Source organism: Butyricimonas sp. DFI.6.44, from assembly GCF_022132345.1.
In the GTDB taxonomy this organism is placed as follows: Bacteria; Bacteroidota; Bacteroidia; order Bacteroidales; family Marinifilaceae; genus Butyricimonas; species Butyricimonas muris.
In genome coordinates this window covers 115,147-230,489 of the sequence record NZ_JAKNJD010000001.1, presented here as the reverse complement: position 1 = coordinate 230,489, position 115,343 = coordinate 115,147, and the positions used below count along the sequence as shown (strand labels likewise).

Here is a 115,343-nt window from a genome sequence, read left to right as displayed (position 1 = left end):
AATCGGCATCCAAAGCCGCACATTGCCGAAATCCGTCACCCGCAGTGGCGTCCGTATATGACACGATACCGGCCACTTCCAAACCGAGTTCCTTAGCCTGAAAAGCAAACCAATCAATAAACGTCTGTCCATAAACATCCTCTTGAGCCAACAAAGCCACCCGTTTTGCCCCATAGGTCATGGCTTTTGACAATAACACCTCACATTGAGCAATATCCGTTTCCGTCAGTACCCAAAGCAAACCTCCTTCCGCAAAACTACGCACCATCTCCGCCGATGAAGAAATCGTAAAAAGCGTCTTGTTATACTTGGCACATTGCCGGGCAGCCACCCACGTGTGATTCGAATAAAAAGGCCCTATCACGGCTGCCACGTCCTCCCGCGCAGACAATTCATTAAACAATCCCTCTATATCCGCATTATTCTCGTCATACCACTCCAACTCAATCCTTACACCTCTATCCATTCCCCGTTGCGCCGCTTCGATATTTTGTATTGCCCACTCCAAACAATGCTTCCAATGTTCAGCCATCTTATCTTCCAAGGGAAGCACCACCGCCACTCTCACTTCTTCCCTCTCCGGTAAAAGTTCTTTCTCCCCATGATCCTTATGACAAGCAATAAACAACAACATCATCACGCATGCTATCCACGAAAAACAAACATACCACCTTCCTAAAACAAACGGGGATTTGAAATCATATAATAACCTATGTATCATACACTCTTCGTCATTTGAATTTGCCGGACAAAATTAAATCATTTCTTCCGAAACCACAAGTTATACCCGTAAACCTGCAAGTTTTTCATATTCAAAATCAGTGTAGCAAAATCACAGAATCGAATCACTTCTTTCCCCTAATTCGACTCAAATGCTCGGAAGTAATCCCAAGATAAGAAGCGATATACTGCAACTGCACCCGTCGGACAATCCCCGGTTTCTCCCGTGTCAAGCGCAGGTATCGTTCCGAGGCCGTTTCGGACAAATGCGATATCAGCCGTTGTTCCGTCTTCACGAACTCCCGTTCCAGCAACTGCCGTGCCCAGTTACACACCTCTATATCGTGATGATAAAGTTCGAAAAGTCCCTGCCATTCAATCCGGTACAAAACTGCATCCTCCAACAACTCCATCGTTTCATATCCCTTTTCCCCGTACACATACCCGCGGGCAGAGATAATAACGTCCCCTTCCAGCCCGAACCAGATAGTCACGTCCTTCCCGTCGCCCTCCGTGTACGCCCGCGCGATCCCTTGCCCGATGATATAGATATTCCTCTCCGACTTATCCTGACTGAACAACACGTGTCCCCTCGGGTAACACACCTCCGTCACGAGAGATGCCAACCGTTTCCCCACGTTCCCCGGGAGAAAGTTCTCCATTCCTGCCATCACGCTCATATCTGTTTCAAGTTTTCCACAAAATTATACTTTTACAATTGAATCGCAAGCCCGTGTCGATTAATTGATAAATATCAAGTAATTCCCCGCGTCGACGCCCTACCTTTGCCCTGTAACATTAACGAAAACAACTATGCCTTGGATTTTATTGGTTTGTGCCGGACTACTGGAAATAGGCTGGCCTCTCGGGTTCAAATTAGCGGGTGTTCACGAGAAATACTTTTACCTTTTCATCGCGCTTTCCATCGTTTCCATGGGATGCAGCGGCTATCTCCTGTACCTTGCCCAAAAAAGCATCCCGATAGGCACCGCGTACGTGGTATGGACGGGTATCGGTGCCGTGGGAACCGTCTTGCTAGGGATATTATTCTTTCACGACTCGGCAAGCGTCCTTCGCCTATTATTCGTCACGCTCATACTGGCGGGTGTCGTGGGACTGAAATTAGTCCACTAACCCCTCACGGCGAAACCACCTTCATAAAGCAACGTTCGCAATCGAACTCAAGCCGGAATCTGCCCAAGTTATTGGAAAGGTAAAGGGGATACTTCAACGCCTTATCCTTGCCCGACTTGCGGCACATTCCCAGTTCAAACAACAGGCAATAGCGCGTGGTCATCACGGCACGTCCCGAACGGTTCCGGGCGACCTCGAAACCCGCTTCCGGCTCTGCCGTCCCGTGTTCGCGGTAGAATGTCCCCGACAACCTGTTCACCACGTTCAACCGCCAATCCGCCTCTCCCGCGTACACCGCATCCCGGTTCAACGGCGCCTGTACCCAACGTTCCCGTTGCTTCTCCCGTTCCTCGGTCAACAAGTCCAGCAACCGCCCCCGGTAACCGTTCACCACCGCCGACGGGATAAAAAGTACCGTATCACCATGACACTCTACCGGGCAACAATCATAGCGCGTATTACCGCTTTTGCCCAACTGCCCGACAATTCGTTCCGCCTGAGCCGCGTTTGTCGCCCTCTCGAACACCTCGTCACTACGCAGTGTCACCGCCACGCCTGCCTCGTCCTCGGCAACCAGCACGAGATGATCCTCCTCCGTGTACACGTCAACTCTTACTTGAATCTTACGCACTGAAACCGCTTTGGACAAACGACTTACAAACTCGTGATCGTAATTCCTGTACAACACCGTCCCCGGCATCACGGTCACCCGCTCGTTGCACGTCAGTCGATTGCCTTCCGCCGTGTTCACCTTGATCCCCCGCAACTCTTGCCCGTCAAAATAGCACAAGCCGTCGGCATTATGTATCGTTTCCAGCGCCTCCACGACCAACAAATTTCCTTTCGCCTGTTTCACCACCGCCACTTTCTTCCCCGTGGACTTCGGGGTATCCATGTTCACGATGCCCTGTTTCCGCCCGGCAATAAAATAATCCGTGTACCCCCGGTTGAAACTTCGTTCCGGATCGGCATCGAATCCCGCGTTCACGTGCCCGTTTCCCACGCGGGACAATCCCTCGCTTCCAGCGATAATCCCGTCCAACCGGGCAGAATAATACCTCGTGACGTTCGCCACGTAATCCACTTCTTTCAACCGCCCCTCTATCTTGAACGAATCAATTCCAATATCCACCAAATCACGCAAGTAAGCGGATAAATTTAAATCTTTAAGTGAAAGCACGTGTTTGTCCTTCACCAGCACCTGCCCGTCACTGTCCGCCACCGTCCACCGCATCCGGCAAGCCTGCGCGCACTCGCCCCTGTTGGCAGACCTTCCTGTCAGATAATGAGAGATATAACACTGCCCGCTTAAACTGACACACAAAGCCCCATGCACGAAATACTCCAACTCCGCTTTCACCTCCCGCCGGATTGCCCGCAATTGCTCTAGGGATAATTCCCTCGCCAACACGATACGCTGAAATCCCAACCGATCGAGAAACTTCACGCGTTCCAGATCGTAATTATGCATCTGCGTACTGGCATGCAGGGCAATAGGTGGTATATCCAGTTTCAATATAGCCGGGTCTTGCACGATAATAGCATCCGCGCCAACCCGATACAGCGCGTGAATCAACCGTTCCACCTCCGCCAGTTCATCATCATAAAGTATCGTGTTCAAAGTCACGAACACCCTGCAATAAAAGCGGTGAGCGTACTCCGCCACCCGCGCAATCTCTTCCACCGTATTGCCTACCGCCTGACGCGCCCCGAAAGCGGGTCCGCCGATGTACACGGCATCCGCCCCGTTGTTGATAGCGGCTATCGCCACCTCGACATTCTTTGCCGGGGATAACAATTCCAGTTTCCTCATTTCCGTCCCTCCAAGGCGCTAACGTCCACGTCCGGGTAATCCGTCCCGTGTACCACGGGCACCTCGATCAATGCCGTCGTCGGGAAATGTTCTTTCAAGTATTGCCGGAATATCGTGATCGAATCATTCGTGATCCACTCGCTGTCGTTCGGGAAACGGTTATACACCAGACAAGCCAACTCAATTCCCCGCGCACGGCACAACTCAAGGCTCATCAACGTGTGGTTAATACTTCCTAGTTTAGAGGATGTTACTAAAATCAACGGAAGCTTTTGTTCACACACGTAGTCTATCGTGAAATACTCCCTCGTCACCGGCACGTACAGTCCCCCGGCTCCTTCCAGCAATATCGTGTCGTACATAGCCCGCAACTTCCCGGTTGCCCCGGCAATGCGCCCCATGTCGAGTGTCACTCGATCAATCTCGGCTGCCAAATGCGGCGAGGCGGGATAGGTCATCACGTAGGGACAGGTCGTACCGTCCTCGTCCTCGGGTTGCGGCTCCATCCCCATAATCTCGCGATGTTTCAGAATATCTTCCGATATCCCCCGGCATCCCGTCTGAATAAACTTCTGGGTAATCACGTTTACCCCTTTCCTTCTCAAAGAACGAGCCAACAACCCGGTCACCACCGACTTCCCGGCATCCGTATCTATTCCACTGACAAAATAAACTGTTCCCATTTATGATTTATGATTTTAGATTGAACTCCCTCCCGGCTTCGAAGCAGACGGAGGAGTTCATTTTTCATTTTCAATTTTCAACTTTCAATTTTCAATTGTTTCCTCCTGCACACGAAGTAAAGCGGGTGATAAGTCAATATCACCTTTCCTTCCACCGTGAAGCGGGTATTATACTCGTCGATAAAGGCATTCACCCGTCCTTTCGTCCACACGGAACGGTCGGAAGAAACGTTCACGCCCGTTCGTTTCAGATGCTGCAAAACCGACAGGGGATTATCAAATTCAAGAACATGAAACTCTTCCTCCATCCGTTCCACCGTGAAACAGGGACTCAACAAATCCCGCAACTCCTCCTTCGTGCGGTATGCCAAGCCGCCGCCCGTGGTTTGCCGTATCTCGCGCAAGTTATGCTTACCGAACGAACTGAATATCATGCAACCGCCATCATTCAGATTCTCCGCCAACTCGCGAAAAGTAGCCTCCGGGTCGGTGAACCACTGGAACGTGGAAGCCGAAACAATAAGGTCATACCCGCCGGGTAGTTCCGCCCGCTCGATATCACCCGGTATGCAACATCCCTCCGGAATCCCGTTAGCGACAGCCGTCCCGCGGCACAAATCCTCCACGAGATCGTTCACGTGCAACTCGCTCCCCGGAAAAGCCTGCCTCAACAAAACGGTCAACAATCCCGTCCCGCATCCCACTTCCAGTATCTTCCGGGGCATCCGTTCCACCGCTGCCACAGCCACAGGACACAGCCGTCCGACCACTGCCCGCTGTACCCGTGCGTTTTCGTCATAACTTCCCATACTGCGCCGGAAATGTTTCCGCACTTTTTCTTTATTTATTTCCATCATGTTCAAATTTCATGAAATTCATAAAGTTTATAAGGTTTATAAAGTTTATAAAGTTCATAAGGTTTATAGACCCCCGCGGGGCGCTTTGTCCACGGCAGCTTGAGCTGCCGATAAACATTGTCCGAAGGACACCCGTCACTTTATGAACCTTATAAACCTTATAAACTTTTAACCCCCTTTCCATCATATCTCATCCCAATTATCCAACACGTAAAACGGGTAATGTCCTCCCTCTATGCTCACCGTTTCGCATCGTCCGTCCCACCAGTTCCGCTGGCTTTCCGGCGGAAAGATCACGTCGCCCGCGGACACGTACGCCTTGTCCCACCGCGTTTCCGGCCGTATCAGCATCGCTTGCTCCCGGATAGCCCGCAACTCCTCCACCTGCTCGTGCAACTCCCGGAGAGGCTTATTTGCCCCGAATCTCGCCATCTCTTCCCGTCCCGCCAGCATCCGGGCAAAGAACTTGTCCCGTCCCCGCTCGTCCATGCCCCGCTCCGTCAACAGGTAAACCTTCGGGAGAATCCCGTAACGCTCGTCCACGGGACGCTCCGTGCCGTTGATCGCTACCCGTCTTGTCACGGGCAACTTCCACCGCTCCAGCAACACCGCCGCCGCCCACACGCCCATAGACCACGCCACCGCACGAATCTCATCGTACCCGTCCGTCACGGGAGCTTCTTCCCCCGCTATATCCCGGTAATCATAGAACGCGAGCACGTCCCCCGTTCCCGTCAGATGTTGCACGGCACGTTCGTCCATCCCCCATCCGCAAAAGAACAAAGTCAAGCACCGTCCCCCTTTTTTGGTTATCCACTGTCTTCGCATAGTTTTTCGCCTTCGGCGAAGTTACAGGTCGGCAGGTTACAAGTTACAAGTTGTTTTCCCACCCACCGAGCTTCGCACTTTTTTTTAGTTCATAAAGTTTATAAGGTTTATAAAGTTCATAAAGTGCCGGGTGTCCTTCGGACAGCGTTTATCGGCAGCTCAAGCTGCCGTGGACAAAGCGCCCCGCAGGGGTCTATAAACCTTATGAACTTTACAAACTTCATAAACTTACTTCCACAAACTCCCTCAAACACTCGTAATCCTCCTCCGGTATCGCCGCATTCAGCGAGAAGCGGATACGAGCCTCGTTTTTCGGCACGGTCGGGTACCTCACGGGCAACACGAAAAAGCCGTTATCTTGAAACAGTTCGGACATGTAAACGCTATTCTCGTTGCTCCCGCACAGGAAAGGCACGATATGCGAATCGCCCCGTGTCTCGAATCCCCGTTCGGACAATGTTGTCCGCAATTGTTCGGCAATCTCCGTCAGTTTCAGCCGATACGGGAAAAAGTCCGGCATCCGGTTCAGCACGAACCGCGTCCACGCCACCACCACCGGGGGCAACGCCGTCGTGAAAATCAGACTCCGCTGCGTGTTGACAAGGTAATCCTTGAACAACTCGTCACACACCACGAAAGCCCCGTACGAGGCAAACGCCTTGCCGAAAGTGCCCACGATAAAGTCGATATCGTCGATACATCCCTGCTCTTCGCTACATCCCAACCCGTTCGTACCCCGCACCCCCACGGCATGCGCCTCGTCAACGTACAGGAACGCATCATACTCCTTCTTCAAGTCGCACAACTCCTGCAAATCCGCCGTGTCACCGTCCATGCTGAATATCGATTCCGTCACGATAAACACGTTCTCGTACTCCTCCCGGTGATTGAACAGAAGTTCCCGCAGGTGGTCGTAATCCAGATGACGGTAACGCAACATCTGCGCGTCACTCAACCGCAGACCGTCGATGATACTCGCGTGCACCAGCTTGTCCGCCACGATCAAATCCCGCTTCCCCGCCAATGACGGCAAAATACCGATATTCGCGTGATACCCGGAGTTCAGCACCAAAGCCGCCTCCTTGCCGTACAAATCCCGTAAATCGTCCTCCAGCAACCCGTAATACTCGTGGTTCCCGGACAGTAGTCTGGACGACACGGCACTGAAACTCAACAGTTTCACGTCGGTTTCTTTCCTGAAATCCTCGTATAAAACCGGGTTGGAAGACAATCCCAGATAATCGTTCGACGAGAGATTCAGCATCTCCCGCCCGTTATAATGAATCAGAAAACCGTTGTGCTGCACGTCCCGCAACATCCGGTAATTCCCGAATTCCTTGATTTTCTCCAGTTTATTAATATACCTTTCCTTATTCATTGTTTTTCGCCTTCGGCGAAGTTACAGGTTAAATTTGCCTTCGGCAAGTTGCAGGTTGCAAGTTGCTTCCGCTTCCAATAACTTCACCTTATTATATTCTTTCATCATTCAACTCTAACACCGGTAATCCCCTTCAACTCGCCGCAGGCGAATGTAACCTGCAACTTGCCCGCGGGCAAATGCAACTCGCCGAAGGCGAATTAAACTGCCGCCTCACCTGAAATACTTGATCACCCGCAACAACGCCGACGTCAACCGCCTCAGTTCCTCCGCCCGAATAATATACGGCGGCATAACGTACACGAGCCGCCCGAAAGGACGTATCCATACCCCCTCTCTGACGAAAGCCGCTTGCAGAACACCCATGTTCACGGCATCTTTCATCTCCACCACGCCGATAGCCCCCAACACGCGCACGTCCGCCACGTTGGGATACTCGAGCGCGGGTAGCAAATCCACCCGCAACTGGCTCTCTATCCGCCCGATCATTTCGGTAAGGTCATACCCCCGTATCAAGTCCAGCGAGGCATTCGCCACGGCACACGCCATCGGGTTACCCATGAACGTGGGACCATGCATGAAGACACCCGGGTTTCCCGTGCATATCCACGTTGCCACCTTCTCCGTTGCCATCGTGGCGGCAAAACTCATGTACCCGCCCGTGAGTGCCTTGCCGACACACATGATATCCGGCACGATTCCCGCGTGATCCACCCCCCACATCTTCCCCGTGCGACCGAACCCGGTAGCGATCTCGTCGCACACGAGCAACACGCCGTAATCGTCACACAACTCCCGCACCTGCCGCAGGTAGTCCGCCGAGTAGAACCACATCCCCCCGGCACCTTGCACGATCGGCTCCAGTATCACGGCAGCGATACGGTTGTGATTATTGCGCAGGCATTGCTTCAACTCCTCGATATGTTCCGGCAGGCACACTTCCCCGTAACGCACTTCCGGTCGATGCACGAAATACTGCATCGGCAGCGTCCCCCGGAAAATACCGTGCATCCCCGTCACGGGATCGCATACCGACATGGCATTCCACGTGTCGCCGTGGTACCCTTTCATGATCGTCAGGAAATAGCGTTTCTCCTCTCTCCCGGCAGCGTACCAGTATTGCAGAGCCATTTTCATGGCAACCTCCACGGCAACCGAACCGGAATCGCTGTAAAACACCTTATCCATCCCCCGCGGGGCCATTTCCAGCAGCTTTTCCGCCAGTTCCACCGCCGGACGGTGCGTCAACCCGCCGAACATGACGTGTGACATGCTCTTCAACTGTTCCTCGACCGCCGCGTTCAACGCCGGGTGATTGTACCCGTGCACCGCACACCACCATGACGACATACCGTCAATCAGCCGCGTACCGTCCTCCAGTTCGATATAAACACCCTCCGCCCTTTTCACCGGGTACACCGGGAGCGGATCTATCGTCGACGTGTACGGGTGCCACACGTGCTCCCTGTCAAACTTCAATAATTCTGCCGTATTCATTATAACTAAAAGTTTATAAGGTTTATAAAGTTCATAAGGTTCATAAAGTGACGGGTGTCCTTCGGACAAGGCTTATCGGCAACTCAAGCTGCCGTGAACAAAGCGCCCCACGACGGTCTATAACTTTATAAACCTTATGAACCTTATAAACTCTTGCATTCATTCATTTTCAATTGTAAACCCTAGTCTTTGCACCTTCTCCATGTCCTCCATCACCTTCGAGCCTACGGTAGTCAACATATCGCCGAGAATGGCGGAGTTAATACCCGCTTTTATGGCTTCTTCCTCGATATGGGCGATCAGCACGCGTCCCCCCGCGAAGCGCAGGAAAGCGTCCGGGTTGATAAAGCGGAACACCGCGACGGTGGTCAGCACCTCGTCGTCCGCGAGCGGCGGCATACCCTCCAGCGGGGTACCCGGTATGGGATTCAACACGTTCATCGGTATTGACTTCACGCCCAATTCCCGCACCGTCAAGGCAAGATCCACGCGATCCTCCATCGTTTCACCCATGCCGATAATCCCGCCGGAACAAACCTCCATCCCCACCTCCTGCGCGGCACGAATCGTTTGTATCTTCTCCTCTAGCGTGTGTGACGAGCACAACGTGGCGAAAAACCTCGGCGACGATTCCAGATTACAATGGTAGCGGGTTATACCGGACTCTTTCAGTCGGCGTAACTGTTCCTTGCTCAACAACCCCATCGAGGCACACAGGTTGATATTCATCTCTCGTTTTATCCTCTCGGCGTACCCGCGCAGGCGGTCGATATTCTTGTCCGACAGCGCACGCCCGCTCGTGACAAACGAAAACTTGTTCACCTTGTATTTCGCGTTCAATCGAGCCAACTCCACGCAACTCTCCTCGTCAATCAGCTCGTACTCCTGCACGTGTGTTTTGAAAACTGCCGACTGCGCGCACCACTTGCAATTTTCCGAGCACCGTCCCGACCGCGCGTTCACGATGGAACAAGTGTCGAAATAACGCCCGGCAAACCGATCGCGTATCTCCCCCGCGGCAGCATACAACGCCGCCTTATCCCCCGCGGCAACCAGTGCCAGCGCTTCCTCCCTCGTGATCTGTCCTCCCTCGAAGACCTTCTGTTTCAATTTCTCTATCATCCGATCTATTTAAGATTTTGGATTTATGATTTATGATTCCCTCCCGTCTGCTAACGCTTTTCTAATCGCGAATCGTAATTCATAAATCATAAATTAATTTGTTTTCAATAAAAAAGGTACGTCCACCTTTACAGCCGGACGTACCTTCATTCTCGTATCATAATTCCCGTAACTCCCGGTATTAATAGCATCGACACGCGCGGGAACCACCGGGCAACACGCCCGCGTCACCTTTTCCGCGTATTCCTCGAATGTCGTCACCATTCGTTCGAACGCCTCCGCGAGATTCACGATCACGCCTTTTCTCGATGATTTCCGCAACGCCATTTCACAAATATGTATCGCCAACCGCCCGATGCACACCTCCCGCCCCAGCGAGGCGAAAATGGCATACCCTTTCCTGTTCCAACGGGAAAAGCGTAATTTAGCCCGGTAACCGACGTCACGTTTATTCATCATCTTTCACGTTCATGTTAAAAACGCCGCAAGTTAATAAAAATATTTTCCTATAGCAATTTATAAGTTACAAGATTAAAAAAGCGATATCAACTTCTTGTAAGCCATTGAACAACCATCACCTCCCCGTTACCCACTCACACGTATCAAGCATTTACATTTCATGAACGTATCATAAACGCAAATTTACGTTCATGATTGGTTCATGATACGTTCATGATACGTTCATGATGGCGGGAATGGAGGTACCAATTATAGCGAAAAGATTGATCAACTGACAAGGTATAGTTCTATGAATCCAACCTCTTGAACCCCTCACCCAGTATCTGATGTGCATCAAAGATTGTCACGAAAGCATTCGGGTCAATCTTATAGATAGCTTGTTGTAAAACAGCCATCTGACGACGGTTTATCATGGTCATGATCATCTCCTTCTCGGCACGATTGTACATCCCTTGAAGCGGCACGATTGAACCGCCGCGGTGCAGGTCGTTCAATATATAGGTGCGGATTTCCTCCACTTTATCGGAGATTATAAAGAAACTCTTCTCGTTGTCGAAGCCTTGCAGAATCATATCGATCGTCTTTCCCATCAGGAATATGGACAACCAAGAATACATCGGCACTTTCCAATCCTGAAACATGAGGAAACCAAAAACCACGATGCAGGAATCGACGGACATCTGCAACTGCCCCAGCGGGCGACGCGTCCACTTGTGCAGGATATTCGACAGCACGTCGGTACCGCCGCTGGACGCACGGGTTTTCAGTATCATGCCCACGCCGATACCCATGACCACCCCACCGAAGATACAGGCGAGCAACACTTCATCACCCAATTTGAACGGGTCCAACGTGCCGCTCACCGGAATAGGTTCACCCATCAAAGTCAACAACAGGGCGGGAAGACTGTCGGAGAACACGGCAACCAGAATGAAGCAAATAAATGTCTTCACCCCGAAACCGGAACCCAATACCCGTAAACCGATTAAACTCAACGGTAAATTGAAGCAGAGCGCTGCCATACCTATCGGGAATCCCCACATGTGCTGCAACACTATCGTGATACCGTATATTCCTCCCGGAACAATCTTGTACGGTGCCATGAAACAACTATACCCCAGCGCTAACACGAAAGCCCCGCCGACCAACAAGGCGTATGTCTTGAACCACTCGCGGGTAAACGGCTTTTCTTTTAATAATATATTTACCATTGATTTTGATTTTAATTTCGGGCGCGAATATACCCCCCGGCGGGGGATGAAAACATGACATTTGTCATATCTTCGGGTAAAAATATAATTTAACACTTCAGAAGTTATAAAGTTCATAAAGTTTATAAGGTTTATAAAGTTATTGCCCCCTGCGGGGCACTATACTAACGGCAGCATGAGCTGCCGTTTTAATCTTGTTCAAAGGACACCCGTCACTTTATGAACTTTATAAACCTTATGAACCTTATAAACCGGGAAAACTTGTTTTCCCTTAATTTTGCATATCCCGAATTATTGATTATAATTGCACACTTTTTCCAATTTGTGAAATTAAAATGAGAACAAGCCTACGAATAACGAAAGATAAAATACTCAACGTGGCACAAAAATTGTTCATCGAGATGAGTTTCTACGGGACCACGATGAAAGATATCGCCAACGCCGCCAAGATTAGCAGGCGTACCTTGTACACGCATTTTAACAGCAAGGAAGAGATTTTTAACCACATCGTGGATCAAAGAATAGTATTGATAAACCAAAAACTGGAACAGGCAGTACGCACGGCCTTGCCCGCCGACAAACGGTTGAAGTTATATATAAAGGAACGGTTCAATTTAATCGCGGAACTCATAGGTGGAAGCCTGCCGATCAAGGAAACTTTTTTACACAACAACAGTAAAATCGATATCTTGAGAAAGAATATAGACAAACAGGAGATTGAACTTTTGTACGCCATCTTAAAGGACGGGGCGGATAAAGGGATATTCTCGATCAAACAACCCAGACGTCTGGCAAACTCGCTGCAATCCGTTTTTAAAAGCCTTGAATTTGGTTTTATCCGGGAATATGATCATCGACCAAACCCTCAAATTATCAACGAGTATATTAATATATTATTTCACGGGATTATCAAAAAGTAATCACAACACATTATAAAAATGGATCTATATATCAACGCCATAGCACATTACATACCGGAAGCGAGAGTTCCCAATTCCTATTTCAAGGACGTGAACGGTCTGGACGATGAATGGATATTCAGCAGAACGGGAATCAAAACCAGAAGCAAAGCGGGAGAAGGCGAAAACACGAATACCATGGCTCTCGAAGCCGTGGCAAGGCTGAAAGACAAGCTGCCTTTCGCCATCGAGGACACCGATCTGGTGGTGGCTGCCACGTATTCCCCGCATGACACCGTTGCCACGGCGGCTCACGCCATCCAGCGGGCGTACACGACGCGGGCGGCAAAATGCCTGAGTGTTTCCTCGGCTTGTTCGTCATTCATCAACGCCATCGAGATCGTGCAAGGGTATTTCGCCATGGGCAAGGCGACGAAAGCTATCGTGGTCGCCTCCGAGCATAACACGGAATACAGCAACGAGAGTTGTCCCCAGAGCGGTCACCTGTGGGGTGACGGTGCTATCGCCATCGCTATATCCACTTCGCCGGAAGGTGAAAAAGCGGCGAAGATACTAGATATCTTCACGCGGGGACTGGGACATATCGGCAAGGCGGACACCGCCGTGTACCTGCGCCCGCACCACGGGGGCATCGGCATGCCGGAGGGACGCGACGTGTTTATCAATGCCTGCCACTACATGATCGAGGGTTTGCAAGTAGTGACGGAAAGCAACGGCAAGACATTGGCAGACCTGAAATATATCGCCCCCCATCAGGCAAACAAACGAATCATGGCAACGATCGCCCGGCAAATCGACTTCCCGGAAGATCGTATCCTGTCGAACATCGGGGAAGTGGGCAACACGGGTTGTCCCAGTTGCGGCATCGCCCTCTCGCAAAACCTCGACCGGGTGGAGCGAGGCGACCTCGTGGGACTGACCGTTTTCGGCGGCGGGTACTCGTGCGGCGCGGTGTTGTTGGAATTTATTTGATTTATGATTTACGATTTCTTGATTTATGATTGAGTGATTCCCAAAACAATCATAAATCAAGAAATCATTGAATTACTCGTTCGACACGTCGTACCACATCCGGGCAAGCACGGTATCACGCTGTACGCCCAAACCGTATTCGTACATCACCCCCAAATTGTTAGAGGCTTCCCGTACACCCTTTACCGCTGCGGCGAGAAACCAACGCAAGGCTTTCGGCATGCTACATTTGCTTTCGTCTTTGAGATATTTGCTTTCGTCTTTGAGATATATCACGCCCAGACAGAATTGGGCTTCGGCAAACCCGTGTTCGGCAGCCAAACGCAACCAAGATTCCGCTTTCTTGTAATCCTTTTCCACTCCCGTGCCGCGGAAGTACATCATGCCCAAGTTGACATACGCCTCCGGAATGCTGTCCTTCGCCGCGATCAGGAAATACTTCTCAGCATCGGCATATTTCCCTTTATTGTAATAGCGTGCGGCTCGATTAAAAGTTTTTGCCGCACCGGCATCCTTGAACAAGGGATACGCGTACCACCCTATCATAAACGCCAGAACGACGTAAACGACTTTCTTCAAGCATCTGATTGGATTCATGGCACGAGCTTTTCCACGTAAACCTGTCCCGCCTGATACTTTATGATCTTTACTTTCTCCCCTTTTTGTATAAACACTCCCGTGTTGGAAACGGCATCATAAATGTCGTTACCGATTTCCACCTTACCCGCCGGGCGCAAGTCCGTGAATGTTACGCCCTCTTTCCCGACTTCTTCCTTCACGGTCATATCCACGCCCACGAATCCCTCCTCTACCCGCTGTTCCGCATGAAGGGCAAAGTTCAACCGACGGGAACCGAATAACTTGCGGCTTAACCAAATACTGCCGACGACGGAAATCAGAGAACAACTGATAACGAAGAACAGTGAACGGATGATTGCCCCCGCGAAATCGGGCAGAAATTCAAAGGTAAAGTTGTCAATGCCGGATAACGCCAAGGAACCCACGATGCAAAGAATGCCGAGTATTCCCGCCACGCCGAATCCCGGTATGACAAATATTTCCAGCAAGAGCAAGACAAGTCCCACGACGAACAAGATGATTTCCACGTAATTGGCAAACCCTTCCAAGTACAACGGCGCGAAGTAAAGCAAACATGCCGTGACGGCGGCAACCAGCGGGAAACCTACCCCGGGAGTCTGCAATTCAAAGTAAATGCCGCCGATGATAACCATGATCAGGAGTCCCTGTATAATCGGGCTGATCAGGAAACCGATCAACCGATCCATCGTCGTGGGGCGATATTCCCGCAACTCGTAATCCGTGACGCCCGCTTCCCGTATCACTTCCGGCACGCTCTCGGCGATTCCTTCACAATACCCGTGCTGTATCGCCTCGTGTGGCGTGAAAGTCAATATCTTGCCGCTGTCCGAAACACCTTCCACCGCCACACGCTCGTCCACCATCGCCTCGGCAATGCGCGGGTCGCGATGCCAGCGGACAACCGTCTTGCCGTTCTCCGTCACCGTATCTTTGCCGTGCGCCTGTGCCGTGGCGCGGATCATGGAACGCATGTACGACTGGTACTTGTCCGGCATAGCCTCTCCCGTCTGGTTGACCACAGTAGCCGCACCGATATTCGCCCCCTCCCGCATGTATATCTTGTCACAGGCGATGGAAATCAAAGCCCCGGCAGAAGCCGCGTTATTATCAATAAATACCCACACGGGTTTCGGGTAATTCAGGATCAGGCTGCGCAGGGAATCGGCGTATACCACCATTCCCCCGTAGGTATTCATGTGAATCAACACGTAATCGGCACGCTCCTCCGTGGCACGGTCGAACGATTTCTTGACCAGCCGCCAGATGCCCGGACCGATTTCGTCTTTTATATCCACCTTGTACACGATAGCCTTATTCCCCGTCGCGCTCGCGGAGAGAAGACAAAACAACAAACCGATGCAAAGCAACAATCTTTTCATTTCTCGACCTTTTTATTTAATGTTTCATTCACGACAACCGTCCCGGCGATTACCGATAATAAAGATACAAAACTACACGCCACTACCCGTATAAACGGGAGCATCAACGATAAGGTAAATACCGCCCCTATCGCGACGACCATTCCCGAATTGCGCCGCATATAGCGGACACTCTCCCGCACCCGGAAACGCTTCCTCTCCACGGCGTAATCCATGAAGGCGAAACCGTAGAAGTAGGCACTTACCCCGAACGTCAGCACCGGGGTGACCAACCCGACCAGCGGGATAAAAGAGAGGAAAAACAAGAGAACGGTCAATATAAATTGAAATATCATACAACGCAAGGAGATCACGATGCCCCGCCCGATTTCCCACATCAACTGCCCGAAACTGAACGGGTATTCCCGCCCGGAAAGACGCGCTTCCGTGCGCTCGGAAAGCCACGAGTAGACGGGCGACATCACGACCATCACCACGTACCCCCCGAAAGAAATAAACAGGATGTAGTACACGGCACGCACGAGCAACCGCACGATAAAACCTACTGTACCGGAAACCCAACTCAACCACGAAATGCCGGAAACCCAATCCATAACCTGCTGTTCCACCGTCTCGGAAAGTCCGCCCCCGATACAGGAAACAGCGTAATTCCCCGCCGCGAACAGCACGATAATTATCACGACCGGAAATAAAAGGAAATAACAGAAACGCCCGGAAAACAATAGTTTCACGGCTTCACCGTATGCCTTTATTCCTTTAGAAAATCCTTGGAAGAAGTTCATGTTCCGATTACCTTTAAAATTCGTGTAAATTTAAGGGATTTTTTTGATTTTTCCTAAGGGTGGAAGAGGGAGGGGGTATTCATTTTAGATTTTAGATTTTAGATTGAACTCCTCCGTCCGCTTCGCGTCCACCTCCTCTATAAACAGAGGAGGAGCTGGTGACATTTACCGAAGACGGTGAGTAATTCAGCTCTCCCTCTGTTTATAGAGGGAAACTGGCGAGTAAGCGAGGGTAACGGAGAAGCTTGCTTCTTTGTTACCGAGCGAGAGACAGTTCGAGACCGGTTTCCGGGCTCAATACCCCGGAGGGGGGAGGGAGTTCAAGATGACTTTTGCCACCCTCCTTTATAAACTTTACGAACCTCATAAACTTTACGAACTTTTTTGTACTTTCGCGAGAGAAACAATTAAAAATTAAAGTATATTATGCAAGCATTAACAGCAATTTCCCCTATCGACGGACGATACAGAGATAAAGTCGAAGGGTTGGCGAACTACTTTTCCGAGAGTGCCTTGATTCGTTACAGGGTGATGGTTGAAGTTGAATATTTTATCGCTCTCTGCGAGCTTCCATTGCCGCAATTAAAAGGATTCGATCACGCGCTGTTCGATAGCTTGAAAGATATTTACCTCGATTTCTCCGTGGAAGACGCGCAAAAGGTGAAGGACATCGAGAAAGTCACGAACCACGACGTGAAAGCCGTGGAATACTTCATCAAAGAGAAATTCGATCAATTGAACCTGCACGAGTACAAAGAATTTATCCATTTCGGACTGACCTCACAGGATATAAACAATACCTCTGTGCCCTGCTCTTTCCGGGATGCTATCCATGACGTGTATTACCCGCTCATCGACGAACTGATAGCGAAACTGGAAGAACTTGCCGAAGAATGGAAAGACGTGCCCATGCTGGCAAAGACTCACGGGCAACCGGCATCACCCACCCGCTTGGGGAAAGAGATAAAGGTATTCGTGTATCGCCTGAGCAAACAACTGGAATTGTTGAAGAAAGTAGCCTGCTCCGGGAAATTCGGCGGGGCTACCGGAAACTTTAACGCCCATACCGTGGCTTACCCGGAGATCGACTGGACGGAGTTTGCCAATAACTTCCTGACGCGAAAGCTGAAAATAGAGCGGGAACAATACACCACGCAAATCTCGAACTACGACAACTTTGCCGCCGTGTTCGACAACCTGCGCCGTATCAACACGATAGTGGTTGATTTGGATCGTGATTTCTGGACGTATATCTCCATGACTTATTTCAAACAGAAAATCAAAGCGGGGGAAGTCGGTTCGTCCGCCATGCCCCACAAGGTGAACCCGATCGATTTCGAGAACTCGGAAGGCAATCTCGGTATGGCAAACGCTATACTGGATCACCTGAGCAATAAATTGCCGATATCCCGCCTGCAAAGAGATTTGACGGACTCTACCGTGTTGCGTAATATCGGGGTGCCTTTGGCTCACACGGTAATCGCGTTCAAATCAACACTGAAAGGATTGAATAAATTGATTATCAACAAACCGGCGATAGAGGCAGACTTGGAGGAAAACTGGGCTGTCGTGGCGGAAGCCATCCAGACCATCCTGCGGCGAGAGGCTTACCCGAACCCGTACGAGGCGTTGAAAGCACTCACCCGCACCAACAGTAAAGTGACACAACAATCCATTGCCGAATTTATCGATACATTGGACGTGTCCCCCGAGTTGAAGAAAGCATTAAAACAAATCACTCCCTCCAACTACACGGGGAGATTATAAACGGAATACATGCGCGATTTTATCCAGATACTGAAAAGATTTATTCCTCCTTACAAGGCAAGGTTAACCAAGAATATACTATATAATATATTGCACGCCATATTCGGTTCGATGTCATTCGTGATATTGATACCCGTTTTGGGCATCCTTTTCCGGACGGAATCCGACGTGAAGGAATTGCCTGAATTCGCGATGAATATGACCACGCTGAAAAATATCCTGTACTACTATGTCACGTTAGGACGGGATACGATCGGACCAGTCACCACGTTACTGGTCGCGGGAGGCTTCTTCGCGTTGGCGGCTCTCTTCAAAACCGGGTTTTCTTACATGGCTTCTTACGAGATTATCTTTATCAGGAACGGGGTTGTCCGGGATATTCGCCGCATGATTTACCGGAAGATTTTATCGCTCCCGCTCCCCTTCTTCTCGGAAGAACGCAAAGGGGATATCATTTCGCGCATGACGGGTGACGTGCAGGAAGTGGAAAACTCGATCATGAACTCGCTGGAAATGTTTTTCCAGAACCCTATATTGATATTGATTTACTTGAGCACGATGATTTTCATGAGTTGGCAATTGACCTTATTCGTACTGGTACTGTTGCCTGTCATGGGACTCCTGATCGGGAAAGTAGGTAAATCACTGAAGAAGAGATCGAAAGAGGGACAGGATAAAATGGGAGAAATCCTGTCCAATATCGAGGAAACACTCTCTGGTTTACGTATTATCAAGGCTTTTAACGCGGAGAAAAAGGTAGATCGGTCGTTCTCCAACTTGAACGAGGACTACCGCCGGATCATGAACAAATTGATGCGTCGGCGTTCACTCGCTCACCCGATGAGTGAATTTCTCGGAACGATCGTCGTGGTTATCGTGGTTTGGTTCGGGGGGTACCTTATCTTGAGAGATTCCCCGATCATGGAGGCTCAGGATTTTATCGCGTACATCGCGCTATTCTACTCTATCATCAACCCGGCAAAACAATTCTCCACGGCATTGTACAGTATACAGAAAGGACAGGCAGCCATGGATCGTATCGACCAGATACTTAACGCCGAATCCACGATAAAAGAGCCGGAGAACCCGAAGCCGCTGAAAGATTTTAACCGGCAGATTGAATACAAACACGTGAACTTTGCTTACCGTCAGGATCATCTGGTACTGAAAGACGTGACCTTAACCATCCCGAAAGGCAAGACTATCGCACTCGTGGGGCAATCCGGTTCGGGCAAGAGCACGTTTGTCGATCTTCTCCCCCGTTTCTACGACGTCGTGAAAGGAGAAATAACGATTGACGGTATAAATATCAAAGATACCTCTACTCAAAACCTGCGGGCATTGATGGGGAACGTGAACCAAGACCCGATCCTGTTCAACGACACGATATTCAACAACATCGCGTTCGGCGTGGAAACCGCCACTCCGGAAGAAGTGGAAAGAGCCGCCAAGATTGCCAACGCCCACGACTTCATCATGCAGACGGAAAAAGGTTACCAGACTAATATCGGTGACCGCGGCGGGAAATTAAGCGGCGGACAACGGCAGCGTTTAAGCATCGCGCGTGCCGTACTGAAGAATCCTCCGATCATGATTCTTGACGAGGCAACCTCGGCTCTGGATACCGAATCGGAAAAACTCGTGCAGGAAGCATTGGATAACCTGATGAAGAATCGTACATCCATTGTCGTGGCCCACCGCCTGTCGACGATCCGGAATGCAGACCTGATCTGCGTGTTCCACGAAGGAGAAATCGTCGAGCAGGGACGCCACGAGGAATTATTGGCACAGAACGGTATATACACGAAATTGTATAACATGCAAAACTTTTAGTCATGGGAATAGAAGCCAAGGTACTCGGGCAGCAAGTTGCCTACCCCACGGATTATTGCCCGTTGATTCTCGTTCCGGTTCCCCGTAGTCTGAACCGGGTGATATACGATATTCATCTCCCGGAAGAACTTTTCCGGGGATATGACACATGGCATGCTTACGAGGCAGGATTCTTAACCCAAAAAGGACTTCCCGTGTGCGGGGTGCTAAAGATCGTGTATTCGGCGGGCAGCCCGAATATAGTGGAGAGCAAGTCCTTAAAACTTTACCTCAATTCGCTCAACATGACCCGCCTCGGGGAAAACGTGGCAGAAGGGATTGACTTGTTTACCCGAATCGTGAAATCCGACTTGGAGCAAATTCTGGATACACGGGTAGATATTTCTTTCTTCCAACAGGAACCGGAAGAATTGTTTTTCGATTTCAACGGCTATGCCCTGCTGGAAAACGATAAAAACACGGAAGACCTGTCATTCACGGAATACGACGAAACCCCGGCTCTTCTGGAAGAAAACACGCCCGGTGAAGGTGAAATAAAGGTTTGCAGCCATTTATTGCGCAGTAATTGCAAGATCACGAAGCAACCGGATTGGGGAAGCATCTATATTCGAATGAAAGGTTCCCGCCTGCCGAACAACGCTTCCCTGCTAAAATACATCGTTTCCCTGCGGAACGAGAACCATTTCCACGAGGAAATCTGCGAAATGACGTACAAACGCTTATGGGATAAATTCAACCCGGAAATACTCTCGATAACGTGTATTTACACCCGCCGGGGCGGTATAGATATTTGCCCGTCAAGGGCGAACAAAGTAGAGTACCTGCCCGAATACATCCATGATCCGGAGGTACTTACCCGTAAATTGATGAGACAGTAAAAAAGGGCTGGCTTAATGAGAATATAGCCAGCCCCGTGCAACCAGCTCTCATACCCGGATATTCTCGATAATATTCAGGTCTCTCAGCTCGTTTAATATTTCATGCGTAACTCCGGTAATTCGAACTCGTTTACCATGTGCCAATTTATACACGTACCACGGGGTGGTATTGTACTTCTTGGCCAAACTGAAGTAAACCAGCTTATTCTTTGATCTAAACACTTTTAATATAATCATACACATTTCATTTAAAATAACACGCTTATTTATAGTGCAAATACATCCATCTTACTCCCTCTCGCCAGTAAAACACCAATTCAAATAAATACTAAAAAAAGAAGGTTTTATGCGATAGCTTTTATCCATGATAACCGGACAGTACTTTGATTCCGCGTGTATCATTCTATGTTTTGGAAATGAAGTAATTAAATACTTTTGATGACTGTTTGTTTTTTTAAATAGAAATCTTATATTTGCAGTATCAATAAACGTTCGTTAAATAATATTCGAGAAGCCCCATTAATTGGCTAGTATTGAATATATTTACTATCTTCACCCCGTGAACATGAATTGAATAATATGCCTGACAAGAGTACACGCGAAGAATTCTTCCCGGAAGTTTACGAAATCGTGAAACAAATCCCTTTTGGAAAAGTGCTTACCTACGGCGGTGTCGCCCGGTTAGCGGGCAGACCTCAATACTCCCGAATGGCCGGGCAAGCCATGTTCAACGCCCCGGCTGACCTGCATCTTCCCTGCCACCGAGTTGTAAATCACAAAGGGGGAATAGCCCCGAACTGGCCGGAACAAAAGGAATTGTTGATTGAAGAAGGCGTAACCTTCAAGAAAAACGGGTGCGTGGACATGAAGAAACACCGATGGAACACGGAGCTGTTACTGGAGTGAACATTGTTCGCCTTCGGCGAGTTGCAGGTTACAGGTTGCATTTGCCTTCGGCAAGTTACAGGTTGCTTCTCTAGCGTGCAAGACTGTATCTTAGCTCTCCCTCTGTTTATAGAGGGAGTACCCCGAAGGGGGGAGGGAGTTTTTTGATTCAGTGATTCAATAATTGTCGATTCCGTGATTTACGAAGCGTTGCTAGTGCGGCTAAAATCATTCAATCTAAAATCATTGAATCTCCTAATCAACAAACACCTCCGTCTGCTTCGCAGCCACCTCCTCTATAAACAGAGGAGGAGTTGGAATACTGTCATAAACGCTAGTGAAGCAACTTGCAACTCGCCGAAGGCGACTCTTCACAAGAAATTTATCAAAGTGTAATTTTGATTACACACACGTATTAATTAAGGCACTTATATACAATGTGACACTAGATATATACAAAATAGGATGCTCAATTTTCAAGCATCCTATTTTCACGTGACACGAGCAAGTTGTTAATAGAAAATGTAATCAGCGTTTAACGTTATCACGATAGCCGCTATGATCGCTAACACGATTACCCCTATACCGATATACATGTACATCGTTTTTCTTTGCTTGTCGAACGTTTCCCATGTAGATTTCTTGTTAACGAAAAACGCTACCATCGGGTCTTGAGGCGCGATAGAGTTTAACATCGCTAACCCGACGTCGAATTTTGATCTGGCAACGTTGGCATTCTTACTCGATTCTTTCAACCACATGTCCACGTAAGAAGACAGAGTTGTTAACGTCTTCACGATTTCATCCTTGTTATTACAGTTAAATTCGATGTTCATCATGCTTTCCAAGAATTTAGTTTCCTGTTCTTGTTTCATGATTTCGATCTTGTCATCATCCATCTCCTCGTCTTCCTCGTGCCACGCGCGTGCTGATCTGGCTTGTCCATGATTGATGTTAGCGTTCAAATTCTTGTTTGACCCGACCCTGAGATCGTCAGCATGTCTACCGTACAACTTGTTACCGAGAGCCTTGCCGGTTTTCTTGCCAAACTCGTTACTGAAATTATCCAAAAACCCCATGTCATAAAAGTTTAGGTTCCCCGACACCCCGAGAGGGAAGTTTTTTAACAAAAAGAGAGTGTGGGTATCGTGAACTTGTCTTATCTAACGAGGTTCTGACAAAACCGTGACCGTAAAACAAGCGACAATCCCCACACCTGTATGTGACACGCCAAGGCGTGTACAAGATGCGAGCATCAACTCGTTCCCCGGTCTAAAATTTGTCAGATTTCGTTAGAGGGAACAAACTCAAACACTCTCGTGTTCAAAAATAACATGTCCGCTCGATCAACATGGATCGAACAACGCGAATATAATCAATTTTTCAAACACGCTAGCGTTCATGCCACGAAAAAGGGGATCGTCGCTCACCCGCGAAAGTAATCTTTTATCCCGTGACACGGGGATTTTCAGCGGGTTTTATAATTCAAGAACGGGTGTCATGCATCACGAGAGAATAAATATCAATACACGAACTTGAAAAGTTAATACATGAGGAATAACTATTTTAAAATTGATACTATTCAAAAAAGCAAGAATGGTTTAATACACCAGCTCCTGACGCTGGCATCCGGAAGATACATTGGTGTTATATATCCCGCTAATGGTACAAAGACCAATAAGGTGGGGATTGTGAATCAAAAAATCTCCGTTTTTTAACCATTCTTGCAATACCGCAAAAGTATTCATAAATGAAAAAATCTCCAAAGATAATTGGAGATTTTTTTTTAATCAATATCATGAAGTGTTACTTTGGAGCGTGATACAAAGAGTCACGTGAAGGACAGGTTCTTTACATGTCTTTTTTCTTGAAATAATAAATTGACGGTTCTCGCGTTTACATCTCGAATCATCATTTAGATTTATTATCGCGCTGATAATGATGTAGATACTGGAAAATTAATGTATGTTTGTTATGCAAAACACGTTGATATTCAGTACAAAAGGAATGATAGATTTTAATGTGACATCGATTCAACAGTTAATCCGGGAATATTCCGACGAGCAAAAGTGCGTGGAGTTTCTCGAGAAAGCACGATGGGGAGATAAAGTCGTGTCACCTTTCGACCCGTCATCAAAGGTTTACAAGCTAAAGAACAACCGTTACAAGTGCAAGAATACAGGGAAAGTGTTCAATTCCCGTGTTGGAACAATCTTCTCTGGATCTAACATTAAATTATCATCTTGGTTCGTCGCGATATTTTTGTTCACGACACACAAGGGTGGAATATCATCTATGGAATTGCATCGGGAGATAGGTGTCACGCAGAAAACAGCGTGGTTCATGTGTCAACGCATGAGACAAGTTATCGTTTTCGAGAATGACAAAACACTCTACAACATAGTAGAGGTTGACGAGACTTTCGTTGGTGGCAAGAACAAGAACCGTCACGGGTGGAAGAAGGTGAAAGATTCCCAAGGACGCAGTTGCAAGGACAAGACACCGGTATTCGGGATGGTGGAACGTCAAAAGGGAAGAGTATCCGCTCACGTCGTTAAATCCACGAGCAAGGAAGACCTGCTCCCGTGTATTCAAAGAAACGTTGATATCACGGCGTGCGTCATGTCAGACGAGTGGATGGCTTACATGGATCTCGACAATATATACGATCACCTTTTCGTGAACCACGGGGAGAAACAATACGTGAACGGTGACGCCCACACGAACAACATCGAGAATTTCTGGTCGCAGTTCAAGCGTGGGGTAATAGGTGTTTACCGCAAGTTGAGCAATTACCACCTTCAACGCTACGTTGACGAGTTCGTGTTCAGGAGAAACACGTGCAAGTTCGCCACGGGTGACAGGTTCGTTTACTTGATAGAACACGTGGAAGGAAGCAGGTTACGGTACAAGGATCTTATCAAGGGAAAACATCAATAAAATAGTTATTAAAAAGCTATTTAACATCACGCCCACTATATCATGGATTACAAGGAAACACGATAATTGAACGTGTTCAAAGTAAAGGAAAGAACGAATTTAAAACAATGTGATAATAATATGTATAAAAATAATGAAATGCCGAGGGAATGTAAGATGTCAATTCTTAGAACCAACACCTTCTGTGCGGGAGAGATCTCCAATGTTCATGAACGTTTTCCCATTTTAAAAATCGGTAACGAACGTAACGTCGCACATGGACGGTTTTTTGTTTGACGATTATCACTCCTCGAGCAATGAGATCGTCGATTACATTATTCATTTTAATAAATTTTTAATGTTAGAAATCAACTTTATTATTGAAAATCATGCTGAGGGTGGGATAATTCGAAATTAAAAAAAAACGATAAACATTCCCCGACATTTCAAAGATCTTTAAAACGAAAAAAGTCCCGTCGTGCAACGAGACTTTTTCGTTCACGATTACAAAGGTAAACGGAAATTTAACAACGACAAAATCGTCCCGAGTAACGATCGATAATCAACCGCTATTTAGAACGATTCTATAATATAAAAACAAAAATTTCGTGGTTACATATTGTATATAAGTGCCTTAATTAATTCCGTATTTTTGTCTAAAATTATACCATATAGCAGATGAAACTGAAAGCCATAATTAATCGAGTATTACCTTCCCGCAGGTGGAAGATAGTATCTATCGTTTTACTGGGAGTGATCAGCGGAAGCGGTATGCTATTCCTTTACGTGCTGCGGGCACACACCTATCTGGGTGACGATCCGTCAGCCTGCGTGAATTGTCATATCATGGCACCCTATTACGCCACGTGGTTCCATAGTTCGCACAGCCGCGACGCTACCTGTAACGATTGTCACGTACCACATGACAACTTCGTGAAGAAATGGGTATTCAAAGGAATGGACGGGATGCGCCACGTGGCGGTCTATCTGGCGAAAGGTGAACCGCAAGTATTGCAAGCCATTCCGGAGAGTTCAAAAGTGATCATGAACAATTGCATCCGTTGTCACACGCAATTAAACACGGAGTTCGTGAAGACAGGGCGCGTTGACTACATGATGGCACAAGTCGGTGAAGGCAAAGCGTGCTGGGACTGTCACCGGGATGTTCCTCACGGCGGGAAAAACAGTCTTTCCTCTACCCCGGCGGCTCTGGTTCCTTACCCGGAATCCCCTGCCCCGGCTTGGCTAAAGAAATTAATGAAACAATAACAAACTAATTATATATGGAAAAGAAACTAAAATCATGGCAAGGATGGCTGTTGTTCGGGGGAACAATGGTTGTCGTTTTCGTATTGGGATTGCTCGTTTCAGCACTTATGGATCGTCAGGCTGAAATCGTGAGCGTTTTCAATAACAAGAAAGTCGAGATAAAAGGTATTGAAGCACGTAACGAGATTTTCGGGGAAAACTATCCCCGTGAATACAACACGTGGACGGAAACAATCAAGACGGATTTCAAGAGCGAATTTAACGGGAACGAGGCAGTGGATGTATTGGAACAACGTCCCGAAATGGTGATACTCTGGGCGGGATACGCGTTCTCCAAAGATTATTCCACTCCCCGGGGACACATGCACGCTATCGACGATATGCGTCATACCCTCCGCGTGGGCAGCCCCATGACTGCCGAGGAAGGACCGCAACCCGCTACCTGCTGGACATGCAAGAGCCCGGACGTGCCCCGCATGATGGAGGCTATCGGGGTTGAAAACTTTTACAGCAATAAATGGGCTGCCATGGGAAGCGAGATCGTGAACCCGATAGGGTGTGCCGATTGCCACGAACCGGAAAACATGAACCTGCATATCAGTCGTCCGGCTCTGCGGGAAGCATTTGCCCGCCAAGGCAAAGATATTGATAAAGCCACCCCACAGGAAATGCGTTCTCTGGTATGCGCACAATGCCACGTGGAATATTATTTCAAAGGCGACGGCAAATACCTAACTTTCCCGTGGGATAAAGGTTTCACGGTAGAAGACATGGAAACTTACTATGACGAAGCGGAATTCTATGATTACATACACGCGCTCAGTAAAACCCCGATCCTGAAAGCACAGCACCCGGATTACGAGATCGCCCAAATGGGTATTCACGGGCAACGGGGAGTATCTTGCGCCGATTGCCATATGCCGTACAAGAGTGAAGGCGGCATGAAATTCAGCGACCACCATATCCAAAGCCCATTGGCAATGATAGACCGCACGTGTCAGGTTTGTCACCGCGAAAGCGAGGAAACCCTGCGTAATAACGTGTACGAACGCCAACGCAAAGCCAATGAAACCCGTAACCGTCTGGAACAGGAACTGGCAAAAGCACACATCGAGGCAAAATACGCTTGGGACAACGGCGCTACCGATGAACAAATGAAAGAAAGTCTGAAATTATTGCGTCAGGCTCAATGGAGATGGGATTTCGGTGTAGCCTCTCATGGCGGTTCATTCCATGCGCCGCAAGAAATACAACGTATACTGGGTAATGGAGTTGACAAAGCGATGCAAGCCCGGTTGGCTATCTCTAAAGTATTGGCCAAGAACGGTCATTTGGAAAATGTTCCCATGCCGGATATCTCTACAAAAGAAAAAGCACAGGCATATATCGGGTTAGATATCAAGAAAGAAAAAGAAGCGAAAGAAAAGTTCATGAACACGATTGTCCCCCAGTGGCTCGCAAAAGCGAAGGAAAACGGGAGAGTAAGCATGTAAAATATGTATGTGGCAGAAACCTTGGGGATATAAAGAAGGATTCGCGATTTGCGGGGGATTGTTCCTCGTGGGAACTCTCCTGCAAATTGTTTTAGGTAAAGTACATTTGGATCTTTTAGCCTATCCGGTGAATTTAATTCTTGGATTGGTCTATCTCGTTTTAATTATCGCGGCTTCTCTTTTGTCCCGGAAAGTATATCTTTTCCGGTGGATGAGTGGTTATCAGGCGGCAGTGACTTCCATGATAGCCGTCGTGATCATCACTGTTATCATGGGGCTCACGTTGCAGGTCAACGAGAAAGTACACGTCACGGGAATTGCCGGTTGGCTCGGTTTTCATCAAATGCTGTCGGCGTGGTCATTTTCCTTGTTGCTGGTATGGTTCATCACGCTGTTGGGTATGGTAACATTGCGTCGTATCCGGCATTTCAAGCCAAGAGATATTCCGTTTATACTTAATCATATGGGACTCTTTCTAGCTCTCACGGGAGCCATCCTTGGAAGTGCCGATATGCAGCGGTTGAAAATGCAAACCAGCATCGGCAAAGCCGAATGGCGGGCTTTCGATGAAGACCGGAAACTGATGGAATTACCGCTTGCCATAGAACTTCACGATTTCACGATTGACGAGTATCCCCCGAAACTGATGCTCATCGATAATGAAACGGGTAAGGTGATCCCCGAAGGAAAAGCCGAAAATATACTCGTGGAAGATTCTGTTTTATCGGGAGATTTAGAGGATTGGCATATAACCATTGAACAACGTTTGCCCTCGGCGGCAAGAGTCGCCACGGAAGACACGGTAAAGTACGTGGAATTTCATTCCATGGGAGCCGCCTACGCCTTGTACGCGAAAGCAGAGAATCGGCAAACCGGAGAACGGCAGGAAGGTTGGGTGAGTTGCGGCAGCTTCCTGTTCCCTTACAAAGCCATACGCCTGAACGAAAAAATGAGTCTGGTGATGCCCGACCGGGAACCCCGTCGTTTCGCTTCGCGAGTGACCGTGTACACGCGGAGCGGACGTAAAGACTCGGCAACGATCGAGGTAAACAAGCCCTATCAAATAGAAGGTTGGAAGATATACCAGCTAAGCTACGACGAGAGTAAGGGCAAATGGAGTGAAATCAGTATTTTGGAAATAGTCAAAGACCCGTGGTTACCCTTGGTTTACACGGGTATATGGATGATGATAGCGGGAGCCGTGTGCATGTTCACGATAGCCGGAAAAAGAAAGGAGGAAAACGTATGACGTGGGATCAATTTCCAATATTTGCCGTTATAGCTTTATGCTTCTGGGGAGCGGGAGCGATAAGTGCATGGAAAGGCAGGCACCCGGGATTGACATTCGGGTGTACAATCACGGGATTGCTGGTGTTCTTCGCTTTTATCGTAAGCATGTGGATTTCACTGGAACGTCCGCCCATGCGTACCATGGGGGAAACCCGCCTGTGGTATTCGTTCTTTTTGCCCTTGGCGGGAATCATCACGTATGCCCGTTGGAAATATAAATGGATACTCACTTTCAGTACCGTCCTGTCCATCGTGTTCATCTGTATCAATATATTCAAACCGGAAATACATAACAAGACGTTAATGCCCGCCTTGCAGAGCCCGTGGTTTGCCCCTCACGTGATCGTTTATATGTTCGCCTATGCCATGCTGGGTGCTGCCGCGATCATGGCAATTTACTTGTTATGGTTCAAGAAAGAGAAAAAAGCCACACAACAGGAAATGGATCTCTGTGACAATTTGGTTTACGTGGGACTTTCTTTTATGACCTTGGGAATGTTATTCGGGACGGTGTGGGCAAAAGAAGCATGGGGACACTACTGGAGCTGGGACCCGAAAGAAACATGGGCAGCCACGACATGGGTGTCCTATCTGGTATATATCCACTTCAGACTCCACCGGAACCGGAAACACAGAATGGCATTGAGTATATTACTCGTTTCGTTCGTTCTTTTGCAAATGTGCTGGTACGGCATCAATTACCTTCCATCCGCACAAGGGGTGAGCGTTCACACGTACAATTTGGATTAGTTCACTCACGGGGAGTTTGCCTTCGGCAACTTGTAACTTGCCGAAGACAAACTTTTATTTATATTTGCACGGTAAACCAGTAATTCAATGGCAATGAATTTAATCACTTTCACAAAGGAACACGAAGAATTATTATTCCAAATCCCTCTCTTCCGGGATTTGCCTTCTCACATAAAAGATTCATTACTGGAACAATTGGATTATTCCGTTTACAATATCAGCAAAAACGAACAGATTGCCAAACAGAACACGATCTGCAAGAACCTTATGGTACTGCTGAAAGGGCGTTTGCGGGTAGACATATTCGACGCTTTGGGTAATGAAGTAATGATCGAGAATATCATTGCTCCCCGTGCGTTTGCCACACCACATTTATTCAGTGCCGACAGCCTGTTGCCCGCCACCTTCACGGTCGTGGAAGAAGGTATTTATTTCACGGTTACCAAAGCCTCGCTGTTTGAATTAATCAGCAAAGAACCGAGCATCTTGAAGAAATTTCTCCAGATAACGGGTAATTGCAACCGTTGTACCGTTTCCCGTCTTCGGGCTCTCTCCCAGAAAAGCGTGCGGGGACGTTTTATCACCTATCTCTTTGAACACGCCAAAGATGATAATAATAAAGTCCTGATCGAACATAATATCATGCAACTCGCCGAATACCTGTGCGTCACTCGTCCCGCCCTCTCTAAAGAAATCAACAAAATGATCAAGGAGGGAATGATTGCCATGGAGGGTAAACAGGTACAATTGATTGATTTCAACGGTCTTCAACTAGCCATCCTGTAAAGAAACGTTTATTTTCTTTCCAAAATATTCCGCGTATTAAAATATTATTGTAGCTTTGTCGTGAAATATTCTGAAGGGGTGCCTAAGAAGCAAGGGAAATTTCCTGACACTTCTGTCTGACTAAGACCATTAGCAGATGAAAACAACGGGCTGAGATTATACCCATGAACCTGATCCGGGTAATGCCGGCGTAGGGAAAGAGTTATAATACAAGTTGAATGCCGTTTTATAGAATCCCCTGAAGAAATGGAAAATTGAAAATGAAAAATTGAAAATGACAACCCATTTCGGGAATTAAAGTTTAATTCAATTCTTTCATTCTAAATTTAAAAATTAAAACGATGCAGATATTTATAAACGACAAAGTATTTGAATGCCCCGCCGGGGCTACACTTCCCGAAGTATTGGAAGCCAACGACATCAAAACGGAAAACATCGCCATTGCCGTGGATTTCTCCGTTATTCCCCGCCCGGATTGGAATAAAACCGTTTTACAGGACGGAAACAAAATCATTATCATTAAGGCGGTACAGGGAGGATGATTTGATTTTAGATTTATGATTTACGATTTTAGATTCCAAATATCATTAAATCGTAAATTATAAATCTGAAATTATAAATCTGAAATCATAAATCTAAAATATAAACATGGAACAATTTAAAATCTCAAGCGGCCCGCTACCGGGTTCCGAGAAAATTTACGTGAAAGGCGAGATGTTCGATATCAAAGTACCGATGCGTCGTATCGCCCTCTCCCCGACGATTGATATTGACGGGAAAAAAGTTGAAAACGAACCCGTTGTTGTTTACGACACATCGGGTCCTTATACCGATCCGGACTATAAAGTGGATCTGCACAAGGGATTGCCCAAAATCAGGGAACAATGGATTGCCGACCGGAATGATACCATAAAATTAGACGGTTTAAGTTCCGAGTACGGGCGGATGCGCCAGAACGACAAATCATTGGACGCTCTTCGTTTCGAGCACGTGAACACGACCCCCAGAGTGGCAAAACCGGGGCATCGCGTATCACAAATGTATTACGCTAGACAGGGTATCATCACCCCGGAAATGGAGTTTATTGCTATCCGCGAGAATCAACTGGTCGATAAAATTAGGGAAAACTATAAAAAGGAAAAGGGGGAACCTTTAGGTGCTAACTTCCCGGAATATATCACGCCCGAATTCGTGCGCCAAGAAGTGGCTGCCGGACGTGCCATTATCCCGGCAAACATCAATCACCCGGAGAGCGAACCCATGATTATCGGACGTAATTTCCTCGTGAAGATCAATGCCAATATCGGTAATTCCCCGATTACCTCTTCCATATCGGAAGAAGTGGAAAAAGCCGCGTGGGCTTTCCGCTGGGGTGCCGATACGATCATGGATCTTTCTACCGGAAAGAATATTCACGAAACGCGGGAATGGATCATCCGCAATTCCCCCGTGCCCGTGGGAACAGTACCTTTGTACCAAGCATTGGAAAAAGTACGGGGCAAAGTAGAGGACCTGACATGGGAAATCTACCGCGATACGCTAATCGAGCAGGCAGAACAGGGTGTTGACTATTTTACCATTCATGCCGGATTGCGCTGGCATCATGTACCCTTGACGCTGAAACGCCTCACGGGTATCGTGTCCCGCGGAGGGGCTATCATGGCACACTGGTGTACCACGCACAAGCAGGAGAGTTTCTTGTACGATCACTTTGAAGATATTTGCGAAATACTGGCAAAATACGATGTCGGGGTGTCTATCGGTGACGGGTTACGCCCGGGATGTATCGCCGATTCGAACGACGAGGCACAGATATCCGAATTGAAAACCTTGGGCGAACTCGCTCAGATTGCATGGAAACACGACGTGCAGGTTATTATCGAGGGTCCCGGTCACGTGCCGATGCAGAAAATCAGGGAAAACATGGATCTCGAACTTGAATATTGCAATGAAGCGCCGTTCTACACGCTCGGACCGCTTGTTACGGATATCGCTCCCGGCTACGACCATATCACCTCTGCCATTGGCGGAGCCATGATCGGCTGGTACGGTACCTCTATGTTATGCTATGTCACGCAGAAAGAACATTTAGGACTCCCCAACCGGGACGACGTGAAAGAAGGAGTGATCACCTTTAAACTCGCTGCTCATGCCGCCGATCTGGCAAAGGGACATCCGGCTGCCTATTATCGTGATTACGCCATGAGTAAAGCCCGCTTCGAATTCCGCTGGAAAGACCAGTTCCACCTTGCACTGGATTCTGAAAAAGCTCTCCGTTTCCACGATGAAACCTTACCCGCAGAAGGACACAAAGAAGCACATTTCTGTTCCATGTGCGGTGAACACTTCTGCTCCATGCGTGCAAGCGAGAAATTGAGAAAGAAAATGAAAGAATAAATGAGTTTATAAAGTTTATAAGGTTTGTAAAGTTCATAAAGTTATCCCCTTCACGGGGAATACTCTAAGACTAATTAAACAGTCGGAAAACTTTGTCCGAAGGACATCCAAAACCTTATAAACTTTATGAACCTTATAAACTTTATGAACTAACTACATGATAGTCGTCATTACCCCCCCTTACCGGATTCCGGATGAAGAAGTTATCGTGAATAGCCTCTTCAAGAACGGTTTGCACCTGTTGCATTTACGAAAGCCGGATGCAGAATGGGTTGTTTACGAGCGATTTATCCAGAAGATAGAACCTTGCTTCCGGGAACGCATCGTTGTACACGATCATTTTGATCTGGTAGAAGCATACGGACTGAGAGGGATTCATCTCAAGTCAAAGCAAGCGGAGCATTTCGGGGACAGGAAACGGTACGCGCATGTCAGCGTATCGTGCCACTCCTTTGAAGAGATCGCGACATTGCCATTCACTCCCGATTACGTGTTTTTAAGCCCCGTGTTTGACAGTATTTCCAAACAGGGATACAAATCCATGTTTACACCTGACATGCTGAAGGAAGGATTAAAAAAGACCTCTACCCCCGTGATTGCTTTGGGAGGAATTAGCGCGGATAATGTAACCGCTTGCCGGAAATTAGGATTCCGGGGAATCGCTCTGTTGGGATACCTTTGGGATACCCCTTCGGAAGCTCTCTCCCGCTTTCTAAAAATCTTTCCCGACGAAACGTTAAGCATCGCCGGATTCGACCAGAGTTCCGGTGCGGGAGTAACTGCCGACATCAAGACCTTTGAATGTTGCCGGGTATATGGATTAGGAGTTGCAAGCGCGATCACGTTCCAAAATCAGAACGAGTACCTTGGGACAAAATGGATGTCCCCGGGGGAGATTATCCGCCAGTGTGAAGTATTGTTCCGTGAATTTACCCCGGCATATGTCAAAATCGGGTTGATCGAAAACTTTGATTCTTTGGCACAAGTAGTGGATTACCTCACGACCGCTTTGCCAAAAGTGAAAATCATCTGGGACCCGATTCTGAAAGCAAGTGCCGGATTCCAATTTCATAATGGGGAAAACATGGAAACGATACAAAATATCCTCGGCAAGATATATTTACTTACCCCTAATAGAAACGAACTGGAGATTCTTTTCGGCAATAACTTGGAAGCAGAAGGATTGCAAAGAATTGCCAAACAGTTGCATACCAATATTCTCTGGAAAGGCGGACACAACACGGAAGCGTTGGCGTCCGATCGTCTGATCACGGGAGAAGAGATATATACTTTCTCCGTCGCACGGGGAAAGCACGGCAAACACGGCACGGGTTGTGTCCTTTCCTCCGCCGTTACCTCCTACTTGACTCTCGGGTATTCTTTACCTGAAGCCTGTCGTCTGGGACAACGCTATGTATCCGATTTTATTCGGGGAAATGACACGAATTTGGGTATACACAGCCGGATACACGCAACTGCTACAGCGAACCTGCACGAAATTCCGTTGCAGTACATCACGGATCACAAGGAGGGAACGCCTATTCCCGAACAAGTGGAAGCCGTGTGCAAAGGCGGTTGCCGTTGGATACAATTGCGGATGAAAGAAGTGTCGAGAGAAGAATTTATCCGAACCGGGAACGCCGTGAAAGAAATTTGCCGACGTTACAATGCTTTATTCCTGATCAATGATCACGTGGATATCGCCATCGAACTGGATGCGGACGGGGTACACCTCGGTAAGGAAGATATGAACCCACTGGAAGCCCGTAAAATACTAGGTTATTCAAAGATTATCGGGGGAACATGCAACACGTTTGACGACGTGGCGGAGCGCTATCGTCAACAAGTAGACTATATCGGTCTGGGACCGTTCCGGTTTACTTCCACGAAAAAGCGTCTGAGCCCGATACTGGGGTTGGAAGGTTATCAACAAATCACGGATAAATGCCGGGAAGCAGGTATTCATCTCCCGATACACGCTATCGGCGGCATCCGGGAAACAGATATCCGTCCGATTTTAGACACGGGAGTAACAGGTATCGCCCTCTCCTCTTTACTGAAAGACAGCGACGATATCACGGAAAAGACAAAAGAAGTTTTGTTACAATTGAAAATTGAAAGTTGAAAATAAACACCTCCGTCAGCTACGCTGACACCTCCTCTATAAACAGAGGAAGAGTTAGAATACAATCCCTAACGCGGGGAAAGCCACTTGCAACTCGCCGAAGGCGACTATAAACAGGGGAGGGAGTTCAATCTAAAATCTAAAATTTAAAATCTAAAATTAATACGATAGCCCATGGAACCATTAAAGATTGCAGACAAGGTATTCACTTCACGCCTGTTCACCGGAACCGGTAAATTTGCGTCAAATCAGATCATGGAAGATGCCATACTGGCGTCCGAATCGCAACTCGTGACAGTCGCACTGAAACGAGTAGACATGGAAAGCAAAGAAGACGATATAATCGCCCACCTTAAAGCACCCCATATCACGTTGTTGCCCAACACGTCCGGTGTGCGCACCGCCAAAGAGGCCGTGTTCGCCGCACAGCTGGCAAGAGAAGCTCTCGGTACCAATTGGTTGAAACTGGAAATACATCCCGATCCGAAATACCTTCTCCCCGACCCGATTGAAACCTTGAAAGCCACGGAAGAATTGGCTAAATTAGGATTCATCGTTCTACCCTACATTCAAGCCGATCCCGTGTTATGCAAGCATTTGGAGAACGCCGGAGCCGCAACGGTAATGCCCTTGGGCGCTCCTATCGGGACAAACAAAGGTTTGGTTACCCGTGATCTGCTTGAAATCATTATCGAGCAAAGCCGGATACCCGTTATCGTGGATGCGGGAATCGGGGCACCTTCACATGCTGCCGCTGCCATGGAAATGGGAGCCTCTGCCGTGTTGGTGAACACCGCTATTGCCGTATCCCCCAACCCGGTAGAAATGGGACGAGCTTTCAAACTGGCTGTTGAAGCCGGACGCATGGCATTCGAGGCAAAATTAGCCAAGCAATACCGCCACGCGCAAGCCAGTTCTCCACTAACGGCATTCTTGGACTAAACCGCCTGTGGCGGGTTATAATTGCCTTCAGCAAGTTGCAGGTTACAGGTTGCATTTGCTTTCAGCAAGTTGCAAATTCACTTTGCCAGTGACATCAATTACAACTTGTAACTTACCAAAGGTAAATGTAACTCGCCAAAGGCGAATGTAACTTGTCGAAGACAAATGCAACTTGCCAAAAGCAAATTTAACCTGTAACTCGCCAAAGGCGAACATAAAAAAAATGAATACATTTTACGATACAATTAAAACTTACGACTGGGATGATGTAAAACAAAGCATCATGGATAAGTCGAAAAACGATGCGATCGCCGCCATAAACAACCCGCGTCGCACGTTAGACGATTTTATGGCACTCATTGCACCCTCCGCCACTCCTTTATTGGAAGATATGGCAATCGAAGCGCAACGCCTTACTCTGGAAAGATTCGGGAATACCATCCAATTATACATTCCCCTTTACGTTTCCAATTATTGCACGAACTTTTGCGTGTATTGCGGATTTAACCATGATAACGAAATTCATCGCAAAATGCTTACCTTGGACGAGGTTAAGGCTGAAATAGACGTTATCGCCGATTGGGGTTTCAAGCATTTATTACTCGTATCGGGAGAAGCACCCGCCGTTACGACCGTGGATTATTACGAGGAAGTAATCCGTACCGTACGCGACAAATTCTCACAAATAGCCATAGAAGTACAACCCCTCGACACGGCAGACTACGCCCGCCTGCATGAAGCCGGACTTAGCTTTGTCTGCGTGTATCAAGAAACGTATAACGAGAAACAATACCCGCTTTACCACCCGAAAGGAAGAAAAGCAAACTATCGTTACCGTTTGGAAACTCCCGATCGAGCTTGCTCGGCAGGTGTACAAAAAATGGGAATCGGGGCGTTACTCGGGTTGGAAGACTGGCGCACGGATGCATTCTTCACCGCCTTGCATCTAAAATACTTGGAAAAGAACTATTGGAAATCCAAGTTCTCGATCTCCCTGCCCCGTCTGCGCCCGCACGCGGGAGCTTTTATGCCGAAAGACCCGATCAACGATCGCCAAATGGTGCAACTGATCTGCGCGTACCGCTTACTGGATCAACAGGCAGAAATTTCCATCTCCACGCGGGAAAGCCGGGAATTCAGAGATCACGTGATGCACTTGGGGGCTACCTCGATGAGCGCGGGCTCAAGCACGGAGCCCGGCGGGTATGTCGTTCCCCACAAGGAACTGGAACAATTTGCCATTAACGATGACCGTAGCCCGCAAGAAATGGTGGAAGCCATTAAGGCACAAGGCTATGAACCGGTGTGGAAAGATTGGGATGCATGGATGTAGTCGAGAGAGGGACACTCTCTTGAATTTCATAACTAATTTTAACATTTATAGTATCACGTTTATTCTCCTCCTTTTGTTACGTTTGTCTTTTTAAACGTCAAAAACTAAATCAATTATGGTAGTTGCGTATTTACGAGTCAGTACTAACAAACAACACCTGGAAAATCAGGAGGAGGAGATTAAGAAATTTGCAGCCAGCCGGGGTCTCAATATTGATAAATGGTACCATGACGTAGTCAGTGGTAAAGTTAGCAGTAATGACCGAAAACTCGGTGATCTTCTTGAATCTCTGCAAGATGGTGATTGCCTTATCGTCACGGAAGTATCGCGCTTGAGCAGGACATTGATCGATATCATGAATATCATCAATACCTGCATCCAGCGCAAAATTGTTCTTCACAGCACGAAAGAGGGATACACCTTCGAGAACAACTTGAATAGCAAGATATTAGGGTTTGCTTTTGGTCTCGTGGCTGAAATCGAGCGTAATTTGATCTCCATTCGCACGAGAGAAGCTTTGGCAGTCAGGAAAGCGGAAGGCGTTAAACTGGGACGTCCGTACGGGAGTTGCCCGCAGTTAAACGTGTTAATCCAGAACAAGGACAAAATCATTGAGCTTATGGATAACAGCGTACCTTACAAGAAAATAGCCAAAAAGTACAAGGTTTCCATCTGTACCGTCAATCGTTTCGTGAAGCAACACATTAACGAGAGAAATAATTAAAAGACAAATAGAACAAATTTAGAATTAAAGCGATAGAATATGTCATTAACCTCTAGAGAAACGGAACGTTATAACCGACATATAATTCTTCAAGACATTGGAATTCAAGGACAAGAAAAAATTAAAGATTCCCGTGTACTGGTAGTCGGTGCCGGGGGACTCGGTTCTCCCGTGTTATACTATCTTGCCGCCGCCGGCATCGGGCACATCGGAATCATGGACGACGATACGGTATCGGAATCCAACCTGCAACGACAGATATTATACGACACGACACACGTGGGGACAGCCAAGGCAACCGTTGCAGCCGCTAAATTAATTCAATTAAATCCTTTTTGCAGGATTACACCATATATCACCCGATTAACTCCCGATAACGCGCTCGAAATCATCACCGGTTACGATGTCGTGGTCGATGCCACCGATAATCTTTACGCCCGCTACGTCATAAACGACGCCTGCGTGCAACTGCATAAACCGTTCGTTTACGGTAGCATTCGCGAGTTCGAGGGACAACTCTCTGTTTTTAATTATCACGACGGTCCGACTTACCGGGATCTGTTCGAGTACCATGATGCCGTGAAGGATTTCTCGCAACCCCTAGGGGTGATCGGCGCCCTTCCCGGCATCATCGGTTCTCTCCAAGCCAACGAAGTAATAAAAGTCATTCTGGAAAAACCCGGTGTCCTTTCCGGCAAACTACTCGCCATCGATATCATGAACAACACGTATCTCACGTTCACCATTCAAAAGAAAGACACATGTCATGACTCGTTGATTTCACCTCCCCCTCCTCCTGATCCACACGAAAATAGCCAATAGCAATAACCCGGCAGGTACAATCCACTTGAACGCTATCTCCGTCACTTTCACCCCGGTTTTACCGAGGAACAGTTTATTATCTATCGCTTTCGGGCGACGCACGTCTACCGGGGCTTCACCGTCGGACAGCCACTGGAAGGAACCGAGAATGATATAGAAATTGCCGTTCTCCATTCCCTCGCGGGGCTTGAATAATTCCGCGTTGCCGATACAATCGGCGTCACCGAGAATCACGATCTTCTGTTCGCGATCTCCCAGCGGACGGGATAATCCCAAAAGTGTCGTGTATTGTTGTTCCTTCTCCCCTGCCGCCGGATTATAACGCACCGTATCGTCAATGAAATTCACGGTTTCCAGTTCATTCCACACTCCCGTGGAATCCGTCAATAATATCGGCGTAACTTTAAACCCTTTATCCATCGTGTATCTCAACCCGGTAGCACCCGGCATCATGGCACACATGCGCCACTCGATCATCGTCCCGAAGAAATACGATAATTCCCGTGCCTCCTCTGTCGGCCACGCCAGCACTAGATCGGGCTGATAATCTTCTGTCGGTTTCACGAGTACTCCATCCGTGAACTCCACACCAAACTGCCGCACCAGAGGATTCATCCGTGCTTGTCCGCCCGCCTCTCCCGCAATAAACAAATTGCCTCCCCGGTCGATATATTGTTGTAGACGTTCCATTTCCGGCTCGCTCAAGGGTTGTTGCATGTCGGCTATCACCAGAATATTGATCCGCTCGGAAATATTCCCGTCCAATGTTACTTCTTGAACATCAAAACCTTGATTCAGCAAGGCATAGCGGAAACGCTTGTTTCGAGCAAAGCTGGCATAATCCCGATCCCGGTAGCGGCTGATACTTCTCTCGCCGTGTCCGGTGAGAAAACCCACGGTAGGCAACTCCATCACCATACGTTTGAATGCGGCAGAAATCTCCGCCTCCGACGGATCTCTCATCATATCGTCGAACTGCCGCAGGAACATCTTCTCCCCGCTTTCCCGTTCCACCTGCCGCACGAACCGGTTGTCCTCCGGCGACAGGTCAATCACCTGCTTGATCTGCTCCGGGGTCAAGTATCTCGACAACTTGATCTTGAACGACGCAGCAATCTGTTTTGCCCTTCTCTCCATCGGCAATTCGGACAAAAAACCTCTCTGTTTCGTGTTCTGAACCGAATCGTAATAATACACGTATTTCATCTTGATCTCCGGCTTGAACCGCAGGTATTCACGAAATTGGTACGCGTCATTATTCTGGTAACGAGGGAGTGCCTTCATGAAGTCCTCATCCAGCAAATTACTGTACGTGGTGATCGTGAGTCCGCCCTTCAGCTTCTTCACAATTTCCTGACTGTTAGGCGTCAACGTCAAACTATTCTCCCGTGTCGTGTCGATATACCCCATCAAGGCGGGACGGGAACTCACGTAAGCTACCATCGCCATGATAAGGAAAACACCCGCATACTTCGCGAAATTCCGCACCCATGAACTCTTCTGCACGCGGGAAGACAGGCGCACGATAGAGAACCACACGCACATGGCGGGGAACATGATGAAGTAAGCGATCTCCTCGCTGCAAATCATCCCGCCTATAAACGTTCCGGCATGCCGCGGAAGTGACAACCAAAAAGTGACGTCGCGAACGAAATCAATATCCTGCCAGATACGGTCTATGAAGTTCAAGAAAGTCAGGAATACTAAAGTCGCCACTGCCGCAATAATCTGGTAAGAAGTCAGCGTCGAGAAAAACAACCCGACGGCTGCATAAGTACATATCAAAAGGAAAAGACCGAGTATCCCGGTAAGAATCTGCAATACATCAAAGTTCTCTACTGCGAACAGACTGAATATCAAGTACATGATAAAAATAGATACCAACACGAACGCGAAAATCACCATGGACAAGTATTTACCCAAGATAATCTGCGCATTCGTCATCGGCGACGAGTACAAAAGTTTCATTGTTCCCCCGGCAAGATCTTTGCTTACCAATCCCATCGTCAGTAAAGGGATGTACAAGAAAAGATAGTTCTGTACCTCGTAAAAAAGGCGACCGAAAATACTGGAACTGATAAACATGGGATCGTACCCCATCGCTTGCTGTTTCTCGATCATCGTGACGGAACCCGTGAAAATCAAACCACATTGAAAAGTAAATATGATCAACACCAACCAAGCTATAGGCGAGTAAAACAACATCTGTAACTCGGTTTTCGCTATTTTATATATCATTCTCATAATCTAAATTTTAAGTATCAACATCCCCGGCGCCGAAGCCATATCAAGATTCCGGCAAACGCGAGTATAACGGGAATAACTACCATGAACACGATCTTCCATACCTCCATGGCAGACTCGCTAACATTCAATTTCCTGTCTATCGGCTCCGCACGGGAAGTATTCACGGGCAATTCCTCGTGTGACAACCAGTAGAAACCGGAACGAGCCAACTCGTAATTAAAATTGCGAACTTCCCGCCTGCCCGTGGCAAATTCCCCGTTACTTAAGCAATCCGTGTTGCCGGAGATAACTACACGTTGTTGCTTGCCGTTCACGTCGCGGCTCAAAGCTATTACCGTGGCGAAAACTCCGGCACGGTCACTCGCTTCCGGTTCATAAACAATCGAATCACGCGTGAAGTCCGCGCCCCGTGTCCTGTTCCAGCATCCCACCGTGTCGGTGGTAAACAACGGCGTGACCGTCACCCCCTCGACGGGAGTGTATTCCAAACCGACGCAGCCCGGCATGGCAACGCAGCCCTCGTATATCCGGATTATATCCAACCCCGGCCATAATTTTATTCCTTCTTTCGTCGGTAAAGCCTGTATCAGGTCAGCCTGAAGATCTTTTGTCGGTTGCACCAGCTGCCCCGGCATAAAGCGGACACCGAACCGCTCGACAAGCGGGTTCATCAGTTCCTGTCTTCCCGGCCCGCCGAGTATAAAGAGATTGCCGCCCCGGTCAACGAAGGCGTCCAGATGCACTTTTTCACGCTCGCTCAAAGGCGACCTTAACTCGGAAATCACCAGTATATTGATACTGTCCGGGATAGCCTGATCCGCTCGCACTTCCTCTATATCGAACCCCTGATTCACCATAGAGCTTCGAATATTCCTGTCGCTGGAAATACGCTTGTATTCCCGGTCGGCTTCCCGGTTGATATCGCGTTCACCATGCCCGGTAAGGAAGCCTATCGTCGGTACGTCCATCACCAGACGTTTGAATGCGGCGGAAATCTCGCCTTCCATCGGGGATTCCTTCCATCCCGCGTGATAATAGAAACGTAAATAAGACTTTTGCCCGTTCTCCCGTTCGATCACGCGTATTGTCTTATTGCCCTCCGCGCTCAAATCCTCTATTTTCTTCATCTCCTCCGGCGACAGGAAAATAGAGAAAGGAATCCCGTAATTGTCACATATCCGTTCTGCCCGTTCTCTGTCGTTCAAGTCGGGATACTGCTCGTCCAGTTCCTCGTTACCCGCGTTGTCATAGAAATAAACGTAACGCAACTTCATATCCGGTTTAAAACGCACGTAATCACGGAAATTGCCCATGTCATGATTAATATGATCGGGCAGCGTGCTCCAAAACTCCTTGTCAAGCACATTCGTGTAAGTCGTGATCTTCACCTTTCCGTCAAGCAACTTCACGATATTCTGGCTTCCCTCGCTCAGCGTATTTCCCTTCGTTCTCGTGGCATCGTAATACGACATCAGCATCGGGCGGGAACTCAGATACCCCAATCCCATCGCCAACACGAATACACCAAGGTAGGCGCCCCAGCGGACTATCCATCCCCGCTTCTGCACCCGGTTGATCAACCGGAGCGTTGTCCATGTCAAGAATATAGCGATCACGATCAGGAAATAAAGCACGTCTTCGCTGCATATTAACCCGTGAATAAACTCGAACACCCTGCCCCGGATTGAAAGCCAATAAGTGATATCCCGCACGAACTCGTAGTTCTGACCCACGTCGCCCACGTAATTGAACAGGATGAGAATCATCAAAGTACCGAACACCGCCACCACTTGATAAGAAGTCAGACTGGAAACAAACAACCCGATAGCGGCATAAGCGCACAACAAAAGGTAAAGTCCCAGAATACCCGTCAACACGTAAGGAATATCTATATTCTCGATCGTGAACAAACCGAATATCACGTAAAACAATATCACGCCCATCATCGCCAGCCCGAATACCATCAAAGCCATGTATTTACCGGCTACCACCTGAATATTGCGTAAAGGCGCCGACTGCAACAACTTTATTGTCCCCCCGTTCAAGTCGCGACTGATCATATTCATCGTCAACAAGGGAATATACAAATAAAGAGAGCCTTGTATCGACTCCATTAATCCCGCGAACACGCTGCCCGTCACTCTCCACATCTCGTATCCCATCGCTTGGCGTACCACGATTCCCTCCAACGAATCAGAAATAGTCATTCCGACCTGATAAGAGAACACGACCAGCAACAACCACGCCACGGGCGAGAAGAACAAAGATTGCAATTCCATCTTTGCTATTTTAAATGCCATCTTCATAAATTCTCGATTTTAATGTTTCTTACTCTTGGCGGACAACTCGGCGAACACGTTATCCATAGAACTCTTCTCGGCACGAATCTCCAGCAATTGCCAGTTGCGAGCCACGCTTGTTTCCACGATCTTGGTGATCGCCTCGCGGGAGTCCGAGAAATTTACCCGGTAATTCATGCCACCCGTGTTCTCGGCATCCACCACCCCGGGCAATACCTTTAGTTCCTCCGCCGAAGGCATTGACGCCAAAGTCACGAATATCGTGCTGGGAACAATATAATTGTCAAACTCCTCCACCGTGCCGGAAAAGACTACCTGTCCTTCCTCGATCATCCGTATATAATCACACGTCGCCTGTACCTCCGACAGAATATGCGTCGATAGAATCACCGTTCTATCCTCACCGATCTCTTTTATCAAGTGGCGTATCTCAATGATCTGATTCGGGTCCAAACCGTTCGTCGGCTCGTCCAGCACCACGAATGCCGGATTGTGAATAATCGCCTGCGCAATACCCACCCGCTGCTGGTAACCACCCGACAAGTTACGAATCAACCGCTTCCGGAAATGGCCTACCCCACAACGTTCCATTACACTTTTTACCGCTCCCGCGACTTCGTCTTCCGGAATACGACGGATATTCGCCGTGAACGCCAGAAACTCCTCCACCGTCAAATCACCATACAACGGGGGCTTCTGCGGCAGGAAACCGATATGCTTTTTTGCTTCTACCGGATTGTCACGCATGCTCACGCCCTTGATGTAAACGTCCCCCTCTGTCTGCTTCAACACCCCGCACATGATATTCATCGTGGTTGATTTCCCCGCCCCGTTAGAACCGAGCAAACCATAAATTCCATTTTCCGTTATCTCGAAATTAATATCCCGGATAGCCCATTGAACACTGTATCGATGGGACAGATGTTCTACTTTTACGATTGATTTTTCCATACAATATTGTTTTGAGTAAAAAATTATCACACTTTTTTCCACACGTATAGAATACCCGAAAACAAAAATGGTATTATCAATATCGGTATAAAATCGAAACCGGAATATAAATAAAATGCTTCCGGATATCCGGAAGCATTTTATTTATATCCTGTTTTCGACTAAAACAGGCATACCTTGAAAATCAATAAACGGCATCCCCGATTTTCTTGATATCAAAACCATACGTTTCTTCGATATACACTCTCAATATATCATACTTTTTTCTCAATAACGGGTAAGTCGATAATTCAGTTTCCAAATCCTCTGATGTTCGCTGCAACATATTCTGTATAAAGTAATCCCGATCGGAAGACTTCAATTGGGATTCATTATAGTATGTAGCCCCAACCATATTTACACTCCATTCGTATCCATTACTCCCGAAGAAGCCTCTGGCTCTAGCATAATTAGGAGAAGTCGGGTCATTTACCACTTTGGTCGAATAATTACTCACTTGGAAAAAGGCCTCCGGAAAAGTGATCATATCTAATCCCATCCAAGAAGACCAAAGTTGATACTGCAACCTATTCTTGAATTCCAACTTCGTTGCCCCAGACATTTTCACCAAAGTATCAGAACAATAATTAATGGCAATTTGATTGCTCCCGTTGCGAGAATATTGAGGTATCGGGTATCCGAATGCCGTCCAATCCAACGTTGAAGTCAGAAAAACGCGGTAAGGTATCGTCTTTCTTAGGAAATCCTCTGGGTAAAACCGAAACCAAATTTCATCCAACAAGTCGAGCATATCCCCGACGTACATGGGATCTCCAAGCGTATATAAATAAGTTCCTTTCAACGTGGAATTACTGATTTGAGTCCACTCGAAATCCCGCTTTGTAAAATCGTACAAAAAATAACTGCCATACTTTTCGAACAATTCCACCACCCGGTCGTCCGCAGGTGATTTCCCTTGCGGCAACACGTAATCCGCCGTCAAAGGAACAATCTCCCCGATCTCTTTGTCTTTAGCACACGAGCAAACGAACACGCTCAACAACATCAAATTTATAATTATGATCTTATTCATTGTTTTTACTTTTAGTTAACCTACATTCCAGTAATTCCCGTTCGAACGGGTTCATAAGCACATGCATTCTGTTCAAGCAATATATTTTTCTCCAGTATCGAATTGGGTATCGGGAAAGTGTATAATGGGTCTTTTTCCTTTAAAACATATTCCGTCCACACGTCCGTACTCCGGTCTTTATAACGATGTGAAATGGATGGCATTCCGTAACGGCGCAAATCGAACCAGCGATGTTCCTCGAAACAAAGTTCCAACCTGCGCTCCAAACGAATCTCCTCCAACAAAGCAGTTGGTTCCGCAATATTCACATCCGTGTATCCGACAATCCGGTATCGGCGCAATTTATTCAAATCTGCCAAAGCCGAAACCGCCCCATCGCTTTTTTGAGCGTAAGCCTCCGCCCGATTCAAATAAGCTTCTGATATGCGCAAAGTATTGGCAGGACGAACAGTTCCGTTCCATCTTTGTTTATAAACGACCTTCTTATCAGCAGAAAAATAAAACTCTTGTCTACAATCTCCTGCTGTAAATTTCGACAACAAATCCAAAGAAGGAACAAAAAAAGTACGCATTCCTTGATCTCTATTATTTGCTCCATACAACCACTCCACCTCCGAATGCTCGTAATCCGTGAAATAAAAAGCATTACTCGATATTCCCGTGTAATCGGTCAATTCCCCACCCGTTTTAATCGCCTTGTCGGCAGCTTTTATTGCATCATCCCAACGTTCCATGTACAAGTATACCCGGGATAACAATATATTCACGGCGGGATAATTAATCCGATAATCATTTCTGGTTTTCGGGTATTTCTCAAGAAGAGTAGAAGCAGCCTCCAAATCCTTCACCATCTGATCGTAAACATCCGTCACCCGACTACGCACGATGCCATTCTCGACAATCCCAGCCGTCAATTTCAAAGGTACAGCCAACGCTTCTTTATTCTCTTGATAAGGCTCCCCGTAAATATTCACCAGTTGGAAATACAAATATGCCCTCACTGCTAACGCCTCCGCCTTGATCCGTTCCCTGTCATATTGCGTACCAATTGCATCATCTATCCCATCCAACACGGCATTGCATCCCATAATCCGCTCATACGTTCCAGAATAGCTCTCTTGCATGGTCTGTACTCGCTCCCACATATCCGGCTGCCAAGTAAAATATGGGAAACGAAGAATAAAATTCGTATTCTCATTTACCGTCAAAGACAACTCGTTCTGTTCTATATCATCATCCAACAAACTTAACGTCTGATAAGGATAAGTAATTGCCGGTTGAGGATAGCCTGATCCCAACAGAAATTCGCTAAAATCTGCTGTCGTCCTCACGAGCACCTCATCTTGGGATTTCTCTTCCAAAAAATCCGAACAAGCGCCTGTCAATAACAGGCTCAATATGAATATAAAAGGTAGTATTTTTTTCATAATCTCTCGTTTAAAATACACTAGAAAATCATTTGAATAGACAAGGAAGTCACCCGTCTTGCCGGCCAATTCCCCGTTTCCGGATCAATACCATCCCATTTTTTATCCTTTACCCACATGAAAGGATTCATCATGGTTGCTTTCAGCGTCAATCGGTCAACATAAAACTTATTCAACAAACTCTGGTTAAATTCATATCCCACCGAAAGTGAATTACAACGGAGCATATCTGTATGGGCTATTCGAAGATTCGATTTATTATATAGGTTATAGGGATTATCCAACGTTCTATATGAAGTTTCTGTTTGGGGCAGATATGTTTGGGTATCCCCTATACTTGGGATTGACGGAATTTTTGTAAAAACTTCATCCCCTGTTTTCCTCCAACGAGTGGTTAGCTCGCGTGATGCGTTTTGTTCAGGAGTGGGTATACCCCTATTGCTTTCCGTATTGTACAAAACGGGTAAACGTCCACTTCCACCCCATTGCATAGAGAACAAAGCATACAAAGTCCAATTTCTGTATTTCAACATGGTGTTCAATCCCCCAGAAAAATCAGGTGTAAACTTCCCGGATTCAACAAGGTATTCAACGGGTCCCTCGGCACCTTCTATATCCATATTACAAAATATCGGTGTCCCATTTTCCGAATCTAATTCCTTGAATTCATAAGAATAAAATGTGGAAAACGGCTTCCCCTTCACGACAGCTGCCCCCTTCAGATAATCATCCAGTGTGTTTACGCGTTCGTTCTTGGTGATTTTATTCCGGGTAGAACTGGAATTCAGAGAAAGACGCCACGTGAAATCTTTCGTTCGGACAGGCACGATTTCCACCAGGAACTCATAACCCGTGTTTTCCATTTTCGAACCGGAAACCACACTGTTTGTTTTCCCGTTCTCGTAAGGAACATCCTTGGATGACAACACGTCACTAATCTTTTTATAGTAATTGAACGTAGCATTCAAACGTTGATTCAAAAGAGCCACATCTACCCCCAAATTATACGTCTTTGTCTTTTCCCAACCCAAATTGGGATAAGGAAGCGATTTAATCCGTAACGTATAAGATTGATAGTAATTATTAATTCCCCCGTCAAAAGCGATCAGATACGGGGAAACGCTCTCTACAGCATTTCCTTGATAACCGTATGAAAAAGTCAAATCTAAAACGTTCAACCAACCGGTTTGCTTAAAAAGAACTTCATTGCCGATTCTCCATTTAGCCCCAGCAGACCAAGTCGGCTCAAAACGCTTGTTTTTGTCCTGCCCAAAACGGTTGGATGCATCCACCCGAGCGTTAAAGTTTACAATATAACGTTCGCCATAAGTATAAACAGCTTGTGCATAACCACTCAGCAGATTACTCTTTCGATTTAACACGGAAGCACTTCCGTAAGCGTACACGGAATTATCCATCGAATAATTTGTATTTCCATTTTGAAAGATCGTGGCAGGTACATTGGCAAACGTCTCTCCCCGCTCTCGCAGATAACCATAACGTTTACTGGTTTCACCCGTGGTCTTCGTTGAATTTGTCTCAATTCCGACCTGTAAAATCATTCTATGCTTTTCGGCAAACAAACGTTCATACATCAGACTATTACGTATTGTCACGGCTTCTATCACTGTATTTCCCGTTTCCAATAATCCACCTTTAGGAATCCGAGCCGATTTTTCTTCACCGCTATTTGGAAAAACCGAACCAAACTCATATCCCCGGTACTGGGTAATATAAAATGAACGTTCCGTTGCGTATTTTTTAGTTGCAGCAGAAGATGCCGCATAAGAAATAACCCCCTGATACCGCAACCCTGAAAATATATTCCACATCAAATCCAGTGTGGCATTCCAACCTTTCGTGTTATTCTCACTCCCTGTGTTTGCCAATTCATTCAAAATATTGTAATTGTAGCTAGTCTTATTGGTTATCGCCAAACTATTAATTCCCCATTTCTCGTGATAAAATAAAGTACCGTCTCCGTTATATGCCGGTATAATCCGCGTCGTGTTATAAGCATACGAGAAAGGATCGACGTTATAAGCAAACCCCTCCACTTTACGCATACTCCCATTCAGTAAAAAATTGGTTATCAAATTCTCCCCGAAACGTATTTCCGTGTTCGACACGACACTCATACTCAACAGGTCATTGCCTTTCGCCTCACCTCTCTCTTGATTAATATTAAATGACGTACGGTTTTTCACTCTCTCGGAGCCTCCGTTAATACTCAAACTATGCTTGTGATTGAAAGAATTTCGGAACAACAGCTTAAACCAATTCGTGTTCTGCCGTGCCATTTTCTCGTACTCCCGGTTCATCTCTTCAGTAGAAATCTCTTTGTTAATCAACTTCTGTACCAAACCAGGATATCCCAAGGGTAAGATTGCCGAAGGATAAGATACCCTATCCTCGTACATCTCTTTGGAAAGAACCATCATCTCTTGAGAATTCATCTGATCGTACAACCCGTAGCGGGGGCGTTGACCGATTGAAAAATCACCACTGTAAGATACTGACACCTTTCCCGCCTGTGCCTTTTTCGTGGTGATCACGATAACACCGTTAGCGGCTTGTGAACCGTAAATAGCAGTAGCTGAAGCATCTTTCAACACAGTGATTGTTTCTATATCATTGGGATTCAACCAAGATATAGCGTTTCCCGCCAACTTGCCAATATCGTCGGCATCCATTGTGAAAGTCGTGTTGTCGTCAGGATTGAAAGGTTGAGGATTACGTTGAATAACACCATCTACCACCCATACGGGTTCCTGACTCCCCAACAAAGAAGAGGTTCCCCGTACTCTGATTTTAGGAGTAACCCCGACCTGCCCGGATTGATTCCGTACCAACATTCCCGGCACCACACCTTGCAACATCTGATCGATAGACGTAGCCCCGGCAATGATAATATCAGCAGCTTTCACCGTTGTTGCCGCCCCCGTGTAGTTTCCCTTGCGAAAATTACCGTAACCGGTAACAACCACTTCGTCCATCTCCGTCCGGCCTTCCTCCAGACGAATATTTATCTCCTTGGAAAAGTCCGTAACAACCACTTCAACAGACTTCATCCCCAAGAATTGCACTACTAGCGTCACACTATCCATAACTGGTAATGAAATCAAGAAATTCCCTTCCGAATTTGCCGCTACCCCCAAGCTAGTTCCTTTCACTTGTACCGTTGCACCCGGAAGTGCATCTCCTCTACGATCCAAGACGTTCCCTTTGATAACCAATCCCTTTCTTTCCTCACCCCCTGCTTTTTTCTTTGAAATGACAATCACATTGTGAGCCATCCGAAAACGAAACTCCGTACCTTTCAGACAAATCTCCACGATCTCTTCAACCGTCGCATTTTTGAACGACTTCGTGATCAAAGGGACAGACTTGATCTCGTCATTATTACACAGGAAATCATACTTCGTGTTTTCCTTGATATACTTCAATACCTCCAACAACCCCGCTTTCTTGAATTCAACCGTTAGCGTCGGTTCTCCCGAAGCATTGGCATAACCGAGATTACCTCCCAGAAGATAAAATAATACCGCAAACGAGGACAGCCATCTCGTTACCCGGCTCCAAACATTTAACTTAAACCTCTTTTTTTTCATAACTCATTACATTTAGGTTTTCTATTGGGCATAACTCACCCGTTTAAGAACTGCATATTCTTATCAATCATCTAAAAATCAAATAATAAACTATTACTTTCTAACCCTTGAATCCTTCACGGAGATTACACTATCCTGCAAAGAAAATACAATATCCGTGGTTTCTTGCAATAACTCCAATACCTCCTTCACACCTATATCATTCGGGATATATCCCGAGAAACGTGTATCCTTTACCGCCGTGGAATTATACAGGACAGACACATCATACCATCTACTCAACTTACGCAGTATAACCTCCAACCGTTCGTCCTCGAAACAGAACTTATCTTCCAGCCACGAGATATACGGTAGCGGATTAACCACCTGTACTTCAACCACCTTATCCTGCCTCATAACGATCTGTTCCCCCGGCTTCATCCGCACGACCGTATCCCTCGTTCTCATTTCCACGCTTCCCGATAGCAACGTGACATTTGACATCTCTTCATCATCATAGTTCATCACGTTAAATGACGTACCCAACACTTTCACGGCAAAATTCTTGCTCGTCACGAAAAACGGCGCCTCATTATTCTTCGTCACGTCAAAATAAGCCTCTCCGTCCAAATACACTTCCCGCTTCCCGACAGCAAACACAACCGGATACTTTATCTTTGAATCAGCGTTCAAGGTAACTCTCGTTCCGTCACTCAACACCACCTTGTACAAACATCCCTTGGGAACAACCAGCGTGTGATAGAAAGAAGAAGAATCCGCATCCCCCCTCTTCACTCGTGTATAGTCCAGCACTCCGGGGCCTTTAGAGAATACAACACCCAAAGAATCCAATTGCACGGATCTATCCGCTTCGTTCAAAGTCACTACTTCCAAATCCGATAAAATCAACCTCGCTACCTTCGAATGTTCGGCTTGTTGCGCTACCTGTCTGACAAAATATTCATTATCCGATTCCTTCTCTCCCAACATATAAAAGAACATTCCCCCCAATACAAATAACACAATAGAAGCCGCGTACCCCCAGCGAAGCCACGGTCGCTTGGTCAAACGTTTAACAGTTTCCGACTCTTCTACTCTATTCAGGAATAATTTAAAATCTTCATTTGCGTCATACTTTGAATATTCCTTGAATCGTCCCATCACGTACCGGTCACTTTCCACATCCTCACGCAAATCTTCCACTGTATCTTTACCGAGCAATTCATCCAGCATCGCTTCCTCCGCAGGAGTAATCGTCCCAGCCCATAACTTGCAAAGCAAATCTCCGATTATATGTATCTTTTCATCTTCCATTCTACTAATAAAACGTGCTCGGTCGCACTTGGTATTACAATAATTTCAAAAAATTAAATCTCAAACCTCTCTTTCGCATTTATCAAACGATCTCTCAAGTATTTTATACTCCTGTTCTTCTGTACTTTCACCGTATTTATACTGATTCCCAACTTATCCGCTATCTCTTTCCCCGAAAAACCACTGATACTCAATTGCACGATTCTTCTACGGTCAGGCGGTAAATCATCAATATACAAGTACAACTGCCGAATGATTTCCTCTCGTACCGACCTCAAAAGAAAATCATCATAAGAGTCGTCCGTTGTTTCTTGTTCCATTGACGCCAGTACCCGTTCCCGCACCTTCTTCTTGCGAATAAAATCCATCGAACGATTGTACAACGACTTGTACAAATACCCCAGCAATTCCCTTGAATTCTGAAAATGGACATCCGACCTCCACACGTTCACCAACAACTCCTGTACTATATCTTTCGAGGTATCAATATCATTGATTATAGACTCGACATAAGTACACAACGCCGCATAACACGACGAGTAGAGTTGCTCCCAACTCCTTGTGTCTTTCATGTTGATTCCCGTTATAATCGTATCCAATTTCACCATCAGTACAAATAATACACAGTAATTATCCAATTCATATATAGAACGTACTAATGTAATAAAAGTATTACAATAAATTCGTTCTTTATTTTCAACAGAATAATTGCGTGGTATATAGTTCCTATTTCACCCTCGTTTCGCCACGGGTAACTCGAATACAGCCCCGTCATAACACAAATCCGTGTTCGGGAAAATCTCCCGGGCTTGTTTCAACAAAGGGGTAGGATCGGGATAACGGGATGAAAAATGTCCCAGCAGGAGGTGTTTTGCTTCGGCAAGTAGAGCCATTCGCGCCGCTTGCCCCGCGGTACTGTGGAATGTTTCTTTAGCTAAATCTTCAAACTCGTTCCCGTAAGTGGATTCATGATAAAGTAAATCCACACCTTTCACGTGTTCGGCAAAACACTCCCGGAACAACGTGTCGGTCATGTAAGCGTAGGATCGGACGGCAGGCGGAGCCATCGTCAAGCGGCAATTAGCGATCACCTCTCCATCGGGAGTCACGAAATCCTCGCCCTTTTTCAGCCGGTGCATGAAAGCCACCGGCACTTGGAAAGCATCCGTCATATCCCGGCGAATCGTTCTTTCCCGTTCTTTCTCGGTAAATAAAAAACCTGTCACGGGAGCATCATAACGATGTTTCAAAGGAAAAGTACGCACGGTCAACGCTTTGTCTTCATAAATCAAAGCGGGTTCCCGTTCCAAATGATGAAAAATCAAGGGAAAATTCAAACGGGTATTCATCACTTTCAACTGAAACTCGATAATCTCTTGCAAACGCTTGTCCGAGTAAACGTGCAATTCGGCTTTCCTGTCCTGCAAAGAAAGACTGGACAACAAACCGATCAAACCGAAAAAATGATCCCCGTGCAAATGGGAAATAAAAATATGATTGATCTTGTTATACGGCACCTTGAAACGCCGCAATTGCTGCTGGGTTCCCTCCCCGCAGTCAATAAGAAAGTACCGCTCAAGTACATTAAGCACTTGAGCGGCAGCATTTCGTTGAAGCGTGGGTACGGCAGAACCGCACCCTAATATAGTTAGCTCAAACTTCACTAGTTATTATTCTTTTCTTCTTCTTCTCTAGCTTCCATTTGGTCTTTCAAAGCAGCCAACTCGGTGATATCACCCAAAGTGGTTTTCTCCAGTTTCTCTTTCACTTTCTTCACTGCTTTTTTAGTTGCGCTAGCCTCATCTTTCTTCTTCGCGTTATCGGTAGCTTTCTGCTCGTCTTCGAAAATACGAGAGTGAGAAAGAATGATTCTCTTGGCACCCTTGTTGAATTCGATCACCTTGAACGGCAATTTCTCGTCAACCTTAGCCTGAGAACCGTCTTCTTTTACCAAGTGGCGAGGAGTTGCGAATCCTTCTACGCCATAAGGCAACGCGATAACGGCACCCTTATCGAAGATTTCGGTAATCGTACCTTCGTGGATAGAATCAACCGTGAAGATGGTTTCGAATACATCCCAAGGATTCTCTTCCAATTGCTTGTGACCTAAACTCAATCTTCTGTTATCCTTATCAATTTCAAGAACAACTACATCAATATCGGCTCCAATCTGGGTAAACTCAGCCGGGTGTTTCACTTTCTTCGTCCAAGACAAATCAGAGATGTGGATCAAACCGTCAACACCTTCCTCGATCTCAACGAATACTCCGAAGTTCGTGAAGTTACGCACGATAGCTTTATGTTTCGTGCCAACAGCATACTTCTCTTCGATATTTTGCCACGGGTCGTTTTTCAATTGTTTGATACCCAAAGACATCTTTCTCTCGTCTCGATCCAAGGTAAGAACTACAGCCTCTACCTCATCTCCTACTTTCATGAAATCTTGAGCGGAACGCAAATGTTGTGACCATGACATCTCTGAAACGTGAATCAAACCTTCAACGCCCGGGGCAATCTCAACGAAGGCACCGTAATCAGCCATAACAACTACTTTACCTTTCACGCGGTCACCTACCTTCAAGTCTGCGCTCAAAGCATCCCACGGGTGCGGAGTCAATTGTTTCAAACCAAGAGCGATACGTTTCTTCTCGTCATCGAAGTCAAGAATAACAACATTCAACTTCTGGTCTAATTCCACGATCTCGTTCGGGTGATTTACGCGGCCCCAAGAAAGGTCGGTAATGTGGATCAATCCGTCTACGCCACCCAAGTCGATGAATACCCCGTAAGAAGTGATATTCTTAACGGTACCTTCAAGTACCTGTCCTTTTTCAAGTTTGGAGATGATGTCTTTCTTCTGCTGTTCCAACTCTGCCTCGATAAGAGCCTTGTGAGATACAACAACGTTCTTGAACTCTTGGTTGATTTTAACCACCTTGAATTCCATCGTCTTCCCAACATAAATATCATAGTCACGAATCGGCTTAACATCGATCTGAGAACCCGGTAAGAATGCCTCGATACCGAATACGTCAACGATCATACCGCCCTTCGTGCGACATTTAACAAATCCTTTGATAATCTCGTCGTTTTCCAACGCAGCATTAACACGATCCCAGCTACGTAAAGCTCTTGCTTTCTTGTGAGAAAGAGTCAACTGACCTTTTTTGTCTTCTTGAGTCTCAACGTAAACTTCTACTTTATCTCCCACTTTCAATTCCGGATCGTAACGGAATTCATTCAATGAAATGATACCGTCTGACTTGTAACCGATGTTTACAACGACTTCTCTCTTGTTCATCGAGATAACAGTACCTTCAACAACTTCTTTCTCAACTACTGATGAAAGAGTTTCAGCATACCTGTTTACTAATTCTTCTTTTTCAGATGCGGGGATTACATCATCATTCGCGTAGGCTTCCCAATCGAAATTGTCATCAGCCTCGGCACTTGTAGTTGCTACCGGAGCAGCTTTCTTGGTTTCTTCTTGTGCAAGTTCCACTTGCATTTCTTTTTGTTCTTCAGTCATAATAATAAATGCTTGTCCTCTAATAAATTAGACATTATATTTTTCTAATACGGGCGCAAAAATACAAATAAATATTAACCCTGACAAACAAAATGCACTGAAAAATAACACGTAACCTATAAAAACCCACTATAATTCTACCCAAGACATAAGCTATTCCCCCAACAAATCCGGGCGCAATCGCCTCGTGCGTTCCAAGGCTTGTTGTTCCTGCCACTCGTCAATCAAGGCGTGATTGCCCGACAATAGCACATCCGGCACCCGCCAACCGTTGAACTCCGCGGGACGCGTGTACACGGGCGGGGCAAGCAGGTTGTCCTGAAACGAATCGGTCAAAGCGGAAGTCTCGTCCCCCATGGCTCCCGGCAACAAACGCACAACGGCGTCCGTCATGATACAGGCGGGTAACTCCCCTCCCGTCAGCACGTAATCGCCCACGGAAATCTCCCGGGTAATCAAATGCTCCCGGATCCGGTGGTCAATCCCTTTATAATGCCCACAAAGAATCATGATATTCTCCTTCAACGACAATTCATTCGCCATCTTCTGGTTGAATGTAGGGGCATCCGGGGCGGTGTAGATAATCTCGTCGTAATGTCGCCGGGAAGTCAATTCATTGATACAATCAAAAATCGGCTGTACCGCCATCACCAGTCCGGCATCCCCGCCGAAAGAATAGTCATCCACCTTCCGGTGCTTATCCTTCGACCAATCCCGTATATTATGGATATAAATCTCCACGATCCCTTTTTCTTTCGCCCGTTTGATAATCGAATGATTCAAAGGACTCTCCAGTAACTCTGGTACAACACTTAATATATCAATGCGCATAACAATTGAAAGTTGAAAATTGAAAGTTGAAAATGCCGATGTAAATCTGACGGCAAATCCCAATACCGCACAAAGATATAAATTTATCTTTTGAAAATAACAGGAACTACCCACGACTGTCTAAACAGTTTACCCCGTTGATATAAAGTTTCCCATTCCTCAAGCATCTGCACTGCTTTCATCGCCTCCTCGTCAAAAATAGTTGAACCGGATGAACGAATTATTTTCACCACCGGCTTTATCTCTTCAGACGGAATAATACAGAATACCACTCGTGCTCTTTCCGGTGTATTTGCTGCAACTTTACCCCAATCTATATGTCCATATATGAAATCTTTAAGCAATTCCGGATTCTCCCAATATCCCGGCCTACAAGCCCAATAATTATTCCAATCTACCCGCTTAACCACATTTCCTTCCTGAACTATAATTTCAGATTCCTTCTCGTACACGGACTGATAACCGGAATGAACGTAGAAAATGCACTCCCCCCGGGGAACGATTAAAGTGTCTGTTACCCACGAAGCTCTCACTCTACCATTAATGACTTCTCCCGGCAGCAATTTTTCCAAGTTTATTTCAATTGTATCACTTAAATCAGACTCTATATTTACCAGATACAATTCATTATCAATAATCTCCCATGTCGCAATATACCCTCTCCAACAAGCTGTGGATGTCCACATCGCACCCATTTCTTCCAATCTCTCACGTATTGAATCTATATCACGTCTTAATTCCAAGGGATTACTAAACAACCAAGAAGTATCTTTACCCCATATTAAAACATCCCCGGCTTGTGCTGTTGCATGAACTCTCGGAATAGTGGAAAATAACACTAATATCACAAATAGTCGTTTCATACGTCTATAAATTTGAGAATTATTTTACAAATATAATAAATCAAGAATAAAAAACAACTTTGGGAAGAAACAAAAAAGCCATTATATTTGTTACCGGATTCATGAATATGACAAAATGATTATAGAAAAAGGGACGGCAGCAGACATCAACGAGCTGGAACAATTATATAATGACTTGAATGACTTCCTTGCATCCGATATTAACCACCCGGGATGGATCAAAGGAGTGTACCCCGTCCGGGAAAACGCGGAAAAGGGTGTCAAAGAAGGTAACCTGTACGTGGCAAGATGCGACGGGCAGATTATCGGTTCCATAATACTGAATCATCACCCGGAAGAAGCGTACAAAATTGCACCGTGGGGTATTGATTCGGATTACAGTAAAATATTCGTGATTCACACGCTTGTCGTTCACCCGGACTTTCTGAAAGCCGGCATCGGGAAAAAATTAATCTCCTTCGCGTGTGAATCAGGAAAAGAGCAAGGTATGACTGCGATTCGTCTGGACGTTTACGTGAACAATATTCCCGCCATCAAACTGTACGAGAAATTTGGATTCAAACACGTGGCTACAGTCGATCTGGGACTTGGAGAGTACGGACTGCACAAATTCCAGTTATACGAAAAGATACTGTAACAGGAATCGTATCGTAAATTCAACGCTTAAAAGGAACAGCCTCCAACTTCACATACTTGATTCCAGTTGAACTTTGATTTCTTGTAAGTTTATATTATCTTTGTTATAACAATAAACAAAAAACATAGGAAGCGAAGGTTTACAAGAATGATATATCAATCCTTACACCGACTTCGGTTTCAAGAAGTTGTTCGGCACAGACATGATACAGGAACGAGTTTTCGAACGTTTTTTCAAAGCGGCAGAAATTGCCGGGTTCTCCAAGTAAGAACTATTTGAATACGAGGATAGCCTGAAAGTTTTCCGGGATTGGTACAGTGTGGTTAAAACGGCAGAAAAGAAAGGGCATATTAAAGGATTTGAGGAAGGTGAAAAGAAAAAACAAATAGTCAAAAACTTAAAAGCCTTGGAAGTTCCAACAGAGGTTATAATTAAAGGAACCCGCTTATCGCGAGAAGAGATTGAAAAGTTATAAAAACTTTCGACATAAAATAAATCAGCCAACTAGAATTAGTTGGCTGATTTATTTTATTGTTCAATTATTTCAAGTAATCTTCAAAATAATCCGTCACTTTCTGCATCAGATGAATACGGTCACGTCCCATAACATTGTGCTCGGCACAAGGATAAGGGAAGTAATCCACTTGCACGTTATTTTTGATACATTCCCGGATAAAACTCAAGCTATGTTGCCATACCACAACAGGATCGACAGCACCTTGACAAATCAATAATTTGCCTTTCAAGTCTTTGGCTTTGGCGATCAAACTCACTTTGGCGTACCCCTCGGGATTCTCCTGCGGGGAGTCCATGTAACGCTCTCCATACATGGCCTCGTACCATTTCCAGTCAATCACGGGACCTCCGGCAACACCCACTTTATAAATATCGGGGTAATTGGTAATCAACGAAATCGTCATAAACCCGCCGTAACTCCAACCGTGAACACCAATACGCTCTGCATCCACCCAAGGGAATGACTTCAGCCACTCGATACCTTTCACCTGATCTTTCATTTCCACCTGACCGCATTGACGATGAATCACCTCTTCGAAAGCCTTTCCCCGGTTCGGGGTACCGTGATTATCAATAATAAATACCACGTAACCGTGTTGAGCCATATACATTTCCCACATGCGGATATTGGCATTCCAGATATTGGTCACCATTTGAGCATGCGGTCCGCCATACACGTAATGAATTACCGGGTATTTCTTGTTCGGGTCGAAATTCATAGGCTTAATCAACCGATAGTATAAATCACAACCGTCGTCAGCCTTTATAGAGCCCAAAGTAACTTCACCCCAGTTGTAATCCTTGTTCGGGTTCTCCACCTCTTGAACACGGCGTACCACTTTACCGCTATTGGTAGCCAAATCAACGTTGCGAGGGGTCTTTACACTACTGTAACTATCGATAAAATAACTGCAATCCCCGCTCATCGTGATCGTGTGCCAACCTTCCTCGGGAGTCAGACGGGTTTTCTTGCCACTCTTCACGTCTACCCGGAAAAGTTGTTTTTCCACCGGGGACACTTCCGAAGAAAGGTAATACACGTACTTCCCGGCACGATCCATACCCGCGTAAGCCACGTCGGCATCGACATCCGTCAGACGTTTAATCAGCTTGCCGTTCACGTCATACAAGTAAAGATTGAAATAACCGTCCCGGTTATTCGTCTCGTAAAGGAACTGCTTCGGGTTATTCTTCATGAAAACCAGCCCGTTTTGAGGCTCCACGTAAGTATCGGATTTTTCCTCGAATAACGTGGCAATCTGTTTCCCGGTAGAAGCATCGTATTTGTTCAGACGCATGTGATTCTGCCCCCGGTTCAACACCTGAATATACACGATGTCGGATTCCGGCGCCCACGTCACGCCCGTGAGATACTGTTCCCGCCCGAAATCATTCACGTCCAGAAAAACAGTAGTACCGGAAGCGATGTCATAAACACCCATCGTCACCAACTCGGACTTCATTCCCGCCATCGGGTATTTGATTTCTTTCAGATCTCCGGTACGGCTATTGATATCCAACAAGGGAAAATTCGTCACTTCGCTCTCGTCCTTACGGTAAAACCCAAGTTTCTTACCGTCAGGCGACCAGAATATACCGCCCGTGATACCGAACTCGTTGCGACTAACCACCTGACCGTTCACGATATTCTTGTCCTCATCGGAAGTCACGGCGTAACTGTTTCCCCGTTCATCCATGTAATACAAATTGTTGTCTACCGTGTAAGCATACATGTTACCTGCCTTCGAGTAGGTCTGATTGACCGCCCCTTTCGGGAAAGAAAAAGTTTGTTTCAACTGTTTTTTCTCCACGTCGATATGGTAAATTTTCCCTTGACGGGCAACTACCAGCGTGTTTCCGTCCAACCAAGAAAAATTAGGGAAGCCTTTCAAATCAGCCCCGATAATTTTGTTTAACTCCGGCACGGTCAACAAAACGGTTTTCTCACCTTTATCCGCCGACTCACCCGTGAGTCCTTCACGGTCGAGATAAGTAAACTGATTCTTATCCCCCTGCCATTGGATATACTTTGCCCGCGGATACAAATGGTACCCCACGACAGCCTCTTCCATGGTCAAAACCTTCTCCTGTGCATTCAAACCGAACATCATACTTAATCCGATTATCGTCAACAATGTTTTTTTCATCCTTTCTTCTGCTGTTATTATTTATTCATCAATTGTAAATTCATCTCTATCTTCTAAAACGGGAAATTTTGCACGGAACCCTTCCAAAGCCCCCAAATCGACATCCGCCACCTGTACTTCGTCGGCATAAGGCTCACAAGCCACCAGCACCTCTCCCCGGGGAGATATCACCATAGAATCGCCGGAATATTGCAGACCGTTTCCGTCCTCCCCCACGCAATTCACGCCCACCACGTAGCACTGGTTCTCGACGGCCCTCGCCTTCAACAATATCTGCCAAGGCTCCCTCCTTGCCTCCGGCCAGTTAGCCACATAAACAGCCAAGTCATACCCGGAAGTATTACGGCTCCACACGGGGAATCGCAGGTCGTAACAAATGAAAGGCGCGATCTTCATGCCCTTGTATTCAAACACCAGCAACTCGTGCCCGGCGGTGAAATGCTCGTCTTCATGCCCCATCGTGAAACGATGCCTTTTATCGTAATGCAACACTTTCCCCCCCGGAAATGCCGCCAGCAAACGATTGAAATAATGTCCGTCTTCAAAATAAATGGTCGATCCCATGACCAAAGCGTCTTTCTCGTCCGCCCAATCCTGCATACACCGGTATACCGCCTCGTGGAAAGGAGCCACCTGATCTTTACCCGTCATCGTGAAACCGGAAGAAAACATCTCCGGCAGCACGATAATATCCACCCCGTTTATGTCACTCATACGTTTGTTGAAGAGTTTCAAATTCAAGGGAACATTTTCCCATTCCAAACGTGCCTGTACGATTGCTACCTTCATAATCCTTTTATTTTAGTTTAATCTCCTGCCGAAAAGTTTTCCGGATGACGGGGATTAGCGTCCTTGTAAGTCGACATGATGTATTTCAAATCGGCATCCGGATCATCCGAGGGAACAAACCGAGGTCCCCACGTGCAATATTTATCTTTATAATCGATTCTGCCTAGATACACGGGAACACCCGCCTCTCTCGCGATTACCAGAAATCCTTTCTTCCATTTCTTTCGCTTTTTGCGACTTCCTTCCGGGGTAATCGTCAGGTACATCACGTCCCGTTTATTAAATTCCTCCACCATCCGCTCTACAAGATGATTTTCTTTATTTCCCCGGTCAACGGGAATCACGTTCAAGGCTCTCAAGATAGCCCCCAAGGGAAAAAAGAAAAATTCCTTCTTCATTAATATATAAGTAGGAATCCCATAACTCATGAACGTGAGCTTTCCCCATATAAAATCCATAATAGAAGTATGCGGCACGGAAATCACCACCGCTTTTTTATCCACGGGCAAACTTCCCTTGAGTTTCCAACCGAACATTTTCAGTATCAGACGTGCGATATATTTCATAGCTTTTACTATTTCCTAAAATCTTGCCAAAGTTAGTACTTTTCCGGGAATAACACCTAACTAAAATAGGACACAATGTTTTTTATTACAAATAATATCGAACAAGAACACGATTCTCTATCCTACACACTCGTGCCATATTTTCAGTCCCGAATAATTAATTAACAACAACTTCGCTTCACTTGAATAACGTGAAGCGAAGTATAATATAAACTTTTCCAACGATAATACAGACTATTATTTCTGAACTTTAACCCACTTTATGGCATCAGCAACGACAACTTGCGGGTCACTATCTTTGTCAGCGGAATTACGTTTACGATCCCTGTCACTCAATGTCACCCTTCCCTTCCCGTGGAAATCAAAAACACCCAAGGACAACCATCCCCCATCATCCTTACTCATAGAAAGCACAACCTCGTGTTCTTCCTTCCCGTCAAATACGGTATAATAGTACTCCCTTAAGAAATCACTGATTCTGTTTCTTTCAAAAGGTTGATAACAAAATACCTCGTATGCTCCCTCGGGTAAATCAGTTTCCCATTGTACTTTTTGGTTACCCTTGCCGGCTTGTTTAAAATACGCTCCTTTCACGGGAAAACCATAACCACCAGCCTCTTTGACCGTAAAACCCCAGTGATCTTCAGGGGGAAACTTGTAATACTTGGCACGAGTCTCGACTTGTCCGAACAAAGAAGCTATATTAAACTTTCTGGTTTCAAGGATAGTGAATCCCGGATCAGCGTCATCCACGATAATCTCGTTCTCGTTCACAGTTGAGAACGAGGTCGAATCGAGGGGTAAATACCACGTGGTGGTGTCGGTATAGACATCCCTTTTCTCGCTTGATAATTCAACATATCCCGGGATATTTAAAGCCATAATGGTATATATGTTAGTATTATCAGCAGATACATGCGCTCTTATAGCCCGTCCTTCTCCCGGAGGAATAATCCACATTCTCGGTCGATAACCACTCGTCTGGACAATACCCGGCACTTTTCCCCGGTTAAACACCTTGATATCGTACGTATTGTGCATACGATACCTCTCATCCACCACATAAATGACGTGACCGTCTATCTCGAAAAGAGGTAACTCGTTACTTCTAAACCAATTCATAACAATGGAGTCCAACCTAACATTAAAATGGGCGAAGACTTCTCGAGAAAATTCCTCTAGAGTCGTTTCCTCGAAAAGGTGTCGCTTGAGGAAATCATGATAAGCATCGTTAAATTCTTTTTTCCCGATTCTGATCGCCAACAGAGCGTTTAACTCCATACATTTTTTGCGGATAATCTTATCAAGCAGATCCGGGGACAATAAGGGATCACTCAAAGCCTCTTCCAGACTATGCTCTTTCATGTAATCGAGGACATAGTACTCTATATCCGTCCCATGCTCCCAACTTAAGTTGGGATTAAAAGCCAAAGACAAGACATCATTAATCAAAGGACACTCGTCAGAGTAAACGAAACCCGTGTTACCCATACCGCTTGATTCCAGACCATAACTTCCTCGCTCAAACAGTTGAAATTCATTATCAAACCATAATTGAGTTTCTGGTTCTTCGTACGATCGTAATTGAGTTTTCAATCTCTTGTTGTCAGAAAAGAAAGACATGTCCACCGAGTATTTCTTTTCCGGGAGAAATATCATTCCCCCTTGTACCCTTTCTCCCTCCTGCAAGGCCTTCCCCGTGAACACATGAAAAGCACACGGCACTTCCACTATGGTGATCCAACTGTAAGGATATTGTAGCGTGGGATCAACGGCAATTTTATTCATCATGCGTTTTACGGCATAATTGTTATTATTACCATAAAATCCTATTGAAACTTTAGCACTTTCGATTATGTTCTTCCACTCCTCTTTAGGGATTTTATCATAAATATCGAGCATAAACTCATGTTCGGGCAAGTAGAAAAACTCTACCCGCGTCGGATATTCATCCTTTGCAAACTTCGATATTTTAGAGTCAGGAATTGATTGATCCCATTCCCATCTTTTCTCATCACTACCGACTATGATTTCCCGTTTTTTGTAATTACCTACACAAAGACTAATTCCTTTCATGTCATGCTCGAAGGTGAACATTGTCTTCCCATGCGTTTCCCGATTCGCCTCTCCCTGGCATATTGCCACCAAATTCGGATCATGTTCCACTTCCAATTTGTAGCGGGTAAACATGGCTCGCCTGAAACCGGATGCATCGTAGGGAGGCACACTGACCGGGTACCAAGCACATTCCGGCGTGAGTAATTTGTACCCTTTCTCGCAAAATGCGGGACTATAACCGAAATGGTAAATATCAATTGTGTTCACTGCCGGGGAAGCATACTTCTCTTCCGGGGTATCGAGAAAACAAAAACTATTGTCGATTTTCCCCTCGTATTTCACGATCACTTCTTTTGTCTCGCCGGGAGAAACCTTACAGTCCGCAAGAAGCACTTGCAGTTCACGCTGGTACTTGACATTTGCCCCGTCTACGGTAACCGAGGAGATCACAAGTCCGGGATTCAAATAAAGAATCAAAGGAAGTTCCTCGTTATCCTTGTTTGCTACAGTCATTCGACTGGTCACGAAGATACCCCCGTTTTCCGTTTCTTTCAAATGGAGTTGATTGTCGGCAATTTTTAAAACCTTTCTGGGGGTGTACTTTGAATAAGTTTCCCGGAATGCTTCCCGTTCATTAGACACGGATTGGAAACCGTAAGCGACCGCAAAACCTCCGGCAAGAAGCAAGGGAAGCAGTGTCACACGTGCCAATCGGAATGCCGCCCGCACATTATTATGAATCCTAGGGTAAGGGATCACGGCAAGAACAGCCAGCCCTATCCCGAGGAACAAGATAAATACCCGTTGCAGCAAGTAACTACCGGGGGGCACGTGGCCTGTGAAATCGGAAAACATATTGGGAATCCTTGCCGCCAGAGGGTCAAATAACCCGTTTAGCCAAACCGAACCGGGAAGGGTCATCAATCCAAGAATTAACGCCAAAAAAATCACACTCAAGCCTTGATTCCTCGTTAGCCTTGACACAAGAGTAGATACCCCCAAGCAAAAGATAAGGGTTGGAAGGTTTAGCGTCAACCAATAAAATAGGTAATACCCGATGTTAAACACCTTGGGATAAAAAAGAAGGTTCAGCAATCCGCAAAAACCGAGGATTAACACGTTGATTATGGAGATAGCAACGAGTTTTCCCACTATGCTCCCTGCCGCACTCTCCGAGTTCCCTTGCGGGTGAACGTTCAAGGCATCCCTACTATCCACACGGACTAATCTCGTGTCGTTGATAACGAGTACCGTCACGAAGAAAAGTTGCAAGATGTTGAACAAGTAAGCACACGTGAAGGGAATGGATGAAGGTAATGCCCGGGATACCCATTCCATCGGAGGTTGCCTTAAAAGTTGATCGATACTTTTGACATGAGGCAAAGCAGACAACGGCGTGAACACGTAAAGGACGATTCCCACGATTCCAAGAATTACAAACATCCAAAAGATGACATTCCGTCGGGCACGTTTGAACCCATATAAAGTTTCAATAAAGACATGATTACCGCTCATAACGCTCAATTTTGATTGTATAACACCTGCTCAAAAGTATCATTTTGATAAAAGAAAGTTCATAGTTAAGAATTACTTCAAGAATATTTCCAATATATCTTGAAGTAATTCTTGCCGACAAACCGAATAGAATTATTTTTATCTCGACAATTCAACAAATAGTCGCGCCGTCGATATAGCCTCTCCATATCTGTTTTGAAATTTCACCACATACACTCCAGCATCTTCTGGAAATACATCTACTATTGTCAATTTTGCAGTATTTTTTTTCATATAAAATTGGAACCTTCCCCCAACTGGTAATATTTCTCCATTCTTGTACCATACCGCCAAACAATCAGATGACGAAACAGTGGCAACAAAGGTAATAGAACTTCCTTCTGGAGCTATAAGATCCTTGAGCGGTCTGACTATTTGGGGTGCATAACCTACAAGTGCAACCCTCTCTTGGAAATTCACACTATTTTGCTCTATAATTCTACTTTCCCCATTGAATCCTGTCAACCCTAAAAATAACGCGATGATAAAAACGATCCTCTTTTTCATGTTATTTGTATTTTAAATTAGTAAATAATTAGTATTACAAAAATATTAAAATAAATTCATATATCAAAGAATTTACCCTATTTTTAAAAAGATTAAAAAAATAGTTCATTAGGCAATATAGTATATTTTTAGCTATTTTGAAAATCATCAAATTTAATAAGAATAATTTTCCATATATCGGCAATATACTAAATACTTCTTCGTATTTTGATAAAATTCAAGCAAACACAAAAAAAACTAATCATAATATCATTATTTTCTTGAATTACCATTCTTGATTTCGACCCGCTTCATGATATTAGCAATAATATCTCACTACCATTCACGACATTTTACCTTTAATTATTCAATATCCACTCAAAAATACGAATCCAAAGAATTTCTATTAAAAACAACACCGTTTTATTCAGTGAAATCTTTGCCGTTTCAAAAACAATTACTACTTTTGCCGAGCGAAAATTTAACCTCAGGGGTACACCAAGCGGAGAAATGCCCACCCCATGGTATTAACTTAAAAATGAATTAGAACAATGTACGCAATTGTAGAAATCGCAGGACAACAATTCAAAGTTGAGAAAGACCGTAAAGTCTATGTTCACAGACTGGCTGCAGAAGAAGGTTCTCAAGTAGAATTTGACAAAGTGTTTTTAGTGGACAATGAAGGAGATATCAAAATCGGTACTCCAATTGTAGAAGGAGCCAAAGTTACGGCAAAAGTATTATCTCACTTGAAAGCTGACAAAGTAATCATCTTCAAGAAAAAGAGAAGAAAAGGATACTGCAAAAAGAACGGTCATCGTCAATGTATGACTCAAATTCAGATCGAAACGATCAACGCTTAATTTATTTTGTAACTTCTAAAATTATAAGACGATATGGCACACAAGAAAGGAGTCGGTAGCTCTAAGAACGGTCGTGAATCAGAAAGCAAACGATTAGGAGTAAAGATTTTCGGCGGACAATTCGCCAAAGCTGGTAGTATTATTGTTCGTCAAAGAGGAACTGTACACAACCCCGGATTGAACGTGGGATTAGGTAGAGATCATACCTTGTTCGCGTTGATCGACGGAAAAGTTGTTTTCAAAAAGAAACAAGACAACAAATCGTACGTTTCTGTTGAAGCTATTGCCGAGTAAACAGAAAAATGAACATATTTCGAACTCCTGTCCTTGGTAAAGTACAGGAGTTTTTTTATTTTTACACCCCGGAACAACGGTATCCTCATAAGCCTTTTGTTCCCGTAATCTAAAATCTAAAACCTAAAATTAAGACGGGATGCTAAACCTTAAATTTATTCAGGAAAACAAAGAAACGGTGATTCGTAAATTAGCCGTCAAAAACTTTGATGCCAAGGAATTAGTAGAAAAAATCATCTCTCTTGACAACGAGAGAAAAAACCTTCAAAAAGAATCAGACGATAAACAAGCCGAAATGAATAGCATCTCGAAACAAATCGGCTCGTTGATGAAAGAAGGAAAAAAAGAGGAAGCGGAAACTGCCCGTGCAAACACCACCCGTTTGAAAGAGGAAATCGCCGCGTTGACAACCAAGCACAACGAAACGCTGAACGAGTTGAACACGCTCATCGTGCGCCTGCCGAACCTTCCCCACGACTCCGTACCTCCCGGCAAAAGCGATGCCGACAACGTGATCGTGAAAGTATGCGACAACGTGCCCGCCCACGAGGAAGGACAACTCCCCCACTGGGAGCTGGCAAAGAAATATCAATTAATCGATTTCGAGGTAGGTGTAAAAATCACCGGAGCCGGATTCCCCGTGTACAAAGGATTGGGAGCCCGTTTGCAAAGAGCCTTAATCTATTTCTTTCTGGAGGAAAACATCAAAGCCGGGTTCGAGGAAGTACAACCGCCCCTCGTGGTGAATGAAGATTCCGGCTTCGGAACCGGACAATTACCCGATAAGGACGGACAAATGTATTACGTGAACGAGGATAAACTTTACCTTATCCCGACGGCAGAAGTTCCGGTAACGAACCTTTACCGGGATGTTATTCTTGACGCGGACCAGTTGCCGGTAAAAAACACTGCCTATTCGGCTTGTTTCCGCCGGGAAGCGGGTTCATACGGTAAGGACGTGCGCGGATTGAATCGTCTGCACCAGTTCGATAAAGTGGAAATCGTGCAAATCACTCGCCCGGAAGCGTCTTACGAGGCTCTGGACGGTATGGTAAAACACGTGGAAGGCTTGTTGCAAAAACTGGAACTACCTTACCGTATCGTTCGGTTGTGCGGTGGTGACCTGAGTTTCACGTCTGCCCTAACTTACGATTTCGAGGTATATTCCAAAGCCCAGAATCGTTGGTTGGAAGTCAGTTCCGTTTCCAATTTCGAGGAATACCAAGCGAACCGCTTGAAACTGCGTTTCCGGGACAAAGGAGAGAAGAAAACCATCATGGCTCACACGCTTAACGGCAGTGCGCTGGCTCTGCCGAGAATCGTGGCTTCCTTGCTGGAAAATAACCAAACACCGGAAGGCATCCGTGTACCCGACGTTTTACGCGGATTCATGGGTACGGACTATATCAGATAATAATCAATTTAGGACGTGACCGTAGCGGTCACGTCCTAAATTTCACCTCGATACCTATGCGTTTTATCTACAACACAACATTCCACGTCGAAGAAGAAATAGAGGGTGCATTCAGAAAAGCCATCCACGAATTTTATATTCCTTTCGTCAAAACCAAAGGAGTATGCTGTGACGTTCTGTTCACCAGAATACTGGTAAATGAAGAGGATGGGAAATCATTCTCCCTGCAACTCGTTTTCTCCGTTGCAGACGATTACGCTGTTTTCATGGAACTATACAAGGAAAAATTACTGGGTGTATTGACTGAAATGTTTGGAGAAAAAATGCTTCATTTCAGCACCACGCTGGAAGAAGTATAGAAATCTAAAGGATATGGAAAAACTAATCATGGGCATCGATCCCGGAACTAATTTCATGGGATACGCGATTCTCCGCACTACCGGAAAGAACAGCAGACCCGAACTTGTCGTGTCCGGAGTCGTGGACATGAAGAAACTGGATGATCCATACCTGAAGTTACAACGGGTATTCCAAAGAACCCTGCAAGTCATCGACTCCTATCACCCGGACGAATTAGCCATTGAATCACAGTTTTACGGGAAAAACATCCAATCCATGCTCAAGTTGGGACGCGCACAAGGCGTAGCTATAGCTGCCGCACTGCAACGCAACATACCTATCTTCGAGTACGCTCCCAAAAAAATCAAGATGAGCATCACGGGTACAGGAGAGGCATCAAAAGAACAGATTGCCATCCTGTTAGGCAAGTTTATGGTTATGCCAGACACCATTTCGACACTGGACGAAACGGACGCCATCGCCATCGCTTATTGCCACCATATACAAGGCAACCTCCCGACAACAGGCGGTTCCAAATGCAAAGACTGGGGAGATTTCATCAAACAGAATCCGGATAAGGTTTTGTAAAGCGATAAATTGCTTCACAAAGTTGCAGGTTACAAGTTGAGCCCTACGGCTCTGCAAGTTGCAGGTTGGCTTTTATACAATAGCAAATAGGGTTATCGCCTTCGCCATAACCCTATTCAACAATGCAAAGTCAAACAATTTTAATCAACAATATTCAAATAAATCGTTTCTTGCGCGTAAGGATAAAATTCTCTATCCATCTGAGCTTTTTCTTTCATTCGCGGGTCAAGCTGTATAGCTTTCTGCAAAGCGTCAGCCATGGTCCGCGTATCTTTCAATCTGGCAGCAGCTACAGCCATCAAATAATATTCATCTCCTGTCGTCAAGTTCAAACTCTTAAAAGTCTGTAAAGCGGCACGATTGTCATTAGCCATCAATTGCGCGTAAGCAAGATTTACATCAGGCATTGCCTTCAAGTAGGGAATAGCCTTGTTATACTCGCCTTGCTGCAATAACAACATACCTAAATTGTACTTGGCCTCTTTCTTGATAGATGCTTTGGAATACATATTTTGGGCTTGTGCGTTATTTCCCTCGTTTTGGTACACGATACCCAAATTATTGAACACTTCCGGTTGCTCTTTCATCACGGCAGCCGACTCCAACAACTTCTTGGCTTTCCGGTAATCCTTGTTCCGGATAGCCATAGCGGCCAAATCATTCAACAAACTCACGTCAGTCTGTGCAGACAACACTGAATTTTCCTGTAATTGAGGCACATAATAAGCGGTTGCCTGATTCTCTACCTGCATAACAGCAGGCATCGTGTAGAATATAAAGAAGTCAGCACGACGAAGAACAGGAAGAACAACATCTTTCAACTCCGGAACCGATTTGATATATGAATCAAGAATAGCTGCACGTTTTGCCAAACTCGGGGCAGCCTTCAAATCTTTCACGATCGCGGCTTTATTCCGTATATTAGAGTCATCCAACAACAGATACAAACCATCCCAGTTCTCGTCTACCAAATTAGACACGATAAGTTTGGAATCCTTTGCCACCGGAGTATTTGCCAGAGCAAGGTCTTTCTCGAAGAAAGACTTGGCAGCCTTGAAACGGTTCGTCGTCAGATTCTTGTTCAATCTCTCCGGTCCTTCAGGAGAACTGGAAACATACATTACCATCTTCGTGATCTTGGCATCCTTATTAGCCAACACTTCTTTCATAACCTTGGCGGCCTGCGTCATCACGGTTGATTTCTTTTGCGCGTCCGTGATCACGGATTGAGATAACGGGAACAATACATAACCGCTGACCACACCTACGCCCGTGGCGGGAACATCTTTCACAAATGTTTCGGTAAACAACGGTATCGCGTTAGGATTATTAGGTAAGGAATAAGCGTAAGTTTTCCACTCTTTCACCCCGTTCGTGTTCAATATAGCAGGAGTCAAAGTAACGCTCTTGTTCTTCATAATTGCCTCGATATCCGCGATTAGCACACCTTTCTGCATACCGTCACGGTACGGGAAAGACAAATTATAAGTTGCCATTGTATTACCCTTGTACTCTACCACGGGATAATCCGTTCCTTTCACTTTCTCACCTTGGAAATAAAGTGGTGCCATAGCCTCTTCTCCACCGGGATATTGCATCTTGGGAGTCACTTTCAAAATTAACTTCTTATAAAACTGCTTGGGAGCGAAAGCAATATTATAATTAAAATTCACCGTACCATCCACCGCTGTCAACTGCTGAGGTGAGACCTTCCCCACTACTGCCGTTTCGATGGCTTCTCTCTCTAACTTCTTCATGGTATTACACCCCACCATCAAGAAAGAAAGCATCAAAATAACTCCACTACTTATCAAAGATAATTTTTTCATAGTTCTCTTTTTTTGCGTTCAACTTATTCCATTCATTAAAAATGTTCATATTTTTCAATTCATATCCTCTATAACGAATTTTATTGAATAAGGTTTTTTATCTTTGTCAAAACTTTTGAAGTAAGAGAGAGCAATTCACAATAATTATGGAAGAAACTGTTAAACCGATATACATTGAACAACTTTTTAAGAGCAAAAATCCAAAATTAGCACGCTGGATCCCTAAATTCGTTTATTCATTCTTAAAAAGATTAATTTGCCAGGACCAAATCAACGATTTTATCTCGAAATACGGGGACCGCAAGGGACTCGATTTCGCTGACGGAGTCATGGAATACCTTGACTTATCCTTTAAAATCGAGGGAGAAGAAAACCTTCCCGATCCCAACGGACGATACATATTCGCCGCCAACCACGTTCTCGGCGGTCCGGACGGAATTATACTGATCTCTTATTTAGGTAGAAAATACAGTCCGTTAAAATTCCCGGTAAACGACTTGTTGATGAACTTGAAGAACTTGAACAACATCTTCCTGCCCGTCAACAAGCACGGGGCTCTAGCAAAAGAAGCCGCTGCCGATCTCGAAAACGCTTTCGCTTCCGATGCGCAAATAATCACCTTCCCGGCAGGGATGGTCAGTCGTAAGACCAAGGGGGTAATCATTGATCCCGAGTGGCAAAAGAGCTTTATCGTGAAAGCCGTGAAATACCAACGCGATATTGTCCCGATACACGTGAAAGGCGAGAACTCCAAGTTCTTCTACAACCTCGCTAACTTCAGAAAAAAAATAGGCTTGAAAGTAAACCTCGAAATGATGTGCCTCCCCAAGGAAACATTCAATAAAAAAGGTTCTACTTTTACATTAAGTATAGGTAAACCCATCCCGTGGGAAACGTTCGATAAAAGTAAGACTCCCAAAGAGTGGGCAGCAGAAGTGAAAAAAAACGTATATAGTTTATAGATTCAAAATTATGCAACCAGTTATTTATCCTGTCGATAAAGCAAAATTGCTAGCTGAATTAACGGAAGAAAGATTTATCCGGAAAACCAATAAAGGCAATAATGAAATATACTCGTTCAATGCCTTCAACAGTCCCAACCTCATGAGAGAGGTCGGACGGTTACGTGAATTGACTTTCAGGACAGCGGGGGGCGGGACAGGAAAAGAAGTAGATATAGACCCGTTCGACGTGGATGAACAGGTACCCTATCAGCAACTTATCGTGTGGGACCCGAAAGAGCAGGAAATACTGGGTGGCTACCGTTATATCCTTTGCGACAACCTCTCTCTGAATGCGGAGGGAGAGCCCAATCTCGCGACCACGGAGTTATTCCGTTTTTCAGAGCGCTTCAAAAAGGAGTACCTCACCAAGATGATTGAACTCGGACGCTCTTTCGTTCAACCTTTGTATCAATCCACCAAAATGGGACGGAAATCCCTTTTTGCCTTGGATAATCTATGGGACGGATTGGGAGCCCTTACCGTGGAGAACCCGGAGATGGAATACTTCTTCGGTAAAGTCACCATGTACACCAGCTTCAACATAAAAGCCCGCGACATGATACTTTTCTTCATGCGCAAGTATTTTAAAGACAACGAAGGATTGGTTGAACCTATCGTTCCTTTGGAAATACATATCGACGATAGAAAACTCGGCAGCATCCTCTGTGGGAACAGTTACGAGGAAGATTACAGGATACTTTCCCGTTACGTGCGTGAACAAGGGGAAAACATACCCCCTCTCGTGAATGCCTACATGAGCCTGTCGCCCTCTATGAAATCATTCGGCACGGCGATAAACCCGGGATTCGGCGGTGTGGAAGAAACAGCTATTTTAATTAAAATAGCCGACGTCTACGATACGAAAAAAGCGCGTCATATTTCAACATATATCCCCCGCATATTACGCTTGAGGAAGTTCTGAGCCCACGGTCACGAAGATCAAACTGATACCGATAGCGAAATACACCAACGACTCGATGATATGCATAATCAACGAGAAACGGTTGTTTTGCATCAAACGACGGGATAACCGGTCTGCCAACAAAGCAACCAGCGAGAATATAACGATAGCCTGTGCCATAAAAAGCACGCCCAGCAACAGAAATTCACCTGCCGGATTCTCCGTTGCCGGATTGACGAATCCGGGAAAAAACGCTATAAAAAACACGAGAACCTTGGGGTTCAAGACATTCATCAGAATACCCTTGCGGTATAGCTTGTATTCCGCTCCCCCGGAAGCAGGCAACTCCATCGAGTTCTCGTTACGATGAATAAAAGACTTGATACCCAGATAGATTAAATACCCCGCCCCCAGATACTTCAGCACGGCAAAGGCCACCGGAGATTTGTACAGAATCAAGGAAAGTCCCAAACTGACTGCCGCCGTGTGAACGATCAACCCGGTACACAACCCGCAAGCAAAAATGATTCCCGCCTTTTTTCCCCGGATAATACTTTGTGTTATCACAAACAAAATATCGGGTCCCGGCATCAATGTCAACAGAATTGCCGCACCCAGAAATCCCAATATATTCATAAAATGAGTCTATAAAGTTCATAAAGTTTATAAGGTTTATAAAGTGACGGGTGTCCTTCGGACTATATTTATCGACAGCTAAAGCTGTCGTGGACAAAGCGCCCCGCAGGGGGCTATGAACCTTAAACTTTATGAACTTTATAAACCTTATAAACTACTAATTCGACTATTACAACAAGTTACTAGCCACCTCCGCAAGGTAACTCCGTTCCCCTTTCTCCAGCTGCACATGGGCAAAAATCTCTTGCCCCTGCATCCGGTCAATCAAATGCGACATACCGTTAGACTGACGATCCAGATAAGGAGAATCGATCTGGTCAATATCCCCCGTGAACACCATCTTCACCCCTTCTCCGGCACGCGTGATAATCGTCTTCACCTCATGCGGGGTAAGGTTCTGGGCTTCATCAACGATAAAGAACACGTTTGACAAGCTCCGTCCGCGGATGTACGCTAACGCAGAAATAACCAAACGTTCGTCTTTCAACATATCATCAATCAAGCGGTTCTCCTGACTATGCATATTATAACGATGCTTGATAACCGCCAGATTATCGAATAGAGGCTGCATATAAGGACCTACTTTCTCGTCCACGTCACCCGGTAAAAAACCTAAATCTCTATTGGATAACGCCACGATAGGACGAGATAAATAAATCTGCTCGAAAGATTTATTTTGCTGCAATGCCGCCGCTAACGCCAGCAAAGTCTTACCCGTTCCCGCCTTACCACTCAAGGCAACAAGGGATATATTCGGGTTCATCAACGCATCCAACGCGAATGCCTGCTCCGAGTTCTTCGGGTAGATACCGAAAGTATTCAACTTCTCCACTTTCCGCACAACTCTCCGCGTAGGATCATAACAAGCCAGAACGGAATTACTGCCGTTCTTCAGTATATAATAATTATTTCCTTTAATATCCTCTTTCGGGAAGAATGCCTCCACCGGAACCCCGGCTTCCCCGCTCTCGTAAAGTTTGGCAATCAAGTCTTGCGAGAAATCCTCTTTCGTAATTACACACTTGTTCAACGACACTTCCAAATTCTTCACTTGGTCCGTCTTATAGTCCTCTGCCAAAATATCCAGAGACCTTGCTTTCATCCTCAAATTCATATCTTTCGTCACTAAAACAACCTTTTCACCCTTCCTCTGCTCTGTTACATAAGCGGCAATAGCCAATATCCTGTGATCCGGAATATCTTCACTGAACGAATCGTTTATCTTCTCGTTAAACGGCACTCCAGTCTGGATAAAAAGATGTCCTCTCCCTTTGCCCAAAGGAGCTCCTTTAACAAAGAAATCCTCCCCGGAAATCTGGTCCAATTCCCGCACGAACTCCCGCGCATGGTAATTAATCTGGTCATTTCCTCGTTTGAATTTATCCAACTCCTCGAGAACCGTTATCGGGATAACGATATCATTATCTTCAAAGTAATAAATTGATCTGTAATCATGAAGAATAACATTCGTATCTAATACAAAAGTCTTTTTAGTTTTATTTTTTGCCATAATTGTAGTATTTCAAAACACTGACAAGTTAATAAATTAATTGACAAAAAAAAGCGGCTAAGCCGCTTTTTTTTAATGTATAAACCGGAACATCCTGTTCCATCGTATCTTACCCAAGAAAGATTTATCCTTATCCAAGGAAAGCCAGATGAAATAAGCCTTACCCACGATATGATCTTCGGGCACGAATCCCCAGTAACGGGAGTCCGCCGAATTATGACGATTATCACCCATCATCCAATAGTAATCCATTTTGAAGGTATATTTATCCGCCGGATTCCCGTTTATATAGATAACGGAATCCTTCACTTCCAGCTTATTCTCCTCGTAAGCCCCGATAATACGCTCGTACAAAGGTAAATTCTCGATAGTCAGATCAATCGTTTCCCCCTTCTTCGGAATCGGCAGCGGACCGAAATCATCTCTCGTCCACGGGTAAGCCTCACTATACGGGAACACCTCTCCCCGCTCCGTCTCTCGAGTAACAGAAACCACGTTAGGCATCGCCTTGATCTTCTCCAACATCTCCGGTGTTAAAGGCAACTTATAATTATTATTGTAATATTGAATGTCATCCAAAGCAATCCCCATCTCCTGCAACTTCAATTGATTAAACGGGGAAGTCACCTTAATATGATAATTCAACTGCATGGTAGCGTAATTCTCTTCCTTTTGCCCGTTCACGTATAACACGGCATCTTTCATCTCCAACACATCTCCCGGCATCCCCACGCATCTCTTGATATAGTTTTCCCGTTTATCCACCGGGCGGGCGATGATGTCATACTTTGCCCACATATCCTTACGCACAATAGGTAATGCAAATTCATAAGAAACATCTATCCCTTTCTCCATCTTCGTATCGTAAATCGCTTTCTGTGTTGCACTCCGCAACCTCGAATAATAGTCCGGATTCTCGTTCCCCACGACAACCGTATCCCCCGCTGGGAAATTAAACACGACAATATCATTCCGTTTCACCTTGCCCAATCCGCCGATACGCTTGTAAGGCCACTGTATTGCCTCGGAATACGCTTTCGTGGATTGCGTGAAAGGTAAGGTATGATGTGTAAAAGGTACTGATAAAGGGGTGTTCGGCAACTTCGGTCCGTAAGCGACCTTACTCACGAACAAATAATCCCCCACGAGCATGGTTTTCTCCATGGAAGACGTCGGGATCGTGTACGCCTCGAAAAAAAACATTCTGATCAGCGTGGCAGCAATAACGGCAAATATCAAAGCATCAATCCACTCGACGGCTTTCGTTTGCTTCTCCACGTTCTTTTTCTTCCAGAATGCCCAATGTACTTTCTTCGAGATATAGATATCAAACAATATAGGTACCCCGATCAGCAACCACCAACTCTGTACCCACAACGTCCACAACAAGTATATAAAAAGAACTATCCCGAACTTAAACCATTTATTTGTCAATACATTTCTCATATCTTCGTTCTTAATTCTAAACTTTTAGTTTTTAACTTTCAACTCCAAAAGATCATCCATCCCGTAAACCCCCTTCTTCCCGGCAAGAAATTCGGCAGCCATCACGGCACCTTGAGCGAAGCCGTCACGGGAAAAGGCGGAATGATATATCTGAATCTCGTCCACTTCCGATTTATACGTCACGGCATGAATACCGGGCACTTCTCCTTCACGCTTTGCCTTGATCGGTAACTCGCCGGCTTTCACCTCTCCTTCATCCAGTTTCCAAGAAGAATATTTCGGGTGTTCCTCTAAAATTCCTTCAGCCAAAGTAATTGCCGTACCACTGGGTGCATCCAGTTTATGTACATGGTGCGTTTCCTCCACGAATACCTTATAATTATCAAACCCCGCCATGGTCTTAGCCAACCATCGGTTCAAATGAAAGAATATATTCACCCCTATACTGTAATTCGACGCGTAAAAGAACGCCCCCCCCGTCTCGTTGCATAATTCCGTCACTTCGCTCCATCTCTCCAACCACCCGGTTGTACCGGATACCACGGGAACCCCGTTGCGAAAACACCAGCCGTAATCATCCACAGCAACAGCCGGAGTTGTAAACTCTATCGCCACGTCCGCTTGCTTCAACTGCTCGTCCGTGCTCGAAGCCCGATTCGTTTCATCCACGATCAAAACGATCTCGTGACCGCGTTCCCGAGCCAACCGTTCGATAGCTTTTCCCATTCTCCCGTATCCTAGTAATGCAATCTTCATTATTCTAAATAAATAAAATATACCACTGACACGCAAAGGTAACATTTTAATTAAAAAAAAAGGCTACCCGAGGGCAGCCTTTTTCCGATATTTTATAATTACTAAGCTAACTCTTTCACTTTCGCCACTACAGCTTTGAAAGCTTCCGGTTGATTCATAGCCAGATCAGCAAGAACTTTACGGTTCATGTTTACTTCAGCCTTATGAACCAAGCCCATAAATTTGGAGTAAGTTAAACCTTCCATTCTAACCGCAGCATTAATTCTCTGAATCCACAGTGCTCTAAATTCTGATTTTTTCTTCTTTCTGTCACGGTACGCGTACGTCAAACCTTTTTCATACGTGTTTTTAGCAACCGTCCAGACATTTTTTCTTGCACCAAAGTTACCTCTGGTCTGTTTTAAAACCTTTTTTCTACGTGCTCTCGAAGCAACGGCATTTTTAGCTCTTGGCATAATTCTTGTTTTTTTTGAATGTTAGCGTTCTTTTCAGAAACTTGTCAGGCATAACATTCCGGTTAATTACTTTTAATTTAATTTCTTAGATTAGATACAAAGCATCTTTCTCACGGTAGCCATGTTAGTAGAATCAACAATAGCACTATGAGTCAAATTTCTTTTTCTCTTCGTTGCTTTTTTCGTCAAAATATGACTTTTGAAAGCATGTTTTCTTTTAATCTTCCCGGTAGCGGTCAGAACGAATCTTTTCTTCGCGCTACTTACACTCTTCATCTTTGGCATTTGTTCTAAATTTAATTGTGTTTCAGAATATGTAATTATAAAAAATCCTTTCAATTCAAATTTTAGATTTTAAATTTTAGATTTCATTCTAAATTCTAAAACCCAAATTCTAAACTATTTTTTAGGAGTAATCATCACAATCATCTTCTTCCCCTCCAGCATGGGAGCGGATTCCAATTTACCGTAATCTTCCAAAGCATCGACAAAGCGTTCCAACAATGTAGCCCCTTGATCCTTAAACAAGATAGAGCGTCCCTTGAAAAAAACGTAGGCTTTCACCTTAGCACCCTCTTTCAAGAACTCAATCGCGTGTTTCAACTTGAAATTGAAATCATGGTCATCAGTCTGAGGCCCGAAACGAATCTCCTTCACGACCACTTTCACGCTCTTGGCTTTAATCTCTTTCTGCTTTTTCTTCAACTGGTACAGAAACTTACTATAATCTATAATCCTGCACACGGGTGGATCGGCATTGGGAGATATTTCTACCAGATCCGCTCCGGCAGCTTCAGCCATCGCTAAAGCCTCTTTCACGGGATAAACCCCCGGTTCCACGTTTTCACCAACGACTCTCACAGAAGCGGCTCTTATCTGCTCGTTAATTCTGTGCTGTGGCTTGTCACTTTGACCTCTGCCCCTAAATTCCATTGTCCTTGCTATAATTAATCCTCCTTTTATTATTTATTTTCATTGTAGATAGCGTTCAACTGCATCTCTACCTCTTTATTTATCATCTCTGCAAACTCTTCCGTCGACATCGATCCCTTGTCACCTTCACCCTGACGGCGCACGGAAACTTTATTTTCGTTCATTTCCTGCTCCCCGACAATCAACATGTAAGGAATCTTTTTCAACTCGTTATCACGTATCTTCCGACCTATCTTCTCGTTACGGTCGTCTAAAACGGTGCGAATGTCGGAATTATTTAAGAAATTTACAACTTTTTCCGCGTAATCGTTATATTTTTCGCTAATCGGAAGCACTACAACCTGATCCGGGGTCAACCACAAGGGGAATTTACCACCCGTGTGCTCGATCAAAACCGCCACGAAACGCTCCATACTTCCGAACGGCGCGCGGTGGATCATCACCGGACGATGCTTCTGGTTATCGGCACCCGTGTATTCCAAATCGAAACGTTCCGGCAGGTTGTAATCCACTTGAATCGTACCCAATTGCCATTTCCGACCGATAGCGTCTTTCACCATGAAGTCCAACTTCGGGCCGTAGAACGCGGCTTCTCCCAGCTCCACGATAGTCTTCAACCCTTTCTCCTCGGCAGCCTCGATAATAGCCCTTTCAGCCTTTTCCCAGTTCTCGTCCGAACCGATATATTTCTCCTTGTTATTCGGGTCTCTCAACGATACCTGCGCCGTGAAGTTCTCGAAATCCAACGCTTTGAAGATCGTGAATATAATATCAATCACTTTCTTGAACTCATCCTTCAATTGATCGGGCGTACAGAACAAGTGAGCGTCATCTTGAGTAAAACCGCGTACCCTTGTCAACCCGTGCAACTCACCACTCTGCTCGTAACGATACACCGTACCGAACTCGGCAAAACGCACCGGAAGATCCTTGTACGAGCGGGGCTTAAACTTGTATATCTCGCAATGATGCGGGCAGTTCATCGGTTTCAACATGAACTCCTCGCCTTCTTGCGGCGTGGTGATCACTTGGAAACTATCCTTCCCGTACTTCTGGAAATGCCCGGAAGTCTTGTACAAGTTCACGTTACCGATATGCGGGGTAATTACCTGCTCGTAACCGTATTTCTTCTGTACCTTTCTCAAGAAAGCCTCCAAACGGTCGCGCAACATGGCGCCTTTCGGCAACCACATGGGTAATCCCGAACCCACGGCTTGCGAGAACATGAACAATTCCATCTCCTTGCCTATCTTGCGGTGGTCACGCTTCTTCGCCTCCTCCATCAACACGATCCACTCGTCCAACATCTTCTGCTTCGGGAAAGTGATACCGTAGATACGGGTCAGCATCTTATTGTGCTCGTCCCCTCTCCAGTATGCCCCGGCAACGGATGTCAACTTGATCGCTTTGATATAGGATGTATCGGGCAAGTGCGGTCCGCGACACAAGTCCGTGAAATCCCCCTGACGGTAATACGTGATCGTACCGTCTTCCAAATCATTGATTAACTCAACTTTATATGTTTCGTCGAGGGATGAAAAATGATTCAACGCCTCTTGCTTGCTAACGTCTATCCTGCAATACTCCTCGTTTTTCCTTGCCAACTCCAACATTTTCTTTTCAATCTCCACTAAATCTTTCTCTTGGATGGCAACACCTTCTCCGGGATCCACGTCATAGTAGAAACCATTCTCGATAGCCGGTCCTATACCGAACTTGATATTCGGGTAAAGAGCCTGCAAAGCTTCTGCCATAAGGTGTGCAGACGAGTGCCAGAAAGCATGGCGTCCCTCTTCGTCGTCCCATGTATACAGCTTAATCTCGGCGTCTGTCGTTATCCCCCGCGTCAAGTCCCACGTGACTCCATTGACGGATATCGACAACACTTCCTTAGCCAGCTTATGGCTAATCGACTTAGCTATGTCCATGCCGGTAACCCCGGACTCGAACTCTTTTACATTCCCATCGGGAAATTTAATCTTTACCATTCTGCTTTCTTTTAGTTATTACTAATTGTAATTTACAAGTTGCAAAAGTACGAAAAAACATCGGAAAAACAACACACGAGTAATAGATTCGCTCAGATTTAATCGACTACATTTAAGAAAAATACAAAACTCTTACAACTTCCGGGCTTTATATTGTTCATTCCTCGAACAAAGATAATACAAACATATCTATATCTCGTGTTCGGATAAAAAAAGTCCCCAACTTTTCCCAAGACATCCCACGACTGCCAGTAGACCTGTACCATAGGGTGGCTATCAGGCGACTGTTGCCTGACTGTTAGGCGACATCGCCTACACTTCGCCTACTTATCGCCCACTCTTAGCCCACGTTTTTGCAAAAAATACGCTTATTTAACACACTTGAAAAACATGTCTTCCCATTCTTTTACCCCCCAAATGAACAGCAAACAACATCCACCGGTAGAGATTATCCCCGACATCCCCCTTGTGACACACCTAACCCGAAGAGATTGAACCTATTCCTGACCGTGTAATTTATTGAACAGGATTGCCAGATTCGTGTAAATAGTACTATTCTGGACAGCTATATGCGAAGGTACTTTAATGCGCGCGGGGGTAAAATTCCAAATGGCTTTGATTCCCCATGCCACCATTAAATCGGCTACCGCTTGCGCACAATCTGCCGGAACCGTGATGATTCCGATGGCCACGTTACATTCGGTAGGCATACCGCGGAACTGATCGATATGAAATATCTCCACGTCATTGATTTTAGTGCCGATTTTCGATTTATCCACGTCGAAAGCCTTTTGGATATTCAGACCGAAATTTCTCAATCCCTTATCTTGCAACAAGGCTCCTCCTAACGAACCGGCTCCCACGAGAAAAGCGTTATTCATCTTATTGAACCCGAGAAAATCATCAAGGATTTCCACGAAATTGTCCACCTCGTACCCCACCCGAGTCTTACCGGATATCCCGGTATGTGATAGATCTTTCGTCACTTGCGTGGCATCAATTTCCATGTATTCGGCTATTCTTGTCGATGACACGTACTTCTCTCCCTGCTTCTGCAAGGTTTTCACGAATGAAAGATAAGCAGGCATCCGCCTGAGTACCGGAACCGGAACTATTTTACTATCGTTAGCCATATATCGTCAATAATTTCGCTGCAAATTTATATCTTTTCATCGAAAACGATGTAAATAATCTGCATTATTTATTTTCCTCCTCCACTTGGCAGCTCGCTATTTACCTTTCCACCAATCATTTTTCTCTCCCCGTTGAAACAATGTCCACCAATTAGACGAGAAACAACAAATCGTTTTGCAAGATGATACCCTCATCATATTTTTACTACTTTTGCCCGTTCAATAACGAGAACTTGTTTTAATACAGAGGATATATGAATTACAATGAAACTTTAGAATGGCTGTTCGCCCAACTTCCCATGTATCAACGCGAGGGAAAAGCCGCGTACAAAGCCAATCTGGATAACACGTTAAAACTGGACGAGCATTTCGGTGCGCCGCATCACCGGTTCAAAACGATACACGTGGGCGGAACCAACGGGAAAGGTTCCGTGTCACACATGCTCGCTTCTATTTTACAAACAGCGGGATACAAGACCGGATTATACACCTCCCCTCACTTGAAGGACTTCCGCGAACGAATCAAGATTAACGGGGAAATGATGCCCGAGCAATACGTGATTGACTTCGTGGAAGAGAACAAAACTCTTTTCACGGGTATAAAACCTTCATTTTTCGAAATGACGGTAGCCATGGCATTCAAGTATTTCGCCGATCAACAAGTGGACATCGCCGTGATAGAGGTCGGGTTGGGCGGACGGCTCGATTCCACGAATATCATCACACCTCTGGCTTCCGTGATCACGAATATTTCATTCGACCACATGGCACTTCTGGGAGATACGCTGGAAAAGATCGCCCGCGAGAAAGCGGGAATCATCAAGCCAAACGTTCCGGCAATCGTCGGCACGAGGGATGCCGATACCGATTTCGTGTTTATCGGGAGAGCCAAAGAGTGCGGTACGACACTTGAATTTGCTTCCGACAACTGGAACGCGGAGCGCACCCCGGGTAACACTTACAATCTAAAAAACAAGCAAGGCATCACGTTCGACAACCTGCATCCGGATCTGAAAGGATTGTACCAACGCAAAAACATCCCCGCGGTTTTGGAAACGGTATTGAGTCTACGGGCGCAAGGGATAAACATTTCGGATCAACATATACATGACGGTATAGCGAACACGATTCGCTACACGGGATTACTCGGACGCTGGCAGGAATTATCCCGTGCCCCTTACACGGTTTGTGACACGGGACACAATATTGACGGGTTGACGGAGATCGCGGCTCAACTGGAAACGTGCAAGTACGAACGACTCCATTTCGTCATGGGCATGGTGAACGACAAAGACGTGGATAGCGTATTGCATATCTTACCGAAAGACGCAATCTACTATTTCTGTAAAGCGTCTATCCCCCGGGCAATGGATGAGCATGTATTGGCGGAAAAAGCGGCAGCCCACCATTTACACGGTAAAACGTACCCGACCGTCGCAGAAGCATACGCCGCAGCAAAAGCCGCCGCCACTCCCGATGACATGATCTATATCGGGGGAAGTACATTCGTGGTAGCTGAAGTTATCTGACATCACCGGAAAGGCCCCTCTCGAACAAAGCGAAGAACCTCGTGCAAGCTACCGCGGACAAGAGATTTTTCGCCCCGTTCAAGAAGGACTTTTCCGGTAATCTCGAAATAGAAATTCCTAAAAATCAAACGCTACCCAAAGATTTGATACCTTGTAACTTCTCTTTGTTTATCAATACAATATCTCCATTCTTGACTTTATGCTTCTTTATCGGATAGCCTTCGGGGGTAAAAACAGCATCAACTTCAATCATTTGATTTAATTGACTTGCAAATACACCTAAACAATAGCGAATAACGGAGGATAATTTAAGTTCAAATTCAAAATCAGTTTGAATCTTGAATACTACCGATTCATCTCCCGCGTTCAGTATATCATTTATCGAAATATTATCATACTCTATCTCGTATTCAACACTATTGTAATCAAATTTGACATTATTTTTCCGTGCCGTTTCGAGCGAGAAAGCATATTCCCAAGCTATATCTTCATCATTGTCCGAAAACTTGGTGAACAAATCTTTTCTTATCAGTTCGGGTTTTGTACGTGACAATATCGTTAAATTATATGTACTGTCACATTCCATACACCTGTAAATCAGCCATACATCAATGTTCCTTTTTTGCGCATTCATTCTGAATTTGTTGCTGCAATAAAATTTATTACAATTACATCGGTTACATTTTCTTTCTAAAGCGGGAGTGTTTTTAATCTTTATTTCCCATGTATACTCTGTTCTCATGATCTATACCGTACCTAATATTCTTTGAAAGTCTTGTTATGATTCACGACATCGCGCTACAACACGCGTCCCATGCCCTTCAAAAGAGCAATGCCATGAATAAAAATGAAATAGAAAACCTTTTCAAGTAGAATTACTCGAACGAAAGAATTATTAGCCCGCGGTTTACAGGGCTAAATATTAAACCAGTATAAATCTAAGAATTGTTCTCAAAATGTGGATACTTATAATTTCGAGGTAAAGATAACTATTTTATCGGGAAAGCGCATAAGCCACAAGTTAAATAAACAATAAGGGACTTATCGTTGCCGACAAGCCCCTTTTCTATCACGAAAAATCAAACTATAAACTATTTTTTCTTCTTGTCTGCCTTTTCATCCAAGGCCTTAAATACCGCTATCACGTTGTTGGCATCTTTCAGAGTCAGCTTGTCGTTTTTGATCACGAAACTCTTTGTATCTTCCAACACCTTGAAGAACGAAGCCTCGATATCCATATCCGGACAGGCCATCTTCGTCGCCCCCATCCCGCTAAACGCCAATTCCGACTCGTTCAAATCGTAAGTCCCGAAAAAACGATTGCAACCCGCTTTCCCGGAAACCTTTTTATCGGTGGCGTCAAGAGTAAAGAATACCTCGCTCTGCGCCTCCTTGAATTTAATTTCTTTTCCGTTCAAGCTTTCCGCCACCCACTTCACTCCCGTCAGAGAAACGCTTTCCTTAGCGGATTTACACGAAATCGCCAGAACTGTTATAAAGCAACAAACTATCATACCTTTCATAACTCGATCACTATTTTGGATAATATCATATTAATCATTTTCACACTAATCTCAACAAATACTATGCCAAATAGGAATATACCAATCCGATACTCAAAGCTAAAAAAAGCATTCTATTGCAAGAATTAACCTTTGAATTACTGAATAAATTCAATAATTGATTATATATTTGCACGTATTTTTAAAACACCATTTTTATGCGTGGAAGAGAAATAATTATCTACATATCAAAAATATAATAAAACAATGTCCAAGGTGATAAAACTGAAAAAAGGCCTTGATATCAAGTTGAAAGGAGAAGCGGAAAACGTGGTAAAAAACGTGGAGAAATGCAATCTCTATGCAGTAAAACCGACAGATTTCCGGTTACTTACTCCTAAACTTGCAGTAAAGGTAGGCGACCAAGTGAAGGCGGGCGATGTATTGTTTATTAATAAATACCGACCCGAAGTCAAATTCACGGCACCCGTCAGCGGTACTATCGAAGCCGTCAACAGAGGTGAAAGAAGAAAACTACTGGAAGTTGTCGTCAAAGCGGATGATCAAATCCAATACCGGGATTTCGGGAGTGCCGACGCGAACCAACTTTCCAGAAAAGAAATCATCGAAAAGTTGCTCGACAGTGGTGTTTGGCCTATGATCAAACAACGCCCGTACGACATCATCGCTAATCCGGAAGATATGCCGAAAGCGATATTCGTGTCGGGATTTGATTCCGCACCGCTTGCACCGGATTATGACGTAACCCTCGCGGATGAGCTTCCCGCACTTCAAGCCGGAATCGATTGCTTAAAGAAATTGTGCGAGAAAAACGTGAATCTCAATTTGAGAGAAGGGACTCCTTCCACCTCTATTTTCACGAAACTGAAAAACGTGGACGTGAATTATTTCTCCGGACCGCACCCGGCAGGTAATGTAGGGATACAAATTCACCATTTGAACCCGATCAACAAAGGAGATATCGTGTGGGTGGTAAACGCCATGGATCTTGCCATCATCGGACGGGTATTCACTACCGGTAAATTCGATGCCCGCAAAGTGATCGCCATTGCCGGTTCAGAAGTGGAGAAACCCGCTTACTACAAGACGATCATGGGAGCCCAAATCAAGTGCCTCGTGAAAGGCAATTTGAAAAATCAAGTACACCAACGTATTATATCCGGAAACGTGCTCACGGGTTATAAAACCGACGAGGACAATTATCTCGGGTACTATAATAATATGGTAACGGTTATCCCGGAAGGCGATAATTATGAATTTTTGGGCTGGGCTATGCCGGGCTTCAACAAATTCTCGCTCTCCAAAACCTTCCCGTCATTCCTGTGCCCGGGTAAAAAGTATCGGTTAGATGCCAATTATCACGGGGAAGAGCGGGCTTTCGTGGTTACCGGACAATACGAGAAAGTCCTTCCCATGGACATTCTGCCCGTGTACTTGCTGAAAGCAGTTTTGGCCGAAGACCTTGATAAGATGGAACAACTCGGCATGTACGAGATTGCACCGGAAGACATGGCTTTGTGTGAATTCGTTTGTACCTCCAAGACTCCCGTTCAAGAGATTCTGGAAAAAGGTATAGAGTTAATGATTAGAGAACTGAATTAATTGACGATTGCAGATGGACGATTTAAGATTCGCTTGGCGACAATAAATCGTAAATCATAAATCACAAATCATAAATTATAAAGATGAATTTCTTACGCAAATATTTAGACAAGCAGAAACCAAAATTCGAAAAGGGAGGCAAGCTGGAAAAGCTTCATTCCGTTTTCACCGGTTTCGAGTCTTTCCTTTTCGTGCCTAATCGCACGACAAGTTCAGGGTGTAACATCAGGGACGGTATCGATTTGAAAAGAACCATGATCATCGTGGTACTGGCACTGGTTCCCGCCTTGTTGTTCGGTATTTACAACGTGGGGTACCAACACTTCAAAGCCTTGGGAGTAGAATCCGGACTTTTCGAAATGTTCTTCTACGGGTTATGGAAAGTATTGCCCATGATCATCGTTTCCTACGTGGTAGGACTGGCGATAGAATTTACCGCCGCGCAAATCAGAGGACACGAGATCAACGAGGGATTCCTCGTGTCGGGATTATTGATCCCGATGGTAATGCCGGTCAACGCACCCCTCTGGATGGTAGGAGTATCTACCGCCTTCGCCGTGATTATCGGTAAAGAGATTTTCGGTGGTACCGGTATGAATATCTGGAATCCCGCTTTATTGGCCCGTGCATTCTTCTTCTTCTCCTACCCTTCCATGATTTCGGGGGACAAGGTTTGGATTGCCGGAATGCCCGACGGATTCTCACAAGCTACCCCGCTGGCTGAAGCCTCTCAAGGCTTACCGGCGACCTATGACATGGCATCCATGTTCTGGGGATTGATTCCCGGTTCTATCGGTGAAACCTCCACATTCTGTATTTTACTGGGAGCAATCTTATTGATCGCGACAGGTATCGGCAGCTGGAAGATTATGCTTTCCACTTTTATCGGGGGATACTGCATGGCGTTGTTATTAAACTACACGTTACCGGAAACGAACCCGTACGCCGCAATCACCCCGATCGCACACCTCATCATGGGTGGATTCGCGTTCGGAGCCGTGTTCATGGCAACCGACCCCGTGACTTCCGCTCAAACTGAAAAAGGAAAATGGATATACGGGTTTATCCTCGGTGTGATGGCCATCCTGATTCGTACGCTGAACCCCGGTTACCCGGAAGGTATGATGCTCGCTATCCTGTTGATGAACACCTTTGCCCCGCTTATCGACTGGTTCGTGGTTCAAGGAAACATCAAACGCAGACTTAAAAGAGCCAAACAATTTCAGATTTAAGATTTCATGATTTCAGATTACAAAACATTCATAAATCATAAATCGTAAATCACTAAATCTTTAAAGAGATGAACAAACAAGGAAATACATATACCTTTATCTATTCCATCGTTTTGGTTGTCGTGGTGGCGGCTATATTAGCCGTGGTATCTCTTTCACTAAAACCACTGCAAGATGAGAATATAGAGAACGAGAAAAGACAGAATATACTGAGCTCGGTGAATGTCAATTCAACCCCGGAAACTTCAAAAGAGTTGTTCGACAAAATTATCAAAAGACAATTCATTCTGAATTACAAGGGAGAAGCTATCGAGGGAAATGCTTTTGAAGTTGATATTCCCGTGGAAGGAAAAAAACTTCAGAAAGCCATCAAGAATAGTCCGGAACTGCAAAAAGCGTTGAAAGACGGACGCATGATTGCCGAAGTAATAAAAGACGATAAAGCATTGGCAGATATCAAATTCCCGGTATTTGTCGCTGACGTTGACGGAGCTATCAAATACATACTTCCGGTTTACGGGGCAGGACTTTGGGGTCCGGTATGGGGATATCTCTCCTTGAACGAAGACAAGAACACTGTTTACGGCGTGCTGTTCGACCACAAGGGAGAAACTCCCGGGTTAGGAGCCGAAATTACCCAACCGTTCTTTAAAGAGCAATTCAAGAACAAAACTATCTTCGACAACTCGAACTTAAAAGCAATTACCGTGAAAAAAGGCGGAAACGCTACCGGTGCCCACGAAGTAGACGGTATTTCGGGAGGAACAATCACGTCGAAAGCCGTTGAAACGATGATTGCCGATTATCTAAAATGTTACGAACAATTCTTAAAACAAATACAGTAATGAGCGATAAAGAAACATTATTTTCAGCCAAGAACCGGGGATTATTACTCGGTCCGTTGAACAAGGATAACCCGGTACTCGTGCAAGTGTTGGGTATATGTTCTGCTCTCGCCGTGACGGCAAAACTGGAACCCGCCATCGTGATGGCTCTTTCGGTAACGGCAGTAACGGCATTCGCTAACGTGATCCTTTCGTTGCTACGGAACACCATACCGACACGTATTCGTATTATCGTGCAATTGGTGGTAGTTGCCGCTTTGGTAATTATGGTAGACCAAGTTTTAAAAGCGTTCGCTTACGAGGTTAGTAAACAACTATCCGTATTCGTCGGCTTGATCATCACGAACTGTATTATCATGGGACGTATCGAGGCTTTCGCGTTAGCAAACAAACCGTGGCCCTCTCTGCTTGACGGTATCGGCAACGGTTTGGGATACGGTCTGGTACTTGTGATCGTGGGCTTCTTCCGTGAATTACTGGGTTCCGGAACTCTGTTCGGTTTTAAAGTTATCCCCCAGATATTCTACGATTGGGGATACCAGAACAACGGGTTGATGATCCTCCCCCCGATGGCTTTGATGCTCGTAGGATTGATCATTTGGGTTCAACGCTCAAGGAACAAAGAGTTGATAGAACAGAAATAGTGAACTAAAAAGAAAAATAGAATATGGAAAATCTATTAAATATATTTGTCCGGTCTGTATTTATCGATAACATGATCTTCGCCTACTTCTTGGGTATGTGTTCATACCTTGCCGTATCGAAGACCGTGAAAACATCGTTCGGATTGGGTATTGCCGTTGTATTCGTGCTATTGATTACCGTTCCGGTAAACTACCTGCTCGATAATTTTGTGTTACAAAAAGGAGCTTTAGCGTGGTTATTGGGAGAACAAGCTGCCGCTAACATAGACTTGAGCTTCTTGAGTTTCATCATGTTTATCGCGGTCATCGCCGCTATCGTGCAATTGGTTGAAATGGTCGTGGAGAAATTCACTCCCGCGCTTTACAACCAATTGGGTATCTTCCTCCCGTTGATCGCGGTGAACTGTGCCATCATGGGTGCTTCCTTGTTCATGCAAGAGAGAGGATACGCGAATATCGGTGAGGCCACGGCATTCGGTTTAGGTTCAGGTATCGGTTGGTTGCTCGCTATCGTGGGTATCGCCGCCATACGCGAGAAACTGAAATATTCCAACATCCCCGCCCCGCTTAGAGGTATCGGTATTACCTTTATCGTGACCGGATTGATGGCTATTTCATTCATGAGTTTCTTGGGTATTAACCTGTAGTAATTTTAAATTGTAAATTTTAAATTGTAAATTTCAAGACTTACAATTTAAAATTTAAAATCAATAAATCTAAAATTAGTAAGATGATTTTATTAGCAATAAATACAACAATTGTCCTGTCGGGGATCGTGGTGTTTCTCATCGTGACACTGCTTCTCGTGGGTATGCTTTTGTTCGCGAAAGCTAAACTTACCCCCAAGGGAGAAGTGAAAGTCAGCATCAACCAAGGCGAAAAAGAATTAGTTACCGAGCCCGGCTCCACGCTTCTTGCCACACTTGGGAACAACAAGATATTCCTTCCCTCCGCTTGTGGTGGAAAAGGTTCTTGCGGTATGTGCCGTTGTCAGGTAGAATCAGGCGCGGGGTCTATACTCCCGACCGAAACAGGGTTCTTCTCGTACAAACAACAGCACGATAACTGGCGTCTGGCTTGTCAGGTAAAAGTGAAGGAAAACATCGAGATGAGCGTTCCGGAAGAAGTACTCGGTATCAAGAAATGGGAATGTGAAGTGGTTTCCAATAGAAATATTTCCACATTCTTGAAAGAATTTGTGGTAAAATTACCGGAAGGCGAAAACTTGAAATTCAAATCGGGTGGATATATACAAATTGACGTACCCGCCCTTGACGTGGATTTCAAAGACATGGATATTGACGAGAAATACAAGGCTGACTGGGAACGTATGAAGATGTTCGATCTGAAAATGCATAACCCGGAACCGACTTACCGCGCGTATTCCATGGCTAACTCTCCGGCAGAAGGCAACATTATCATGTTGAATATCCGTATTGCGACTCCCCCGTTTGATAAAGCTATAGGTGGATTTGCCAACGTGAACCCCGGTATCTGTTCTTCTTTTATCTTCACGCGTAAACCGGGAGATAAAGTAAACATTTCCGGCCCTTACGGGGAATTCTTCCTGAGAGATACCAACAACGAGATGATGTTCATCGGTGGTGGTGCCGGTATGGCTCCGATGCGTTCGCATATCTTCAACTTGTTCCACACGATGCACACGGATCGTAAAGTAAGTTTCTTCTACGGTGCCCGTGCCCTGCAAGAGGCTCCCTACGTGGATGAATTCAACAAGATTCAAGCAGAGAACCCTAACTTCCATTGGACGCTGGCTCTGGATAAACCGGACCCCGTGGCTGATGCAGCCGGAGTAGCTTACACGCCGGGATTCGTGCATCAGGTAATCTATGAAACCTACTTGAAAAACCACGAGAACCCGGAAGACATCGAGTATTATCTCTGCGGTCCCCCGATGATGATCGCGGCCGTAACCAAAATGTTGTACGATTTGGGTGTACCCGATGAAAACGTGATGTACGACAACTTCGGAGGATAAACCAAATTCCTTCAATCATAAAAAGAAAAACAGACCGGAATGTAAAGAGTCCGGTCTGTTTTTCTTTTCCCCTCTCCCACGCTTATCTCCCGCTCTTCTCCGTATATCATGGCGACCAAGTCCTGACTAGGTTCTGAGTAAGTCCTGACTAACTCCTGTCTATACAGGACTTGGTCAGGACTTAGTCAATAGGTAGTCAGAAGATAAGAGCCGACAAACACGGGGAAAAGAAAGAAAGATCACGTGTGCCAAAACTCCATTTCTAAAGAAACTCCTCCGTCTGCTTCGCAGCCACCTCCTCTATAAACAGAGGAGGAGTTAAAATACAGTCTTAAACACAAGAAAAGCAACCTGCAATTCGCCGAAGGCGACTATAAACAATCACTAATTTCTCATTTTGCTCAAATTCACCCCGTACAGGATTATAAATAATAAAGCGAAAAAGCCGGATACGATCATTGAAGCCATAACTACCATATTCCAGCCGGAATACATAGGCAATACAAACAATTGCGCTATTTGAGCGAAAGCATACAAATAGAATCCGGTTCTTTTCAAGTTAAACATCAAAATAGCCCCGCTCAAACTCATTAAAGCGAACAAGGTCAATAATGAATAAATCGGAATCGCGTGTTTAATCGTGGTCTGCAACATTTCAATGGAAGATCCCATGAAAGAAGACATCCACGAAGGAGCTCCTTCTGTACCTGTCATTGTTGTTATCTGTTGGATCTGCGCCACTATCGCTTCGGGAGAAAACGCAACCAAACTGAATAAGTTGGATACCGTTCCCCAACCACTACCAATAAAAGTTAAAATACAAAGTACTGTCAGAAAGGTCGGTCTTACCGGTTTTTCTGTTTCAAAAGGATTTTCCATAGCAAGTCATTTTTTTATACAACAACAAACATAAATAAAATTTTGAAAATTAAAAAGCGGGAGGACGAAAAAAAGTCGGGAAATACTTTGCTTAGACGAACGAATTAGTATAATTTTGGGCAAGATTTTATAAACGTCTATATTATTAAAAATCTAAATAATGGAAAGAGATACTCAAATTTTCGACCTGATTGACAAGGAATGCCATCGCCAGAAAGAAGGACTGGAATTGATCGCTTCCGAGAACTTCGTGAGTGAACAAGTTATGCAAGCCATGGGTTCTTGCTTGACGAACAAGTATGCAGAGGGATATCCCGGAGCTCGTTACTATGGCGGTTGCCAAATCGTTGACCAAACGGAACAATTGGCTATCGACCGTGCCTGCAAATTATTCGGTGCCGAATTCGCTAACGTGCAACCGCACTCCGGGGCACAAGCTAATGCTGCCGTGTTCTTCGCTTGCATGAAACCGGGCGATACCTTCTTGGGACTTGACTTGGCTCATGGCGGACACCTTTCACACGGATCACCCGTTAATCTTTCCGGTATCAACTACCACCCGGTAGCTTACCACGTGAAAGAAGAAACCGGAATGGTAGATTACGACGAAATGGAAAAATTGGCTATCGAGCACAAACCCAAAATGATCGTATCCGGGGCATCTGCTTATTCTCGTGACTGGGATTACAAACGTATGCGTGAAATCGCTGACAAAGTAGGTGCTTTGTTAATGTGCGATATGTCACACCCTGCCGGATTGATTGCCAAAGGTTTATTGAACAACCCGATGGAATATTGCCATATCGTGACAACTACCACTCACAAAACGCTTCGCGGACCGCGCGGTGGTATGATTCTTCTCCCGAAAGACTTCCCGAATCCTTGGGGATTGAAGACTCCGAAGGGAGAAATCAAAATGATGTCACAAGTGATCAACTTTGCCGTGTTCCCGGGACAACAGGGCGGACCGCTTGAACACGTGATCGCAGCCAAAGCCGTTGCTTTCGGGGAGGCATTATCTGACAGCTATACCGAATACGCTAAACAAATGCTGGCTAACGCCAAGGCTATGGCGAAAGCATTCGTGGAAAAAGGTTATAAAGTTGTTTCCGGCGGAACTGACAATCACTCTATGTTAATTGACTTGAGAACCAAATTCCCGGAATTAACCGGTAAGAAAGCTGAAAATACGTTGGTATTGGCAGACATCACGATCAACAAGAACATGGTTCCGTTCGATACCCGTACCCCGTTCTCCACGTCAGGTTTACGCGTGGGTACCCCGGCTATCACTACCCGTGGTTTGAAAGAGGAGCATATGCCTATCGTAGTGGATATGATCGACAGAGTATTGAGTAACATCGACGATGCCGCTGTTATCGCTCAAGTGAAGAAAGAAGTAAACGCGATGATGAACGACAGACCTATGTTTGCTTGGTAATCATCGTACCCGTATAAAAACAGTCACGCGATTCTCAACGAGTCGCGTGATTGTTTTTTTTACGGATAACCCGTGCATTCTTTTTCAGATCCTTTAAAGCCTTTTTCATGGCATTACGCAACAACGTTCCGGCGGAACGGGCAAACACGACCTCTTCATCCCCTTGGTCCAAGGTAACGGAAGCAATTACCTGTTGATAATAGATTCTAGCCCCGTCAGCGACATCATACACGGCGATGCTTACCTCCGATTCGCTTTTCTGGTAATAGACCGGGTTCCCGGGATACACCAGATCAGGAACCTCGTCCCGAACCTTTCGTGCCGTAGCCGTCACCACGTAATCGAAATCCGTCGATTCCTTGAATATCTTCAGCACTTGAGGATTCAACTCGAACGTCAGTTTGCTCGGGTTTATGTACTTGAATCTCACATTCTCGATACTATACACGGAATCTCCGCCTAATTTCTGTAAACACGCCAATAAATCCCGATTCAAACTCTCCCTGTACATGTACGGTATCTTCGAGTCCAAATTCGTGACCAACCATTTTCCCTCGCTGAAGTCCAATGACTTCGGCGACTCGTACAAGTGTATATAATGGGGTGTAGCGCACGCCCCCAATATCATACCAACAAAAACAAATAAAACTATCCGATTCCTCATTCTATTATTAGTTCATCCCTTAGTCTTTCACCAAATCAAAATAATGCATATCAATCACTTTACCGTTCTTCACGGCAGCTTTGCGCAGTATTGCCTGTTTCGTGAACCCGGCCTTTTCCAGTACTTTCATGGACGCCGGATTATACTCGTAAACGGTGGCAAACAAACGAATGATATCCGTTTCCCGGAATACATAATCCACCACCCGGCGTATTGCCTCGCTCATGATTCCTTTATTCCAATAATCTTCACTCAACCAATACCCCAGTTCCGCGCTATATCGTTCGACGTCACACAGGGGAATGAAACCGATTCCTCCCACCGCTTTCCCATCCACCACGATAGCGAAATCCTGCACGTACGGTTTATCCATCGTTACACGGATATACGTCCCGGCATCCTCCCTCGTGTAAGGATAAGGCAAACCGTCCCGTACGTTATTCCATATATTAATATTACTGATATTTTCAGCCAAAGAATCGACATCGGCAAGCGTCCATTCTCTCAATAAAAAACGTTCTCTCTCGTCTCGTATCTCCATATTCATATCATTTGTTTAATAAAACCCCTACTCCAAGTCAATGAAATATTACTAAAATGTTAATTTTCTTTCCCAATAAAGAAAAATACGAACTTTCAGGTGGTAAATATACCTATTTTCACGTATATAGCAGAAAAAAAGCACGGAAAACGTTGCATTTATTGAATCGATTCGCTATATTTGAAACAAAACACTAAGTATGATAAGATTCGTATTACATAGCCTTCTGATCTTGGTGGTAACACAACTCACGAATGTTGCCATGGGACTGGTTATGACTGAATCTCAACGCGGTGCCATCGTTTGTCAGATATCAGAAATACATGACTCTATCACCAAGGCGGAAGCCTTTGATATCATGAACCCCAACGATATGCCGGTACTCCAGAACACGCTCGTCAGCATGAGGAGATCGGAATTGCCTTGTCGGGTTCGAGTCATGCTTGACGGAATCACCGCTGACGAATACGAATATCCAATTCTCAACCCGAAGACAGACAACAAGGGAACACGTGACGTGTTCATATCGCAACCCAAGCGATATTTCCATGAGCTCTGCCTTCTAATCATTTGAAAAACCAGTACATATTTGGCACGTATCTTGTATCGTGAATACATAGGATACATTTGCTAAGTGTTACCCAAGTTATAAAACGGAGCAACGCGTAAAGCGTTATATATATACACACACAATACACACAAAAATGAAAACAACTTTATTCAGTAGAAATCGGGAAGAGAAAAATTACGAATTATTTTTCGAGCCGGAAGAATTGCACCGGGTGCAATATTTGTTGGAAACCAAACAGTTCCTCGGTCTGTCCGAGTTACAGAAAAGCGAGGACGCGAACACGGGTATGAAATTGAAACTCTCACTGGCTGAGCGCGGGAAATTAGCCACAGCTCAACTATTCGAGTATATAATGTCTGCTTACGAAGCAGTTTCACCTATTATGATTTTCCGTAATAAAGAAGCGGTAGCTCTCTCGGGAGCAGTCACGCTGGAAGATTAGACATTCTTTAAGTAAAAAACGGGTTCAAGAAATTGAGCCCGTTTCTTATTTCATGGGAAATATTTCCACATGTATAAAAAGTATTTACCACACTTTTCCTCATATCTGTTTGTTCATCTTGAAAAGGAGTCCCTTTTTATTAAAATAAAATAAGGTAACGACTGCCATCACGAAAGAAATAAAATCCGCCATGGGCAAACTGGCCCACACGCCCGTGATACCCCAGAAACGGGGTAAAATCAGCAGGAACGGTATCAAGAATATCAACTGGCGCGACAACGACAGGAATATAGAAACTTTCGCTTTCCCGATAGACTGGAAAAAATTGGTAATAATAATCTGACACCCGACCAGTGGAAATAACAAACAAGTTATCCGTAACCCGAACTTTGCAAGCTCCGTCAACTCATGATTATCCGTGAACATACCCACGATAAAGTCCGGGAATAATTGGCTCGTGATAAACCCGAACGTCGTGATCGAGATTCCCGTGATCATGGCATAACGCAACACACGTCGTACCCGGTCAAACAATAACGCCCCGTAATTATACCCGACTACCGGCTGCATTCCCTGCGTGAGCCCGATCTCGATCATGATAAACAACGTCAACACCCGGTTCACGATGCCATAAGCCCCGATTGCCAAATCTCCACCGTAGCGCATGAAACTATTATTCAAGATAATCACCACCGTACTGGCGCACACGTTCATCAAGAAAGGCGACATCCCTATAGAAAGAATACTTTTGATTATCCGGCCTTTTAACCGGAATATTCCGGCCTTGAAATGTACCGAACTATTCTTGTTTATAAAATGTGCCAGAATCCACACCAACCCGCTCGTCTGCGCAATCACGGTAGCGAACGCTGCCCCCCGGATTCCCCACCCGAAATGGAAAATAAATATCGGGGCTAATATAATATTCACGAAAACCGTCAACAGCGATGACAACATGGCTTTCTTCGGGTATCCCGTCGCGCGCATCAGGTTGTTCAACCCGATAAAAGTGAAAGCGATAGGATTTCCCAATAGTATCACCTCCATAAAATCTCTGGCGTAAGGCATCGTGGCCTCGCTTGCCCCGAAGAACCGCAACGTGGGCTCCAGTAATAACGTGGCAATCCCCCCGAAACAGAATCCGAGAATAACGCACAGCAAAAACACGTTCCCCAACACCGACGAGGTCTTTTCCATATCTCTCTGTCCCATGTATATGGAACTAATCGTGGCTCCCCCGACACCAATCAGTGTACAAAAAGCAATAATCAGGTTCATCAACGGGAAAGTAATCGCCAATCCCGAAATGGCAAGCGGTCCCACGCCATGACCGATAAAAACACTATCAATAATATTATACAACGATGTAACCGTCATCCCGATGATAGCGGGTATCGAGTACTGAAGCAATAACTTCCCGACGGGTTTTGTTTCCAATAAATGCGATGCGTCCGCAGCAGACATAAAATGATCCTCCTTTCTTTAGTATTACAGCCTCGTTCACTCCCCCTCGATCACCATCAGATAAGAACAGAGAGCGCGAAGATAGCAAATAGTTTATAAAGTTTATAAGGTTTATCTAGGGCAACCGCATCAAAATAATTTTTACTATTTTCCTTCCTTTTTCAAGATAAGATTCTGGTGTATTCAGTTATTTTTCTATAATGAATAATAATTATACCATGTATTTTCGTATTATCAAACTTTATTCAATTTCAATTTATTTTCTATTATTCTACCTTTATAATAGGAGATGAATAGGAGTTGAATGGGAGTTGAATGGGAGTTGTTATAAAGAAACTATAATGTATATATATCATATATAATTACTATTTAACTTATCTCACACTAAACAAGAGAGAAAAAGGGGATAATTTTTCTCTCTATTCAATTTTGACGCATTTGTCCTAAAGGTTTATAAAGTAGAGGATTCCCAAGGAGACGCCGCATATAAAGCATCCCGCGGATATCTATTACTTTATAAACCTTATAAACTCTATGAACCTTACAAACCCTTATTTTTTTCCCTTGAATAGTCTGCCGATCCGCCCCACACCCCAGCGTAATACAATGGGTATAGCCGCCTCTATCAAAATAGGCGAAAAATCTTTTAACATGGCACCCAGCATCGGGGTATCGCGCACCTCCTTTTCTTCCTTCGGGGTATCGTCCCTCCTGCCGGAAAAAAACAACGACGAGATACCGGAAAACAACAATTTCCCGGAATGGCGATGGATAAAACGGAAATCCTCGTTCAGTTTTTCCTCCTGCAAACGGCAACTCTCACGCACCCGTTTCTGTTCCGCCCGTAATATCTCCAGCGGGGTCGGTGGTTTCTTCGTCCTCTTTTTCATCTTTACTCATCATCGCGGTTATAATCTCGTTTGTCACCCTCGCGCTAATCTTCTCCCGGAACAACAGAATCAGCCCGAACAACAACAGGTACATCCCCACTACCAACAAAAACCCCAGTGCCACGCTGTTCAATATCTCGCCGAGGAAAAAACCAAGGGCGAGAAACAGGAAAAGAATAGCGAAAAAGGCGAGCAATACCAAAACAATACCGTACGAGAAGACCGCCATTGTCTTGGCTACCCTCTCGTACGTGTTCAATTTCATTAGCTCAAGTCTCGTCTCCACGTAGGTTGAAATGTCATTTTTCAACCCGGAGAAAGTCTTTTCGGCGAAATTCTCCATAAGCCGTTACTTGGTTTCAGCAGCCGCTCTCCCCTCGTGTTCAGTCTTTCCCGCTACTTTTTCCGCTACATCATGTACATTCTCGGAAACATGCTCGCGTGCTTCCTCGGCTTTTGATTTTGCTTTAGCGTATACGCCTTTCACCTCGTCCTTTACTTTGGCAACAGCGTGATCAAACTCTTCAGCTAATTTCTTGCGGTTGTCGGCAACCATTAAATACCCGACAGCTACTCCAACTACCGCGCCTATACCCAGACCCAGCAGTAAATTTGAAGTTTCGTTTTTCATATTCGTCTAATTTTTAATTTATATATTTACTTCAACGAATAGAACTACAAAAAGTTTGCCTTTTTCTTTATTTTTCAAGACTAATTTTAACGACTTATAAAATGCACTTTCAACGGGTCATACCGTTCCGTCACAGTATCCGTTTCCCTCGCCGTTTTCCCGAGCGCGACCACGGCGAACGGCACAAATTCCGACGACAAATGCAATGCTTTTTTCACCTCGTGCACGAAATGCATTTTCGGGTACACCCCGATCCATGCCGTTCCCAATCCTTCGGCATAGGCTTGCAGCAACATATTCTGCACGCAGGCTCCCAATTCCTGCGGCCAATTACCACCCTCCAGACCTGCCAGCCGGGTATTACAACACACGAGTATAGCCATCGGGGCTGTCCGCAACGCCTCGCTCCCCGGCAAAATCTCCGCCAACTCGTGCAGATGTTTCGCATCCTCCATCACGAAGAACTCCCACGGGCGACGATCTTTCACCGAGGGTGCGTACATTCCGGCACGCACCACACGCTCGATCACTCCCGTGCAAATCTTCTCCCCCGTGTATTCCCGCACCGTGCGGCGACCTGTAATCGCCTCGTCCGCGGAAGCCATCGTCGTGAATTTCTGGCTTTTCATCTCCGTCGCCAATTCCCGTACACGGGGAATAATGCGCGTGAAATGTCCGCTTTCCTTATGTGTCGCCAGCACCGCCTCGTTCTCCCACGTTTCTATGATCATCATCGTATCTTCCAGCCGACAATTTTCCAGTATCTCGTAACCGATACATCCCCGCTCTCCTCGCGAGAGGTCTGCCATTTCGCTCAACAAAGCCGCAACTTCGGCGCGTACCCCGGCGCCGACCGATAAAGTAACATTTATTCTGATCATATCCTGTTCACTTAGAAATTCGACATTCCACACCCCACTACCTTTCTCCCCGCTTAAAATCATACAAATTTATAAAAGTTCAATGACTATTTCATAACCTAAAAGAACTTTTATTCGTAAATGATTTCAAAGCATACTTGCGGGTATCGCTACTTTATAAACTAAACCTTATATTTGTGGGCTTAAAAAACGAACAAATGATACAACCGTTAGATATTATACGCAAATACTACACGCTTGACTCCCTCGCAGGACAAAGTCTATTGATACACAGCCAACTCGTGCGGGACAAAGCACTCGCCATCGCTATGCGCCACGCGGAAATGGATCTCGATATCTCCTTTATCAAAGAAGCCGCCATGTTGCACGATATCGGGATATTCCTCACCAACGCTCCCGACATCGGGTGTTTCGGCGAATATCCTTACATTTGCCACGGCTATCTCGGTGCCGATTTACTCCGGAAAGAAGGACTGCCTCGCCACGCCCTCGTGTGCGAACGTCACACGGGCACAGGGCTCACGATCGAAATGATACAGGAAAAACATCTCCCGCTTCCCCTTCGCGACATGCAACCCGTCACGCTGGAAGAGAAACTCATCGCTTTCGCCGACAAGTTCTACTCGAAAAGCAACCTCACCCGCGAAAAGAAAATCAGTAAAATCCGTGCCGAAATGTTGTTTCACGGGGCGGATTCCGCCGCCCGCTTTGACGAATGGTGCAGACTGTTCTTGTAATTTAAAATGGAGTGTTATTCTCCATTTTGCTTTCTACACCAGTTCTTTATCCCGCATTCCCCGCATTTCGGGCTTCGTGCCGTACACACGTACCGTCCATGCAAAATCAACCAATGGTGTGCTCTCGACAACCATTCCGCCGGGATATTGGCCACGAGTTGTTTCTCTGTTTCCAGTGGAGTACGTGCCCCTGTCACCAACCCGATACGATCGGCCACACGAAACACGTGCGTGTCCACGGGCATTGCCGGACGCCCGAAAGCCACCGCTTCCATAACGTTCGCGGTCTTTCGTCCCACACCGGGCAAGGTTTGCAGTAACTCGAAATCAGACGGCACTTCCCCGTTGAACTCGTTCATCAATTTCTTCGCCATTGCCGACAAATGTTTGGACTTATTATTCGGGTACGATATCGACCGTATCAACTCGAAAATCTCTTCTATCGTGGCGCCCGCCATCGCCTCGGCTGTCGGGAATCGCTCGAATAATGCCGGAGTCACCATATTTACCCGCTTGTCAGTACACTGTGCCGACAGGATGACCGCAACCAGCAACTGGAAAGGGTCATTATAACGCAACTCCGTGTCGGCAACGGGCATCTCTTCCCGGAACCATGCCAACACGCGGTCATATCTTTCTTTCAATTCCATACCTTATATATAATTACAAGTTTCAAGTCCGCAAGTTACAAGTTATTTTTCAAAATACACGCCCCGAAGTCGATTCTGTAATCACACGATCAACTAAATTCATCCCACGGGCGACGCAACTTTCCCTGCACGAAGTGAAGTGTTTCTTCCCACAAAGCCCGACAAGCCGGAAGGTCACGAGCCTCGGCAGGTAGTTTGACGGGATGACCGCCACGGAAAAGACTACCCGTCACGTGGGCGTAGCGGTCGGTAGTAGCGAGCATAATGGCAGAGGATGCTCCCCGCGCAGGAGATTTGATAAAGGGACGGAACAGAAGATCGGTCAACGGGTCATACCAACGTCCCATCGTGATCATGCCCGTATCGACTACACCGGGATCGACCGCGTTGGCAGTAATCGTGCGCCCGCGTAACCGCCGGGCAAGTTCCGCCGTGAACATGAGCACGGCAAGTTTAGAATCCGGATACGCCCGAAAACGCCGGAAACGTTCCGGGTCGGGAACAAGGAAACGCTCTCCCACGTGTCCCATGCAAGTGGTGATCGAGGTCGTGTTGATAACACGCGATTCGATGCCGTGTCCCATGAACGGGAGTAACGAATTGGTCAGCAACCACGTCCCCGCGTAATTCACACCGACGGTCATTTCCAGCCCGTCTTCCGTCAGAGAAAATTCGCCGGGCATCGTTCCCGCGTTATTCACCAGCACGGCAATATCCTTTCTTGTCATTTCCTCGGAAAACATTTGAATGGACGCGAACGAAGCGAGATCAAGACGATATAATTCCACGTTTGAATTACCACTCTCCCGTACAATATCCTCGCGCACCGGTATCGCTTTCGCTATATCGCGACAAGCCATCACCACGGGCATTCCCGCCCGGGCTACCGCCATCGCGATTGCCCGTCCCATGCCGCCGTTAGCACCCGTGACTATTACCCAACCTTGTTTCATTTTTCTTTCCTTTTATCCTTCTATCTACCTCTCGAATCGCCCACCTGATCACCCCTAATGGCACGAGTTTCAATGTCCCGATCATGAAATAATTGAATATCCCCGGGATTACTCTTGCCCGACGACGGAACATAGCCCGTAACCCGCGGCGAGCCAACGAACGGGGAGTCATCATCACCCCAAGGCGCAAGGCGAGTCTTTGCAAATGTCGCGGTAAATTGTACAAGTCTGTCGCTACCGCACCCGGACACACCGCAGTGACACTTACCCCGTGGTCAAGCATTTCCAACCGGAACGCACGGGAGAAATTTCTAAGAAAAACTTTCGTGGACGCGTAAAGCGAAATTGACGGGTAAGGTAACCACGCCGAGGCGGACGACATATTCAAGATATACCCGCGACGGCGGGATTTCATATCTTCACCGAAAAGACGGCATAGCATTGTCGGTGTAGTCACGTGAAGCGTCAGCATCAACTCCACCCGATCAACGGGAACATCCACAACCTGCTCGAAATAGAATACACCCGCGTTATTCACCAGTATATCAACCGTGAATCCCCGTTCTCGACAAAATTCGTGCAACCGCACCGCCGCATCGGGTACAGCCAGATTCATGCACACGGGATAAGTCCGGGTTCCGTATTTCGCAGCGAACTCTTCCGCCGCTTTCCGTAGCGGGATATCCTCGTTGCTCACCATCACCACCTCGTATCCCTTCTCGCACAACTGCCGGGCATATTCCCGTCCGATACCGGAACTCGCTCCGGTTACAACAGCCGTGAGGTTCGCCTTCGGCGAGTTACACGTTGCAGGTTGCAAGTCACATTCGCCATTTGTTTGCCTTCGGCAAGTTGCAGGTTGCAAGTTACATTCGCCTTCGGCGAGTTGCAAGTTACTTTTCATTCCGATAATCACTTAATCACTAAATCTCTAATCACTTAATCACCCAATCGGCAATCATAAATCATAAATCATAAATCATTTAATCGTTCCATTTCCTTTACCAGCGATTTCGGCAAATCCTTCAAGTGATGATGGCACGCCATCTCACGCGAGTACATTCGGGCAATACAATAATTGACGTGCTCACAAGTATTTCGGGCGTTCTCTTCTCGTGCCATACGGTTCACGAAATCCGGTTCGTTAAGTAAGGCTCTTGCCATAGAAACAAACTCGAATCCCGAATCCAGCACCCGATCTATCGTGTCACGGGCTATCAGACCACCGACAAAGACGAGAGGCAAATGCAACGCCTCACGAAATTTTATCGCGTCATCATAAAAATAAGCTTCTTTGAAAGGCTCCGTCGGAATCATAAAACGTCCTGCCAAACGTACCCCCCAGCGTAACCACGCCTGATGCATATAATGTGTCATAGAACGTATCGGCATAGCCCCGCGCATCACGTACATCGGAGCCCGACTAACAAACCCGCCACTAAGAATAAGAGCGTGTGCTCCTGATTTTTCCAAAGCTTTCGCAACCTCGATACACTCCGGTACTTCCATGCCACCGCGAAAACCATCGCGTGTATTCACTTTCACGAGGATAGCCATATCATCGCCCGCCGCCTCCATCACCTCGTCCATCACGATACGCATAAAACGCATCCTGTTCTGGAGCGAACCACCATACTCGTCGCGACGATGATTGGTATAAGGCGAAAGAAACTGACTAATCAAATAACCATGCCCGGCATGAATCTCCACGGCATCGAATCCCGCCTCTCGGGCAAGACGCACGGAGTTGCCATACTCCCGTGCCATATCGACGATCTCGTCCCGTTTCATTCCCCGCACGAGCGTGGGCGAATAAATATTGAAACCGCTGGACGCGGAGAGAGGCATACAACCACATATCGAGCGATGGGACATATTCCCGCAATGCCCCACTTGAATAGATGCCGCGGCTCCCTCGGCGTGGATATCATCGGTTATACGCCGCAAACCGGGAATGATCTCCCGCCGCAACCATAGCTGGTGAGGAAACGACAATCCGCTCCTCGTCACTGCCGCGTATGCCAAGGTGGTCATACCGATTCCCCCGCGGGCTACCGCCACGTGATAATCATGCAACATATCCGACGGGGCATTCCCCGGGCACATTCCCTCGAAAGCAGCCGCCCGAATCGTCCGGTTGCGCAATGTCAAAGGACCGATATTATAAGGCGTGAACAGTTTGTTGCCTTCGGCAGTTGCAGGTTGCAGGTTACATTCGCCGTTGGCGAGTTGCAGGTTGTTGCTGTTAGTGGTGTTTTCTTTCATGTTAACCTTTTTATCTTTGAGAACTAATATATAAACGGTATCACCCGCTTCAAACGCATCGCGCGCACCTCATCACCGAATTCGTCAAGATAACGATGATAAATAGTGTTCGCTCGCGGCACAAGGTTCGCGAATGTCCAAACGACAAATACCGTGCCGGAAAGAGACCACGTGAGTATGGCAAAACCTGTCCACTCCACGATTTCACCGAAATAATTCGCGGAAGTCACGTAACGGAACATACCGCCGCGAGGCAGATAATGAGCCGTGTCACCGGGACGACGCAAATGCCGGATAATATAATCGGAATGAAGATTGATAAACATCCCCCCGAAAAATACGACCGTACCAATGATAAATTGCGGGGTGGTCAGCCACGCCGTCGTGTACATATCCGCGGGAGAGAAATAAAATATCCATCCCCCTTGCATACATGCATTAAGCACGTTGAACGTGATTCCCATAAGCACGATACCCAACGGCATACGTCCCTTACCCTTCAGCAGAAACGGGAAAATGAACGAACGCTGGAAATAATGTATCTCGAAAAAAAGAAAGAATAAAAACGGAACAATATCAAAACGACGATCGGAAAAATACCAGTAAAGCAACATCGCCACGAAAACGGGACTCTCCATGAGCACCCACCCCAACCGATTATTCAGCGGACGTCCCCACTTCGCATCAAAAAACATACCGTATCCCGCCTTCACGAAATAAAGTGCCACGAAAACGATAACCGCAATTCCGGTCATCACGAATAAAAATATATGAAATGTATCCATACAATAACCTTTTATTAGTTTCCGGCAAAACTAATAAAAAGTTTATAAAGTTTATAAGGTTTATAAAGTAATAGACACAGTCCGAGAAGCACCCGTTACTTTATAAACTTTACAAACCTTATGAACTTTATGAACCTATTTATCGTTTAGCTTCCCCGTGCGGTCCCGGCAATCCGTCACGGAAACGGATACTGGCATGCGTACCGTCGCAGAATGGCTTGTTGGACGAGGCACCGCAACGACAAAGAGTAACCCGATTGCGAAGTTCGTATTTTACCCCCTCCGTGTCGTCAATAGGAATCCCCCCTCTCACGAACAGCGGACCACTGCAACGTTCCTGAGGATCTTCAAGTAACACGAGCGAGGGAGTCAGCCTGTTCTCGATAAACTCACCTTTCTCCTTGTCCCACGCCTTCAGTCTTCCGGCAGGACAATAATTCGCCTCGCGCACGGTAAGTTCACGTGCTTCCTTATCGTCGGATTCCTCGACAAGATTCCACACCTTACCGTAAGCATCACAAAAACGGGCAAAAGCACAATATTTCTCGTTATCCGTCAATTCCAATTCCGGACCGTCGAACACGTCGGCGTTATCGAGTAAAGGTATATTATCGGCAGTCAGCGAGGGATCCCAATTGGTGGTCAAATGGCTACCGTCACAAAAGGGGTGATTCTTTGATGCACCGCAACGACAAAGCGCCACGGGGTCATCTTCCAAATCGAACTCGATACCGTCGCGATACGACCACGAAGTACCTTCCTCATTTTGCACGATAAACTGTTGTTTCATGGGTGGACGCCCGTAGACCATATAAGGTCCTTTGCGATCCACCACGATAGAATACTTATGATCGTTCAGGGGTGTCCCCGGTTCTATTTTACGCTCTTTCATGACTTATAAGATTTATAACATGATAGATATATCGTAAAAAAATAAGGTTTTGTTTCAAGAAATCACCACATTATTTCTTCACCCGCGTGAAAAAATAATGTTCTTCATTCGATAGTTCCGGGTTAAACGTGAAACCGTCCCAACGAAAAGACTTCAACTCCTCGGGGACCTCGATACGGTTGAGCAGAATGTGACGGGTCATAATACCTCGTGCTACCTTGGCATAAGTACGAATTGTCTCGTATTTCCCGTCACGCCACTCTTGAAACTCCGGTGTGATCACCTTCACCTTTTCCCGGATCACGTCCATTTGTAACGCCCCTTGTATATCAAGACTGGCGAGGTTTACCATAATACCACCGGCAGAACGTAGGGCATCCAGCAACGGGGTTGTCAACTTGGGCGTCCAATAATCGTAAAGATCACCCCCGTTTGTCCCGTTCAATTTTACCGCGAAAGCGATACGGTACGCCTGTATCAGATCAAGCGGTCGTACCAACCCGTAGAGCGTTGAAATAATACGGAGATGATTCTGGGCATATCTCAGATCGTCTACCGCGAATGAAGCAGGATCAATAGCTTTGAACACACTCCCGTTATATGCCAGCAACGCCTGTTTGCGAGGATTCGACAAACTACCGAACTTTTGATAACGTTCGTAATTCTCCTGAGCCAACTTATCACTGATCTTTAACATTTTCTCTAAATCGGATGCCGAAAAACGACGCATCTGTTCCGCAAGATACTCCGCCTCGGTCGCGTACTCGGGTATAGAACCCGGAACATCTTTCTCTACCGCGGACATATCCATGGCCTTTGCCGGTGATAAAATAATCAACATAACTTCTAATGTATTTCTTCAATTTTATACCCCGCACCCTCGAATGCCTTGCGCACGGAACGGGTATCGCCCGTTTGCAACGTCACTGTCAGTACTTTATCGGGATGTTTCAAATCAACAGTCCAATCCGTAACGTCCCTCGTGCTATTCAAGTACGGGGTAACTTTTGATACGCAACCATTACATTTTAGGTTTGTCTTGAATCGAAATTTCTTTTCCATGTCTAATCTGTTTATAAAGTTTACAAGATATGACTATCATTACCTGACATTGCAAATTATCATTTATATGTTTACGAATACAAGTGCTTCTATGTTTCAAATGACAGGCATATAAAGTATTAGATCACCAAATTCCATACCAAGGGTAAACTTTTTTTTGACATTATTATAGGATCTCCATAAAATCTTTGCCTGTTCCCGTGTCTACCTACCGTCCGCAAGGAGAAAAATGAAACAATTCGTTGTTTTTTATAAAATATTCGCGTAACTTACTTCCCGGCTATAAATACAAATGATCAAGAAGGAAAATATAAAACATACAGCTATGAAAAGAAAAGATATTACCCTCCACGTGGCACCAGAGGCTCTCATGGCTCTTGCTCTAATATTGGAAATGAAACTCGATGAATGGGACGAAGACCCGCAGAAAGAACTTTACATGCTCATGCCCGACCTCATTGATGAATTCAAATATACCATAGACGAAATGACCAGACAGGGTACTCTCGCCAGTAAAATATTCGGGAAAAATCGTGAAATACGTCCGGCAAAAATCACCTTTACCAGCACAAAAGGAGAACACGTGCTATATCCCACGCAAGACCTGCCCGTGGTGGACGGTTGGCATATCCTGTTTATCGGCGGAAGAATAAAAATCGGGGTAAAAGGACAAAAACTCACCCCTGTATCCATAAGGCAAGGAAAACTCGTGCCGAAAGCTATCGACATAAACGAAATCTACAAAAAGCTAGTCATAGGAGCCGGCTTCGCTTACTATGAAATGGAAGATGAACTGCTCGATATCACTGACAAAGGCGCCGTCCCAATCACAGGATGCTCCATTGAATGGGAAAAAAGCGACTTCTGCCTCTGAAAATAAAAGTTCACAAGCCTACACTCAAAGAAACAACATCAAAATCACCTGCGCCAGAATTACCCGTACGAACATCGTCAACGGGTAAACTGTCGCGTATGCCACGGAAGGAGAATCATTATCCACGGTCGTGTTGACATAATTCAACGCCATCGGATTAGACATACTCCCGCACAACATTCCCGCCACCGAACCGAAATCAATCTTCATCCACTTGATTGCCACAGCCGCCACAAGCACGACAGGAACCACCGTGATAGCAAAACCGAGAGCCACCCACAACGCTCCTTCCGGACGAAAAACCGTTTCGAAGAAATGCGTACCGGCATCCAGCCCAAGACAAGCGAGATACATCGAAAGTCCCAAAGCCCGCAACATCAAGTTCGCACTAATCGTCGTGTAAGTAATCATATGTATCCGAGGACCGAAAGCACCGACCAGAATACCCATTATAATCGGACCTCCCGCCAATCCCAACTTCACCGGAAAACTGATACCGGGAATAGCCAAAGGTATTGAACCGAGCAACAAACCGAATACCATACCGATAAACACCGCCACAAGATTAGGTTCGTCAAGGTCTTTCACGGCATCACCCACAGCTTCCCCCACCCGGGCAATAGCAGCCTCCTCACCAACCACATTCAAACGGTCGCCCAACTGCAAGACAAGATCAGGTGTCGGCAAAAGCACGATTCCCGCTCGGTAAATACGAGTCACGTTAATCCCGAACTCGTTCCGTAGGCGCAATGTCCCCAACCGCTTCCCGTTAATATCGGGACGTGTAATCACGATACGATGCGACACGAGTTGGTTATCCACGGCATTCCAGTCGATATCCTCCTGATTCCAATCCGTCGTGTCCCGCTCACCAATCATTCCCGACAAAGCGTCAACATCACTCTCCGTGATAATAACCAGCAAACGATCGCCAAGCTGCACTACCGTGTCGGAAGCCGGAATGACTACCTTCCCGTCACGCCACAAACGGGAAATCACGAATCTCTTCGACGCCATTCGCGCTATATCTTTAATTGTCTTGCCCTCCACGCCGGGATTGCTCACGTTCAACCCCACAACAATCGTCTTCTTATGCTTATCATCATTCGATTTCTTGAAAAAGATATTCGAGGCAAAAAGTTTACGCACGAAAATCACGGCAAGAATCACCCCGACTACCCCCAACGGATAAGCCACCGCACATCCCAACGCTATATCGGAAGGAGCCATCGTCGGATCTCCCATCTGCTTCAACGTCTGTTGTGCCGCTCCCAACGCCGGGGTATTTGTCACCGCACCGCTGAGAATACCTACCATGTCCGGCAAAGATACCCCCGTCGTCCAATGAAAACCCAAAGTCAGCATTACCCCGAGAGCCACCACGACCATTGCCAGTATATTCAACTTCAAACCGCCCTTTCCCAATGACGAGAAAAAACCGGGTCCCACCTGCAAACCGAGAGCGTACACGAAAATAATCAACCCGAAACTCTCGGCGTAATTCAACATCTGCGGATCAATCGTGAGACCGAAATGGCCTGCCATAATACCGGCAAAGAACACGAACGTCACCCCTAACGATACTCCCCAGATACTGATTTTCCCTAAAGCCAATCCCACTGCCGAAACCAGCGATATCACGATTACCGCCTGAATAACAGAGTGTTCTACAAATAAACTATTCAACCATTCCATATATTGAAATTTGAATGCCAAAATTAATAAATTTTCCTACCTTTGCAACAATCAAAGTTGGATTATGGAACGCGTGAAAAACAAAGAATCGATGTGTACCGGGTTTGAAGATATCTTCAAACAGCACTTTGCAACGTTATGTACCCACGCTACTACTTTCGTGAACGATCCGGACGCCTCGAAAGATATCGTTCATGACGTATTTCTCAGCTTGTGGAGTCACCGGGAAGAAATAGACTTTTCCCGTCCTATCCTGCCTTACCTGTTCAGCCTTACCCGCAACAGGGCAATCAATTACTTGGCACACCGGAAAGTAGAGGACGCTCACGCACAACAGGCACTTGTCGAGGAACCGGTATACACCCTATCCGAGCCTTCCGATCGGGATGAACTCATCAACCGTATCATAAAACGAATAGACCAACTTCCGGAACGTTGCTCGCGGGTGATGAAATTATGCTTTATAGAATGCAAAAAATACAAAGAAATAGCGGAAGAACTTAACATCTCGGTCAACACCGTTAAAACACACGTAACCACCGGATTAAATATATTACGTGACGAGTTTCCCTCTTCTCTGCTATTACTTCTTCTCGTTCACGAAGACTCTTTGCGCAACGATAGCACACCGGAGGGCTATCAACGATAATCAAATTATTAGAAATTTACATAACAAATCTTCTTCTCTCCACGTTACAACGAAAAATATTAAATAAAAACGGAGGAAAACATATCTCATTTTAAATTTTTCGTTATGACTAAACCAACTAAGAACATCACTACAACTCAACTCGCGCTAATGACCGCCGCCGCGGTAATCAGCCTGCGAGGTTTACCAATGATGGCACAAGAAGAACTTACCATGTTCTTCTATATATTCTTTGCCACCTTCCTGTTTCTTATTCCCGCCGCCCTTGTTGGAGCGGAATTAGGTAGTGCTTTCGCCTCCAAAGGAGGAGGCGTCTACACGTGGGTAAAAGAAGCTTTCAACCAACGGATGGGATTTGCCGCTATCTTCCTGCAATGGATACAGAACGTGGTTTGGTATCCTACCGTCCTCGGTTTTGCCGCCGCATCCATCGCGTACATGATAGGCAAACCCGATCTGGCACAGAACGGAATGTTTGTCGGATTATTCTCTATCATCATGTACTGGTTTGCCACGTGGGTAACCCTTAAGGGGACTTCCACCGTATCCAAGCTCACCAGCCAAGGCTTCTTGATCGGAACGGTATTACCCGGAATCGTCGTCATCGTTATGGCTATCATCTGGATGGTTGATAAAAACCCGATAGCTCTGGAACACGTGCCGGCCACCGTTTCGGAAGTTGTAAATATAGACGCCGCACATCACGTGCATCCCCGTCTGTTCCCTCACATCACGGGAATGAGCGATATCGCTTTCCTTGCAGGAATATTACTTCTTTTTGCCGGAGTTGAAGTACACGCCGTACACGCCCAAGAATTACAAAACCCTCAAAAACAATTCCCGGCCGCCATGTTCCTCGCAGCATTGATCTCTTTCGCATTGTTTACCCTAGGAGCTTTGGCAGTGGCAATCGTCACCCCTTATGACCAGATAAACCTTCAATCGGGATTATTTACCACCTTCCAACAATTGTTCGACCATTACCATGTCGGCTGGCTATCCAACGTGATGGGACTCCTTGTCGCTTTCGGGGCTCTCGCCGGAGTTATGTCATGGATATCCGGCCCCAGCCGCGGTCTACTCTGGACAGCAAAAGACGGACAACTTCCCGATTTACTGAAGAAAACCAATAAAAACGGGATACAAATTAACATCCTTATCATACAAGGATGTATCGTTTCCGTTCTATCTTCACTTTACATGATCATGGACGACGTCAGCGTTGCATTCTTCCTGTTGAGCGCCCTCACGATCGGATTGTACTTACTTATGTACATGATGATGTACGCCTCCGGCATTAAGCTGAGGTACACGCAACCCGACCTTCCCCGTAGTTACCGGGTACCGGGAGGAAATCTGGGAATGTGGCTTATAGCGGGCATAGGCTTTCTTGCAGTACTATTCTCCTTCGCTGTCACCTTCTTCCCACCATCCCAACTGCCTGTCGGCAGCCCGGCAATGTATACCGGACTTGTCGTCATAGGAACCGTGGTATTCTTCTCCATCCCATTCATAATCAGTATCGCGATGGAAAAGAAACGCCAACGAAGCGGACATTAACCGCATAACATACCGGGAGCGGTAAGTTTTTCACTTATCGCTCTTTTTTTTATGCACCGGGATATTCCCCTCTTTTACAAAACCGGAAGTGCTTCCGGATCTATCTTTTCAAGAATATCAAACTCCGTGTAAGAAGTCTTTGCTACCGCTTTCCGATGAGTCGTTGTCTCCTTCGCCAGTAAATACGTTATTTTCCCCTGACTGTCTATCGTGTATCCTTCTACATAAGCATACCTCACATCTTCGGGAATACGCGTTCTTCCTTGTTCATCCGGAGTAACTCTTCTAAAACCGGGAGTAATTATCCTGATCCTCTCATTTACATCAAACTTCTTATTGGCATCTATATACTGCTGCCTCAAAGTATCTTGTTGCGAACGAGCATCAATAATAATATCCTCAAGTGCCTTCATCTGAGATAAATAATCCTCTCTATTCATGCTACTTTTGAAATAAAATAAACATACCTTAATACATCATCACTGTTTTACAAATATATACAAAAAAATATAAACACCACATTTTTCCACGAAAAATGATTTTAATCGAATAATAAAGGAAATAGCCAAATCTTCCTAATCCATTAACGAGTCTACAACTATCAGAAAAATTCACATCCCGAAATTTCAATTCAAAATCATATTCCCACCAAAAAAACATTTCAAAATCACGCATTTTATTCTAATATTGAAATAATTTATTACATTTGTGCGACAATTCGAATTTGTTAAGAGGGCGAACGGGAAAGCAAACGGGAAATACGCCCTCTTTTTTTATTGCGTTAGATTGGTGTAAATAAAAGTATTAGGTCATGTTTCAAATTCCCGGGGATAAGTTCGACGAAAAAAAATTAAAAAAAGTTCATTTTTTTCTCACCCATTTTCGAGATGAATCTGTGATATAAGAAAACAAGAAGAAAAAAGCTGAAAATGGACGAAAAATACGATAGAATAGAATTTATTCTTTCTCATTTGAGGGAGCCGGAGAAGTTGTTGGACGAAAAGTTTATAGAGTGGCTACTTATCAAAGAGAACAAAGAATTGTTCGAGGAGGTAATCTTGAATCGAGAGGCGTTTTTACGCGAGGAGTACGGGCGGCAGATCGTGGTGAGCGAGGAGTGGAAGAAGTTCCGGCAAAAGGTACAAGAAAAGAATATGACTTCACAAAGGAGTCGAACGATACGGCAACACCGAGTTGGAAGGAGAGCGTGGCTATCCGTGGTTGCATGCACGGGCGTGTTGCTGAGCGTGGCGGGAGGATTGATGCTAAAACAGCATTTTACAAAACAGAAAACGATTCAAGTGGCAGAAGAAGTACACAAGGGTAAACAAGGTGCCATATTGACAACCGCATCGGGACAAGTCTACGATCTGACTCAAACGGAGATTCACTTGGAAACACCTCAAGGTACACAGATCGTGAACGACTCCTCGAATTTACTTGCCTATCAAACAAATAGCCCGGCAGGTTCACAACATCAACAGGTTCGGGATTCACAGATAATACTTCCTTCCTACCACACGATACAAATCCCGGCAGGAACAGACTATGGAGTGACACTTACCGACGGGACTCGAATATGGTTGAACTGCGAATCGAAATTACGCTTTCCCGAACAATTCGAGGAAGGGAAACCGCGAGAGGTGTTTCTCGAAGGAGAAGGATTCTTCCAAGTCGTGCATGCCGAAGGATGGCCTTTCATAGTAAACACGAAGGGCATGAAAGTACAAGTGACGGGAACGTGTTTCAATGTAAAATCTTATCCCACCGAAGACATCGTGCATACCACGCTGGTGGAAGGTTCCGTTTGGGCTTACACCGACAAATCGAAAGTGTTGTTGAAACCCTCGGAGCAATTCCGTCTGGATAGGATAACCGGAGAAACTTCCGTCCAAAAAGTGGACACGGACTTATACACGGGATGGGTGAAAGGGATGTTTGTCTTCCGCAACCAACGTTTGGAAGACGTGATGAACGAGGTGGCTCGTTGGTACGGGATGACAATCTTCTACACCAACCCGGAAGCGAAAGAGATAAAAATTTCGGCGAATCTGGATAAATACGAAGAAATCGACAACTTACTGGAAATTATCAACGAGAGCGGGAAAGTGCTTGCCGTCCGGAAGGCAAACACGATTACCGTTCAAACCCGATAATAAGAAAAGGATCGGGGCCTGCTCCAACATTTCCCGATCCTAGGAATTAATTAGTCATTAATTAACTGAACAAAGTTATGAAAAAAAGATGGAAAAGCGTTTTTCCCTCCGGGGGAAATACGCGAAAAATGATTAGATGTATGAAATTGACATTACTATTACTCACGTGTTTCGTGATACAAACCTTTGCCGGGGCGAACGCACAAACAGTCACGCTCAAGAAGAAAAATGCCACCTTGGAAGAGGTAATCTGGGAGTTAAAGCAACAAAGCCACTTCACCTTCATGTACAATGATACGGACATTGCACCCGTGAAAGGCATCACGCTTAATGAAACCGATGTAGACATAGAAAAGATTCTACAAAAATGCTTGGAGAACACGAACTTGGAATACGTCGTTCTAAATAACGCTATTGTTATCAAACTCAAAGCCAATACACAGGACGAAAAAAAATCTATCACGTTAAAAGGTTGGGTTTATGACAAGAAAAAAGAACCGATGCCGGGAGTAACTATAAAACTAGCTAACACGAGCATTGGAACAGCAACAAACAATAAAGGTTGGTTTTCTTTACAACTTCCAACAACCAAAGGCTCTTTAGAATTTTCTTTCGTGGGTTTCAAAACACAAGTCATCAACTTCACGGAAAAAACAGATACCCTCCGCATCACCCTAGAGGAAGACATACAAATGTTGGACGAAACTGTCGTTGTTGCCTATGGAAATACCACGAAAAGAAAAATGACAGGCGCAGTGTCAACGATAAAGGCTGATGAAATAAAAGGAATTCCGACATCAAGTATTGCTAACCTATTACAAGGACGGGTAGCCGGTATGGATATAACCAATATCTCCGGAGCACCGGGAGGAGGCGATATTGCAGTCACAATTCGGGGTTACAACTCATTAGATGTCGAACAAAAACGTCGTTTTTCCAATCCTTTGTGGGTGGTGGACGGGATGCCGTTAAACTCTTTTACTTCACCTATCACGGGAGCAAACTTATTGGCTGATTTAAACCCGGATATGATCGAATCAATTCAAGTATTAAAAGATGCTTCCTCTGCGGCAATTTATGGCTCACGTGCAGCAAACGGAGTAATTATTGTTACCACGAAAAAAGGATTGAAAGATCAAGATGCTACATTTTCTGTCAATTTTTCTCAATCATGGAGCATTCTACCACGTTATCCCGATTTAACGTCAGGAGGAGCAGAACGAGCCTTTCGTTTGGCTGCCAATAGAAAGTATTATCGCGCATATTTAGATAAAGAAACCAATCGCTGGAAATACCCGACTTCTTTAAAGGAACAATACGAACACAATACACAAGGAGCCACATTAGATAAAAATTGGATTCCAAACACGGAATATTGGGGAACAGGAAATGGCACGATGTTTCAAGATAGTTTAAATCCTTTTTACAACAATTCCACGAATTTTTTCAAAATGTATTTTGAAACAGGTAAAATTACAAATGCAAACATTCAAACGTATGGAGGTACAACGAGAACAACTTACGCCATCGGATTAGGTTTATACGATGAAACAGGTATTTATAAGGGCACAGGATACCGGAGAATTGATCTAAATGCCAATTTAAATGTGAATCCGGTAAAAAAATTGACTGTAGATTTACGTTTTAACGCTTCTATCACACGAAAAAAACGGGCAAGTTCAAATGCTTCTGAAAATTTAGCTTATTCGGGAAATGCAGTCCCAATAGAAACAGTCCCGGGAGAACCCTATCA

At 45.6% G+C, this 115,343-nt stretch carries 108 protein-coding genes (2 of these 108 only partly in view); 45 read left to right on the top strand and 63 right to left on the bottom strand.

The genetic code is table 11. The annotated features are described in order from the left end of the window. Positions 1-721: the start of a C13 family peptidase gene (locus tag L0M98_RS01090; RefSeq protein ID WP_227214643.1), read on the bottom strand. 1,424 nt of this gene lie to the left of the window's left edge; only the first 721 of its 2,145 coding nucleotides appear in the window; it begins with the start codon at positions 719-721; the stop codon falls past the left edge of the window. Positions 722-845: 124 nt separating this feature from the next. Continuing rightward, a complete protein-coding gene (locus L0M98_RS01085) occupies positions 846-1,400 on the bottom strand; it encodes a Crp/Fnr family transcriptional regulator (RefSeq protein ID WP_227214642.1) in 555 nt (184 codons plus the stop codon). Between the two features lie 133 nt (positions 1,401-1,533). On the opposite strand from L0M98_RS01085, the gene L0M98_RS01080 reads away from it, so the two are divergent. Then, positions 1,534-1,854: a DMT family transporter gene (locus L0M98_RS01080; protein WP_227214641.1), complete on the top strand. Its 321-nt coding sequence runs from the start codon at positions 1,534-1,536 to the stop codon at positions 1,852-1,854. A gap of 4 nt (positions 1,855-1,858) precedes the next feature. On the opposite strand, the gene L0M98_RS01075 is transcribed toward L0M98_RS01080, so the two are convergent. The 9 genes from L0M98_RS01075 to L0M98_RS01035 form a co-directional block, all read right to left on the bottom strand. After that, positions 1,859-3,667 carry a peptidase U32 family protein gene (locus L0M98_RS01075; RefSeq protein WP_227214640.1) on the bottom strand — a complete coding sequence of 603 codons (1,809 nt, stop codon included), beginning with the start codon at positions 3,665-3,667 and terminating at the stop codon, positions 1,859-1,861. Next, complete coding sequence (bioD, locus tag L0M98_RS01070; RefSeq protein ID WP_227214639.1) at positions 3,664-4,350, bottom strand: dethiobiotin synthase; 687 nt, start codon at positions 4,348-4,350, stop codon at positions 3,664-3,666. Before bioD ends, L0M98_RS01075 begins: the two co-directional genes overlap by 4 nt. Before the next feature lie 77 nt (positions 4,351-4,427). Further along, positions 4,428-5,207 (bottom strand): malonyl-ACP O-methyltransferase BioC, encoded by a 780-nt coding sequence (bioC, locus tag L0M98_RS01065; protein ID WP_227214638.1) that lies wholly within the window; start codon positions 5,205-5,207, stop codon positions 4,428-4,430. Between the two features lie 183 nt (positions 5,208-5,390). Then, positions 5,391-6,035, bottom strand: a complete 645-nt coding sequence (locus L0M98_RS01060; protein ID WP_227214637.1) for a DUF452 family protein — start codon at positions 6,033-6,035, stop codon at positions 5,391-5,393. A gap of 220 nt (positions 6,036-6,255) precedes the next feature. After that, the gene (locus L0M98_RS01055) at positions 6,256-7,413 is read right to left on the bottom strand and encodes an aminotransferase class I/II-fold pyridoxal phosphate-dependent enzyme (RefSeq protein WP_099292355.1); all 1,158 of its coding nucleotides are present in this window, start codon (positions 7,411-7,413) and stop codon (positions 6,256-6,258) included. A 213-nt stretch (positions 7,414-7,626) separates the two neighbouring features. Further along, positions 7,627-8,910: an adenosylmethionine--8-amino-7-oxononanoate transaminase gene (gene bioA / locus L0M98_RS01050; protein WP_099292354.1), complete on the bottom strand. Its 1,284-nt coding sequence runs from the start codon at positions 8,908-8,910 to the stop codon at positions 7,627-7,629. 159 nt (positions 8,911-9,069) lie between these two features. Continuing rightward, positions 9,070-10,032, bottom strand: a complete 963-nt coding sequence (gene bioB, locus L0M98_RS01045) for a biotin synthase BioB (protein ID WP_227214636.1) — start codon at positions 10,030-10,032, stop codon at positions 9,070-9,072. Positions 10,033-10,125: 93 nt separating this feature from the next. Then, positions 10,126-10,491, bottom strand: coding sequence for a hypothetical protein (locus L0M98_RS01040; protein WP_099292352.1), 366 nt, complete (start codon positions 10,489-10,491; stop codon positions 10,126-10,128). A 287-nt stretch (positions 10,492-10,778) separates the two neighbouring features. Beyond that, entirely contained in the window at positions 10,779-11,702 is a 924-nt protein-coding gene (locus L0M98_RS01035) for a YitT family protein (RefSeq protein WP_227214635.1), read from the bottom strand. A 335-nt stretch (positions 11,703-12,037) separates the two neighbouring features. On the opposite strand from L0M98_RS01035, the gene L0M98_RS01030 reads away from it, so the two are divergent. Further along, positions 12,038-12,622 carry a TetR/AcrR family transcriptional regulator gene (locus tag L0M98_RS01030; protein WP_227214634.1) on the top strand — a complete coding sequence of 195 codons (585 nt, stop codon included), beginning with the start codon at positions 12,038-12,040 and terminating at the stop codon, positions 12,620-12,622. Between the two features lie 18 nt (positions 12,623-12,640). Further along, positions 12,641-13,594, top strand: a complete 954-nt coding sequence (locus L0M98_RS01025) for a 3-oxoacyl-ACP synthase III family protein (RefSeq protein ID WP_227214633.1) — start codon at positions 12,641-12,643, stop codon at positions 13,592-13,594. 72 nt (positions 13,595-13,666) lie between these two features. Here L0M98_RS01025 and L0M98_RS01020 read toward each other — a convergent pair whose 3' ends face one another. The 3 genes from L0M98_RS01020 to L0M98_RS01010 are packed head-to-tail and all read right to left on the bottom strand — an operon-like array spanning position 13,667 to position 16,355. Then, a complete protein-coding gene (locus L0M98_RS01020) occupies positions 13,667-14,191 on the bottom strand; it encodes a tetratricopeptide repeat protein (RefSeq protein ID WP_227214632.1) in 525 nt (174 codons plus the stop codon). Further along, entirely contained in the window at positions 14,188-15,573 is a 1,386-nt protein-coding gene (locus tag L0M98_RS01015; RefSeq protein ID WP_227214631.1) for an NfeD family protein, read from the bottom strand. The genes L0M98_RS01020 and L0M98_RS01015 overlap by 4 nt, the downstream gene beginning before the upstream one ends. Further along, positions 15,570-16,355, bottom strand: a complete 786-nt coding sequence (locus L0M98_RS01010; RefSeq protein WP_227214630.1) for an EI24 domain-containing protein — start codon at positions 16,353-16,355, stop codon at positions 15,570-15,572. Before L0M98_RS01010 ends, L0M98_RS01015 begins: the two co-directional genes overlap by 4 nt. A 426-nt stretch (positions 16,356-16,781) precedes the next feature. On the opposite strand from L0M98_RS01010, the gene purB reads away from it, so the two are divergent. Genes purB through L0M98_RS00995 form a run of 3 tightly spaced genes read left to right on the top strand, consistent with a single transcriptional unit; the run spans position 16,782 to position 20,833 of the window. Further along, positions 16,782-18,122 (top strand): adenylosuccinate lyase, encoded by a 1,341-nt coding sequence (gene purB / locus L0M98_RS01005; protein WP_099292345.1) that lies wholly within the window; start codon positions 16,782-16,784, stop codon positions 18,120-18,122. 9 nt (positions 18,123-18,131) lie between these two features. Further along, a complete protein-coding gene (locus L0M98_RS01000; protein ID WP_099292344.1) occupies positions 18,132-19,955 on the top strand; it encodes an ABC transporter ATP-binding protein in 1,824 nt (607 codons plus the stop codon). Between the two features lie 2 nt (positions 19,956-19,957). Continuing rightward, on the top strand, positions 19,958-20,833 hold the full coding sequence (locus L0M98_RS00995; RefSeq protein ID WP_099292343.1) for an NADPH-dependent 7-cyano-7-deazaguanine reductase QueF: 876 nt from the start codon (positions 19,958-19,960) through the stop codon (positions 20,831-20,833). Between the two features lie 48 nt (positions 20,834-20,881). On the opposite strand, the gene L0M98_RS00990 is transcribed toward L0M98_RS00995, so the two are convergent. Continuing rightward, positions 20,882-21,070 (bottom strand): hypothetical protein, encoded by a 189-nt coding sequence (locus L0M98_RS00990; RefSeq protein ID WP_099292342.1) that lies wholly within the window; start codon positions 21,068-21,070, stop codon positions 20,882-20,884. A gap of 342 nt (positions 21,071-21,412) precedes the next feature. Between L0M98_RS00990 and L0M98_RS00985 the strand changes: the two genes are divergently transcribed. Then, entirely contained in the window at positions 21,413-21,739 is a 327-nt protein-coding gene (locus tag L0M98_RS00985) for an MGMT family protein (RefSeq protein ID WP_227214629.1), read from the top strand. A gap of 491 nt (positions 21,740-22,230) precedes the next feature. On the opposite strand, the gene L0M98_RS00980 is transcribed toward L0M98_RS00985, so the two are convergent. Beyond that, a complete protein-coding gene (locus tag L0M98_RS00980; protein ID WP_227214628.1) occupies positions 22,231-22,797 on the bottom strand; it encodes a hypothetical protein in 567 nt (188 codons plus the stop codon). A gap of 928 nt (positions 22,798-23,725) precedes the next feature. Here L0M98_RS00980 and L0M98_RS00975 point away from each other — a divergent pair. The 13 genes from L0M98_RS00975 (at position 23,726) to L0M98_RS00915 (ending at position 38,568) form a co-directional block, all read left to right on the top strand. Beyond that, the gene (locus tag L0M98_RS00975) at positions 23,726-24,658 is read left to right on the top strand and encodes an IS1595 family transposase (RefSeq protein WP_227214971.1); all 933 of its coding nucleotides are present in this window, start codon (positions 23,726-23,728) and stop codon (positions 24,656-24,658) included. A gap of 657 nt (positions 24,659-25,315) precedes the next feature. Then, positions 25,316-25,906 carry a cytochrome c nitrite reductase small subunit gene (nrfH, locus tag L0M98_RS00970; protein WP_186975296.1) on the top strand — a complete coding sequence of 197 codons (591 nt, stop codon included), beginning with the start codon at positions 25,316-25,318 and terminating at the stop codon, positions 25,904-25,906. A gap of 14 nt (positions 25,907-25,920) precedes the next feature. After that, positions 25,921-27,399 (top strand): ammonia-forming cytochrome c nitrite reductase, encoded by a 1,479-nt coding sequence (gene nrfA, locus L0M98_RS00965; protein ID WP_227214627.1) that lies wholly within the window; start codon positions 25,921-25,923, stop codon positions 27,397-27,399. Between the two features lie 7 nt (positions 27,400-27,406). Further along, positions 27,407-28,648, top strand: a complete 1,242-nt coding sequence (locus L0M98_RS00960) for a cytochrome c biogenesis protein ResB (protein ID WP_227214626.1) — start codon at positions 27,407-27,409, stop codon at positions 28,646-28,648. Continuing rightward, positions 28,645-29,439, top strand: coding sequence for a cytochrome c biogenesis protein (locus L0M98_RS00955; RefSeq protein WP_227214625.1), 795 nt, complete (start codon positions 28,645-28,647; stop codon positions 29,437-29,439). The genes L0M98_RS00960 and L0M98_RS00955 overlap by 4 nt, the downstream gene beginning before the upstream one ends. 93 nt (positions 29,440-29,532) lie before the next feature. Beyond that, entirely contained in the window at positions 29,533-30,225 is a 693-nt protein-coding gene (locus L0M98_RS00950; RefSeq protein WP_099294529.1) for a Crp/Fnr family transcriptional regulator, read from the top strand. 341 nt (positions 30,226-30,566) lie between these two features. Continuing rightward, a complete protein-coding gene (gene thiS, locus L0M98_RS00945; RefSeq protein WP_099292336.1) occupies positions 30,567-30,767 on the top strand; it encodes a sulfur carrier protein ThiS in 201 nt (66 codons plus the stop codon). Positions 30,768-30,873: 106 nt separating this feature from the next. Continuing rightward, positions 30,874-32,622 (top strand): phosphomethylpyrimidine synthase ThiC, encoded by a 1,749-nt coding sequence (thiC, locus tag L0M98_RS00940; protein ID WP_227214624.1) that lies wholly within the window; start codon positions 30,874-30,876, stop codon positions 32,620-32,622. A 157-nt stretch (positions 32,623-32,779) separates the two neighbouring features. Next, a complete protein-coding gene (locus L0M98_RS00935; protein ID WP_227214623.1) occupies positions 32,780-34,747 on the top strand; it encodes a thiamine phosphate synthase in 1,968 nt (655 codons plus the stop codon). A 174-nt stretch (positions 34,748-34,921) separates the two neighbouring features. Continuing rightward, entirely contained in the window at positions 34,922-35,689 is a 768-nt protein-coding gene (locus L0M98_RS00930; RefSeq protein ID WP_227214622.1) for a thiazole synthase, read from the top strand. A 223-nt stretch (positions 35,690-35,912) separates the two neighbouring features. Then, on the top strand, positions 35,913-37,022 hold the full coding sequence (gene thiH / locus L0M98_RS00925; protein WP_227214621.1) for a 2-iminoacetate synthase ThiH: 1,110 nt from the start codon (positions 35,913-35,915) through the stop codon (positions 37,020-37,022). A 115-nt stretch (positions 37,023-37,137) separates the two neighbouring features. After that, positions 37,138-37,746 carry a recombinase family protein gene (locus tag L0M98_RS00920; RefSeq protein ID WP_227214620.1) on the top strand — a complete coding sequence of 203 codons (609 nt, stop codon included), beginning with the start codon at positions 37,138-37,140 and terminating at the stop codon, positions 37,744-37,746. Positions 37,747-37,785: 39 nt separating this feature from the next. Further along, the gene (locus tag L0M98_RS00915; protein ID WP_227214619.1) at positions 37,786-38,568 is read left to right on the top strand and encodes a HesA/MoeB/ThiF family protein; all 783 of its coding nucleotides are present in this window, start codon (positions 37,786-37,788) and stop codon (positions 38,566-38,568) included. On the opposite strand, the gene L0M98_RS00910 is transcribed toward L0M98_RS00915, so the two are convergent. The 12 genes from L0M98_RS00910 to L0M98_RS00855 form a co-directional block, all read right to left on the bottom strand. Beyond that, positions 38,527-40,812 carry a Gldg family protein gene (locus L0M98_RS00910; RefSeq protein ID WP_227214618.1) on the bottom strand — a complete coding sequence of 762 codons (2,286 nt, stop codon included), beginning with the start codon at positions 40,810-40,812 and terminating at the stop codon, positions 38,527-38,529. The genes L0M98_RS00915 and L0M98_RS00910 overlap by 42 nt on opposite strands. 17 nt (positions 40,813-40,829) lie before the next feature. Then, the gene (locus L0M98_RS00905) at positions 40,830-43,121 is read right to left on the bottom strand and encodes a Gldg family protein (protein ID WP_227214617.1); all 2,292 of its coding nucleotides are present in this window, start codon (positions 43,119-43,121) and stop codon (positions 40,830-40,832) included. 12 nt (positions 43,122-43,133) lie between these two features. Further along, on the bottom strand, positions 43,134-44,066 hold the full coding sequence (locus tag L0M98_RS00900) for an ABC transporter ATP-binding protein (protein ID WP_099292327.1): 933 nt from the start codon (positions 44,064-44,066) through the stop codon (positions 43,134-43,136). A gap of 184 nt (positions 44,067-44,250) precedes the next feature. Next, entirely contained in the window at positions 44,251-45,138 is an 888-nt protein-coding gene (locus tag L0M98_RS00895; RefSeq protein ID WP_227214616.1) for a hypothetical protein, read from the bottom strand. 20 nt (positions 45,139-45,158) lie between these two features. Beyond that, positions 45,159-46,565 (bottom strand): RagB/SusD family nutrient uptake outer membrane protein, encoded by a 1,407-nt coding sequence (locus L0M98_RS00890; RefSeq protein WP_227214615.1) that lies wholly within the window; start codon positions 46,563-46,565, stop codon positions 45,159-45,161. 20 nt (positions 46,566-46,585) lie between these two features. After that, positions 46,586-50,176, bottom strand: a complete 3,591-nt coding sequence (locus tag L0M98_RS00885) for a SusC/RagA family TonB-linked outer membrane protein (protein ID WP_227214614.1) — start codon at positions 50,174-50,176, stop codon at positions 46,586-46,588. A 93-nt stretch (positions 50,177-50,269) separates the two neighbouring features. Further along, entirely contained in the window at positions 50,270-51,469 is a 1,200-nt protein-coding gene (locus L0M98_RS00880; protein ID WP_227214613.1) for a FecR family protein, read from the bottom strand. Between the two features lie 53 nt (positions 51,470-51,522). After that, on the bottom strand, positions 51,523-52,077 hold the full coding sequence (locus L0M98_RS00875) for an RNA polymerase sigma factor (RefSeq protein ID WP_227214612.1): 555 nt from the start codon (positions 52,075-52,077) through the stop codon (positions 51,523-51,525). A 123-nt stretch (positions 52,078-52,200) separates the two neighbouring features. Continuing rightward, a complete protein-coding gene (locus tag L0M98_RS00870) occupies positions 52,201-53,133 on the bottom strand; it encodes a ribonuclease Z (RefSeq protein ID WP_099292321.1) in 933 nt (310 codons plus the stop codon). Beyond that, positions 53,133-54,998: a 30S ribosomal protein S1 gene (rpsA, locus tag L0M98_RS00865; protein WP_176555063.1), complete on the bottom strand. Its 1,866-nt coding sequence runs from the start codon at positions 54,996-54,998 to the stop codon at positions 53,133-53,135. The genes L0M98_RS00870 and rpsA overlap by 1 nt, the downstream gene beginning before the upstream one ends. 153 nt (positions 54,999-55,151) lie before the next feature. Then, positions 55,152-55,829, bottom strand: coding sequence for a tRNA (guanosine(37)-N1)-methyltransferase TrmD (gene trmD / locus L0M98_RS00860; RefSeq protein WP_186975283.1), 678 nt, complete (start codon positions 55,827-55,829; stop codon positions 55,152-55,154). A gap of 83 nt (positions 55,830-55,912) precedes the next feature. After that, positions 55,913-56,692: an energy transducer TonB family protein gene (locus L0M98_RS00855; protein WP_227214611.1), complete on the bottom strand. Its 780-nt coding sequence runs from the start codon at positions 56,690-56,692 to the stop codon at positions 55,913-55,915. Positions 56,693-56,807: 115 nt separating this feature from the next. Between L0M98_RS00855 and L0M98_RS00850 the strand changes: the two genes are divergently transcribed. Next, complete coding sequence (locus L0M98_RS00850) at positions 56,808-57,329, top strand: GNAT family N-acetyltransferase (protein WP_186975281.1); 522 nt, start codon at positions 56,808-56,810, stop codon at positions 57,327-57,329. Between the two features lie 319 nt (positions 57,330-57,648). Continuing rightward, positions 57,649-57,804 (top strand): hypothetical protein, encoded by a 156-nt coding sequence (locus L0M98_RS00845; protein ID WP_227214610.1) that lies wholly within the window; start codon positions 57,649-57,651, stop codon positions 57,802-57,804. Between the two features lie 64 nt (positions 57,805-57,868). Here L0M98_RS00845 and L0M98_RS00840 read toward each other — a convergent pair whose 3' ends face one another. The 5 genes from L0M98_RS00840 to L0M98_RS00820 form a co-directional block, all read right to left on the bottom strand. Beyond that, on the bottom strand, positions 57,869-59,992 hold the full coding sequence (locus tag L0M98_RS00840) for a S9 family peptidase (protein ID WP_227214609.1): 2,124 nt from the start codon (positions 59,990-59,992) through the stop codon (positions 57,869-57,871). 21 nt (positions 59,993-60,013) lie between these two features. Then, positions 60,014-60,781 carry an amidohydrolase gene (locus tag L0M98_RS00835; protein ID WP_227214608.1) on the bottom strand — a complete coding sequence of 256 codons (768 nt, stop codon included), beginning with the start codon at positions 60,779-60,781 and terminating at the stop codon, positions 60,014-60,016. Between the two features lie 17 nt (positions 60,782-60,798). Beyond that, the gene (locus tag L0M98_RS00830; RefSeq protein WP_186975278.1) at positions 60,799-61,347 is read right to left on the bottom strand and encodes a 1-acyl-sn-glycerol-3-phosphate acyltransferase; all 549 of its coding nucleotides are present in this window, start codon (positions 61,345-61,347) and stop codon (positions 60,799-60,801) included. A gap of 237 nt (positions 61,348-61,584) precedes the next feature. Beyond that, entirely contained in the window at positions 61,585-64,920 is a 3,336-nt protein-coding gene (locus tag L0M98_RS00825) for a golvesin C-terminal-like domain-containing protein (RefSeq protein ID WP_227214607.1), read from the bottom strand. Between the two features lie 138 nt (positions 64,921-65,058). Beyond that, on the bottom strand, positions 65,059-65,466 hold the full coding sequence (locus tag L0M98_RS00820; RefSeq protein ID WP_227214606.1) for an immunoglobulin domain-containing protein: 408 nt from the start codon (positions 65,464-65,466) through the stop codon (positions 65,059-65,061). Between the two features lie 530 nt (positions 65,467-65,996). On the opposite strand from L0M98_RS00820, the gene rplU reads away from it, so the two are divergent. The 5 genes from rplU (at position 65,997) to ruvC (ending at position 68,943) form a co-directional block, all read left to right on the top strand. Continuing rightward, a complete protein-coding gene (gene rplU / locus L0M98_RS00815; protein ID WP_099292284.1) occupies positions 65,997-66,308 on the top strand; it encodes a 50S ribosomal protein L21 in 312 nt (103 codons plus the stop codon). A 33-nt stretch (positions 66,309-66,341) separates the two neighbouring features. Further along, positions 66,342-66,602: a 50S ribosomal protein L27 gene (gene rpmA / locus L0M98_RS00810; RefSeq protein WP_099292283.1), complete on the top strand. Its 261-nt coding sequence runs from the start codon at positions 66,342-66,344 to the stop codon at positions 66,600-66,602. A gap of 139 nt (positions 66,603-66,741) precedes the next feature. Continuing rightward, a complete protein-coding gene (gene serS, locus L0M98_RS00805) occupies positions 66,742-68,016 on the top strand; it encodes a serine--tRNA ligase (RefSeq protein WP_099292282.1) in 1,275 nt (424 codons plus the stop codon). Positions 68,017-68,072: 56 nt separating this feature from the next. Beyond that, positions 68,073-68,375: a DUF4286 family protein gene (locus tag L0M98_RS00800; RefSeq protein WP_099292281.1), complete on the top strand. Its 303-nt coding sequence runs from the start codon at positions 68,073-68,075 to the stop codon at positions 68,373-68,375. A 13-nt stretch (positions 68,376-68,388) separates the two neighbouring features. Next, the gene (ruvC, locus tag L0M98_RS00795; protein WP_186975273.1) at positions 68,389-68,943 is read left to right on the top strand and encodes a crossover junction endodeoxyribonuclease RuvC; all 555 of its coding nucleotides are present in this window, start codon (positions 68,389-68,391) and stop codon (positions 68,941-68,943) included. Between the two features lie 140 nt (positions 68,944-69,083). Here ruvC and L0M98_RS00790 read toward each other — a convergent pair whose 3' ends face one another. Next, positions 69,084-70,772, bottom strand: a complete 1,689-nt coding sequence (locus L0M98_RS00790; RefSeq protein WP_227214605.1) for a tetratricopeptide repeat protein — start codon at positions 70,770-70,772, stop codon at positions 69,084-69,086. A 146-nt stretch (positions 70,773-70,918) separates the two neighbouring features. On the opposite strand from L0M98_RS00790, the gene L0M98_RS00785 reads away from it, so the two are divergent. Both L0M98_RS00785 and L0M98_RS00780 read left to right on the top strand, forming a co-directional pair. Continuing rightward, the gene (locus L0M98_RS00785) at positions 70,919-71,734 is read left to right on the top strand and encodes a glycerol acyltransferase (protein WP_227214604.1); all 816 of its coding nucleotides are present in this window, start codon (positions 70,919-70,921) and stop codon (positions 71,732-71,734) included. Between the two features lie 10 nt (positions 71,735-71,744). Continuing rightward, complete coding sequence (locus tag L0M98_RS00780) at positions 71,745-72,698, top strand: GNAT family N-acetyltransferase (RefSeq protein ID WP_186975271.1); 954 nt, start codon at positions 71,745-71,747, stop codon at positions 72,696-72,698. Here L0M98_RS00780 and L0M98_RS00775 read toward each other — a convergent pair. From L0M98_RS00775 to L0M98_RS00735, 9 genes are all read right to left on the bottom strand, one after another. Then, entirely contained in the window at positions 72,678-73,313 is a 636-nt protein-coding gene (locus L0M98_RS00775; RefSeq protein ID WP_186975270.1) for a LysE family translocator, read from the bottom strand. The genes L0M98_RS00780 and L0M98_RS00775 overlap by 21 nt on opposite strands. Positions 73,314-73,482: 169 nt before the next feature. Continuing rightward, entirely contained in the window at positions 73,483-74,823 is a 1,341-nt protein-coding gene (locus tag L0M98_RS00770) for a PhoH family protein (RefSeq protein ID WP_227214603.1), read from the bottom strand. A gap of 72 nt (positions 74,824-74,895) precedes the next feature. Continuing rightward, positions 74,896-76,269 carry a signal peptidase I gene (gene lepB / locus L0M98_RS00765; protein WP_227214602.1) on the bottom strand — a complete coding sequence of 458 codons (1,374 nt, stop codon included), beginning with the start codon at positions 76,267-76,269 and terminating at the stop codon, positions 74,896-74,898. Between the two features lie 24 nt (positions 76,270-76,293). Then, positions 76,294-77,025, bottom strand: coding sequence for a 4-hydroxy-tetrahydrodipicolinate reductase (dapB, locus tag L0M98_RS00760; RefSeq protein WP_227214601.1), 732 nt, complete (start codon positions 77,023-77,025; stop codon positions 76,294-76,296). Between the two features lie 101 nt (positions 77,026-77,126). Beyond that, a complete protein-coding gene (rplT, locus tag L0M98_RS00755) occupies positions 77,127-77,480 on the bottom strand; it encodes a 50S ribosomal protein L20 (protein WP_099292273.1) in 354 nt (117 codons plus the stop codon). A gap of 90 nt (positions 77,481-77,570) precedes the next feature. After that, entirely contained in the window at positions 77,571-77,765 is a 195-nt protein-coding gene (gene rpmI, locus L0M98_RS00750) for a 50S ribosomal protein L35 (RefSeq protein WP_099292272.1), read from the bottom strand. Between the two features lie 114 nt (positions 77,766-77,879). Then, positions 77,880-78,413 carry a translation initiation factor IF-3 gene (gene infC / locus L0M98_RS00745; RefSeq protein ID WP_099292271.1) on the bottom strand — a complete coding sequence of 178 codons (534 nt, stop codon included), beginning with the start codon at positions 78,411-78,413 and terminating at the stop codon, positions 77,880-77,882. Positions 78,414-78,442: 29 nt separating this feature from the next. After that, positions 78,443-80,401, bottom strand: coding sequence for a threonine--tRNA ligase (gene thrS / locus L0M98_RS00740; protein WP_227214600.1), 1,959 nt, complete (start codon positions 80,399-80,401; stop codon positions 78,443-78,445). A gap of 497 nt (positions 80,402-80,898) precedes the next feature. Then, a complete protein-coding gene (locus tag L0M98_RS00735; protein ID WP_099292265.1) occupies positions 80,899-81,534 on the bottom strand; it encodes a redox-sensing transcriptional repressor Rex in 636 nt (211 codons plus the stop codon). Positions 81,535-81,788: 254 nt separating this feature from the next. Between L0M98_RS00735 and L0M98_RS00730 the strand changes: the two genes are divergently transcribed. Then, positions 81,789-83,063 (top strand): bifunctional folylpolyglutamate synthase/dihydrofolate synthase, encoded by a 1,275-nt coding sequence (locus L0M98_RS00730; protein ID WP_227214599.1) that lies wholly within the window; start codon positions 81,789-81,791, stop codon positions 83,061-83,063. Positions 83,064-83,187: 124 nt separating this feature from the next. On the opposite strand, the gene L0M98_RS00725 is transcribed toward L0M98_RS00730, so the two are convergent. Then, positions 83,188-83,805 (bottom strand): DUF1062 domain-containing protein, encoded by a 618-nt coding sequence (locus L0M98_RS00725; protein WP_227214598.1) that lies wholly within the window; start codon positions 83,803-83,805, stop codon positions 83,188-83,190. Positions 83,806-84,154: 349 nt separating this feature from the next. Next, positions 84,155-84,586 carry an META domain-containing protein gene (locus L0M98_RS00720; protein ID WP_227214597.1) on the bottom strand — a complete coding sequence of 144 codons (432 nt, stop codon included), beginning with the start codon at positions 84,584-84,586 and terminating at the stop codon, positions 84,155-84,157. Between the two features lie 246 nt (positions 84,587-84,832). Between L0M98_RS00720 and L0M98_RS00715 the strand changes: the two genes are divergently transcribed. The 6 genes from L0M98_RS00715 to nqrF all read left to right on the top strand — a co-directional run bounded on the left by L0M98_RS00715 (position 84,833) and on the right by nqrF (position 90,908). Next, positions 84,833-86,188, top strand: coding sequence for a Na(+)-translocating NADH-quinone reductase subunit A (locus tag L0M98_RS00715; protein ID WP_227214596.1), 1,356 nt, complete (start codon positions 84,833-84,835; stop codon positions 86,186-86,188). 83 nt (positions 86,189-86,271) lie between these two features. Then, positions 86,272-87,420: an NADH:ubiquinone reductase (Na(+)-transporting) subunit B gene (locus L0M98_RS00710; protein WP_099292255.1), complete on the top strand. Its 1,149-nt coding sequence runs from the start codon at positions 86,272-86,274 to the stop codon at positions 87,418-87,420. Between the two features lie 68 nt (positions 87,421-87,488). Then, the gene (gene nqrC, locus L0M98_RS00705) at positions 87,489-88,265 is read left to right on the top strand and encodes an NADH:ubiquinone reductase (Na(+)-transporting) subunit C (RefSeq protein ID WP_227214595.1); all 777 of its coding nucleotides are present in this window, start codon (positions 87,489-87,491) and stop codon (positions 88,263-88,265) included. Beyond that, positions 88,265-88,909 (top strand): NADH:ubiquinone reductase (Na(+)-transporting) subunit D, encoded by a 645-nt coding sequence (locus L0M98_RS00700; protein WP_099292253.1) that lies wholly within the window; start codon positions 88,265-88,267, stop codon positions 88,907-88,909. The genes nqrC and L0M98_RS00700 overlap by 1 nt, the downstream gene beginning before the upstream one ends. A gap of 23 nt (positions 88,910-88,932) precedes the next feature. After that, positions 88,933-89,556 (top strand): NADH:ubiquinone reductase (Na(+)-transporting) subunit E, encoded by a 624-nt coding sequence (gene nqrE / locus L0M98_RS00695; RefSeq protein WP_099292252.1) that lies wholly within the window; start codon positions 88,933-88,935, stop codon positions 89,554-89,556. A gap of 83 nt (positions 89,557-89,639) precedes the next feature. Continuing rightward, positions 89,640-90,908, top strand: a complete 1,269-nt coding sequence (nqrF, locus tag L0M98_RS00690; RefSeq protein ID WP_099292251.1) for an NADH:ubiquinone reductase (Na(+)-transporting) subunit F — start codon at positions 89,640-89,642, stop codon at positions 90,906-90,908. 384 nt (positions 90,909-91,292) lie between these two features. On the opposite strand, the gene L0M98_RS00685 is transcribed toward nqrF, so the two are convergent. Further along, a complete protein-coding gene (locus L0M98_RS00685; protein ID WP_099292248.1) occupies positions 91,293-91,787 on the bottom strand; it encodes a hypothetical protein in 495 nt (164 codons plus the stop codon). Positions 91,788-91,947: 160 nt separating this feature from the next. Between L0M98_RS00685 and glyA the strand changes: the two genes are divergently transcribed. Then, positions 91,948-93,228 (top strand): serine hydroxymethyltransferase, encoded by a 1,281-nt coding sequence (gene glyA / locus L0M98_RS00680; RefSeq protein ID WP_099292247.1) that lies wholly within the window; start codon positions 91,948-91,950, stop codon positions 93,226-93,228. Between the two features lie 34 nt (positions 93,229-93,262). Here glyA and L0M98_RS00675 read toward each other — a convergent pair whose 3' ends face one another. Together L0M98_RS00675 and L0M98_RS00670 are read right to left on the bottom strand one after the other, a co-directional pair. Beyond that, a complete protein-coding gene (locus tag L0M98_RS00675; protein ID WP_227214594.1) occupies positions 93,263-93,892 on the bottom strand; it encodes a hypothetical protein in 630 nt (209 codons plus the stop codon). Between the two features lie 19 nt (positions 93,893-93,911). Beyond that, positions 93,912-94,433 (bottom strand): GNAT family N-acetyltransferase, encoded by a 522-nt coding sequence (locus L0M98_RS00670; protein WP_370645563.1) that lies wholly within the window; start codon positions 94,431-94,433, stop codon positions 93,912-93,914. Positions 94,434-94,632: 199 nt separating this feature from the next. Between L0M98_RS00670 and L0M98_RS00665 the strand changes: the two genes are divergently transcribed. Next, positions 94,633-95,007 carry a hypothetical protein gene (locus L0M98_RS00665; RefSeq protein WP_186975252.1) on the top strand — a complete coding sequence of 125 codons (375 nt, stop codon included), beginning with the start codon at positions 94,633-94,635 and terminating at the stop codon, positions 95,005-95,007. Positions 95,008-95,137: 130 nt separating this feature from the next. After that, positions 95,138-95,446, top strand: coding sequence for a hypothetical protein (locus L0M98_RS00660; protein ID WP_099292242.1), 309 nt, complete (start codon positions 95,138-95,140; stop codon positions 95,444-95,446). Between the two features lie 99 nt (positions 95,447-95,545). On the opposite strand, the gene L0M98_RS00655 is transcribed toward L0M98_RS00660, so the two are convergent. The 5 genes from L0M98_RS00655 to L0M98_RS00635 form a co-directional block, all read right to left on the bottom strand. After that, positions 95,546-96,910 (bottom strand): MATE family efflux transporter, encoded by a 1,365-nt coding sequence (locus tag L0M98_RS00655; protein ID WP_186975251.1) that lies wholly within the window; start codon positions 96,908-96,910, stop codon positions 95,546-95,548. 551 nt (positions 96,911-97,461) lie between these two features. After that, a complete protein-coding gene (locus L0M98_RS00650) occupies positions 97,462-97,800 on the bottom strand; it encodes a hypothetical protein (protein ID WP_227214592.1) in 339 nt (112 codons plus the stop codon). Then, the gene (locus tag L0M98_RS00645; RefSeq protein WP_099292239.1) at positions 97,730-98,143 is read right to left on the bottom strand and encodes a phage holin family protein; all 414 of its coding nucleotides are present in this window, start codon (positions 98,141-98,143) and stop codon (positions 97,730-97,732) included. Before L0M98_RS00645 ends, L0M98_RS00650 begins: the two co-directional genes overlap by 71 nt. 6 nt (positions 98,144-98,149) lie before the next feature. Next, complete coding sequence (locus tag L0M98_RS00640) at positions 98,150-98,431, bottom strand: YtxH domain-containing protein (protein WP_099292238.1); 282 nt, start codon at positions 98,429-98,431, stop codon at positions 98,150-98,152. A gap of 86 nt (positions 98,432-98,517) precedes the next feature. Continuing rightward, the gene (locus L0M98_RS00635; protein WP_227214591.1) at positions 98,518-99,375 is read right to left on the bottom strand and encodes a nitroreductase family protein; all 858 of its coding nucleotides are present in this window, start codon (positions 99,373-99,375) and stop codon (positions 98,518-98,520) included. Positions 99,376-99,512: 137 nt separating this feature from the next. On the opposite strand from L0M98_RS00635, the gene L0M98_RS00630 reads away from it, so the two are divergent. Continuing rightward, positions 99,513-100,049, top strand: a complete 537-nt coding sequence (locus L0M98_RS00630) for an HD domain-containing protein (protein WP_099294515.1) — start codon at positions 99,513-99,515, stop codon at positions 100,047-100,049. Between the two features lie 14 nt (positions 100,050-100,063). Here the strand turns inward: L0M98_RS00630 and nth are convergent, their stop codons facing one another. The 8 genes from nth to L0M98_RS00590 all read right to left on the bottom strand — a co-directional run bounded on the left by nth (position 100,064) and on the right by L0M98_RS00590 (position 106,656). Beyond that, positions 100,064-100,699: an endonuclease III gene (gene nth, locus L0M98_RS00625; RefSeq protein WP_099292236.1), complete on the bottom strand. Its 636-nt coding sequence runs from the start codon at positions 100,697-100,699 to the stop codon at positions 100,064-100,066. Between the two features lie 89 nt (positions 100,700-100,788). After that, entirely contained in the window at positions 100,789-101,652 is an 864-nt protein-coding gene (locus tag L0M98_RS00620; RefSeq protein ID WP_186975248.1) for an SDR family oxidoreductase, read from the bottom strand. Further along, positions 101,618-102,556, bottom strand: coding sequence for an SDR family NAD(P)-dependent oxidoreductase (locus L0M98_RS00615; RefSeq protein ID WP_186975247.1), 939 nt, complete (start codon positions 102,554-102,556; stop codon positions 101,618-101,620). The genes L0M98_RS00620 and L0M98_RS00615 overlap by 35 nt, the downstream gene beginning before the upstream one ends. A gap of 68 nt (positions 102,557-102,624) precedes the next feature. Continuing rightward, positions 102,625-103,917, bottom strand: a complete 1,293-nt coding sequence (locus L0M98_RS00610; protein ID WP_227214590.1) for an NADH:flavin oxidoreductase — start codon at positions 103,915-103,917, stop codon at positions 102,625-102,627. 23 nt (positions 103,918-103,940) lie between these two features. After that, positions 103,941-104,702, bottom strand: a complete 762-nt coding sequence (locus L0M98_RS00605; protein WP_099292233.1) for a DUF1295 domain-containing protein — start codon at positions 104,700-104,702, stop codon at positions 103,941-103,943. Between the two features lie 139 nt (positions 104,703-104,841). After that, a complete protein-coding gene (locus L0M98_RS00600; protein WP_186975246.1) occupies positions 104,842-105,594 on the bottom strand; it encodes a CDGSH iron-sulfur domain-containing protein in 753 nt (250 codons plus the stop codon). A gap of 70 nt (positions 105,595-105,664) precedes the next feature. Then, complete coding sequence (locus L0M98_RS00595) at positions 105,665-106,435, bottom strand: YaaA family protein (protein ID WP_227214589.1); 771 nt, start codon at positions 106,433-106,435, stop codon at positions 105,665-105,667. Positions 106,436-106,440: 5 nt separating this feature from the next. Beyond that, positions 106,441-106,656: a heavy-metal-associated domain-containing protein gene (locus L0M98_RS00590; RefSeq protein ID WP_186975244.1), complete on the bottom strand. Its 216-nt coding sequence runs from the start codon at positions 106,654-106,656 to the stop codon at positions 106,441-106,443. Positions 106,657-106,981: 325 nt separating this feature from the next. Between L0M98_RS00590 and L0M98_RS00585 the strand changes: the two genes are divergently transcribed. Then, entirely contained in the window at positions 106,982-107,530 is a 549-nt protein-coding gene (locus L0M98_RS00585; protein WP_186975243.1) for a hypothetical protein, read from the top strand. Positions 107,531-107,554: 24 nt separating this feature from the next. Here L0M98_RS00585 and L0M98_RS00580 read toward each other — a convergent pair whose 3' ends face one another. After that, positions 107,555-109,225 (bottom strand): putative transporter, encoded by a 1,671-nt coding sequence (locus tag L0M98_RS00580; protein WP_227214588.1) that lies wholly within the window; start codon positions 109,223-109,225, stop codon positions 107,555-107,557. 64 nt (positions 109,226-109,289) lie between these two features. Here L0M98_RS00580 and L0M98_RS00575 point away from each other — a divergent pair, with 64 nt between their 5' ends. Both L0M98_RS00575 and L0M98_RS00570 read left to right on the top strand, forming a co-directional pair. Then, the gene (locus L0M98_RS00575; protein WP_186975241.1) at positions 109,290-109,874 is read left to right on the top strand and encodes an RNA polymerase sigma-70 factor; all 585 of its coding nucleotides are present in this window, start codon (positions 109,290-109,292) and stop codon (positions 109,872-109,874) included. A 105-nt stretch (positions 109,875-109,979) separates the two neighbouring features. Further along, entirely contained in the window at positions 109,980-111,434 is a 1,455-nt protein-coding gene (locus tag L0M98_RS00570) for an amino acid permease (RefSeq protein ID WP_099292226.1), read from the top strand. A gap of 74 nt (positions 111,435-111,508) precedes the next feature. Here L0M98_RS00570 and L0M98_RS00565 read toward each other — a convergent pair whose 3' ends face one another. After that, positions 111,509-111,874: a hypothetical protein gene (locus L0M98_RS00565; RefSeq protein ID WP_099292225.1), complete on the bottom strand. Its 366-nt coding sequence runs from the start codon at positions 111,872-111,874 to the stop codon at positions 111,509-111,511. Positions 111,875-112,363: 489 nt separating this feature from the next. Here L0M98_RS00565 and L0M98_RS00560 point away from each other — a divergent pair, with 489 nt between their 5' ends. Further along, the gene (locus tag L0M98_RS00560; protein ID WP_227214587.1) at positions 112,364-113,590 is read left to right on the top strand and encodes a FecR family protein; all 1,227 of its coding nucleotides are present in this window, start codon (positions 112,364-112,366) and stop codon (positions 113,588-113,590) included. A gap of 173 nt (positions 113,591-113,763) precedes the next feature. Beyond that, positions 113,764-115,343, top strand: the 5' end (the start) of a protein-coding gene (locus L0M98_RS00555) for a SusC/RagA family TonB-linked outer membrane protein (RefSeq protein WP_227214586.1). 1,891 nt of this gene lie beyond the right edge of the window; the window shows 1,580 of its 3,471 coding nt (coding positions 1-1,580); its start codon is at positions 113,764-113,766; the stop codon falls past the right edge of the window.

Excerpts from the sequence above, each read along its gene's own strand:
- L0M98_RS01085 (WP_227214642.1), bottom strand. The coding sequence starts at position 1,400 with ATGAGCGTGATGGCAGGAATGGAGAACTTTCTCCCGGGGAACGTGGGG.
- L0M98_RS01080 (WP_227214641.1), top strand. The coding sequence starts at position 1,534 with ATGCCTTGGATTTTATTGGTTTGTGCCGGACTACTGGAAATAGGCTGG.
- L0M98_RS01075 (WP_227214640.1), bottom strand. The coding sequence starts at position 3,667 with ATGAGGAAACTGGAATTGTTATCCCCGGCAAAGAATGTCGAGGTGGCG.
- bioD (WP_227214639.1), bottom strand. The coding sequence starts at position 4,350 with ATGGGAACAGTTTATTTTGTCAGTGGAATAGATACGGATGCCGGGAAG.
- bioC (WP_227214638.1), bottom strand. The coding sequence starts at position 5,207 with ATGATGGAAATAAATAAAGAAAAAGTGCGGAAACATTTCCGGCGCAGT.
- L0M98_RS01060 (WP_227214637.1), bottom strand. The coding sequence starts at position 6,035 with ATGCGAAGACAGTGGATAACCAAAAAAGGGGGACGGTGCTTGACTTTG.
- L0M98_RS01055 (WP_099292355.1), bottom strand. The coding sequence starts at position 7,413 with ATGAATAAGGAAAGGTATATTAATAAACTGGAGAAAATCAAGGAATTC.
- bioA (WP_099292354.1), bottom strand. The coding sequence starts at position 8,910 with ATGAATACGGCAGAATTATTGAAGTTTGACAGGGAGCACGTGTGGCAC.
- bioB (WP_227214636.1), bottom strand. The coding sequence starts at position 10,032 with ATGATAGAGAAATTGAAACAGAAGGTCTTCGAGGGAGGACAGATCACG.
- L0M98_RS01040 (WP_099292352.1), bottom strand. The coding sequence starts at position 10,491 with ATGATGAATAAACGTGACGTCGGTTACCGGGCTAAATTACGCTTTTCC.
- L0M98_RS01035 (WP_227214635.1), bottom strand. The coding sequence starts at position 11,702 with ATGGTAAATATATTATTAAAAGAAAAGCCGTTTACCCGCGAGTGGTTC.
- L0M98_RS01030 (WP_227214634.1), top strand. The coding sequence starts at position 12,038 with ATGAGAACAAGCCTACGAATAACGAAAGATAAAATACTCAACGTGGCA.
- L0M98_RS01025 (WP_227214633.1), top strand. The coding sequence starts at position 12,641 with ATGGATCTATATATCAACGCCATAGCACATTACATACCGGAAGCGAGA.
- L0M98_RS01020 (WP_227214632.1), bottom strand. The coding sequence starts at position 14,191 with ATGAATCCAATCAGATGCTTGAAGAAAGTCGTTTACGTCGTTCTGGCG.
- L0M98_RS01015 (WP_227214631.1), bottom strand. The coding sequence starts at position 15,573 with ATGAAAAGATTGTTGCTTTGCATCGGTTTGTTGTTTTGTCTTCTCTCC.
- L0M98_RS01010 (WP_227214630.1), bottom strand. The coding sequence starts at position 16,355 with ATGAACTTCTTCCAAGGATTTTCTAAAGGAATAAAGGCATACGGTGAA.
- purB (WP_099292345.1), top strand. The coding sequence starts at position 16,782 with ATGCAAGCATTAACAGCAATTTCCCCTATCGACGGACGATACAGAGAT.
- L0M98_RS01000 (WP_099292344.1), top strand. The coding sequence starts at position 18,132 with ATGCGCGATTTTATCCAGATACTGAAAAGATTTATTCCTCCTTACAAG.
- L0M98_RS00995 (WP_099292343.1), top strand. The coding sequence starts at position 19,958 with ATGGGAATAGAAGCCAAGGTACTCGGGCAGCAAGTTGCCTACCCCACG.
- L0M98_RS00990 (WP_099292342.1), bottom strand. The coding sequence starts at position 21,070 with ATGATTATATTAAAAGTGTTTAGATCAAAGAATAAGCTGGTTTACTTC.
- L0M98_RS00985 (WP_227214629.1), top strand. The coding sequence starts at position 21,413 with ATGCCTGACAAGAGTACACGCGAAGAATTCTTCCCGGAAGTTTACGAA.
- L0M98_RS00980 (WP_227214628.1), bottom strand. The coding sequence starts at position 22,797 with ATGGGGTTTTTGGATAATTTCAGTAACGAGTTTGGCAAGAAAACCGGC.
- L0M98_RS00975 (WP_227214971.1), top strand. The coding sequence starts at position 23,726 with ATGATAGATTTTAATGTGACATCGATTCAACAGTTAATCCGGGAATAT.
- nrfH (WP_186975296.1), top strand. The coding sequence starts at position 25,316 with ATGAAACTGAAAGCCATAATTAATCGAGTATTACCTTCCCGCAGGTGG.
- nrfA (WP_227214627.1), top strand. The coding sequence starts at position 25,921 with ATGGAAAAGAAACTAAAATCATGGCAAGGATGGCTGTTGTTCGGGGGA.
- L0M98_RS00960 (WP_227214626.1), top strand. The coding sequence starts at position 27,407 with ATGTGGCAGAAACCTTGGGGATATAAAGAAGGATTCGCGATTTGCGGG.
- L0M98_RS00955 (WP_227214625.1), top strand. The coding sequence starts at position 28,645 with ATGACGTGGGATCAATTTCCAATATTTGCCGTTATAGCTTTATGCTTC.
- L0M98_RS00950 (WP_099294529.1), top strand. The coding sequence starts at position 29,533 with ATGAATTTAATCACTTTCACAAAGGAACACGAAGAATTATTATTCCAA.
- thiS (WP_099292336.1), top strand. The coding sequence starts at position 30,567 with ATGCAGATATTTATAAACGACAAAGTATTTGAATGCCCCGCCGGGGCT.
- thiC (WP_227214624.1), top strand. The coding sequence starts at position 30,874 with ATGGAACAATTTAAAATCTCAAGCGGCCCGCTACCGGGTTCCGAGAAA.
- L0M98_RS00935 (WP_227214623.1), top strand. The coding sequence starts at position 32,780 with ATGATAGTCGTCATTACCCCCCCTTACCGGATTCCGGATGAAGAAGTT.
- L0M98_RS00930 (WP_227214622.1), top strand. The coding sequence starts at position 34,922 with ATGGAACCATTAAAGATTGCAGACAAGGTATTCACTTCACGCCTGTTC.
- thiH (WP_227214621.1), top strand. The coding sequence starts at position 35,913 with ATGAATACATTTTACGATACAATTAAAACTTACGACTGGGATGATGTA.
- L0M98_RS00920 (WP_227214620.1), top strand. The coding sequence starts at position 37,138 with ATGGTAGTTGCGTATTTACGAGTCAGTACTAACAAACAACACCTGGAA.
- L0M98_RS00915 (WP_227214619.1), top strand. The coding sequence starts at position 37,786 with ATGTCATTAACCTCTAGAGAAACGGAACGTTATAACCGACATATAATT.
- L0M98_RS00910 (WP_227214618.1), bottom strand. The coding sequence starts at position 40,812 with ATGAGAATGATATATAAAATAGCGAAAACCGAGTTACAGATGTTGTTT.
- L0M98_RS00905 (WP_227214617.1), bottom strand. The coding sequence starts at position 43,121 with ATGAAGATGGCATTTAAAATAGCAAAGATGGAATTGCAATCTTTGTTC.
- L0M98_RS00900 (WP_099292327.1), bottom strand. The coding sequence starts at position 44,066 with ATGGAAAAATCAATCGTAAAAGTAGAACATCTGTCCCATCGATACAGT.
- L0M98_RS00895 (WP_227214616.1), bottom strand. The coding sequence starts at position 45,138 with ATGAATAAGATCATAATTATAAATTTGATGTTGTTGAGCGTGTTCGTT.
- L0M98_RS00890 (WP_227214615.1), bottom strand. The coding sequence starts at position 46,565 with ATGAAAAAAATACTACCTTTTATATTCATATTGAGCCTGTTATTGACA.
- L0M98_RS00885 (WP_227214614.1), bottom strand. The coding sequence starts at position 50,176 with ATGAAAAAAAAGAGGTTTAAGTTAAATGTTTGGAGCCGGGTAACGAGA.
- L0M98_RS00880 (WP_227214613.1), bottom strand. The coding sequence starts at position 51,469 with ATGGAAGATGAAAAGATACATATAATCGGAGATTTGCTTTGCAAGTTA.
- L0M98_RS00875 (WP_227214612.1), bottom strand. The coding sequence starts at position 52,077 with ATGGTGAAATTGGATACGATTATAACGGGAATCAACATGAAAGACACA.
- rpsA (WP_176555063.1), bottom strand. The coding sequence starts at position 54,998 with ATGACTGAAGAACAAAAAGAAATGCAAGTGGAACTTGCACAAGAAGAA.
- trmD (WP_186975283.1), bottom strand. The coding sequence starts at position 55,829 with ATGCGCATTGATATATTAAGTGTTGTACCAGAGTTACTGGAGAGTCCT.
- L0M98_RS00855 (WP_227214611.1), bottom strand. The coding sequence starts at position 56,692 with ATGAAACGACTATTTGTGATATTAGTGTTATTTTCCACTATTCCGAGA.
- L0M98_RS00850 (WP_186975281.1), top strand. The coding sequence starts at position 56,808 with ATGATTATAGAAAAAGGGACGGCAGCAGACATCAACGAGCTGGAACAA.
- L0M98_RS00840 (WP_227214609.1), bottom strand. The coding sequence starts at position 59,992 with ATGAAAAAAACATTGTTGACGATAATCGGATTAAGTATGATGTTCGGT.
- L0M98_RS00835 (WP_227214608.1), bottom strand. The coding sequence starts at position 60,781 with ATGAAGGTAGCAATCGTACAGGCACGTTTGGAATGGGAAAATGTTCCC.
- L0M98_RS00830 (WP_186975278.1), bottom strand. The coding sequence starts at position 61,347 with ATGAAATATATCGCACGTCTGATACTGAAAATGTTCGGTTGGAAACTC.
- L0M98_RS00825 (WP_227214607.1), bottom strand. The coding sequence starts at position 64,920 with ATGAGCGGTAATCATGTCTTTATTGAAACTTTATATGGGTTCAAACGT.
- L0M98_RS00820 (WP_227214606.1), bottom strand. The coding sequence starts at position 65,466 with ATGAAAAAGAGGATCGTTTTTATCATCGCGTTATTTTTAGGGTTGACA.
- rplU (WP_099292284.1), top strand. The coding sequence starts at position 65,997 with ATGTACGCAATTGTAGAAATCGCAGGACAACAATTCAAAGTTGAGAAA.
- rpmA (WP_099292283.1), top strand. The coding sequence starts at position 66,342 with ATGGCACACAAGAAAGGAGTCGGTAGCTCTAAGAACGGTCGTGAATCA.
- serS (WP_099292282.1), top strand. The coding sequence starts at position 66,742 with ATGCTAAACCTTAAATTTATTCAGGAAAACAAAGAAACGGTGATTCGT.
- L0M98_RS00800 (WP_099292281.1), top strand. The coding sequence starts at position 68,073 with ATGCGTTTTATCTACAACACAACATTCCACGTCGAAGAAGAAATAGAG.
- ruvC (WP_186975273.1), top strand. The coding sequence starts at position 68,389 with ATGGAAAAACTAATCATGGGCATCGATCCCGGAACTAATTTCATGGGA.
- L0M98_RS00790 (WP_227214605.1), bottom strand. The coding sequence starts at position 70,772 with ATGAAAAAATTATCTTTGATAAGTAGTGGAGTTATTTTGATGCTTTCT.
- L0M98_RS00785 (WP_227214604.1), top strand. The coding sequence starts at position 70,919 with ATGGAAGAAACTGTTAAACCGATATACATTGAACAACTTTTTAAGAGC.
- L0M98_RS00780 (WP_186975271.1), top strand. The coding sequence starts at position 71,745 with ATGCAACCAGTTATTTATCCTGTCGATAAAGCAAAATTGCTAGCTGAA.
- L0M98_RS00775 (WP_186975270.1), bottom strand. The coding sequence starts at position 73,313 with ATGAATATATTGGGATTTCTGGGTGCGGCAATTCTGTTGACATTGATG.
- L0M98_RS00770 (WP_227214603.1), bottom strand. The coding sequence starts at position 74,823 with ATGGCAAAAAATAAAACTAAAAAGACTTTTGTATTAGATACGAATGTT.
- lepB (WP_227214602.1), bottom strand. The coding sequence starts at position 76,269 with ATGAGAAATGTATTGACAAATAAATGGTTTAAGTTCGGGATAGTTCTT.
- dapB (WP_227214601.1), bottom strand. The coding sequence starts at position 77,025 with ATGAAGATTGCATTACTAGGATACGGGAGAATGGGAAAAGCTATCGAA.
- rplT (WP_099292273.1), bottom strand. The coding sequence starts at position 77,480 with ATGCCAAGAGCTAAAAATGCCGTTGCTTCGAGAGCACGTAGAAAAAAG.
- rpmI (WP_099292272.1), bottom strand. The coding sequence starts at position 77,765 with ATGCCAAAGATGAAGAGTGTAAGTAGCGCGAAGAAAAGATTCGTTCTG.
- infC (WP_099292271.1), bottom strand. The coding sequence starts at position 78,413 with ATGGAATTTAGGGGCAGAGGTCAAAGTGACAAGCCACAGCACAGAATT.
- thrS (WP_227214600.1), bottom strand. The coding sequence starts at position 80,401 with ATGGTAAAGATTAAATTTCCCGATGGGAATGTAAAAGAGTTCGAGTCC.
- L0M98_RS00735 (WP_099292265.1), bottom strand. The coding sequence starts at position 81,534 with ATGGCTAACGATAGTAAAATAGTTCCGGTTCCGGTACTCAGGCGGATG.
- L0M98_RS00730 (WP_227214599.1), top strand. The coding sequence starts at position 81,789 with ATGAATTACAATGAAACTTTAGAATGGCTGTTCGCCCAACTTCCCATG.
- L0M98_RS00725 (WP_227214598.1), bottom strand. The coding sequence starts at position 83,805 with ATGAGAACAGAGTATACATGGGAAATAAAGATTAAAAACACTCCCGCT.
- L0M98_RS00720 (WP_227214597.1), bottom strand. The coding sequence starts at position 84,586 with ATGAAAGGTATGATAGTTTGTTGCTTTATAACAGTTCTGGCGATTTCG.
- L0M98_RS00715 (WP_227214596.1), top strand. The coding sequence starts at position 84,833 with ATGTCCAAGGTGATAAAACTGAAAAAAGGCCTTGATATCAAGTTGAAA.
- L0M98_RS00710 (WP_099292255.1), top strand. The coding sequence starts at position 86,272 with ATGAATTTCTTACGCAAATATTTAGACAAGCAGAAACCAAAATTCGAA.
- nqrC (WP_227214595.1), top strand. The coding sequence starts at position 87,489 with ATGAACAAACAAGGAAATACATATACCTTTATCTATTCCATCGTTTTG.
- L0M98_RS00700 (WP_099292253.1), top strand. The coding sequence starts at position 88,265 with ATGAGCGATAAAGAAACATTATTTTCAGCCAAGAACCGGGGATTATTA.
- nqrE (WP_099292252.1), top strand. The coding sequence starts at position 88,933 with ATGGAAAATCTATTAAATATATTTGTCCGGTCTGTATTTATCGATAAC.
- nqrF (WP_099292251.1), top strand. The coding sequence starts at position 89,640 with ATGATTTTATTAGCAATAAATACAACAATTGTCCTGTCGGGGATCGTG.
- L0M98_RS00685 (WP_099292248.1), bottom strand. The coding sequence starts at position 91,787 with ATGGAAAATCCTTTTGAAACAGAAAAACCGGTAAGACCGACCTTTCTG.
- glyA (WP_099292247.1), top strand. The coding sequence starts at position 91,948 with ATGGAAAGAGATACTCAAATTTTCGACCTGATTGACAAGGAATGCCAT.
- L0M98_RS00675 (WP_227214594.1), bottom strand. The coding sequence starts at position 93,892 with ATGAGGAATCGGATAGTTTTATTTGTTTTTGTTGGTATGATATTGGGG.
- L0M98_RS00670 (WP_370645563.1), bottom strand. The coding sequence starts at position 94,433 with ATGGAGATACGAGACGAGAGAGAACGTTTTTTATTGAGAGAATGGACG.
- L0M98_RS00665 (WP_186975252.1), top strand. The coding sequence starts at position 94,633 with ATGATAAGATTCGTATTACATAGCCTTCTGATCTTGGTGGTAACACAA.
- L0M98_RS00660 (WP_099292242.1), top strand. The coding sequence starts at position 95,138 with ATGAAAACAACTTTATTCAGTAGAAATCGGGAAGAGAAAAATTACGAA.
- L0M98_RS00655 (WP_186975251.1), bottom strand. The coding sequence starts at position 96,910 with ATGTCTGCTGCGGACGCATCGCATTTATTGGAAACAAAACCCGTCGGG.
- L0M98_RS00650 (WP_227214592.1), bottom strand. The coding sequence starts at position 97,800 with ATGAAAAAGAGGACGAAGAAACCACCGACCCCGCTGGAGATATTACGG.
- L0M98_RS00645 (WP_099292239.1), bottom strand. The coding sequence starts at position 98,143 with ATGGAGAATTTCGCCGAAAAGACTTTCTCCGGGTTGAAAAATGACATT.
- L0M98_RS00640 (WP_099292238.1), bottom strand. The coding sequence starts at position 98,431 with ATGAAAAACGAAACTTCAAATTTACTGCTGGGTCTGGGTATAGGCGCG.
- L0M98_RS00635 (WP_227214591.1), bottom strand. The coding sequence starts at position 99,375 with ATGATTTTAAGCGGGGAGAAAGGTAGTGGGGTGTGGAATGTCGAATTT.
- nth (WP_099292236.1), bottom strand. The coding sequence starts at position 100,699 with ATGGAATTGAAAGAAAGATATGACCGCGTGTTGGCATGGTTCCGGGAA.
- L0M98_RS00620 (WP_186975248.1), bottom strand. The coding sequence starts at position 101,652 with ATGAAACAAGGTTGGGTAATAGTCACGGGTGCTAACGGCGGCATGGGA.
- L0M98_RS00615 (WP_186975247.1), bottom strand. The coding sequence starts at position 102,556 with ATGAAAAGTAACTTGCAACTCGCCGAAGGCGAATGTAACTTGCAACCT.
- L0M98_RS00610 (WP_227214590.1), bottom strand. The coding sequence starts at position 103,917 with ATGAAAGAAAACACCACTAACAGCAACAACCTGCAACTCGCCAACGGC.
- L0M98_RS00605 (WP_099292233.1), bottom strand. The coding sequence starts at position 104,702 with ATGGATACATTTCATATATTTTTATTCGTGATGACCGGAATTGCGGTT.
- L0M98_RS00600 (WP_186975246.1), bottom strand. The coding sequence starts at position 105,594 with ATGAAAGAGCGTAAAATAGAACCGGGGACACCCCTGAACGATCATAAG.
- L0M98_RS00595 (WP_227214589.1), bottom strand. The coding sequence starts at position 106,435 with ATGTTGATTATTTTATCACCGGCAAAGGCCATGGATATGTCCGCGGTA.
- L0M98_RS00590 (WP_186975244.1), bottom strand. The coding sequence starts at position 106,656 with ATGGAAAAGAAATTTCGATTCAAGACAAACCTAAAATGTAATGGTTGC.
- L0M98_RS00585 (WP_186975243.1), top strand. The coding sequence starts at position 106,982 with ATGAAAAGAAAAGATATTACCCTCCACGTGGCACCAGAGGCTCTCATG.
- L0M98_RS00580 (WP_227214588.1), bottom strand. The coding sequence starts at position 109,225 with ATGGAATGGTTGAATAGTTTATTTGTAGAACACTCTGTTATTCAGGCG.
- L0M98_RS00575 (WP_186975241.1), top strand. The coding sequence starts at position 109,290 with ATGGAACGCGTGAAAAACAAAGAATCGATGTGTACCGGGTTTGAAGAT.
- L0M98_RS00570 (WP_099292226.1), top strand. The coding sequence starts at position 109,980 with ATGACTAAACCAACTAAGAACATCACTACAACTCAACTCGCGCTAATG.
- L0M98_RS00565 (WP_099292225.1), bottom strand. The coding sequence starts at position 111,874 with ATGAATAGAGAGGATTATTTATCTCAGATGAAGGCACTTGAGGATATT.
- L0M98_RS00560 (WP_227214587.1), top strand. The coding sequence starts at position 112,364 with ATGGACGAAAAATACGATAGAATAGAATTTATTCTTTCTCATTTGAGG.